The sequence below is a fragment of the Pseudomonas qingdaonensis genome (assembly GCF_018398475.1).
GTDB lineage: Bacteria > Pseudomonadota > Gammaproteobacteria > Pseudomonadales > Pseudomonadaceae > Aquipseudomonas > Aquipseudomonas palmensis.
In genome coordinates, this window is sequence record NZ_CP074676.1 from 185,172 (window position 1) to 295,774 (window position 110,603).

At 65.2% G+C, this 110,603-nt stretch carries 109 protein-coding genes and 1 pseudogene (1 of these 110 only partly in view); 48 read left to right on the plus strand and 62 right to left on the minus strand.

All coding sequences use genetic code 11. The features are described 5' to 3' along the window. From KH389_RS00830 to KH389_RS00885, 12 genes are all read left to right on the plus strand, one after another. Window positions 1-1,270 carry the 3' portion of a TonB-dependent receptor gene (locus KH389_RS00830; RefSeq protein ID WP_213606690.1) on the plus strand. The gene continues 1,070 nt to the left of window position 1, outside the view, so 1,270 of the gene's 2,340 nt are visible here — the last part of the coding sequence; its start codon lies beyond the left edge, outside the window; it ends in the stop codon at window positions 1,268-1,270. 252 nt (window positions 1,271-1,522) lie between these two features. Next, window positions 1,523-2,323: an energy transducer TonB gene (locus KH389_RS00835; protein ID WP_043859904.1), complete on the plus strand. Its 801-nt coding sequence runs from the start codon at window positions 1,523-1,525 to the stop codon at window positions 2,321-2,323. Between the two features lie 29 nt (window positions 2,324-2,352). Next, a complete protein-coding gene (locus KH389_RS00840) occupies window positions 2,353-3,075 on the plus strand; it encodes a MotA/TolQ/ExbB proton channel family protein (protein ID WP_043859905.1) in 723 nt (240 codons plus the stop codon). 1 nt (window position 3,076) lies between these two features. Then, the gene (locus KH389_RS00845; RefSeq protein ID WP_043859906.1) at window positions 3,077-3,478 is read left to right on the plus strand and encodes an ExbD/TolR family protein; all 402 of its coding nucleotides are present in this window, start codon (window positions 3,077-3,079) and stop codon (window positions 3,476-3,478) included. A gap of 226 nt (window positions 3,479-3,704) precedes the next feature. Beyond that, entirely contained in the window at window positions 3,705-4,286 is a 582-nt protein-coding gene (locus KH389_RS00850; protein WP_043859907.1) for an alpha/beta hydrolase, read from the plus strand. Between the two features lie 66 nt (window positions 4,287-4,352). Beyond that, window positions 4,353-5,294, plus strand: coding sequence for a sigma 54-interacting transcriptional regulator (locus KH389_RS00855; protein WP_043859908.1), 942 nt, complete (start codon window positions 4,353-4,355; stop codon window positions 5,292-5,294). A gap of 163 nt (window positions 5,295-5,457) precedes the next feature. Then, complete coding sequence (locus KH389_RS00860) at window positions 5,458-6,096, plus strand: hypothetical protein (protein ID WP_054915895.1); 639 nt, start codon at window positions 5,458-5,460, stop codon at window positions 6,094-6,096. 211 nt (window positions 6,097-6,307) lie between these two features. Further along, on the plus strand, window positions 6,308-7,093 hold the full coding sequence (locus tag KH389_RS00865) for a MetQ/NlpA family ABC transporter substrate-binding protein (protein WP_043859910.1): 786 nt from the start codon (window positions 6,308-6,310) through the stop codon (window positions 7,091-7,093). Window positions 7,094-7,544: 451 nt separating this feature from the next. Next, window positions 7,545-8,210 carry an amino acid ABC transporter permease gene (locus KH389_RS00870; RefSeq protein ID WP_043859911.1) on the plus strand — a complete coding sequence of 222 codons (666 nt, stop codon included), beginning with the start codon at window positions 7,545-7,547 and terminating at the stop codon, window positions 8,208-8,210. Then, the gene (locus tag KH389_RS00875) at window positions 8,191-8,850 is read left to right on the plus strand and encodes an amino acid ABC transporter permease (RefSeq protein WP_043859912.1); all 660 of its coding nucleotides are present in this window, start codon (window positions 8,191-8,193) and stop codon (window positions 8,848-8,850) included. The genes KH389_RS00870 and KH389_RS00875 overlap by 20 nt, the downstream gene beginning before the upstream one ends. Beyond that, window positions 8,847-9,620 carry an amino acid ABC transporter ATP-binding protein gene (locus tag KH389_RS00880; protein WP_043859913.1) on the plus strand — a complete coding sequence of 258 codons (774 nt, stop codon included), beginning with the start codon at window positions 8,847-8,849 and terminating at the stop codon, window positions 9,618-9,620. Before KH389_RS00875 ends, KH389_RS00880 begins: the two co-directional genes overlap by 4 nt. After that, complete coding sequence (locus KH389_RS00885; protein ID WP_054915897.1) at window positions 9,617-10,495, plus strand: transporter substrate-binding domain-containing protein; 879 nt, start codon at window positions 9,617-9,619, stop codon at window positions 10,493-10,495. The genes KH389_RS00880 and KH389_RS00885 overlap by 4 nt, the downstream gene beginning before the upstream one ends. Before the next feature lie 115 nt (window positions 10,496-10,610). Here KH389_RS00885 and KH389_RS27235 read toward each other — a convergent pair. After that, a pseudogene (locus KH389_RS27235) lies at window positions 10,611-10,748 on the minus strand (AAA family ATPase); the annotation flags it as partial. 101 nt (window positions 10,749-10,849) lie between these two features. On the opposite strand from KH389_RS27235, the gene KH389_RS00890 reads away from it, so the two are divergent. Genes KH389_RS00890 through KH389_RS00900 form a run of 3 tightly spaced genes read left to right on the plus strand, consistent with a single transcriptional unit; the run spans window position 10,850 to window position 16,046 of the window. After that, entirely contained in the window at window positions 10,850-11,938 is a 1,089-nt protein-coding gene (locus KH389_RS00890; protein ID WP_043861586.1) for an efflux RND transporter periplasmic adaptor subunit, read from the plus strand. Further along, entirely contained in the window at window positions 11,935-13,002 is a 1,068-nt protein-coding gene (locus tag KH389_RS00895; protein ID WP_213606692.1) for an efflux RND transporter periplasmic adaptor subunit, read from the plus strand. Before KH389_RS00890 ends, KH389_RS00895 begins: the two co-directional genes overlap by 4 nt. Beyond that, a complete protein-coding gene (locus KH389_RS00900; RefSeq protein ID WP_043861588.1) occupies window positions 12,999-16,046 on the plus strand; it encodes an efflux RND transporter permease subunit in 3,048 nt (1,015 codons plus the stop codon). Before KH389_RS00895 ends, KH389_RS00900 begins: the two co-directional genes overlap by 4 nt. 85 nt (window positions 16,047-16,131) lie before the next feature. Here KH389_RS00900 and KH389_RS00905 read toward each other — a convergent pair whose 3' ends face one another. From KH389_RS00905 to KH389_RS00940, 8 genes are all read right to left on the minus strand, one after another. Continuing rightward, window positions 16,132-16,587: an REP-associated tyrosine transposase gene (locus KH389_RS00905; RefSeq protein WP_054915899.1), complete on the minus strand. Its 456-nt coding sequence runs from the start codon at window positions 16,585-16,587 to the stop codon at window positions 16,132-16,134. Window positions 16,588-16,757: 170 nt separating this feature from the next. Next, window positions 16,758-17,402 carry a methionine ABC transporter permease gene (locus KH389_RS00910; protein WP_054915900.1) on the minus strand — a complete coding sequence of 215 codons (645 nt, stop codon included), beginning with the start codon at window positions 17,400-17,402 and terminating at the stop codon, window positions 16,758-16,760. Continuing rightward, the gene (locus KH389_RS00915) at window positions 17,392-18,513 is read right to left on the minus strand and encodes a methionine ABC transporter ATP-binding protein (RefSeq protein ID WP_043861591.1); all 1,122 of its coding nucleotides are present in this window, start codon (window positions 18,511-18,513) and stop codon (window positions 17,392-17,394) included. The genes KH389_RS00910 and KH389_RS00915 overlap by 11 nt, the downstream gene beginning before the upstream one ends. 1 nt (window position 18,514) lies before the next feature. Then, on the minus strand, window positions 18,515-19,321 hold the full coding sequence (locus KH389_RS00920) for a MetQ/NlpA family ABC transporter substrate-binding protein (RefSeq protein ID WP_213606694.1): 807 nt from the start codon (window positions 19,319-19,321) through the stop codon (window positions 18,515-18,517). Continuing rightward, window positions 19,314-20,696, minus strand: a complete 1,383-nt coding sequence (locus tag KH389_RS00925) for an LLM class flavin-dependent oxidoreductase (RefSeq protein WP_054915902.1) — start codon at window positions 20,694-20,696, stop codon at window positions 19,314-19,316. The genes KH389_RS00920 and KH389_RS00925 overlap by 8 nt, the downstream gene beginning before the upstream one ends. Then, window positions 20,696-21,901, minus strand: a complete 1,206-nt coding sequence (locus tag KH389_RS00930; RefSeq protein ID WP_058541693.1) for an SfnB family sulfur acquisition oxidoreductase — start codon at window positions 21,899-21,901, stop codon at window positions 20,696-20,698. Before KH389_RS00930 ends, KH389_RS00925 begins: the two co-directional genes overlap by 1 nt. 21 nt (window positions 21,902-21,922) lie before the next feature. After that, entirely contained in the window at window positions 21,923-23,164 is a 1,242-nt protein-coding gene (locus KH389_RS00935; RefSeq protein WP_054915904.1) for an SfnB family sulfur acquisition oxidoreductase, read from the minus strand. Between the two features lie 183 nt (window positions 23,165-23,347). Further along, entirely contained in the window at window positions 23,348-24,073 is a 726-nt protein-coding gene (locus tag KH389_RS00940; protein ID WP_213606696.1) for a hypothetical protein, read from the minus strand. A gap of 283 nt (window positions 24,074-24,356) precedes the next feature. On the opposite strand from KH389_RS00940, the gene KH389_RS00945 reads away from it, so the two are divergent. From KH389_RS00945 to KH389_RS00955, 3 genes are read left to right on the plus strand one after another with little or no spacing between them, the layout of a single operon-like run. Further along, entirely contained in the window at window positions 24,357-25,082 is a 726-nt protein-coding gene (locus tag KH389_RS00945; RefSeq protein WP_244988675.1) for a transcriptional regulator, read from the plus strand. Continuing rightward, window positions 25,079-25,783 (plus strand): hypothetical protein, encoded by a 705-nt coding sequence (locus KH389_RS00950; protein WP_213606698.1) that lies wholly within the window; start codon window positions 25,079-25,081, stop codon window positions 25,781-25,783. Before KH389_RS00945 ends, KH389_RS00950 begins: the two co-directional genes overlap by 4 nt. After that, complete coding sequence (locus tag KH389_RS00955) at window positions 25,780-26,460, plus strand: PP2C family protein-serine/threonine phosphatase (protein ID WP_213606701.1); 681 nt, start codon at window positions 25,780-25,782, stop codon at window positions 26,458-26,460. Before KH389_RS00950 ends, KH389_RS00955 begins: the two co-directional genes overlap by 4 nt. 23 nt (window positions 26,461-26,483) lie before the next feature. Here the strand turns inward: KH389_RS00955 and tcyN are convergent, their stop codons facing one another. From tcyN to KH389_RS00975, 4 genes are read right to left on the minus strand one after another with little or no spacing between them, the layout of a single operon-like run. Next, the gene (tcyN, locus tag KH389_RS00960; RefSeq protein ID WP_043861600.1) at window positions 26,484-27,242 is read right to left on the minus strand and encodes an L-cystine ABC transporter ATP-binding protein TcyN; all 759 of its coding nucleotides are present in this window, start codon (window positions 27,240-27,242) and stop codon (window positions 26,484-26,486) included. 3 nt (window positions 27,243-27,245) lie between these two features. Then, the gene (gene tcyL / locus KH389_RS00965; protein ID WP_088514101.1) at window positions 27,246-27,914 is read right to left on the minus strand and encodes a cystine ABC transporter permease; all 669 of its coding nucleotides are present in this window, start codon (window positions 27,912-27,914) and stop codon (window positions 27,246-27,248) included. Next, window positions 27,911-28,705 carry a cystine ABC transporter substrate-binding protein gene (gene tcyJ / locus KH389_RS00970; RefSeq protein ID WP_043861601.1) on the minus strand — a complete coding sequence of 265 codons (795 nt, stop codon included), beginning with the start codon at window positions 28,703-28,705 and terminating at the stop codon, window positions 27,911-27,913. Before tcyJ ends, tcyL begins: the two co-directional genes overlap by 4 nt. A gap of 21 nt (window positions 28,706-28,726) precedes the next feature. Continuing rightward, the gene (locus KH389_RS00975; RefSeq protein WP_088514102.1) at window positions 28,727-29,740 is read right to left on the minus strand and encodes a D-cysteine desulfhydrase; all 1,014 of its coding nucleotides are present in this window, start codon (window positions 29,738-29,740) and stop codon (window positions 28,727-28,729) included. A gap of 193 nt (window positions 29,741-29,933) precedes the next feature. On the opposite strand from KH389_RS00975, the gene epsC reads away from it, so the two are divergent. Together epsC and betT are read left to right on the plus strand one after the other, a co-directional pair. Continuing rightward, window positions 29,934-30,866: a serine O-acetyltransferase EpsC gene (epsC, locus tag KH389_RS00980; protein WP_043861603.1), complete on the plus strand. Its 933-nt coding sequence runs from the start codon at window positions 29,934-29,936 to the stop codon at window positions 30,864-30,866. Between the two features lie 236 nt (window positions 30,867-31,102). After that, on the plus strand, window positions 31,103-33,100 hold the full coding sequence (gene betT / locus KH389_RS00985) for a choline transporter BetT (RefSeq protein ID WP_054915907.1): 1,998 nt from the start codon (window positions 31,103-31,105) through the stop codon (window positions 33,098-33,100). Window positions 33,101-33,250: 150 nt separating this feature from the next. Here the strand turns inward: betT and tauD are convergent, their stop codons facing one another. The 4 genes from tauD to tauA are packed head-to-tail and all read right to left on the minus strand — an operon-like array spanning window position 33,251 to window position 36,729. Then, window positions 33,251-34,084 (minus strand): taurine dioxygenase, encoded by an 834-nt coding sequence (gene tauD / locus KH389_RS00990; RefSeq protein ID WP_116052483.1) that lies wholly within the window; start codon window positions 34,082-34,084, stop codon window positions 33,251-33,253. Window positions 34,085-34,105: 21 nt separating this feature from the next. Beyond that, on the minus strand, window positions 34,106-34,945 hold the full coding sequence (tauC, locus tag KH389_RS00995) for a taurine ABC transporter permease TauC (RefSeq protein WP_043861606.1): 840 nt from the start codon (window positions 34,943-34,945) through the stop codon (window positions 34,106-34,108). Beyond that, a complete protein-coding gene (tauB, locus tag KH389_RS01000; protein ID WP_043861607.1) occupies window positions 34,942-35,736 on the minus strand; it encodes a taurine ABC transporter ATP-binding subunit in 795 nt (264 codons plus the stop codon). The genes tauC and tauB overlap by 4 nt, the downstream gene beginning before the upstream one ends. Window positions 35,737-35,751: 15 nt before the next feature. Beyond that, entirely contained in the window at window positions 35,752-36,729 is a 978-nt protein-coding gene (gene tauA, locus KH389_RS01005; RefSeq protein ID WP_043861608.1) for a taurine ABC transporter substrate-binding protein, read from the minus strand. A gap of 490 nt (window positions 36,730-37,219) precedes the next feature. Here tauA and KH389_RS01010 point away from each other — a divergent pair, with 490 nt between their 5' ends. The 8 genes from KH389_RS01010 (at window position 37,220) to KH389_RS01045 (ending at window position 44,337) form a co-directional block, all read left to right on the plus strand. Continuing rightward, window positions 37,220-38,542 carry an OprD family porin gene (locus tag KH389_RS01010; protein WP_043861609.1) on the plus strand — a complete coding sequence of 441 codons (1,323 nt, stop codon included), beginning with the start codon at window positions 37,220-37,222 and terminating at the stop codon, window positions 38,540-38,542. Window positions 38,543-38,700: 158 nt separating this feature from the next. Beyond that, the gene (locus KH389_RS01015) at window positions 38,701-39,339 is read left to right on the plus strand and encodes a peroxiredoxin (protein WP_043861610.1); all 639 of its coding nucleotides are present in this window, start codon (window positions 38,701-38,703) and stop codon (window positions 39,337-39,339) included. Window positions 39,340-39,616: 277 nt separating this feature from the next. After that, window positions 39,617-40,210, plus strand: a complete 594-nt coding sequence (gene ssuE / locus KH389_RS01020) for an NADPH-dependent FMN reductase (RefSeq protein ID WP_043861611.1) — start codon at window positions 39,617-39,619, stop codon at window positions 40,208-40,210. Between the two features lie 96 nt (window positions 40,211-40,306). Continuing rightward, window positions 40,307-41,272, plus strand: a complete 966-nt coding sequence (locus tag KH389_RS01025) for a sulfonate ABC transporter substrate-binding protein (protein ID WP_054915910.1) — start codon at window positions 40,307-40,309, stop codon at window positions 41,270-41,272. A 58-nt stretch (window positions 41,273-41,330) separates the two neighbouring features. Then, window positions 41,331-42,479 (plus strand): FMNH2-dependent alkanesulfonate monooxygenase, encoded by a 1,149-nt coding sequence (ssuD, locus tag KH389_RS01030; protein WP_078481609.1) that lies wholly within the window; start codon window positions 41,331-41,333, stop codon window positions 42,477-42,479. A gap of 10 nt (window positions 42,480-42,489) precedes the next feature. After that, window positions 42,490-43,284 carry an aliphatic sulfonate ABC transporter permease SsuC gene (gene ssuC / locus KH389_RS01035; protein WP_043861614.1) on the plus strand — a complete coding sequence of 265 codons (795 nt, stop codon included), beginning with the start codon at window positions 42,490-42,492 and terminating at the stop codon, window positions 43,282-43,284. Beyond that, a complete protein-coding gene (gene ssuB, locus KH389_RS01040) occupies window positions 43,281-44,093 on the plus strand; it encodes an aliphatic sulfonates ABC transporter ATP-binding protein (RefSeq protein WP_043861615.1) in 813 nt (270 codons plus the stop codon). The genes ssuC and ssuB overlap by 4 nt, the downstream gene beginning before the upstream one ends. A gap of 28 nt (window positions 44,094-44,121) precedes the next feature. Further along, window positions 44,122-44,337 (plus strand): TOBE domain-containing protein, encoded by a 216-nt coding sequence (locus KH389_RS01045; RefSeq protein ID WP_043861616.1) that lies wholly within the window; start codon window positions 44,122-44,124, stop codon window positions 44,335-44,337. A 106-nt stretch (window positions 44,338-44,443) separates the two neighbouring features. Here KH389_RS01045 and KH389_RS01050 read toward each other — a convergent pair whose 3' ends face one another. The 4 genes from KH389_RS01050 to KH389_RS01065 all read right to left on the minus strand — a co-directional run bounded on the left by KH389_RS01050 (window position 44,444) and on the right by KH389_RS01065 (window position 49,510). Further along, window positions 44,444-45,070 carry a TetR/AcrR family transcriptional regulator gene (locus KH389_RS01050; protein ID WP_043861617.1) on the minus strand — a complete coding sequence of 209 codons (627 nt, stop codon included), beginning with the start codon at window positions 45,068-45,070 and terminating at the stop codon, window positions 44,444-44,446. Window position 45,071: 1 nt separating this feature from the next. Next, complete coding sequence (gene gshA / locus KH389_RS01055) at window positions 45,072-46,658, minus strand: glutamate--cysteine ligase (protein ID WP_043861618.1); 1,587 nt, start codon at window positions 46,656-46,658, stop codon at window positions 45,072-45,074. A gap of 153 nt (window positions 46,659-46,811) precedes the next feature. Next, complete coding sequence (locus KH389_RS01060) at window positions 46,812-47,198, minus strand: PaaI family thioesterase (protein WP_052504261.1); 387 nt, start codon at window positions 47,196-47,198, stop codon at window positions 46,812-46,814. Further along, window positions 47,195-49,510 carry a Tex family protein gene (locus tag KH389_RS01065; protein ID WP_058541685.1) on the minus strand — a complete coding sequence of 772 codons (2,316 nt, stop codon included), beginning with the start codon at window positions 49,508-49,510 and terminating at the stop codon, window positions 47,195-47,197. The genes KH389_RS01060 and KH389_RS01065 overlap by 4 nt, the downstream gene beginning before the upstream one ends. A gap of 242 nt (window positions 49,511-49,752) precedes the next feature. Here KH389_RS01065 and ompR point away from each other — a divergent pair, with 242 nt between their 5' ends. Then, window positions 49,753-50,493, plus strand: coding sequence for an osmolarity response regulator transcription factor OmpR (gene ompR, locus KH389_RS01070; protein ID WP_043861620.1), 741 nt, complete (start codon window positions 49,753-49,755; stop codon window positions 50,491-50,493). A 124-nt stretch (window positions 50,494-50,617) separates the two neighbouring features. Next, window positions 50,618-51,931, plus strand: coding sequence for an ATP-binding protein (locus KH389_RS01075; protein WP_043861621.1), 1,314 nt, complete (start codon window positions 50,618-50,620; stop codon window positions 51,929-51,931). A 12-nt stretch (window positions 51,932-51,943) separates the two neighbouring features. On the opposite strand, the gene rimK is transcribed toward KH389_RS01075, so the two are convergent. Beyond that, window positions 51,944-52,849 carry a 30S ribosomal protein S6--L-glutamate ligase gene (rimK, locus tag KH389_RS01080; RefSeq protein ID WP_043861622.1) on the minus strand — a complete coding sequence of 302 codons (906 nt, stop codon included), beginning with the start codon at window positions 52,847-52,849 and terminating at the stop codon, window positions 51,944-51,946. After that, entirely contained in the window at window positions 52,846-53,328 is a 483-nt protein-coding gene (gene rimB / locus KH389_RS01085) for a retropepsin-like aspartic endopeptidase RimB (RefSeq protein WP_054915912.1), read from the minus strand. Before rimB ends, rimK begins: the two co-directional genes overlap by 4 nt. Window positions 53,329-53,437: 109 nt before the next feature. On the opposite strand from rimB, the gene KH389_RS01090 reads away from it, so the two are divergent. Next, window positions 53,438-53,839 (plus strand): RNA-binding S4 domain-containing protein, encoded by a 402-nt coding sequence (locus KH389_RS01090; protein ID WP_043861624.1) that lies wholly within the window; start codon window positions 53,438-53,440, stop codon window positions 53,837-53,839. Here KH389_RS01090 and KH389_RS01095 read toward each other — a convergent pair. Continuing rightward, window positions 53,836-54,639, minus strand: coding sequence for a phosphatase PAP2 family protein (locus KH389_RS01095; RefSeq protein WP_058541684.1), 804 nt, complete (start codon window positions 54,637-54,639; stop codon window positions 53,836-53,838). The genes KH389_RS01090 and KH389_RS01095 overlap by 4 nt on opposite strands. Before the next feature lie 105 nt (window positions 54,640-54,744). Here KH389_RS01095 and hslO point away from each other — a divergent pair, with 105 nt between their 5' ends. Together hslO and KH389_RS01105 are read left to right on the plus strand one after the other, a co-directional pair. Further along, window positions 54,745-55,647 carry an Hsp33 family molecular chaperone HslO gene (gene hslO / locus KH389_RS01100; RefSeq protein ID WP_043861626.1) on the plus strand — a complete coding sequence of 301 codons (903 nt, stop codon included), beginning with the start codon at window positions 54,745-54,747 and terminating at the stop codon, window positions 55,645-55,647. Between the two features lie 179 nt (window positions 55,648-55,826). Beyond that, window positions 55,827-57,368, plus strand: a complete 1,542-nt coding sequence (locus tag KH389_RS01105; RefSeq protein WP_043861627.1) for a phosphoenolpyruvate carboxykinase — start codon at window positions 55,827-55,829, stop codon at window positions 57,366-57,368. Between the two features lie 63 nt (window positions 57,369-57,431). Here KH389_RS01105 and KH389_RS01110 read toward each other — a convergent pair whose 3' ends face one another. Next, complete coding sequence (locus tag KH389_RS01110; protein WP_058541716.1) at window positions 57,432-57,719, minus strand: helix-turn-helix domain-containing protein; 288 nt, start codon at window positions 57,717-57,719, stop codon at window positions 57,432-57,434. After that, on the minus strand, window positions 57,719-58,033 hold the full coding sequence (locus KH389_RS01115) for a hypothetical protein (protein ID WP_043861628.1): 315 nt from the start codon (window positions 58,031-58,033) through the stop codon (window positions 57,719-57,721). The genes KH389_RS01110 and KH389_RS01115 overlap by 1 nt, the downstream gene beginning before the upstream one ends. A 179-nt stretch (window positions 58,034-58,212) precedes the next feature. Between KH389_RS01115 and KH389_RS01120 the strand changes: the two genes are divergently transcribed. After that, complete coding sequence (locus KH389_RS01120; protein ID WP_213606703.1) at window positions 58,213-58,641, plus strand: acyl-CoA thioesterase; 429 nt, start codon at window positions 58,213-58,215, stop codon at window positions 58,639-58,641. A 12-nt stretch (window positions 58,642-58,653) separates the two neighbouring features. On the opposite strand, the gene KH389_RS01125 is transcribed toward KH389_RS01120, so the two are convergent. The 13 genes from KH389_RS01125 to KH389_RS01185 all read right to left on the minus strand — a co-directional run bounded on the left by KH389_RS01125 (window position 58,654) and on the right by KH389_RS01185 (window position 72,451). Continuing rightward, entirely contained in the window at window positions 58,654-59,310 is a 657-nt protein-coding gene (locus KH389_RS01125; RefSeq protein ID WP_213606705.1) for a response regulator, read from the minus strand. Window positions 59,311-59,349: 39 nt separating this feature from the next. Further along, window positions 59,350-60,417 (minus strand): protein-glutamate methylesterase/protein-glutamine glutaminase, encoded by a 1,068-nt coding sequence (locus KH389_RS01130; protein WP_213606707.1) that lies wholly within the window; start codon window positions 60,415-60,417, stop codon window positions 59,350-59,352. Continuing rightward, window positions 60,414-61,226 (minus strand): CheR family methyltransferase, encoded by an 813-nt coding sequence (locus tag KH389_RS01135; RefSeq protein WP_043861632.1) that lies wholly within the window; start codon window positions 61,224-61,226, stop codon window positions 60,414-60,416. Before KH389_RS01135 ends, KH389_RS01130 begins: the two co-directional genes overlap by 4 nt. Then, window positions 61,227-61,739, minus strand: a complete 513-nt coding sequence (locus tag KH389_RS01140; protein ID WP_043861633.1) for a chemotaxis protein CheW — start codon at window positions 61,737-61,739, stop codon at window positions 61,227-61,229. A 13-nt stretch (window positions 61,740-61,752) separates the two neighbouring features. Then, complete coding sequence (locus KH389_RS01145) at window positions 61,753-63,375, minus strand: methyl-accepting chemotaxis protein (RefSeq protein ID WP_043861634.1); 1,623 nt, start codon at window positions 63,373-63,375, stop codon at window positions 61,753-61,755. Window positions 63,376-63,377: 2 nt separating this feature from the next. Continuing rightward, the gene (locus tag KH389_RS01150; protein ID WP_043861635.1) at window positions 63,378-65,396 is read right to left on the minus strand and encodes a chemotaxis protein CheA; all 2,019 of its coding nucleotides are present in this window, start codon (window positions 65,394-65,396) and stop codon (window positions 63,378-63,380) included. A 2-nt stretch (window positions 65,397-65,398) separates the two neighbouring features. Continuing rightward, window positions 65,399-65,725, minus strand: coding sequence for an STAS domain-containing protein (locus tag KH389_RS01155; protein ID WP_196932889.1), 327 nt, complete (start codon window positions 65,723-65,725; stop codon window positions 65,399-65,401). Between the two features lie 5 nt (window positions 65,726-65,730). Continuing rightward, entirely contained in the window at window positions 65,731-66,096 is a 366-nt protein-coding gene (locus tag KH389_RS01160; protein ID WP_043861637.1) for a response regulator, read from the minus strand. 17 nt (window positions 66,097-66,113) lie between these two features. After that, window positions 66,114-67,190 carry a methyl-accepting chemotaxis protein gene (locus KH389_RS01165; RefSeq protein ID WP_196932888.1) on the minus strand — a complete coding sequence of 359 codons (1,077 nt, stop codon included), beginning with the start codon at window positions 67,188-67,190 and terminating at the stop codon, window positions 66,114-66,116. Window positions 67,191-67,515: 325 nt separating this feature from the next. Further along, the gene (locus KH389_RS01170) at window positions 67,516-67,995 is read right to left on the minus strand and encodes a glycine zipper domain-containing protein (protein ID WP_043861639.1); all 480 of its coding nucleotides are present in this window, start codon (window positions 67,993-67,995) and stop codon (window positions 67,516-67,518) included. A 304-nt stretch (window positions 67,996-68,299) separates the two neighbouring features. Beyond that, entirely contained in the window at window positions 68,300-70,636 is a 2,337-nt protein-coding gene (locus KH389_RS01175) for an FdhF/YdeP family oxidoreductase (RefSeq protein ID WP_054915919.1), read from the minus strand. Continuing rightward, on the minus strand, window positions 70,633-71,469 hold the full coding sequence (gene fdhD, locus KH389_RS01180; protein WP_054915920.1) for a formate dehydrogenase accessory sulfurtransferase FdhD: 837 nt from the start codon (window positions 71,467-71,469) through the stop codon (window positions 70,633-70,635). Before fdhD ends, KH389_RS01175 begins: the two co-directional genes overlap by 4 nt. A 94-nt stretch (window positions 71,470-71,563) precedes the next feature. Next, a complete protein-coding gene (locus tag KH389_RS01185) occupies window positions 71,564-72,451 on the minus strand; it encodes a LysR family transcriptional regulator (RefSeq protein WP_054915921.1) in 888 nt (295 codons plus the stop codon). Window positions 72,452-72,535: 84 nt separating this feature from the next. Between KH389_RS01185 and lysM the strand changes: the two genes are divergently transcribed. Continuing rightward, window positions 72,536-72,976: a peptidoglycan-binding protein LysM gene (gene lysM, locus KH389_RS01190; RefSeq protein ID WP_058541679.1), complete on the plus strand. Its 441-nt coding sequence runs from the start codon at window positions 72,536-72,538 to the stop codon at window positions 72,974-72,976. A gap of 83 nt (window positions 72,977-73,059) precedes the next feature. Here the strand turns inward: lysM and yrfG are convergent, their stop codons facing one another. After that, the gene (gene yrfG / locus KH389_RS01195; RefSeq protein ID WP_213606709.1) at window positions 73,060-73,722 is read right to left on the minus strand and encodes a GMP/IMP nucleotidase; all 663 of its coding nucleotides are present in this window, start codon (window positions 73,720-73,722) and stop codon (window positions 73,060-73,062) included. Between the two features lie 73 nt (window positions 73,723-73,795). Here yrfG and nudE point away from each other — a divergent pair, with 73 nt between their 5' ends. Together nudE and cysQ are read left to right on the plus strand one after the other, a co-directional pair. Next, window positions 73,796-74,362: an ADP compounds hydrolase NudE gene (gene nudE / locus KH389_RS01200; protein ID WP_043861645.1), complete on the plus strand. Its 567-nt coding sequence runs from the start codon at window positions 73,796-73,798 to the stop codon at window positions 74,360-74,362. After that, complete coding sequence (gene cysQ / locus KH389_RS01205) at window positions 74,359-75,186, plus strand: 3'(2'),5'-bisphosphate nucleotidase CysQ (RefSeq protein WP_100632954.1); 828 nt, start codon at window positions 74,359-74,361, stop codon at window positions 75,184-75,186. Before nudE ends, cysQ begins: the two co-directional genes overlap by 4 nt. Here cysQ and KH389_RS01210 read toward each other — a convergent pair. The 11 genes from KH389_RS01210 to KH389_RS01260 form a co-directional block, all read right to left on the minus strand. Beyond that, window positions 75,175-75,627 (minus strand): YiiD C-terminal domain-containing protein, encoded by a 453-nt coding sequence (locus KH389_RS01210; protein ID WP_213606711.1) that lies wholly within the window; start codon window positions 75,625-75,627, stop codon window positions 75,175-75,177. The two genes, cysQ and KH389_RS01210, sit on opposite strands and share 12 nt — an antisense overlap. Continuing rightward, complete coding sequence (locus tag KH389_RS01215; RefSeq protein WP_043861648.1) at window positions 75,627-77,039, minus strand: sigma-54-dependent transcriptional regulator; 1,413 nt, start codon at window positions 77,037-77,039, stop codon at window positions 75,627-75,629. Before KH389_RS01215 ends, KH389_RS01210 begins: the two co-directional genes overlap by 1 nt. Further along, window positions 77,036-78,850 (minus strand): sensor histidine kinase, encoded by a 1,815-nt coding sequence (locus KH389_RS01220; RefSeq protein WP_081315192.1) that lies wholly within the window; start codon window positions 78,848-78,850, stop codon window positions 77,036-77,038. The genes KH389_RS01215 and KH389_RS01220 overlap by 4 nt, the downstream gene beginning before the upstream one ends. A gap of 144 nt (window positions 78,851-78,994) precedes the next feature. Further along, window positions 78,995-79,855 carry a dTDP-4-dehydrorhamnose reductase gene (rfbD, locus tag KH389_RS01225; RefSeq protein ID WP_213606713.1) on the minus strand — a complete coding sequence of 287 codons (861 nt, stop codon included), beginning with the start codon at window positions 79,853-79,855 and terminating at the stop codon, window positions 78,995-78,997. After that, entirely contained in the window at window positions 79,852-80,397 is a 546-nt protein-coding gene (rfbC, locus tag KH389_RS01230; RefSeq protein ID WP_043861650.1) for a dTDP-4-dehydrorhamnose 3,5-epimerase, read from the minus strand. Before rfbC ends, rfbD begins: the two co-directional genes overlap by 4 nt. Next, window positions 80,388-81,269: a glucose-1-phosphate thymidylyltransferase RfbA gene (gene rfbA / locus KH389_RS01235; RefSeq protein ID WP_054915924.1), complete on the minus strand. Its 882-nt coding sequence runs from the start codon at window positions 81,267-81,269 to the stop codon at window positions 80,388-80,390. The genes rfbC and rfbA overlap by 10 nt, the downstream gene beginning before the upstream one ends. Continuing rightward, entirely contained in the window at window positions 81,266-82,348 is a 1,083-nt protein-coding gene (gene rfbB, locus KH389_RS01240) for a dTDP-glucose 4,6-dehydratase (RefSeq protein ID WP_043861652.1), read from the minus strand. The genes rfbA and rfbB overlap by 4 nt, the downstream gene beginning before the upstream one ends. A gap of 124 nt (window positions 82,349-82,472) precedes the next feature. Beyond that, window positions 82,473-83,150, minus strand: coding sequence for a metallophosphoesterase family protein (locus KH389_RS01245; protein ID WP_043861653.1), 678 nt, complete (start codon window positions 83,148-83,150; stop codon window positions 82,473-82,475). Continuing rightward, window positions 83,131-84,108 carry an ATP-grasp domain-containing protein gene (locus KH389_RS01250; RefSeq protein WP_054915926.1) on the minus strand — a complete coding sequence of 326 codons (978 nt, stop codon included), beginning with the start codon at window positions 84,106-84,108 and terminating at the stop codon, window positions 83,131-83,133. The genes KH389_RS01245 and KH389_RS01250 overlap by 20 nt, the downstream gene beginning before the upstream one ends. Continuing rightward, window positions 84,105-84,989 (minus strand): NAD-dependent epimerase/dehydratase family protein, encoded by an 885-nt coding sequence (locus KH389_RS01255; RefSeq protein ID WP_161493043.1) that lies wholly within the window; start codon window positions 84,987-84,989, stop codon window positions 84,105-84,107. The genes KH389_RS01250 and KH389_RS01255 overlap by 4 nt, the downstream gene beginning before the upstream one ends. After that, entirely contained in the window at window positions 84,986-85,675 is a 690-nt protein-coding gene (locus KH389_RS01260) for a WbqC family protein (RefSeq protein WP_078481593.1), read from the minus strand. The genes KH389_RS01255 and KH389_RS01260 overlap by 4 nt, the downstream gene beginning before the upstream one ends. A 134-nt stretch (window positions 85,676-85,809) precedes the next feature. Here KH389_RS01260 and KH389_RS01265 point away from each other — a divergent pair, with 134 nt between their 5' ends. From KH389_RS01265 to KH389_RS01280, 4 genes are all read left to right on the plus strand, one after another. Further along, window positions 85,810-88,695, plus strand: a complete 2,886-nt coding sequence (locus KH389_RS01265; protein ID WP_213606714.1) for an aminotransferase — start codon at window positions 85,810-85,812, stop codon at window positions 88,693-88,695. A 198-nt stretch (window positions 88,696-88,893) separates the two neighbouring features. Further along, complete coding sequence (gene aguB / locus KH389_RS01270) at window positions 88,894-89,772, plus strand: N-carbamoylputrescine amidase (RefSeq protein ID WP_043861659.1); 879 nt, start codon at window positions 88,894-88,896, stop codon at window positions 89,770-89,772. Window positions 89,773-89,774: 2 nt separating this feature from the next. Continuing rightward, window positions 89,775-90,881 carry an agmatine deiminase gene (gene aguA, locus KH389_RS01275; RefSeq protein WP_213606715.1) on the plus strand — a complete coding sequence of 369 codons (1,107 nt, stop codon included), beginning with the start codon at window positions 89,775-89,777 and terminating at the stop codon, window positions 90,879-90,881. 184 nt (window positions 90,882-91,065) lie between these two features. Then, window positions 91,066-91,266 (plus strand): hypothetical protein, encoded by a 201-nt coding sequence (locus KH389_RS01280; RefSeq protein ID WP_078481589.1) that lies wholly within the window; start codon window positions 91,066-91,068, stop codon window positions 91,264-91,266. A 92-nt stretch (window positions 91,267-91,358) separates the two neighbouring features. Here KH389_RS01280 and KH389_RS01285 read toward each other — a convergent pair whose 3' ends face one another. Next, window positions 91,359-93,449, minus strand: a complete 2,091-nt coding sequence (locus tag KH389_RS01285) for a TonB-dependent receptor (RefSeq protein ID WP_213606716.1) — start codon at window positions 93,447-93,449, stop codon at window positions 91,359-91,361. A 395-nt stretch (window positions 93,450-93,844) separates the two neighbouring features. Here KH389_RS01285 and KH389_RS01290 point away from each other — a divergent pair, with 395 nt between their 5' ends. Beyond that, a complete protein-coding gene (locus KH389_RS01290; RefSeq protein WP_043861662.1) occupies window positions 93,845-95,134 on the plus strand; it encodes an OprD family porin in 1,290 nt (429 codons plus the stop codon). A 27-nt stretch (window positions 95,135-95,161) separates the two neighbouring features. Here KH389_RS01290 and KH389_RS01295 read toward each other — a convergent pair whose 3' ends face one another. After that, complete coding sequence (locus KH389_RS01295; RefSeq protein WP_043861663.1) at window positions 95,162-96,829, minus strand: FMN-binding glutamate synthase family protein; 1,668 nt, start codon at window positions 96,827-96,829, stop codon at window positions 95,162-95,164. Between the two features lie 114 nt (window positions 96,830-96,943). Further along, window positions 96,944-97,834, minus strand: coding sequence for a LysR family transcriptional regulator (locus KH389_RS01300; protein WP_078481583.1), 891 nt, complete (start codon window positions 97,832-97,834; stop codon window positions 96,944-96,946). Window positions 97,835-97,931: 97 nt separating this feature from the next. On the opposite strand from KH389_RS01300, the gene KH389_RS01305 reads away from it, so the two are divergent. Both KH389_RS01305 and KH389_RS01310 read left to right on the plus strand, forming a co-directional pair. Further along, the gene (locus tag KH389_RS01305) at window positions 97,932-99,065 is read left to right on the plus strand and encodes an MFS transporter (RefSeq protein ID WP_213606717.1); all 1,134 of its coding nucleotides are present in this window, start codon (window positions 97,932-97,934) and stop codon (window positions 99,063-99,065) included. A 178-nt stretch (window positions 99,066-99,243) separates the two neighbouring features. Continuing rightward, on the plus strand, window positions 99,244-100,422 hold the full coding sequence (locus KH389_RS01310; RefSeq protein ID WP_213606718.1) for an MFS transporter: 1,179 nt from the start codon (window positions 99,244-99,246) through the stop codon (window positions 100,420-100,422). On the opposite strand, the gene KH389_RS01315 is transcribed toward KH389_RS01310, so the two are convergent. Both KH389_RS01315 and KH389_RS01320 read right to left on the minus strand, forming a co-directional pair. Then, on the minus strand, window positions 100,416-101,570 hold the full coding sequence (locus tag KH389_RS01315; protein ID WP_213606719.1) for a lysozyme inhibitor LprI family protein: 1,155 nt from the start codon (window positions 101,568-101,570) through the stop codon (window positions 100,416-100,418). The genes KH389_RS01310 and KH389_RS01315 overlap by 7 nt on opposite strands. A gap of 10 nt (window positions 101,571-101,580) precedes the next feature. Further along, entirely contained in the window at window positions 101,581-102,744 is a 1,164-nt protein-coding gene (locus KH389_RS01320) for a lysozyme inhibitor LprI family protein (protein ID WP_213606721.1), read from the minus strand. A gap of 148 nt (window positions 102,745-102,892) precedes the next feature. On the opposite strand from KH389_RS01320, the gene KH389_RS01325 reads away from it, so the two are divergent. Continuing rightward, entirely contained in the window at window positions 102,893-103,300 is a 408-nt protein-coding gene (locus tag KH389_RS01325) for a hypothetical protein (RefSeq protein ID WP_213606723.1), read from the plus strand. 57 nt (window positions 103,301-103,357) lie between these two features. Here the strand turns inward: KH389_RS01325 and KH389_RS01330 are convergent, their stop codons facing one another. The 3 genes from KH389_RS01330 to KH389_RS01340 all read right to left on the minus strand — a co-directional run bounded on the left by KH389_RS01330 (window position 103,358) and on the right by KH389_RS01340 (window position 106,599). Next, entirely contained in the window at window positions 103,358-104,737 is a 1,380-nt protein-coding gene (locus tag KH389_RS01330; RefSeq protein ID WP_213606725.1) for an NAD(P)-binding domain-containing protein, read from the minus strand. 379 nt (window positions 104,738-105,116) lie between these two features. Next, window positions 105,117-105,935, minus strand: a complete 819-nt coding sequence (locus KH389_RS01335; RefSeq protein WP_054915940.1) for an AraC family transcriptional regulator — start codon at window positions 105,933-105,935, stop codon at window positions 105,117-105,119. A gap of 46 nt (window positions 105,936-105,981) precedes the next feature. Then, the gene (locus tag KH389_RS01340; protein ID WP_043859804.1) at window positions 105,982-106,599 is read right to left on the minus strand and encodes a LysE family translocator; all 618 of its coding nucleotides are present in this window, start codon (window positions 106,597-106,599) and stop codon (window positions 105,982-105,984) included. A 494-nt stretch (window positions 106,600-107,093) separates the two neighbouring features. Between KH389_RS01340 and KH389_RS01345 the strand changes: the two genes are divergently transcribed. Then, window positions 107,094-107,387, plus strand: coding sequence for a DUF3077 domain-containing protein (locus KH389_RS01345; RefSeq protein WP_213606727.1), 294 nt, complete (start codon window positions 107,094-107,096; stop codon window positions 107,385-107,387). Between the two features lie 74 nt (window positions 107,388-107,461). Then, a complete protein-coding gene (locus tag KH389_RS01350) occupies window positions 107,462-107,809 on the plus strand; it encodes a hypothetical protein (protein ID WP_213606729.1) in 348 nt (115 codons plus the stop codon). Window positions 107,810-107,952: 143 nt separating this feature from the next. On the opposite strand, the gene KH389_RS01355 is transcribed toward KH389_RS01350, so the two are convergent. Beyond that, window positions 107,953-108,450 carry an SMI1/KNR4 family protein gene (locus KH389_RS01355; RefSeq protein WP_213606731.1) on the minus strand — a complete coding sequence of 166 codons (498 nt, stop codon included), beginning with the start codon at window positions 108,448-108,450 and terminating at the stop codon, window positions 107,953-107,955. A gap of 181 nt (window positions 108,451-108,631) precedes the next feature. Between KH389_RS01355 and KH389_RS01360 the strand changes: the two genes are divergently transcribed. Beyond that, entirely contained in the window at window positions 108,632-109,459 is an 828-nt protein-coding gene (locus KH389_RS01360; protein ID WP_213606732.1) for a DUF2314 domain-containing protein, read from the plus strand. Between the two features lie 313 nt (window positions 109,460-109,772). Here KH389_RS01360 and KH389_RS01365 read toward each other — a convergent pair whose 3' ends face one another. Together KH389_RS01365 and KH389_RS01370 are read right to left on the minus strand one after the other, a co-directional pair. After that, the gene (locus tag KH389_RS01365) at window positions 109,773-110,060 is read right to left on the minus strand and encodes a HigA family addiction module antitoxin (protein WP_043859808.1); all 288 of its coding nucleotides are present in this window, start codon (window positions 110,058-110,060) and stop codon (window positions 109,773-109,775) included. Window positions 110,061-110,072: 12 nt separating this feature from the next. Next, window positions 110,073-110,351, minus strand: a complete 279-nt coding sequence (locus tag KH389_RS01370) for a type II toxin-antitoxin system RelE/ParE family toxin (RefSeq protein WP_043859809.1) — start codon at window positions 110,349-110,351, stop codon at window positions 110,073-110,075. Window positions 110,352-110,603: the final 252 nt, after the last annotated feature.

Genomic DNA, 110,603 nt, shown 5'->3' on the forward strand with positions numbered 1-110,603 from the left:
GGCGACCTACAACGCCGGGGTGTCGGTGCAAGACAAGCAGTACTCCCAGGAATTTCGCCTGGCCTCGCCCACGGGCGGCTTCTTCGACTACGTACTGGGCGCGTACTACTTCGGCTCCAACCTGGACAACAAGTCCTTCGCCTTCTACGGCCCCCAGGCCGACGTGTGGAACGGCACGCCGACCGGTGCGCTGGCCAACGTCAGCTCGGTGGGCAAGGGGCACATCAAGACCGACAGCTTCGCCCTGTTCGGCCAGGGCACCTGGCACCTCACCCCGCGCCTGGACTTCACCGCCGGGATACGCGGCACCTACGAAGAGAAAAGCGCCTGGGTCAACCGCAGCGCCCCGGTGGGCGGCGCTGCGGTCAGCGGGGCGGCGGCAGCGGTACGCCAGGGACGGGCCGGTGCGTATGACTCGGGCGACCTCAACCAGTACAGCACCAGCCCCTCGGGCCTGCTCAACCTCAGTTACCGCTTCACCGACGACCTGCTGGGCTACGCCACGCTGTCCCACGGCGAGAAGTCCGGCGGGGTCAACCTGGCGGTGGGCACCGCACCGGTGGCTGGCGCCGACTCGTTGCTGATCGGCACCGAGCGCGCCAACAACGCCGAACTGGGCTTCAAGAGCACCCTGTGGGACCGCCGCCTGCAACTGAACGCCAACCTGTTCTGGACCCAGGTCAACGGCTACCAGACCAACGCCTACGACGACGCCAACCGCGTGCAGTACCTGACCAACGCAGGCTCGGTGCGCTCACGCGGGGTCGAGTTCGACAGCACCCTGGTGCCGCTGCGCGGCCTTACGCTGAACCTCAACGGCTCGTTCAACGACGTGCGCTACCTCGCCTACAAGGACGCCCCGTGCGCGCCGGAGGTGGCTCTGCAACCGGGTGCCCCGGCCGCCTGCGACCTCAGCGGGCATCAGGTGGTCGGCGCCTCCAAATGGATCGCCAACGCCAACGGGCAGTACCAGTGGGACCTGGACAACGGCCTGCAGCCCTATGTCACCGCCAGCTATGCGTTCCGTTCCAGGGCGGTGGGCACGGTCGAGGACTCGGACTTCGCGCAGATCCCCAGCTACGCCGTGGTCAACCTCAGTACCGGCCTGCGCGGCGATGCCGAGGGCGGGCAGTGGGACGTGTCGCTATGGCTGAAGAACGCCTTCGACAAGACCTACTACACCACCCTGTGGAGCGCCGCCAACGGCGGCTACGAAGGGCTGCTCGGCACCCCGCGGACCCTGGGCGTGACCGGTCGCTATGACTTCTGAGGGGTTTTTCGATGCCTTTGGCGAATATTTTCGATGCCGCAAAGGCATTGCCAGATCAGCAATGCCCTCCAGCCCTTGATTGGCGCGGGCTAGAGCGGTTCAGCGGTTTTGTATATGCGATCAGGTTCTATCCATAACTTTAAAGATTACTTTAAGAGATAAGCAGCACGCGTCGATCATCCACCTCAGCGAAGGCCGGCCAGACCGGGCGGCCTTCGATGCACATGCACCGAACCTCCCAGGAGTTGATCAATGGGTAATGTCCAGACCGCCGCCAGTGCTCTCGATGTGCTTTGGCGCCAGGCGCCGGGCGGCGAGCTGGTCGACCTCGGTCGGCCGCACCGGTTGCCGCTGGCGCAACAGCGCTTGCAGCGCACCCCGCGTAGTGCCTTGAAGGGCCGCGAGAAGGTGCTGCTCGGGGTTTTCGCGCTGGTGCTGCATGGTGCCGTGGCCTACTGGGTCAGCCAGGCACCGGCCCCGGTGTTGCCGGTGGTTCCACCGGAAATCCCGCCGATGACCATCGAGTTTTCCCAGCCGGCGCCACCGGTTGTCGAGCCGCCGCCCCCGGCGCCGGCCGAGCCTGTGGTGGAGCCGCCACCGCCGGTGGTCGACGAGTTGGCCGTCAAGCCGCCGCCACCGCCCAAGCCGGTACCCAAGCCCAAGCCAAAGCCGGTGCCCAAGCCGGAGCCCAAGCCTGCGCCCAAACCGGTCGAGCCGCCGCCGGCACCGCCACAACCTGCCGCCCCGCCTGCGCCACCTGCCCCGGCGCCGGTGACCCCGGCTTCGGCCAGCGCGGCGTACCTGAAGAACCCGGCGCCGGAATACCCGTCGCTGGCCCAGCGTCGCGGCTGGGAAGGCACCGTGCTGCTGCGGGTGCATGTGTTGCCCAGCGGCAAGCCTGGCGAGATCCAGTTGCAGAAGAGCAGTGGTCGCCAGCAGCTCGACGATGCCGCGCTGGCGGCGGTAAAGCGCTGGAGCTTCGTGCCGGCCAAGCAGGGCGACGTGGCCCAGGCGGGCTGGGTCAGCGTGCCGATCGATTTCAAGATTCGCTAAAAATTTCGCGCTAACAGAGAGAAACCATCATGAGTGTATTGGCATCCCCCCTTGAATCCATCGAAAGCGCGGTGATCTGGCTGCTGGTGGTGTTTTCCGTCGCGACCTGGGGCCTGGCCCTGGTCAAGGGCTTGCAGTTCGCCCGCCTTAAGAACCAGGACAAGCGCTTCCACAAGCAGTTCTGGGCAGCCTCAAGCCTTGATTCGGCCGCCGAACTCACCCAGACCCAGCCCGGCGCCGCCGCCCGCGTGGCCCAGGCCGGCTACGCCGCCATCGCGGTGGGCGAGCCCGGCCAGGCCAATGACCTGAGCCAGGCGATCAATCACCAGGACCGCCTCGAACGTGCCCTGCGCCAGCAGATCGTGCGTGAGCGCCGCTCGCTGGAAACCGGCCTGGCGGTGGTGGCCAGTATCGGCAGCACGTCGCCGTTCATCGGCCTGTTCGGTACCGTGTGGGGCATCATGGAAGCGCTCAAGGGCATCAGTGCGGCGGGCTCGGCGAGCCTGGAAACCGTGGCCGGGCCGATTGGTGCGGCGCTGGTGGCCACGGGTGTGGGGATCGCGGTCGCGGTGCCGGCGGTGCTGGTTTACAACTACTTCCTGCGTCGCCTGAAACTCACGGCGGCCGACCTCGACGACTTTGCCCACGACTTCTACAGCCTGGCGCAGAAGAGTGCCTTCCGCGTGCTGGTGCACCCTGCGCTTCACAAAGCTGCAACAGTGAGCGGCCAACCTGTGAAAGAGGCGTCCTGACATGGCCTTTTCTACCCAGGACAGTGACGAGGTACTCAGCGAGATCAACGTGACGCCGCTGGTGGACGTGATGCTGGTGCTGCTGGTGGTGTTCATCGTGACCGCGCCGTTGTTGACCAACGCGATCCCGATCAGCCTGCCCAAGACCGAGGCCGTGGCCCCGGTGGAGCAGAAGGACCCGCTGGTGGTGAGCATCGATGGGGGCGGCAAGTTGTTCATCAACAAGGACGAGATCCAGCCGGACTTGCTGGAGACCAGCTTGCAGGCGGCCAAGGCCAAGGACCCGGAGGTACGCGTGCAACTGCAGGCGGACGACGGTGTGAATTATGGGGAAGTGGCGCGCGCCATGGCCTCGATCGAGCGGGCGGGTATCACCAAGCTTTCGGTGATCACCGCGCGTTGAACACGATGCAACGGTAAGGGCAACGCATTCGGGGGCCGTATCCTGGCAGGGGACGGCCCCTTTTTTTATGCCCGTTCCGAAGGCGCCGATACCAGCGCCCACAGGGTTGCACACAGTATTCGGAAAGCAGTTTTGGTTATTAATAAATAGCTTCTTATTCCTTTACGAATATAACCCCCGCCCTATACTTGCCCTCATGCAATGCAAACCCAGCAGGAGGCATCTCATGCGCAATGAGTCGATTCGTTACCTGATTGTGCCGGGCTGGCAAGGATCGCCAGACGATCACTGGCAAACCCACTGGCAGAACAGCCTGCCCAACAGTGCCCGCGTCGAACAGGCCGACTGGATCACCCCGCGTCGTGAAGACTGGGTTGCCGCGCTCGAACATGCCATCGCCGCCGACACCTCGCCGGTGATCCTGATCGCCCACAGCCTGGGCTGCATCACCGTCGCGCATTGGGCCGCCCACGCCAGCGAAACCCTGCTGCAGCAGGTACGTGGCGCACTGCTGGTGGCCCCGGCCGACGTCGAACGCCCGGCCTGTGCACCGGCCCTGCGCAACTTCGCGCCGATTCCGCAGAACCTGCTGCCGTTTCCCAGCCAGGTGGTCACCTCCGACAACGATCCGGCGGTCAGCGCGCCACGGGCGATGCAACTGGCTCGCGCCTGGGGCGCAGAAGCCGGTGTGCTCGGCGGCGCCGGGCATATCAACGTCAAGTCTGGACACCGGCGCTGGGAGCAGGGCTTTGCCTACCTCTATCGCCTGCAGAGCCGCCTGGAACAGCACGCACTGCGTCGCGCCTGACCCCGGGCGCTACCCTCTTTTTCATCAAGACGTCCGCGCCGTGAGTCGCTCGGGCGGGAGTTTGCCATGAGCCTTCACGACACCTACGGCCAGCCACTGCTGACCTTCCCCGAGAGCGACAAGAGCCCGTTGAGCATCCGCGCCAAGGCGCTGGTGTTCGTCGACCCGCGCTCGCGCCAGCTGCGCGAAGAGCTGGAGCTGCTGGCGCCGCTGGCCTTGCCCGTGCTGATCCGCGGCGAAAGCGGCACCGGCAAGGAGCTGCTGGCCCGGCAGATCCACCGCGCCAGCGACCGCGGCGGGCTGTTCGTCTCGGTCAACTGCGGCGCCATCAGCCCCACCTACGCCGACGCCGAACTGTTCGGCTACAGCGCCGGCGCCCACAGTGGTACCGCCAGCAGCCGCGCCGGCTGGTTCGGCTCGGCCAACGGCGGCACGCTGTACCTGGATGAAATCGCCGACCTGCCGCTGCCGATCCAGGTCAAGCTGCTGGCTGCCCTGGAAAACCGCGAAGTCACCCGCGTTGGCGCCCAGCAACCCAACCCGGTGGACGTGCGCCTGGTGGCCGCCTCCAGCATCGACCTGGCCCAGGCGGTGGCCGCCGGCAAGTTCCACGACCGTCTCTACCACTACCTGCACGAAGGCCGCCTCGAGCTGCCCGCGTTGCGCGAGCGGGTGGGCGATATCCTGCCGCTGGCCGAGTACTTCGTGGGCATCTACAGCCCGCGCCTGAACCTGGCCGTGCCGCCGCTGCTCAGCGAGGCCGCGCAGCGGGTGCTGGAACTGCACAGCTGGCCGGGCAACACCCGCGAACTGGAAAACGTCATTCACTTCGCCCTGCTGGTCAGCAGCGGGGAGGAAATACTGCCCGAGCATCTGAACCTGCCGGAAACCTTGACGCCGCTGGCCGCGTTGGAGCGGCAGATCGAGGTGTTGCTGCGCGCAGGTGCAAGTGAGCGCAGTGGCCTGAAGGCCTTGCTGGAGAAGGTGGCGCTGCGGTTGGGTGTGTAGGCGTAACGCACAGGCGGTTGTCTGCGGAGCAACCGTTGCAGATGCGAATGAGGTGGATTACCTTCTTGCTTCGCAAGCCTTGGATCGCTTGAAGCATTGAAAGGATATTCATGAAAAACCTACCTTGCGCGGTACGTGTCTTCCTTGCCCAGGCCAGCCGCTGATGCGCCTGTCGATGCTGTGCATGAGCACGCTGCTCGCTTCCTTTTCGGCAAGCGCCGAGCTGGAGATTCTACCGCTCAGTGGCAATACCCATATCCAGAAGGTCATTGAGAAAAGGGCGGTCTCGCCCACGGCCGAGCCAGAGAAGAACTCGACCTTTCCTGGTTTCGAGCAATTCAGTTCGATGATCACACTCGCCCAGGCGAGCGACAGAAGGCTGGCTCAAGCCGTCCGATTCAAATCGCAATCCCGAGCAGCGATCGAGAAGTTGCAATGTCGGCTGTCCAAAGAACTCCCCTCCGGGGTCGAGATGAAGGAGGGCGGCTTGAACGGCGTCATGTCGCTTTATTCGTGCGGCGATGATTATGTGGTGACCTACGAGACCCACTATGAGCGCGAGCTGACACAGCGCGTGGTGGTTTACGACGATGATTACGCCAAGCCTCAGGACCCCGGCAAGCCCCTGGTGAAAACGTCGGAAAAAGTAATGGGTGGGGTCAGGAGGACAGGATTGCGCTGGATGAATTCCACGCATGAGATCAGGTATGACATCTACGCCAATGTGCAGGGTGATGGTGCACTCGAGAAGGAACTGGCCACTGTCATCACCGAGGTTGCCATCGAGACCGCTAATCGATAGACCGCGAGCATTGTCTGTTGCGGCGCCGGATGCACCTGGCAGGCCAGCCGGTGCTCTCTTCTTTATCAGTCAAAAAGATATAAGCGTCTGCATAAAAGATATTGTTAAGGAATAAAAAATCTCGGTATTGTCGCCTCCACGCCAGCTAGCACAATACTGGCACCCTCTCTTTCGCCGTCGACGATGGCTGTGATTCGAATAAGGACTGCGCATGAAAAAGGCTTTGTTGTTGACTGCATTGGCAGCCGCTCTGTCGGTTGCAGGTTTCGCCCACGCCGGCCAGAAGCTGGTGGTTGCCGCCACCCCGGTGCCCCACGCCGAGATCCTCGAGCTGATCAAGCCAACCCTGGCCAAGGAAGGCGTGGACCTGGAAATCAAGGTGTTCACCGACTACGTGCAGCCCAACGTGCAGGTCGATCAGAAGCGTCTGGACGCCAACTACTTCCAGACCCTGCCCTACCTCAAGAGCTTCAACGAAGGTAAAGGCACCCACCTGGAAACCGTGATCGGCGTACACGTCGAACCGTTCGGTGGCTACTCGAAGAAGGTCAAGAGCCTGGCCGAGCTCAAGGACGGCGCCACCATCGCCATCCCCAACGAAGGCTCCAACAGTGGCCGTGCGCTGATCCTGCTGCAGAAGGCCGGGCTGATCGAACTCAAAGATCCGAAAAACGCCCTGGCCACGCCCAAGGACATCGCCAAGAACCCGCACAACTTCAAGTTCAAGGAGCTTGAGTCGGCCCTGCTGCCACGCGTGCTGGACCAGGTCGACCTGGACATGATCAACACCAACTATGCGCTGGAAGCCGGCCTGAACCCGGCCAAGGATGCCCTGGTGATCGAGGGTTCCGACTCGCCTTACGTGAACTTCCTGGTGGCGCGCCCCGACAACAAGGACAGCGACGCCATCCAGAAGCTGGCCAAGGCCCTGACCAGCCCTGAAGTGAAAGCCTTCATCGAGCAGAAATACAAAGGCGCGGTACTGCCGGCGTTCTGATTCGCCCGCTGTAGACCGCACGATGCAAAACGCCGACTCCGGTTACCGGGTCGGCGTTTTTTTTTGAATGGGGTTTCAGCGTGGTGTGTTGACCGCGCGGCGCAGGGCCGTCAGCCATTTGATCAGTTCGCTGGGGTCGAGGGTCGGCTGGTCGCTGTTCATGGTGTTGTTTTCCTTGTGGGTTGAACGGCCCACGGGGCCGCGCACGACAGCTGTTTGATGGCGCGCGCGCGGGAAAGATCCCGCCTGCCACGAGGAAATTTGCGGTTAGTTTTTTGCGTGATATCAATATGCAATAAAGATATTTAAATAAATATTTTTATAGCTTTAGAGTATTACCAAAGTGCTTACCGGCACGCCCAACCCTAGCCGCCACCGCCCGTCTACCCTCGGGCCGGTTCGAGACCACCCCCATGCAGCGCACCCTGTTTCGGACGCCGAGGCCACGCCGATGAGCTTCGACGTCGCATTCATCCTCAGCACATTGCCCGCGTTTCTCAAGGCCGTCGGGGTCACCCTGCAGGTCGGCCTGATCGCCATCGCCACCTCGCTGGTGGTGGCTGTGATCAACACCGCGATCCTGGTCTACCGCACGCCCTACCTGCAGCGTGCCGTGGGCCTGTACGTGGAGCTGGCACGCAACACGCCGCTGCTGATCCAGCTGTTTTTCGTGTACTTCGCGCTGCCCAGCCTGGGCCTGAAGATTTCCGGCTTCGCCGCCGCGATCATCACCATGACGTTTCTCGGCGGTGCCTACCTGACCGAGGTGCTGCGCGCCGGCGTCGAGGCGGTGCCTGCCGCACAGCTGGAGTCCGGCCGCTCCATCGGGTTGTCCGAAGGCCAGCTGCTGCGCCACGTGATCCTGCCCCAGGCCGGCATCCTCAGCCTGCCGGCGCTGTTCGCCAACTTCATCTTCCTGCTCAAGGAAACCACCGTGGTGTCGGCGGTGGCGGTGCCCGAGATTCTCTACACCACCAAGAGCTACATCGCCCTGTACTACAAGACCTACGAAATGCTCGCGGTGCTGACGCTGATCTGCGTGCTGCTGTTCTTGCCGTTGTCGCTGCTGCTGAGCCGCCTGGAAAGGAGGTTGCAACATGGCCAGTTCGGGTCTTGAACTGCTGCTGGTGTCGCTGCCGCAACTGGCCCAGGGCGCCGCGCAAACCCTGTCGATCTCGGCCCTGGGCATCGCCTTCAGCACCCTGGGCGGGGTGCTCTACGGCGTGCTCGCCACCCTCGGCAAGCGCAGCGTGAACCTGGTGCTGCGGGTGTACCTGGAGCTGTTTCGGGCGATACCGGTACTGGTGTGGCTGTACCTGCTGTTCTTCGGCCTGCCGATCTTCTTTGCCGTGAGCATTCCCAGCTTCTGGTGCGCGGTGCTGGTGCTGTCGCTGTGGGGTGCCAGCGAGGTGGGCGAGGTGGTGCGCGGTGCACTGCATTCGCTGCCGCGCGGGCAACGCGAGGCGGGGCTGTCGATCGGCCTGGATGGCTGGCAGCTGTATGGCTACGTGCTGCTGCCCCAGGCACTCAAGCGCATGACCCCGCCGACCATCAACATCTACACGCGCATCATCAAGACCAGTTCGCTGGCAGTGCTGATCGGCGTGGTGGACGTGATCAAGGTGGGCCAGCAGATCATCGAGCGCACCTATGAGTCGGTGCTGATCTACGGCGCGCTGTTCCTGTTCTTCTTTTTCATCTGCTACCCGCTGTCGGCCGCCTCGCGGGCGCTGGAGCGGCGCTGGACACACGCATGAGCGCATTGATCGAGTTCAAGGGTTTCAACAAGTTCTTCGGTGAGCACCAGGTGCTCAAGGGCATCGACCTGCAGGTGCGCAGCGGCGAAGTGGTGGTGATCCTGGGCCCCAGCGGCTGTGGCAAGAGCACCCTGCTGCGCTGCCTCAATGGCCTGGAAGTGGCCCACGGCGGCAGCCTGACACTGGCCGGTAAAGAGCTGCTGAGCAAGGCCACCGACTGGCGCCAGGTGCGCCAGCAGGTGGGCATGGTGTTCCAGAGCTACCACCTGTTCGGCCACATGAGCGTGATGGAAAACCTGCTGCTCGGGCCGCTCAAGGTGCAGAAACGCGAACGCCTCGAGGCCCAGGCCCAGGCCGAAGCACTGCTGGCGCGGGTGGGCCTGCTGGACAAGCGCGACGCCTATCCGCGCCAGCTTTCCGGTGGCCAGCAGCAACGTATCGCCATTGTGCGTTCGCTGTGCATGAACCCGCAGGTGATGCTGTTCGACGAGGTGACCGCCGCCCTCGACCCGGAGATGGTCAAGGAAGTGCTGCAGGTGATCCAGGGCCTGGCCCGCGACGGCATGACCCTGTTGATCGTGACCCATGAAATGGCCTTCGCTCGCGCGGTGGCCGACCGCATCGTGTTCATGGAGGCCGGCAGGATCCTTGAACAGAGCCCCCCCGAGAGCTTCTTTACGAACCCGCAGACCGCACGCGCGCAGCAGTTCCTGGAGAAATTCTCCTTTGTCGAAAGCCTGCCCAAGACACCACACAAGGAACTGTCATGAAGACTGCCCACGCTTCAAAACTGCTGCTGTCGCTGTTCACCCTGGCCGTACTGGCCGGTTGCAACAAATCCGAAGCGCCGAGCAAGCCTGCCGCCAATGCCGCAGCGCCGGCCACCAGCTACCTGGAAACCATCAAGGCCCGCGACAAACTGATCGTCGGCGTGTTCACCGACAAGCCGCCATTCGGCTATGTGGATGAAAGCGGGCGCTATGTGGGTTTTGACACCGACATCGGTCGCGAGCTGGCCAAGTCGCTGCTGGGCGACGAGAACAAGGTCGAGTTCGTGGCCGTGGAGCCGGCCAGCCGCATTCCCTTCCTGCAGAGCGACAAGGTCGACCTGATTCTGGCCAACATGACCGTGACCCCGGAGCGCAAGGAAGCGGTGGAGTTCACCAACCCCAACCTGCGCGTGGCGGTACAGGCGCTGGTGCCCGAGGGCAGCGAGGTGAAGAAGCTCGACGACCTGGCGGCCAAGACCACCATCGTCACCACCGGCACCACGGCGGACATCTGGCTGACCAAGAACCACCCGGACTGGAAACTGCTCAAGTTCGAGAAGAACTCCGAGTCGTTGCAGGCGTTGGCCAATGGCCGTGGCGATGCGTATGCGCAGGACAACCTGATCCTGTTCAGCTGGTCCAAGCAGAACCCGGGCTACCGTGTGCTGGACGAGAAGCTGGGCGAGGAAGCGCCGATTGCGCCGGCGGTGAAGAAGGGCAACATCGAGCTGCGTGACTGGGTCAACAGCGAGCTGGCGCGCCTGGGCGAGCAGAAGTACCTGCTCAAGCTGTATGACCAGTACGTGCGCAAGGAGCTTAGCGACGACACCAAGCCGGAGAGCGTGATCGTCGAGGGCGGCAAATGGCAGGGCTGAGGCCCTGACACCGCGTCGCTCTTATCGCGGGTCAAGCCCGCTCCCATACAGACAGCGACGGTCCTTGTGGGAGCGGGCTTGACCCGCGATGGGCCGCCCCGCGGCCCCGCCTTCTCTCCGGCCACCGCCCTTGCCCCACCCCCCGCGTCTGCCCCAACGCCTTCTCCAGCACGATGCAGTTGCTCTGCGCATCCTGCTCCAGCGCCGCGATCAAACGTGATGCAGGCGACACCACCCACCCCTCGCAACGTCGGCGCTGTGCTCAATTGCCCCCAGGACAAGCGGCACGCGGAACCCTGATCTACGCTAACAGTCGCATCTAGCAACTGCCCAGAACCCACGCAAGGAGCCCGCATGACGGTGTCGCCCCCCAACCTGATCGTCTGCCTGGGGCTTGCGCTGCTGCTTGGCTGCGGCGAGAAGAAAGCCGCCGCACCCGACCTGCCCAGGGTGGCGGTGCAACAGGTCAAGGCCGGCGACTTTGCAGCCTCCGTGACCCTCACCGGCGATGTTCAGGCACGGGTGCAGGCCGACCTGTCGTTTCGCGTGGGCGGCAAGATCATCGAGCGCAACGTCGACGTGGGCGATCACGTCAGCGCCAATCAGGTGCTGGCGCGCCTGGACCCCAAGGACCTGCAAACCAATGTCGACTCGGCCAAGGCCGAGGTCTTCGCCGAACAGGCTCGCGTGACCCAGACTTCCGCCGCCTTCGTGCGCCAGCAGAAGCTGCTGCCCAAGGGCTACACCAGCCAGAGCGAATACGACGCGGCCCAGGCCGCCCTGCGCAGCAGCCAGAGCGCGCTCAAGGCCGCCCAGGCGCAACTGGCCAACGCCCGCGAACAACTGAGCTACACCGCGCTGATCGCCGAGGCGCCCGGGGTGATCACCGCGCGCCAGGCTGAGGTGGGGCAGGTGGTGCAGGCCACCGTGCCGATCTTCACCCTGGCCCGCGACGGCGAGCGCGACGCGGTGTTCAACGTCTACGAATCGCTGCTGATGGCGCCACCCACCCAGCAGGCGATCATCGTCAGCCTGCTCGACGACCCCAAGGTGCAAGCCAAGGGGCACGTGCGTGAAATCACCCCGACGGTCTCGGCGCAAAGCGGCACGGTGCAGGTCAAGGTGGGCCTGAGCGAGGTGCCGCCGGCCATGCAGCTGGGCTCGGTGGTGAGTGCCACCGCCAGGGCCGAGGGCACCCCGAGCATCGAGCTGCCGTGGTCGGCGCTGACCAAGGATGTGCATGACCCGGCGGTGTGGCTGGTGGGCCAGGACAACAAGGTCAACCTGCGCAAGGTCAAGGTGCTGCGCTACCTCACCGGCAAGGTGGTGGTGGGCGACGGCCTCAAGGGCGGCGAAACCGTGGTGATTGCGGGTGGGCAGCTGCTGCACCCGGACATGCAGGTGGAAGTGGCAGACCCAGCCGATATCGGGGTGACGCAATGAGAACCCTGTGGCTGATGTTCGGTTGTGTGTTGCTGACCGCCTGCGCCGATGACGAGTCGCCGCCCGAGCCGGTGCGCCCGGTGCTGTCCCAGGTGGTGCAGGCGCAGGACCAGGCGCGCCTGGGGCGCTTTGCCGGCTCCATCCAGGCGCGCTACGAAAGCACCCTGGGCTTTCGCGTGGGCGGGCGCATCGCCCGGCGCTGGGTGGATGTGGGCGCCACGGTGAAGGCCGGCGACACCCTGGCCACCCTCGACCCCACCGACCAGCAGAACCAGTTGCGTGCCGCCGAAGGCGACCTGGCCAAGGTGCAGGCGCAGTGGATCAACGCCCAGGCCAACGCCCGTCGTCAGCAGCAGCTGTTCGACCGGGGCGTGGGGGCCCAGGCCCAGCTGGACATCGCCCAGACCGACCTGAAGACTACCGGCGCCTCGCTCGAACAGGCCAAGGCGGCGGTCAACCAGGCCCGCGACCAGCTCGGCTACAGCACCTTGCAGGCCGACCACCCCGCCGTGGTCACTGCCTGGCAGGCCGAGGCCGGGCAGGTGGTCACCGCCGGCCAGGGCGTGGTCACGCTGGCGCGCCCGGACGTCAAGGAGGCGGTGATCGACCTGCCCGCAGGCCTGGCCGACGAACTGTCGGGCGAGGTGAAGTTCCTGGTGGCCGCGCAGCTCGACCCCAGCGTGAACACCAGTGCCGTGCTGCGCGAGATCGAGCCCCAGGCCGACGCGGCCACGCGTACCCGGCGCGCGCGCCTGACCCTGGCCGACACCCCCGAGGCCTTTCGCCTGGGCACGGCCATCAGCGTCACCCTGAGCTCGGCGATCCAACCGCGCAGCGAGCTGCCGTTGAGCGCCCTGCAGGAGGTCGACGGGCACACCCGGGTATGGGTCGTCGACCCGCAGCAGCATACGGTTTCATTGCGTGACGTGAAGGTCAGCGAGCGGCTGGACAACAGCGTGGTGCTCAGTGCCGGCCTGCAGCCGGGCGAGCGTGTGGTCACGGCGGGGGTCAACAGCCTCAAGCCTGGCCAGAAGGTAAAAATCGATGAGGAAGGCCCGCGATGAAAGGAAGCTTCAACCTGTCGGAATGGGCACTCAAGCACCAATCCTTCGTATGGTACCTGATGTTCGTCGCGTTGCTGATGGGGGTGTTTTCCTATTTCAACCTGGGCCGTGAAGAGGACCCCTCGTTCACCATCAAGACCATGGTCATCCAGACCCGCTGGCCCGGCGCCACCCAGGACGAGACCCTGCTGCAGGTCACCGACCGCATCGAGAAGAAACTCGAGGAACTGGACTCGCTCGACTACGTGAAAAGCTACACCCGGCCCGGCGAGTCGACGGTGTTCGTCAACCTGCTCGATACCACCAAGGCTGGCGACATCCCGCAGATCTGGTACCAGGTGCGCAAGAAGATCCAGGACATCCGCGGCGAGTTCCCCCAGGGCATCCAGGGCCCCGGCTTCAACGACGAGTTCGGCGATGTGTTCGGCTCGGTGTATGCGTTCACCGCCGACGGCATCTCGATGCGCCAGCTGCGCGATTACGTCGAGCAGGTACGTGCAGAAATCCGCGAGGTGCCGGGGCTGGGCAAGGTCGAGATGATCGGCCAGCAGGACGAGGTGCTGTACCTGAACTTCTCCACCCGCAAGCTGGCGGCCCTGGGCATCGACCAGCGCCAGGTGGTGCAGGCGTTGCAGGCGCAGAACGCGGTGACCCCGGCCGGGGTGATGGAGGCCGGCCCCGAGCGCATCTCGGTGCGCACCACTGGCCAGTTCGCCTCGGAGAAAGACCTGGAGCAGGTCAACCTGCGCCTGGACGACCGCTTCTATCGCCTGGCCGATATCGCCGAGATCAGCCGCGGCTACGCCGACCCGCCCACGCCGATGTTCCGCTACGACGGCAAGCCTGCCATCGGCCTGGCCATCGGCATGAAGAAGGGCGGCAACATCCAGGCCTTCGGCAAGCAGCTGCACGAGCGCATGGAGGCCGCCACCGCCGACCTGCCGGTGGGCGTGGGCGTGCACACTGTGTCGGACCAGGCGGTGGTGGTCGAGGAGGCCGTGGGCGGCTTTACCAGTGCGCTGTTCGAGGCGGTGGTGATCGTGCTGGTGGTCAGCTTCATCAGCCTCGGGGTGCGTGCCGGGCTGGTGGTGGCCTGCTCGATCCCGCTGGTGCTGGCCATGGTGTTCGTGTTCATGGAGTACAGCGGCATCACCATGCAGCGGATCTCCCTCGGCGCGCTGATCATCGCGCTGGGCCTGCTGGTGGATGATGCGATGATCACCGTGGAGGTGATGGTCACGCGGCTGGAGAAGGGCGAGAGCAAGGAGCAGGCGGCCACGTTCGCCTACACCTCCACCGCCTTCCCGATGCTCACCGGCACCCTGGTGACGGTGGCGGGTTTCGTGCCCATCGGCCTGAACGCCAGCTCCGCGGGCGAGTACACCTTCACCCTGTTTGCGGTGATCGCCGTGGCGCTGCTGGTGTCGTGGGTGGTGGCGGTGCTGTTCGCGCCGGTGCTGGGGGTGCACCTGCTCAGCGCCAAGGTCAAGGCCCACGACGCCGAGCCCGGGCGCATCGGTCGCGGTTTCAACCATGGCCTGCTGTGGTGCATGCGCCACCGCTGGATCACCATCATCGGCACCGTGGTGCTGTTCGCCCTGGCGGTGTTCAGCATGCGCTTCGTGCAGAACCAGTTCTTCCCGTCCTCGGACCGTCCGGAGATCCTGGTGGACCTCAACCTGCCGCAGAACGCCTCCATCGACGAGACGCGCAAGGCGGTGGACAAGCTGGAGGCGACCCTCAAGGACGACCCGGACATCGTGCGCTGGAGTACCTACATCGGTCAGGGCGCGATCCGTTTCTACCTGCCGCTGGACCAGCAGCTGGAGAACCCGTACTACGCCCAGCTGGTGATCGTGAGCAAGGGCCTGGAGTCGCGCGAGGCGCTCACGGCGCGCCTGAAGGAGCGCCTGCGCAAGGACTTTGTCGGCATCGGCAGCTACGTGCAGTCGCTGGAGATGGGCCCGCCGGTGGGGCGGCCGATCCAGTACCGGGTCAGCGGCAAGGACATCGACCAGGTGCGCAAGCATGCGATCGAACTGGCGGCGCTGCTCGATGGCAACTCCCATGTGGGCGAGATCATTTACGACTGGAACGAGCCGGGCAAGGTGCTGCGCATCGACATTGCCCAGGACAAGGCGCGCCAGCTTGGGCTGTCGTCCGAGGACGTGGCCAACCTGATGAACGGCATCGTCAGCGGCTCGCCGGTGACCCAGGTGAACGATGACATCTACCTGATCGACGTGATCGGGCGCGCGGTGGACAGCGAGCGTGACTCGCCGCAGACCCTGCAGAACCTGCAGATCGTGACGCCCAGCGGCACCTCGATTCCTTTGTTGGCGTTTGCCACGGTGCGTTACGAGCTGGAGCAGCCGCTGGTGTGGCGGCGTGACCGTAAGCCGACCATCACGGTCAAGGCGGCGGTGCGTGACGAGATCCAGCCGACCGACCTGGTGGCGCAGCTCAAGCCGCAGATCGACGAGTTTGCGCGTAAGTTGCCGGCCGGTTATCAGGTGGCGACGGGGGGCACGGTGGAGGAGAGCGGCAAGGCCCAGGGGCCGATTGCCAAGGTGGTGCCGTTGATGCTGTTTCTGATGGCGACGTTCCTGATGATTCAGCTGCACAGTGTGCAGAAGCTGTTCCTGGTGGCGAGCGTGGCGCCGCTGGGGTTGATTGGCGTGGTGCTGGCGTTGATCCCCACGGGTACGCCGATGGGGTTCGTGGCGATACTGGGCATTCTGGCGCTGGCGGGGATCATCATCCGCAACTCGGTGATCCTGGTGACGCAGATCGATGCGTACGAGGCCGATGGGTATGCGCCGTGGGATGCGGTGGTGGAGGCCACGGACCATCGTCGCCGGCCGATTCTGCTGACGGCGGCGGCGGCGAGCCTGGGCATGATTCCGATTGCGCGGGAAGTGTTCTGGGGGCCGATGGCCTACGCGATGATTGGCGGCATCATTGTCGCCACGTTGCTGACCTTGCTGTTTTTGCCGGCGCTGTATGTGGCCTGGTACAAGATCAAGGAGCCGCAGCGCGAGTGATGGCCATCGCGGGTCGAGCCCGCTCCTACAGGTCCGGTGTTGTCTCTGTGGGAGCGGGCTCGCCCCGCGATGGCCGTTACCGGTTCTAGAGCCATACGGCGTCCCAATGCGGATAGTCGCCGAGCCGCTTTACCAGCCCCGCCCGCAAAGGATTGGCAACGATGTAGCGGGCGACTGCGCGCGCATCGTCTTCCCGTCTTAACGCACGATCATGAAACCCGGGCTGCCAGATGCGCCCCTGATGCCTGCAAGCCTTGAGTACGGCACAACCCGTGCGCGACTTGAAACGTCGCATGAGTGTCGCCAGGGTCAGGTTCTGCAACTCGATCAACCAGTGAACGTGGTCAGGCATGACGACCCAGGCCAGCGAGTGTGCACTGCCTTCTCGCTGCGCCTGCATGAACTGGGCTACCACCAGGCGCGCGATGTGGAAGTCCCGAAGAAGAGGTTTGCGGTGTTCGATGATGCTGGTAAGCAGGTAAAGCCGGCCAGGTTCCGAGAAACGGCCGCGGCGCAGGAAACGAGAGCTTGGACAGTCCATGTCGATCTCCTTGAGGTTGAAATCTCAAGGTAGTCAGGTGTGCACCTGCATGAAGGGTGTCATTGACTCCGGATGTGTCCGGGCTGGCCAATCGCGGGTCAAGCCCGCTCCCACAAGGACTTCAGCGGACCTGTGGGAGCGGGCTTGACCCGCGATACGGACGCTGCGGTCTATCTTTTGTTCAACCCCCGCGCCAACCGGTCCCCGCCCAGCTGGATCAACGCCACCAGCACTACCAGCATCACGATCACCGTCAGCATGATCTGGCTGTCGAAGCGCTGGTACCCGTACCGGTACGCGATGTCCCCCAACCCTCCGGCACCAATCGCACCGGCCATCGCCGACGAATTGATCATGGTCACCAGGGTGATGGTGAAGCCGCCCACGATGCCCGGCAGCGCCTCGGGCAACAGCACATGCCAGACGATGTGCCAGCGCCGGCACCCCATCGCCTGCGCCGCCTCGATCAGCCCGTGATCCACCTCGCGCAGGCTCACCTCGGCAATGCGCGCAAAAAACGGTGTGGCCGCAATCGTCAGCGGCACCACCGCCGCCCACACGCCATACGTGGTGCCCACGATCAGCCGCGTGAACGGGATCAACGCCACCATCAGGATCAGAAACGGTATCGAGCGGAACAGGTTGACGAACGCCCCCAGCACGCGGTTCACCAGCGGCGCCTCGTAGATGCCGCCCTTGCCGCTGGTCACCAGGATCACCGCCAGCGGAATGCCCGCCAGCAACGCGATCAGCGACGACACGCCCACCATCAGCAGGGTGTCGAGCACCCCCTGCAACAATCGATCAAACCACATAGCCCAGCACCTCCACCTGCGCCGCCCACTGGCGCGCCCGTTCGATCACCTGCGCATGCCCGTGCGCCGAGTTGGCCACCGACACCACCAGCTGCCCCAGCGCACGTTCCTGGATCGGTTCGATACCGCCCTGCAGCAGGCTCACCTGGCCGCCCAGCAACGCGAACAGCGTCGACAGTTCCGGTGCCTCGCGGTCGCGCCCGCTGACGCGCAGGCGCAGAACCAGCGCGGCCTGCGCATTCGGCGCCTCGGGCAGCAGGCGGGCCTGCAGGTGCTGCGGCAAGGCTGGCTGCAGCGGCGCCAGCAAGGTCTTGCTGACCGCGTGCTGCGGGTCGCCGAACACCTGCCACACCGCCCCCTGCTCGACGATGCGCCCGCGCTCGAGCACCACCACGCGATGGCAGATATCGCGGATCACCGCCATCTCGTGGGTAATCAGGATGATGGTCAGGCCCAGACGCTGGTTGATGTCGCGCAGCAGCGCCAGGATCGAGCCGGTGGTCTCCGGGTCCAGCGCCGAAGTGGCCTCGTCGCACAGCAGTATCTGCGGGTCGTGCACCAGCGCGCGGGCAATCCCCACGCGCTGCTTCTGCCCGCCCGACAACTGCGCCGGGTACACCCCGTGCTTGTCCTGCAGGCCCACCAGCTCCAGCAGTTCGGCCACCTTGCGCTGGCGCTGGGCCTTGGGCACGCCGGCCACCTTCAGCGGCAGTTCGACGTTCTGCCACACGGTCTTGGCCGACATCAGGTTGAAGTGCTGGAAGATCATGCCGATGCGTCGGCGCAACGCCACCAGGTGGTCCTCGTTATGCTCGCCGATATCGACCTGGTCGATCAGCACCCGGCCGCTGCTGGGTTGCTCCAGGCGGTTGAGGGTGCGGATCAGCGACGATTTGCCGGCGCCGCTGCGGCCGATGATGCCGAAGATCTCGCCGCGCTGGATGTTCAGGTCGATGTCCGCCAGCGCCGCCGTGGCCTGCCCGGGGTAGGTCTTGTTGACGCCGATCAGGCGCACTTGCGCGCTGCTCAACTCAGGGTGCAACGCGTGCCGTGGCGCGGGCTGCGCAGGTGGGCTGGGGTGCGCCGTCTGGCGGGCGGTGGCAGCACTCATCTCAGCTCTCCCAGCCCGGCTGGTAGAGCTTGCCGTAGGCTTTGTCCAGGGCTGCGCGCACCACTGGCGAGTGCTGGTAGATATCCACAAACCTGGCCAGGCGCGGGTCGTCCTTGCTCTGCGGGCGGATCACGAACTGGATCACGTATTCCTTGTGCTCCACGCCGTCGAACATCAGCGCCGAACCTGCATCGAAGGTGTTGGCCAGGCGGATGTAGTGCGGGTAGCCCTGCACCAGGTCGGCGTCGTCATAGGCACGTACCAGTTGCACGGCCTCGACCTGCAGGATTTTGAGCTTTTTCGGGTTGGCGACGATGTCGTCCTCGGTGGCCTTGTAGCCCACCCCCGGCTTGAGCGCGATCAGGCCGGCCTTGGCCAGCAGTTGCAGGCCGCGCCCGCCGTTGATCGGGTCGTTGGCGATGGCGGCGGTGGCGCCCTGGGGCAGCTCGTCGAAGCTTTTGTACTTTTTCGAGTACAGCCCGACGTTGTTGATGATGCCCGGTGCATATGGCACCAGCGTCGAGCCCGCCGCGGCGTTGGCGTTTTCCAGGAACGGGATGTGCTGGAAGTAGTTCACGTCGAGGTCGCCGGCGGCGAGGCTGACGTTGGGCGCGATCCAGTCGCTGAACTCCACCAGTTCCACCTTGAGGCCCTGCTTCTTGGCCTCGTCCACGGCCGCTTCCAGGGCCGGGGCGAAGGCTGCGGTGGTGCCGACCTTGAGCGGGGCATCGTTGGCATGGGCGCCACCGATCAGGCCGAGGGCCAGGGCCAGGGCCGCGACAGGGCGGGCCAGAAATGTCTTAAGCATGCGGTTGCGCTCCAGTCGGGTTGAGGGTGCGATAGCCCGCGCCGGTATGGTCGGCGGGCAGGTGCGGGCCGGCGGCGAAGAGTTTTTCGCGCAGGCTGCCGTCGGTGTAGGCGGTCTTGTACGAACCGCGACGTTGCAGCTCGGGGATCACCAGGTCGATGAAGTCCTCATAGCTTTCCGGGGTGACGGTGCGGGCCAGGTTGAAGCCGTCCAGGCCGGTCTCCTCGATCCAGCGCTCCAGTTCGTCGGCAACCTGGGTCGGCGAGCCGACCAGGGTGATGTAGCGCCCGCCCAGGGCGTGCTGGTCGAGCAGCTTGCGCCGGGTCCAGTCGTTGTTCTGCAGGTGCTTGGTGGCGGACTGGATGGCGTTGCTCTTGACGTACTGGATCGGCTCGTCCAGGTCGTATTCGGCAAAGTCGATGCCGGTGGAGCTGGCAAAGTGCGCCACGCCGGCCTCGGGGCTGGCATGGCGCAGGTACTCGGCGTGCTTGGCGCGGGCCTGCTCCTCGGTGCGGGCCACGATCACGGTGAGGCCCATGAACACCTTCACCGCGTCGCCATCACGCCCGGCCGCCGTGGCCGCGGCGCGCACCTTGTCGACCTGGGCGCGGGTCGCGGCCTTGTTCTGGCCACTGATGAACACGCATTCGGCATGCTGCCCGGCAAACGCCAGGCCACGCTCGGAGGCGCCGGCCTGGAACAGCACCGGGGTGCGCTGTGGCGACGGTTCGCACAGGTGATAACCCTCCACCCGGTAGAATTCGCCGTGGTGCTGCACCTTGTGCACCTTGGCCGGGTCGGCGTACACGCGCTGTTCGCGGTCATTGCGCACGGCGTCGTTTTCCCAGCTGCCTTCGAGCAGCTTGTACAGCACCTGCAGGTACTCGTCGGCCTGGTCGTAGCGCCGGTCATGCTCGGGCTGCGCGTCCAGGCCCATGGCCTTGGCCGCGCTATCGAGGTAGCCAGTGACGATGTTCCAGCCCACCCGACCATTGCTCAGGTGGTCGAGGGTCGAGAGCCTGCGGGCGAACAGATACGGCGGCTCGTAGGTGAGGTTGGCGGTGAGGCCGAAACCCAGGTGGCGGGTGACCGCGGCCATCGCCGAAACCAGCAGCAGCGGGTCGTTGACCGGCAGCTGGATGGACTCCTTGAGTGGCACATCGACCGACTGCTGGTACACGTCGTACACCCCGACGATGTCGGCGATGAACAGGCCGTCGAACAGCCCGCGCTCGAGCAACCGCGCCAGGTCGGTCCAGTACTCGAGGGTCTTGTACCGGGTCGAGGTGTCGCGCGGGTGCGTCCACAGGCCGTGGTTGATATGCCCCACGCAGTTCATGTTGAACGCGTTGAGCAGGATCTTCTTTTTCGCCATCAGATGGTGCCCCGCAACGGTGGGTTTTCATCGTTGAGGTAGAAGTTGCCGATGGCGTGGTACTTCCAGCGCACCGGGTCGTGCAGGGTGTGCACGCGGGCGTTGCGCCAGTGGCGGTCCAGGCCGTGTTCGGCCAGGGTGGCCTGGCTGCCGGCCAGTTCGAACAGCGTGCTGCCGGCGGCCAGGGAGATCTCGGTACTGATGGCGCGCGCCTCGGCCACGGCGATGGAGGCCGCCGCGACGGTGTCGGCATTGGTCTCGGCCTGGGCTCGGTCGAGGTATTCGCCGGCGCGTTCGAGCAAGGCTTCGGTGGCATGCAGGCGGATCGCTAGGTGACCGAAGGACTTGAGCGTCAACGGGTCGTCGACTGCCTTGTCGATGCCCGAGTCGATCCATGGCCGGGTGCGCGTGCGCACAAAATGCAGGGCATCTTCATAGGCGGCGCGGGCGATGCCGGTGTCGATGGCGGCGTGCAGAATCTGCGCCAGCGGGCCGACCGGGGTCGGGCGCTCGAAGGCGCTCTGGAACGGCACCACATCGTCGGCCTCGACACGCACGTTGTCGAACACCACCGAGCCACTGCCGGTGGTGCGCTGGCCGAAGCCGCTCCAGTCGTCGATCACGTCGAGCCCGGCGCTGTCGGCGGGCACGAAGGCCAGCTGTTGCACGCCCTGTTCGTCGATCACCGAGGTGGGGATGCGCTGCGCGTACAGCGCGCCAGTGGCGTAGAACTTGCGGCCGTTGATGCGGTAGCCGTCACCGTCACGGGTGAGGGCGGTGGTGCGGTCGTGGGCGGTCTTGGTGCCCAGTTCGGCCAGGGCGTTGCCGAAGCGCCTGCCGGCCAGCACCTCGGCGTACAGGCGTGCCTGCTGCTGCGGGCTGCCGTTCACGCGCAGCACTTCAAGGGCGTAGAAGTGGTTCTGCGGGATCTGCCCCAGCGAGGCGTCGGCCTGGGCGATACGGGCGATGACCTTGGCCAGGGTGACGTTGGACACGCCTGCGCCACCGAAGGCTTTCGGCACGCTGATGCCCCACAGGCCCGAGCGCGAGAACAGCGCCAGTTCCGGGTGCGGCAGGCGGCGTTCACGGTCGCGCTCGATGCTGTCGCGGCGCAGTTGTTCGGCAATCTGTTCGGCAGTTTCCAACGCCTGGGCATCAGAAGAGATGACCGCCACGAGATCGTGCGGTTGCGGCAATAGGCTCATGAGAGGGCTCCAGTGGTCTGGTCAGATCCAGGAATGCCGGGCAGGCAGGGTCGCGTTGAGGTGGTAGGCGCCCACGGCGTGGTACTTCCAGCGCACCGGGTCGTGAAGGGTGTGCACGCGGGCGTTGCGCCAGTGCCGGTCGAGGTTGAACTCGGCCAGGGTGGCGCGGCTGCCCGACAGCTCGAATAGCTTCTCGCTGGCCTGCAGGGCAATCTCGGTGGTCAGCACCTTGGCTTCGGCCACGGCAATCGAGGCACGTGCGGCAGCGGCGGCGTCGATGGGCGCGGCGTTGACCTCGTCGAGCACGCGCGCGGCGCGGCCGAGCAGCGCCTGGGCGGCATGCAGTTCGAGGGTCAGGCGGCCGATGTCGGCAATCACATAGGGGTCGTCACTGGCGCGATCGACCTTGGCGTCGACCCACGGCCGCGCGCGTTCGCGCACGAAGCTGATCGCATCGGCCACTGCGGCCTCGGCGATGCCGGCGTCGATGGCGGCCTGCACCAGCTGCGAGGCGGCGCCCTGGATGTTGGGGCTGTCGGCCTGGCGCCAGTTGTCGAGCACCAGCTCCGCGTCCACCGGCACCTCGTTGAGCAGCACCGTGCCGCTGGCGGTGGTGCGCTGACCGAAGCCGGACCAGTCGTCGACGATACGCAGGCCCGGGCTGCCACGGCGCACGAAGGCCATGACCTGGCGCCCGTCGTCGTTCAGCGCCTTGACTGCCACCCAGTGGGCGAACAGCGCGCCGGTGGAATAGAACTTCTGCCCGGTGAGCAGAAAGTGATCGCCCTGGCGCACGGCGCGGGCCTTGAGTTCGAGGGTGTTCTTGCTGCCGCGCTCGGGGCCGGCATTGCCGATGCGCCAGCCGTCGAGCACCGACTTGAACAGCAGGTGCTTCTGGCGTTCGTTGCCGGTGTTCTTGACCTGCTGGAGGATGCCGAACTGGTTCTGCGGGATCTGCCCCAGGGCCGGGTCGGCCGCACTGATGATGCGGAACACCTCGGCGATGGTGGCGAAGGAAACGTCCGGCCCGCCGTGCTCGCGCGGGATGCTGATGCTGCCCAGACCGCTGCGGGTGAACTGCTCGATCTCGGCCCACGGCAGCTTGCGCTGCTGGTCGCGGCGGGCGGCCTGCAGGCGCGCGGCGGCGGCCAGTTCATGGGCGGCCTCCAGGGCCTCTGCGTCATTGCGCAGGACCTTGGCCGGCAGCAGTAATGGGGCGTTGTCCAGATCGCTGTGGACTGCGTCGTGTACCAAGCTGGACATCAGTACCGCTCCTTGGCTGCACTCAATGCCCTGGCGTTGCGCACTGGGGTGATTGTGTTCCTGACCATACCTACCTCACGTATTGGAAACGTCGCCGTGATCGATATGGGCGACAGAAATGCGCTGGTCCGGTGGTCCGGTCTATATACCCTAAGCGTGTATAAAAATTAAATAAACTAACCTTTAGGAATATGCATAGAAGTGCCTCCGCGGCCCTTGGCCGAACACCCGCAGGCGCACGGCCGGGGCCCACTGCGAGCAGTTGCCGACCTTGTCCAGAATGCAGTAGCTGGCGTCCAGGTGCTCGTCGTTGCCGGCTTCCAGCAGCACTTGGGGCGGGATCAGGCCCTGTATCGGGCAGCCGATACCGTCGCCGGGCAGTGGCGCCAGGTCGATGCGCAGGTCGGCCCAGCGCAGGGTGATCGCATCGCCTTCGGCCATGTGCCGGTACGGCGCGATGTTGAACGGCACACCCTGCCCGCAGCAGCTCAGATCCAGCCCTTGGCGCAGCAGCCGGCCAGGCAGGCGCAAGGGCGTCAGGTGCGGGTTCTCCGGGGTGGTCACGTAGCCGCCGGGGCAGTTCAGCTTGACCGCTACCTGCAATGGCGCGGAGCGTCGCGGGTGCTGGCCGGGCTGGAGCAGGCGGTAGTGCAGGGTGTTGAGCCCCGGGTAGAGCATCTGCCGGGGCACGGCGAGGGCGATCGAGGTGCCGGGCTCGCCGGCGCGCAGTAGATGCGCGGCCACGTAGCGGTTGCCCCAGAACAGCTCCAGCAGGTCGCCGGCCTGCAGGGTCGGTGCGGTCTGGATGCTGGCTTGCAGGTGGCTGGCGGTGTGCACGCCAATGCCATGGGGCGCGATATGGAGCAGGGCGGGGGGCGGCAGTTCAGATCCTTTGGCTGCGCGGTGCATGGTCCGTTTCCTTGTGCGGGTGGTGGCACGAGGCTTTGGTTATTGGCTGGATCGGCAGGTGAGTCAAGGTGCCCGATGGCCGTGACCGGGCAGTCGGCAGCGCTTCAGAGCGGTCCTACCCGAAGCGGCATGGGGGCTGTGGATAAACTCGGATTTGTCTGTGCTCGGGCGGCAGATAAAAATACAGGGTTGACATTAGGTTATTCTTGAATGAGTGTGTGTCCACGATTCATGGACTGTGGACAAAAATCTGGCCATGCTTAAAAGTCAGGATTTACTGTTGATGTTCAAGATCGCCAGCCTTCATGCGCAGGATGCTCTGTCGGGCTCCTCGAGTATTGCCTGGGGGGGGTTGTCTTCCATTGATCTTCTCGACGAAGACTGTGTGCAGGAGCCACAGGCCATTTCGACTCCGCCGCGTGATGAGTTGTGGAGCGACATATCGGTCACGATCAAACGCATCATCGATGCAGAGTCATTCGGCTGGGCCGGGTGGCAGGCTGTTGACGATACTGTCTCAGTGAAATCAGAGGTGAGTTGGGCGGACCGCTATACCGTCAGGGCACTCTCTGGTGCGCTGGGGCTCAGCAAGAGCGAAATCTCGAATTCGTTGGCTCGGTGCCGAGAGGCCGGGCTGGTAAAAAACGATTATGAAACGTCGTTGCCCAAGGTTAACCGACTTGCTTTGCTGCGCATCACCGAGCATGCCCTCAAGTACTTCTTTCCAGCCAGAATCGGGACGCTGGTGCGGGGTATTCCCACAGGTTTTTCCGCTCCGGTGCTTTCCAGGCATCTCAAAAGCGCTGGCAGTGTCATCTATGTATGGCCCGACCCGCAGGGGACCGAACGGGGGCAGGCTGTCGAGCCGCTGTACAAGAGTGTGCCTGCAGCGGTGAAAGCTGACCGAACGCTTTACCACTATATGGCGCTGGTGGACTCCATCAGGATGGGTGGGCCACGCGAAGTCGAAGTTGCTGTTCAGCTTCTCAAAAAAGGTATGAGTCTTTGAATTCCGCCTCTGAACATAACTACGCGATGTTGAGTGCTGTTGCTGAAGGCTTGGGCGATGAGCTCTTGAAGGAGGTCGCTTTCGTGGGCGGCTCTACCACCTGGCTGCTGTGCACAGATGACATCGTGTTGGACGATATCCGCAGTACAGATGACGTTGACCTGGTCATTGAACTTGGCGGAATTGCCGATTGGGAAAGGCTGACCGAGCGCTTGGCGATTCAGGGTTTCAAGATCACAGCAGAGCGGAGCGATGTGACTTGCCGGTTCGTGTTCAATGACGTGACAGTCGACGTTATGCCGTCTGTCGAGGCGGTTCTGGGTTATGAAAACCGTTGGTTTGTAGACGGCCTGGCGAACGCCGATATCGTCACTCTTCCCAGCGGAATCGCAATAAAAATATTCAAGCCGGCATATTTTGTCGCCACAAAACTTGAAGCCTTCAAAGGCCGTGGCAACGGTGATGCTTTCCACAAGGACGTCGAAGATATCGTTCTTGTGGTGGATGGTCGCGAGCGGTTGCTGGAGGAGGTGGCCCAGGCAGATCACGTGTTGCGCGCGTATATTGCGTCCGGCATTGCCGCGTTGCTGGGCATTGCTTCATTTGAGTATGTCATCGAAAGCCTGCACTCAGTTCGTGCGAACCCAGGCCGCGGAAAGCTGATTCATGACCGCCTGAAGCAGCTGAGCAACGTCGCGTGATCTTCTTTTCTCGGACTGTGAAAGGACAGGCCAGAGAGGATAACCGTGATGCGCTGGGCGCTTTGTTTGATGGGGTTCGTGGTGTTTTCGTCATAGCCGATGGTACGTCCAGGCCCGGAAGTGGCGACTTGGCGCGCACACTGACCAATCATCTGATCAATGATTACCAGAACAGGCTGGCGCAGGGTTTTTCTGATTCGAGCCGTGAGTCCGTTGCATTGCTGCTCCGGGGGCTGATGCAAGACGCACACGCTTCACTTTATTCCAATGGGTTTGAAGGATCGGCCAGTTACCTGGTCGCTGTCGTTGTTGCAGGTTTTCTTGCCGTTGCCTATGAGGGTGACTGCTGCGCTGGCGTAGTGATGTCTGGCGGCACTGTCAGTTGGCTCACTGCGCCTCACTGCCTTGCTAACTGGCGGCGAGATCGCAGCCACCGGCAACTGGCAACGGACTCGGGCCGACATCACATAAGCCGCTGTTTCAAAGCGAGAAAACAGCCTGACCCGGAAATCGTCACCAGGGCGATGGGAAAAGGTGAAAAGCTGGTGTTGGCAACGGATGGATTCTGGGCTGATCTGAGTGACATGGTTCAGGCTCGATTGCTTGAGGCCGATTGGACCGCCGCTCCCGAGGTTGATGACGATGCAAGCTGGATCGTCGTGCAAATGCCTGCCTGAAGCTTCGAGCAGAATTCGGTGATTTAGGCGTGGCCCTGCGCGCCGAGAAACTTGCCCAGAAACTGGCGTGTGCGTTCTTCCTTTGGCGCGGCGAACAGGGCCTTGGCCTCGCCCTGTTCGACGATCACGCCCTTGTCGAAAAAGATCACCCGGTTGGCCACGTCGCGGGCGAAGTTCATTTCGTGGGTGACGATGATCATGGTGCGGTTTTCCTGGGCCAGGCCGCGAATGGTCGCCAGCACCTCGCCCACCAGCTCGGGGTCCAGCGCCGAGGTGGGTTCGTCGAACAGGATCACCTGCGGCTCCATGGCCAATGCCCTGGCAATGGCCACGCGCTGTTGCTGGCCACCGGACAGGCGCCGCGGGTAGGCATCCTCCTTGCCCGCCAGGCCGACCTTGGCCAGCAGCGCACGGCCCAGGGCCAGGGCCTTTTCGCGTGGGGCCTTCTTGACCACCAGCGGCCCCTCGATGACGTTCTCCAGGGCGGTGCGGTGCGGGAACAGGTTGAAGTTCTGGAACACGAAACCGACCTGCTGGCGCAAGTGGCGAATCAACGTGGCCTGCTTGGCCAGCGGGCGGTCGCCGTCGATCTCGATGTCGGCCACACGAATGCGTCCGCTGCTGGGGGTCTCCAGCAGGTTCAGGCAGCGCAGGAAGGTGGTCTTGCCCGAGCCGCTGGGGCCGATGATGGCGATCACTTCACCGGCCTCGACCTTCAGGCTGATGTCGTCGAGCACGGTCAGGCCGTTGAACTGCTTGCTCAGGCGGGTGACTTCGATCATGCCTCAGGGCTCCAGGTCATGGCGGTTGACCCGCGCTTCCAGACGGTTCTGCAGGTGGGCCAGCGCGCTGGCCAGCACCCAGTAGATCAGGGCGGCGGCCAGGTACATGGTGAAGATCTCGAAGGTGCGTGCGGTGATCAGCTGGGCCTGGCGGAACAGCTCCGGCACCTGGATGGTGGCGGCCAGCGCGGTGTCCTTGACCAGCGAGATGAAACTGTTGCCCAGCGGCGGCAGGGCGGTGCGCGCTGCCTGCGGCAGGATCGCGCGGCGCATCGCCTGGCCGCGGGTCATGCCGATGCTGGCGGCGGCCTCCCACTGGCCGCGGTCGATGGAGCTGATCGCGGCGCGCAGGATTTCACAGGCATAGGCGGCCATGTTCAGGGAAAACCCGATCAGCGCCGCAGGCAGCGGGTCCAGCTCGATGCCCAGCTGCGGCAGGCCGTAATAGATCATGAACAGCTGCACCAGCAGCGGCGTGCCGCGAAAAAACGACACATAGACCCGCGCCGTCCAGCTCAGCAGCTTGATCGCAGACAGGCGCATCAGCGCCAGGCCGAAGCCGATCAACAGGCCGAAGAACATCCCGCCCAGGCTCAGGAACACCGTGAAGTAGGCGCCCTTGAGCAGAAAGGGCGCGCTGTCCAGGGCCAGCTGCAGGCTCTCTTCGATCATTGCGTCACGTCAGCACTGAAATACTTCTCGGAAAGCTTTTTCAGCGTGCCGTCGGCGCGCAGTTTGTCGAGGGCCTTGTTGATCGCGTCGAGCAGTTCCGGCTCGCCCTTGCGCAGGGCCACGCCGGCTTCCTGGCGCGAGAAGGCGTCGCCGGCGGCGATGGTGTCCTTGGCTTTTCTGGCGTATTCCAGTGCGGCCAGGCGGTCGATCAGGATGGCGTCGATGCGGCCCACGCGCAGGTCCTGGAACTTGCTCGGGTCATCGTCGTAGGTCTTGATGATGGCCTTGGGCACGTTGTCCTTGAGCCATTGCTCGTAGTTGGTGCCCAGGCCCACGCCCACCTTCTTGCCGGCCAGGTCCTGTGCGGTCTTGATGGTGTCCTTGTTCTTGGTCAGCACCAGGGCCTGGATGCCGGAAACGGTGTAGGGCTCGGAGAAGTCGTATTTCTTCTTGCGCTCGTCGGAGATGGTCACCTGGTTGACCACGATGTCCAGACGCTTGGATTCAAGGGCGGCGAGGATGCCGTCCCACTTGGTCGGCTGCAGCCTGGCCTTGACCCCGAGTTCCTTGGCCAGGGCCTCGGACAGCTCGACCTCGAAGCCGGTCAGCTTGCCGTCGGTGTCGACGAAGCTGAACGGCGGGTAGGTGCCCTCCAGGCCGACACTGATGCTGCCGCTGTCCTTGATCTTCTGCAATTGCTCGCCGGCGACCGCCTGGCCAAGCAGGCCCAGGCCAAGTACCAGGGCAGCCCCTGTGCCCAGCAACTGTTTACCGAATACGGAAATCGTCATGACTGGCCCCGCTGATATCAATTAAGCCGTTATTGGTTGACTGCTCCAGACCTCAGGGTAGGCGAATAATGCAGGTGCCCCACCGGTATGCAGAAAAATCAGCGGGCCGTCGTCGAAACGCTGGCGCGCGATGCCGTCGAGCAGCCCGGCCATGGCCTTGCCGGTGTACACCGGGTCCAGCAGCAGGCCCTCGTGGCTGGCCAGCAGGCGGATGGCGGCCAGGGTGCCGGCATTCGGTTCGCCGTAGCGCGGCGCGAAGTACTCGTCCCACAGTTCGACCTTGAAGGCGTCAGGCAGGTCGATGCCCAGCAGCTCGGCGGTGCGTTCGGCCAGGCCCTGCACCTTGGGGCGCTGGGCCTCGTCGCTGCGCGACACGGTCACGCCGATCAGCGGCAGTTGCGGCAGCGCTTGGGCCAGCGCCAGGCCCAGGCCGCTGTGGGTGCCCGCACTGCCGGAGGCCAGCACCACCCCGGCGAAGGTCTGCCCGCTGCGGGTGATCTGCTCGGCCAGCTCCAGCCCGGCGCGCACATAGCCCAGGGCGCCACGCGCATTGGAACCGCCAATCGGCACGATGTAGGGCTTGCGCCCGCTGGCATGCAGGCGCACGGCCAGCGCCTGCAACTGGTCATCGGCATCGTCGAGGTTATCCACAAGCTCGACCCTGGCGTCGAACAGCTCCAGCAGCAGGCGGTTGCCGTTGTGCTGGTAGGCGGGGGAATCGGTGCCGATGGGGTTTTCCAGCAGGGCCACGCAGCCCAGGCCCAGTTGCGCGGCCAGTGCTGCGGTCTGGCGCACGTGGTTGGACTGGATGGCGCCGGCGGTGATCAGCGTATCGGCACCGCTGGCCAGCGCGTCGGCGGCCAGGTACTCGAGCTTGCGCAGCTTGTTGCCGCCCAGGGCCAGCGGGGTGAGGTCGTCGCGCTTGATGTAGATGTCGCGCCCGGCCCAGGCCGACAGGCGTTCGAGCCGGTGCAGCGGGGTGGGTGCATCGAGCAAGGGCAGGCGTTTGAAGCGTTCGAGCTGGTGTTCGATCATGGCATCGGGCTGACTGGGGAAACTTCGACTATAGGCAGCCGTGGGCGTCTCTTCCACTGGGCCGGCTTATGCCGGATTTATAGCCAAAGCGCATAAAGGGATATTTTTTCCGCCGTGGCCATTTGCCGTAAAGTGATCCGCAACAAGGCGGCCACCCCCTCCACAAGCCGCCGCCGCGTCAGGAGAAACAACCGTGAGCGACAACGCGCAAACAGGCCATTGGCAGTTGCAAACCCTCGTCAGCCAGCTGCGTTCAGCCCGTGACCAATGGCGCAGCCGCAATGGCCGCAGCAGTGGCGAGCAGGGCGGGCGCGAGCTGCCCTCGCGCGAGGCGATGCGCCAGATTCTCGAGCAGCTGTGCGGCGCGCTGTTCCCCATGCGCCTGGGCCCGGTGGACCTGCGCGAAGAGAGCGAAGACTTCTATGTGGGCAACACCCTGGACGCGGCGCTGACCGCATTGCTGGCCCAGGCGCGCCTTGAGCTGCGCTACGCCGCGCGCCAGGGCAAGGCCGAGTCGCTGGAGATTGACGCCCAGGCGCTGCGCCTGATCCAGGATTTCGCCGCCGCCCTGCCGGGCCTGCGCACGTTGCTCGATACCGATGTACTGGCGGCTTATCACGGCGACCCGGCGGCGCGCAGCGTGGACGAGGTGCTGCTGTGCTACCCCGGCGTGCTGGCAGTGATCCACCACCGCCTGGCGCATCACCTGTACCGCGCCGGGCTGCCGCTGCTGGCGCGCATCAGTTCGGAGCTGGCGCATTCGGCCACCGGCATCGACATTCACCCCGGCGCGCAGATCGGCCCGAGCTTCTTCATCGACCATGGCACCGGTGTGGTGATCGGCGAGACGGCGATCATTGGCGAGCGGGTGCGTATCTACCAGGCGGTGACCCTGGGCGCCAAGCGGTTCCCGGCGGACGAGTCGGGGCAGTTGCAGAAGGGCCAGCCGCGCCACCCGATCGTCGAGGACGACGTGGTGATTTACGCCGGCGCGACTATTCTGGGGCGTATCACCATCGGCAAGGGCTCGACCATCGGCGGCAATGTGTGGCTGACCCGCAGTGTGGCGGCAGGCAGCAACCTGACCCAGGCCAATCTGCAGCATGATGATGGGACGCAGAAGTAGATCTTCAGTGTTTTTGAAGGCCTCATCGCGGGCCGAGCCCGCTCCCACAACGATCACCGCTGTTGTTGTGGGAGCGGGCTTGACCCGCGATGGGTCGCACCGTAACCCCCATCCATGTTTAACTTGAACGCTCGTTCAACTTAAACGGTGGTCCGCTGCCGGTGTTCAACAGGAGGAAACCCTTTGCTGAACCCGTACAACTCAACCCTCACACACCCCCGCGAGGTGCACACGCAATGAGTGCACCGTCTTCGAATACCCCCAGCACTATCCGCATGAACCCCCCGGTGTTCTATTTTGCCGCCAGCTTCATCCTGCTGTTCGGCCTGGCCGTGATCAGCAACCCGCAGGTGGCCGGTGAATGGCTGCTGGCGGCGCAGAACTGGGCCGCCAACACCGTGGGCTGGTACTACATGCTGGCGATGACCCTGTACCTGGTCTTCGTGGTGGTCACCGCCTTGTCCGGCTACGGCAAGATCAAGCTCGGTGCCGACCACGACGAACCCGAGTTCAGCTACCTGTCGTGGGCCGGCATGCTGTTCGCCGCCGGCATCAGCATCACGCTGTTCTTCTTCTGCGTCTCCGAACCCCTGACCCACCTGCTGCAGCCGCCCCAGGGGGAAGCCGGCACCGCCGAGGCCGGGCGCCAGGCGATGCAGCTGCTGTTTCTGCACTGGGGCCTGCACGGCTGGGGCGTGTTCGCCTTCGTGGGCATGGCGCTGGCCTACTTCGCCTACCGCCACAACCTGCCGCTGGCGCTGCGTTCGGCGCTGTACCCGCTGATCGGCAAGCGCATCAACGGCCCCATCGGCTACGCGGTGGACGGCTTCGGCATCATCGCCACGGTGTTCGGCCTGGGCGCCGACATGGGCTTTGGCGTGCTGCACCTGAACTCGGGCCTGGACTACCTGTTCGGCATCCCGCACACCCAGTGGGTGCAGGTGATCCTGATCAGCCTGATGATGGGTGCAGCGGTGGTGGTGGCCATCGCCGGGGTCGACAAGGGCGTGCGGGTGATGTCCGACATCAACATGGTGCTGGCCTGCGCACTGCTGCTGTTCGTACTGTTCGCCGGGCCTACCCAGCACCTGTTCAACACCCTGATCCAGAACCTGGGCGACTACCTGGGCGCGTTGCCGCGCAAGAGCTTCGACGTGTACGCCTACAACGAACCGAGCGACTGGCTGGGCGGCTGGACGGTGTTCTACTGGGCCTGGTGGATTGCCTGGGCGCCGTTCGTCGGGTTGTTCATCGCACGGATTTCCCGCGGGCGCACCATCCGCGAGTTCGTGTTCGGCGTGCTGCTGATTCCGCTGGGCTTCACCCTGGCGTGGATGTCCATCTTCGGTAACAGCGCGATCCTGCAGGTGCTCAATGGCGCCACGGCGCTGGGGCAGTCGGCGCTGGAAAACCCCTCGATGAGCCTGTACCTGCTGCTGGAAACCTACCCGTGGAGCAAGGTGGTGATCGCGGTCACGGTGTTCATCAGCTTCGTGTTCTTCGTCACTTCGGCCGACTCGGGCACGGTGGTGCTCTCGACCCTGTCGGCCCGTGACGGCAGCCCGGACGAGGACGGCCCCAACTGGCTGCGGGTGTTCTGGGGTGCGATGACGGCGCTGGTGACCAGCGGGCTGCTGTTTGCCGGCAGCATCGACTCGCTCAAGTCGGCGGTGGTGCTGACCTCGCTGCCGTTCTCGGTGATCCTGCTGGCGATGATGTGGGGCCTGCACAAGGCGTTCTACCTGGAGTCGCAGCGTCAGATCGCGCAGATGCACTCGCTGGCACCGTTCGCCAACTCGCGGCGCGGGCGTGGCGGCTGGCGGCATCGCCTGAGCCAGGCGGTGCACTTCCCCTCGCGGGACGAGGTGTACCGGTTCATGGATGACGTGGTGCGCCCGGCGATTGCCGAGGTGACTGACGTGTTTGCCGAGAAGGGCCTGAATGTCATCACCCAGGAAGACCCGAGCCACGACAACGTGAGCCTGAAGATCGGCCATGGCGAAGAGCAGCCGTTCATCTACCAGGTACAGATGCGCGGGTACTTCACGCCATCGTTCGCACTGGCAGGGCTGGGCACGCAGGAGTTGAAGAACCGGCGCTACTACCGCGCCGAGGTGCACCTGAGCGAAGGCAGCCAGGATTACGACCTGGTGGGCTACAGCAAGGAGCAGATCATCAACGACATCCTCGACCAGTACGAGCGTCACCTGCAGTTTTTGCACATGGTGCGTTAGGGCTGCCGGCCCCTTCGCCGGCAAGGCCGGCTCCTACAGGAGCCGGATTTGCCGGCGAATGCCCCCCTCTTGCCAGCTACGCCCAACGGGGTGTTTTCATACCTTGATTCGTACCACGTAGTACGTAATCAATGGCCGCGGCGCACCGCCTCAAAACGGCTTGTCGCCCAGAATAGTCGCCCGATGCATTACCCGCCGCTGCGGTCGGTAATCGTCCACCGCGTAATGCTGCGTTACGCGGTTGTCCCAGAACGCCACGTCGTTTTCCTGCCAACGCCAGCGGATGGTGAACTCCGGGCGCGTGGCGTGGGCGAACAGCAGTTTCAGGATCGCCTCGCTCTCGGCCTCGCCCAGTTCGTTGATGCGGGTAGTGAAGCCTTCGCTCACGAACAGCGATTTGCGCCCGCTCACCGGGTGCGTGCGGATCACCGGGTGCGACAACGGCGGGTTGTTGCGCCGCGCCGCTTCCCAGCGCGCCAGGTCTTCGGCGGTGTTGCCAAAGCGCTCCAGCGGAAACGACTTGGTGAAGTCGTGGGTGGCGGTCAGCCCGTCGAGCAGCTGGCGCAGCGGCGCCGACAGTGCCTCATAGGCGGCAATGCCGCTGGCCCACAGGGTGTCGCCACCATAGGCCGGCAACTGCTTGGCGCTGAGCACCGCACCCAGCGCCGGGGTGGGCAGAAAGGTCACGTCGGTATGCCAGATGGCGTTGTCGCGTACATCGGTGACGGCCGTGTCGAGCACCAGCACCTGTGGCGTGTCGGGCACGTTGGGGTAGATGGGGTGAATGTGCAGATCGCCGAAACGCGCGGCAAAACTGGCCTGCTGCTGCGGGGTCAGCGGCTGCTCGCGAAAGAACAGCACCTGGTGCTGGAGCAGCGCCTGCTCCACGGCGTCACGGTGTTCACGGCTGATCTCGCGGGTCAGGTCGATGCCGCTGATCTGGGCGCCGAGCGCGGGGCTCAGCGGGGTAATGGTCAGGCTCATGTCGGTCTCTTTGTGCAAGTCTCAATGGCTCTGGCCATGCCAGGGCACCAGCTTGCGCTGCAGGGCGCGCAAGCTCATTTCCAATGCGAAGGCGATCAGGGCAATCACCAGAATGCCCAGCACCACCACGTCGGTCACCAGGAACTGCGCGGCTGACTGCACCATGAAGCCCAGCCCGCTGGTGGCGGCAATCAGTTCGGCGGCCACCAGGGTCGACCAGCCCACGCCCAGGCCGATGCGCACGCCGGTAAGAATGTCGGGCAGCGCGCTGGGCAGGATCACGTGGCGAATCAGTTGTGCCCGGGTGGCCCCCAGCGACTGCGCGGCGCGCAGCCTGGCCGGGTCGACGGTGCGTACGCCGGTGGCAGTGGCGATGGCGATCGGGGCGAATATCGCCAGGTAGATCAGCAGCACCTTGGACAACTCGCCGATGCCGCACCAGATCACGATCAACGGCAGGTAGGCCAGCGGCGGGATCGGCCGGTAGAACTCGATCAGCGGGTCGAAGATGCCGCGGGCAATACGGTTGTGGCCGATGGCGATGCCGATCGGGATTGCGGTCAGGATCGCCGCGCCCAGGGCCAGGCCGATACGCTGCAGGCTCGCGCCCAGGTGCTGCCACAGGGTCGATTCCATGTAGCCCTGGGTCATCAGTAGCCAGGCCTTGCCCAGCACCGCCTCGGGCGAGGGCAGAAACAGCGGCTCGATCCATTCGGCGGCGGTCACCGCCCACCAGGCCAGCAGCAGCGTGGCCAGGGTCAGTACGCTGATCCAGCGTGTGCTCAGGCTGCGCCGCACCTTCACGGGCACCGCTGCAGCAGCGGCAGGTTTGGCCGTTACCGGCAGGTCGAGGCTGCTCATGCGAGCTCCTTGCGCGGGGTGGCGCTGCGTTGGGAGAACACCCGCGACAGTACGTGCTCGCGGGTTTCGATGAAGCGTGGGTCGGACTTGATCGCGCGTGCCGATTCGCCTGCGGCGTAGCGCTGGCCGAAGTCCAGTTGCAGGCGCTCGACGATCTGCCCCGGGTTGGGCGCCAGCAGCACCAGTTCGGTGGCCAGGAACACCGCCTCCTCGATGTCGTGGGTAATCAGGAACACCGGCTTGGCGGTGCGTTGCCACACCTGCAGCAGCAGTTCCTGCATCTGTTCGCGGGTGAATGCATCCAGGGCGCCGAACGGCTCGTCCATCAGCAGGATGCGCGGGTCGGCAGCCAGTGCACGGGCCAGGCCCACACGCTGCTTCTGCCCGCCCGACAACTGCCAGATACGCCGGCTGCCGAAGTCGGCCAGGTCCACCAGGGCGAGCATTTCGCGGGCCCTGGCTTCACGTTGTGCACGGGGTACGCCGGCCAGTTCCAGGCCGAAGCCGACGTTGGCCAGTACGTCCTGCCAGGGCAGCAGGGCGTCGTCCTGGAACACCACGCCACGGTCGGCGCCGGGGCCCTGCACCGCTTGGCCATCGAGGGTGATGCGCCCGGCGCTGGGGGTGACGAAGCCGGCGATCAGGTTGAGCAGCGAAGTCTTGCCGCTGCCGGAAGGGCCCAGGGCCACCAGCAGCTGCTGCGGGCCCAGGCTCAGTGAGATGTCGGCCAGTACGGGTTCGGCAGCGCCGGGGTACTGTGCGCTGATGCGCTCCAGTTGTAGCAGGGCCATGAAGGGGCTCCGGTGTCAGTTGGTGATGAACTGGGCGCTGACATAGGGCGCGTAGTCCGGCAGTACCGCGTCGACCTTGCCTTGTTCCTTGAGGAAGGTGGCGGTGTCGGTGATGGCCTTGGTGGTCGGTGCGCCCAGGGCCGCGACCTGGTCGGCGGCCAACGGGAACACGTTGCCCTGCAGCAGGCCCGGAATGTCCGCGGCTTTGGCGCCGGAAAGCTTGACCAGCTTGTCGACGTTGGCCTTGTCGGCCAGCCAGGCTTGCGGGTTTTTGCGGTAGTCGGCGTAGGCGTCGAGGGTGACCTTGGCGAAGGCCTTGACGATCTCGGGGTGCTTGGCGGCGAAGTCCTTGCGCACGATCCAGGCGTCGAAGGTCGGTGCGCCTTTTTCGGCCAGCTCGCCGGAGGTGATCAGCACCTTGCCGTTTTCCTTGGCCACGCCCAGGGCTGGGTCCCATACGTAGGTGGCGTCGATGTCGCCGCGCTTCCAGGCGGCGATGATCGCCGGTGGCGCGAGGTTGAGGATCTGCACCTTGGACGGGTCGATGTTCCACTGTTTGAGTGCGGCCAGCAGGCTGTAGTGGCCGGTGGACACGAACGGTACGGCGATCTTCTTGCCGATCAGGTCCTGTGGCGAGTTGATGCCGCTGCCCTCGCGAGCCACCAGTGCCTCGGCGGCGCCGATCTGGGTGGCGATCAGGAAGGTTTCCACCGGCAGCTTGCGGGTGGCGGCGGCGGCCAGGGGGCTGGAGCCCAGGTAGCCGATCTGTACGTCACCGGAGGCGACGGCGGTGATCACGTCGGCGCCGCTGTCGAACTTGCGCCAGTCGATGCTGGCCTTGCTGGTCTTTTCATAGGTGCCATCGACCTGGGCCACCTTGGCCGGATCGACGGTGGTCTGGTAGGCCACGGTCAGGTCGGCGGCCTGGACGAAGAAGGCGGCACCGGCCAGGGCCAGGGCGGTGAACAGGCGCAGCGGGGCAGGCAGGGTCATGGAAAACTCCTCGTCAGGCGGGTAGGCGGTGTGGATGACGAGAAGACTAGTTGATCTAAGAATGCCGAAATAAATAACTTTTTGGCATTAGCTTAGGAGTCGTTGGCTGGATGACCCGGGTCAAGGTGGTCGCTGCCAGGGTGGTGAACAATCGCGGGCTGCCGGGGCAATGAGGAAGATGATCGATATAAAAAATATCTTTTTAAGAAGATATGGGAATTAGCTTATGGGCTATCCTGCAAAACGCTGAAATAATCGGACTATATTCCGTAATAATCTGAAAAATTCACAAAATTGTCTTTTTTGATTTATAGGATTGTCATTATCCTTCGCACCCAAGGCCGGCGCCTTAGACCAAAGTAGTGAAACGACTGGTTACGATTGACTTATCAGTCACGCTTTGGTGCTAATCGCCAATCGTCTTTGGAGCGGAACGACAGAGTCTGCCCATCAAGCGACACACAAAAATTAGAATCGAAAGGAGTGATGCATGAACAAGTCCAGCCTGGCACTTGCCGTGGCCGTAGGGGTACTGGCCCAGCAAGCGGGTGCAGCCGGTTTTGTGGAAGACAGCAAGGCGAGCATCACTGCGCGCAACTTCTACATCAACCAAGACAACCGTGATGGCACCGCCAAACCTTCCAAGCAGGAAGAGTGGGGCCAAGGTTTCATCTTCAACTTCAGCTCGGGCTTCACCGAAGGCACAGTCGGCTTTGGTGTCGACGCCATCGGCCTGGCCGGTTTCCGTCTGGACTCGGGTAAAGGCACCCACTACAACCCAACCAGCTCTGCCAAGGGCGGCCTGGTGTTCCCAACCGACGGCGACGGCCGTGCGGTCAACGAATTCAGCAGCGTGGGCCTGACCGGCAAGGTCAAGATCTCGAAAACCGTCGCGCAACTGGGCACCCTGCAGCCAAAACTGCCGGTCGTGACCTACAACGACGGTCGTCTGCTGCCGCAGACCTTCGAAGGTGGCCAGATCACCTCGAACGAAATCGACAACCTGACCCTGATCGGCGGCAAGCTGGAACATGCCAAGGGCCGTAACTCGACCAACAACGAGTCGTTGAGCATCGCCGGCTCCAACGCCGCCAGCGGAGGCAAGCGCAGCAACGGCTTCTACTACGCCGGTGCCGACTACAAGGTCACCAAGGACCTGCTGGCGCAGTATTACTACGGCAACCTGGACGACTTTTACAAGCAGCACTTCCTGGGCCTGACCCACACCCTGGCACTGCCAGTGGGTAGCCTGAAGTCCGACCTGCGCTACTTCTACAGTGATTCGGACGGCAAGAACGGCAGCACCGAAGGCCGCCTGGCCGGCTACCGTGCCTCCGGCTACCAGAACAACGGTGAAGTCGACAACCGTACCTGGAGCGCCAAGTTCACCTACAGCCTGCAAGGCCATGCCTTGAGCGCCGGCTACCAGCGCGTCAACGGTACCAGCGACTTCCCGTTCCTGAACCAGGGCGACGGTGCGACCAGCTACCTGATCACCGACGTGCAGATCGGCAAGTTCCAGCGTGCCGGCGAGCGCACCTGGCTGGCGCAGTACGCCTATGACTTCGCTGCCATCGGCGTGCCTGGCCTGACCACCTCCGTAATCTACCTCAAGGGCGACAACGTCAACGCGCCGGGCAGTGACCGTTCCGAGTGGGAACGTGACTTCACCCTGGGCTACGTCGTACCGGAAGGTACCCTCAAGGGTCTGGGCCTGGCCTGGCGTAACGCCTCGCTGCGTTCCGACGCGGTCAACCAGCGCGACCAGGACGAAAACCGTCTGATCCTCAGCTACACCTACAGCTTCCTGTAAGGCCTGGCTGAACGAAAAGCCCCGCCGTGTGCGGGGTTTTTTTTGCCCGTGAATTGATAGGCTTTTCAGTTATAAATAAATCGATATTTATTCTTTTTAACCTTATGCACAGGCAGGCTACAGTGAGGTCATAAACAACCCAGCCAAGGAGCCGCACCATGAGCCTCAGACTCGGCGATATCGCCCCCGATTTCGAACAGGATTCCAGCGCGGGCAAGATCCGCTTCCACGAGTGGCTGGGCGACAGCTGGGGCGTGCTGTTCTCGCACCCCGCCGACTTCACCCCGGTGTGCACCACGGAACTGGGCTTCACCGCCAAGCTCAAGGACCAGTTCGCCGAGCGCGGGGTCAAGGCCATCGCGCTGTCGGTCGACCCGGTGGACTCGCATCACCGCTGGATCGAAGACATCAATGAAACCCAGAACACCATCGTCAACTTCCCGATCCTGGCCGACGCCGACCGCAAGGTGTCGGACCTGTACGACCTGATCCACCCCAACGCCAGCGACACCCTGACGGTACGCTCCCTGTTCGTGATCGACCCGAACAAGAAGATCCGCCTGACCATCACCTACCCGGCCAGCACCGGCCGCAACTTCAACGAGATTTTGCGGGTGATCGATTCGTTGCAGCTCACCGACAATCACAAGGTCGCCACCCCGGCCAACTGGCAGGACGGTGACGAGGTGGTGATCGTGCCGTCGCTCAAGGACGAAGAGGAAATCAAGCGGCGCTTTCCGAAGGGCTACCGGGCGGTCAAGCCGTACCTGCGCCTGACCCCGCAGCCTAACCGTTGAATGTTTTGATGTAGCCACAGCAGGGCATTTCGGGGCCGTTTCGACGGCCCTTTTTTTATGTCCGCGCGGGCCTCTTTCGCCGGCAGGGCCGGCTCCTGCAAGGTTGCACTGCCCCCTGTAGGAGCCGGCCTTGCCGGCGAAGCTCTTATAGTTCTAGATAGAATAAACAAATGAAAAAATATGATTTATTGGTATATATGCCGAGCTGTTATGGTCACTCCACTCCAGCGAGATCCAATCTCGCGGCCCTCTAGAACACGATCAAGGAAGTGCTCCAATGCTGGTTGTTTCTCTCGGCGGTAGTCCCAGTCTGCGTTCGCGCTCCGGCGTCCTGCTCGACCGCGCGCGGCAATGGCTGAACAGCCAGGGCGTGGAAGTGGTGAGCTTCCAGGTGCGTGATTTCCCCGCCGAAGACCTGCTGCACGCACGTTTCGACAGCCCCACGGTGCAGCACTTCCTGCAACTGGTAGCCCAGGCCGACGGCCTGGTGGTTGCCACCCCGGTATACAAGGCGTCTTTCGCCGGTGCGCTGAAGACCCTGCTCGACCTGCTGCCCGAGCGTGCGCTGGAACACAAGGTGGTTCTGCCCATCGCCACCGGTGGCAGCATCGCCCACATGCTGGCGGTGGACTACGCGCTCAAGCCGGTGCTCTCGGCGCTCAAGGCCCAGGAGACCCTGCAGGGGATCTTCGCCGACGACAGCCAGATCGCCTACGGCGAAGGCAGCGCCGCCGCCCAATTGGCGCCGGTGCTTGAGCAGCGTCTCAACGAATCGCTGGAGCTGTTTCACAGCGCCCTGGCGCGCCGCCCCAAGCCGGTGGCCCCGGGCCTGCTCAACGAACGTCTGCTCAGTGCTCGCTGGAGCATCTGAAGCGCTACACCGGCTTTACCGTCTTACCCCACCTTACTCGCCCGCCAACGGGCAAGCAGGTGCAGCCTGAACCCCCACAGCAAAAAGGAGAGCGCTATGCGCACTGTCGTTTTGCGTCGCGGTCTGGTCGCTCTGTTTGCTGCGGCTGTGTCCTTCGGCGCCATCACTCAAGCCCAGGCCGAGAGCCTGCGCATCGGTTACCAGAAGTACGGCACCCTGGTGCTGCTCAAGGCCAAGGGCTCCCTTGAAAAGCGCCTGGCTGCCCAGGGCGTGCAGGTGCAGTGGACTGAATTCCCCGGCGGCCCGCAGCTGCTCGAGGGCCTCAACGTGGGCTCCATCGACTTTGGCGTGACCGGCGAAACCCCGCCCGTGTTTGCCCAGGCCGCCGGTGCCGACCTGCTCTACGTGGCCTACGAGCCACCGGCCCCCACCAGCGAGGCGATCCTGGTGCCCAAGGGTTCGCCGATCCAGTCGGTGAAGGAACTCAAGGGCAAGAAGGTCGCTCTGAACAAGGGCTCCAACGTGCACTACCTGCTGGTGCGCGCCCTGGAAGACGCCGGCCTCAAGTACACCGACATCACGCCGGTATTCCTGCCGCCAGCCGATGCGCGCGCCGCGTTCGAGCGTGGCAGCGTCGACGCCTGGGTCATCTGGGACCCGTACCAGGCTGCCGCCGAGCAGCAGTTGCAGGCACGCACCCTGCGCGATGGCAGTGGCATTGTCGACAACCACCAGTTCTATCTGGCCACCCGGCCCTATGCGCAGCAGCACCCTGAAGTGATTGCCGCGCTGGTGGACGAGGTGCGCGCGGTGGGCGAGTGGTCCAAGGCCAACCCGCAGGAGGTCACCGACCAGGTGGCGCCGCTGCTGGGCCTGCCGGCCGACATCACCCTGACCTCGGTCAAGCGCCAGGGCTACGGTGCGCATTTCCTGACCCCGGACGTGGTCACCGCCCAGCAGAAGATCGCCGACACCTTCCATACCCTGAAGCTGATTCCCAAGCCGCTGAGCATCAAGGATGTGATCTGGACGCCACCGGCCAAGGTCGCCACCGCGCCTTGACGTTCGACCGCACCGGGGCGCCGCCCCGGCTTGCGCCACCCCTTAGGAGACAACTCCAATGAGCCTCAATGTTTTCTGGTTTCTGCCAACCCACGGCGACGGTCATTACCTTGGCACCGCCGAAGGTGCTCGCGCTGTCGATCATGGTTACCTGCAACAGATCGCCCAGGCCGCCGACCGTCTGGGCTTCGGTGGCGTGCTGATCCCTACCGGCCGCTCGTGCGAAGACTCGTGGCTGGTGGCCGCGTCGCTGATTCCGGTGACCCAGCGCCTGAAGTTCCTGGTGGCCCTGCGCCCGGGAATCATCTCGCCGACCGTGGCGGCACGCCAGGCCGCGACCCTCGACCGCCTGTCCAATGGCCGTGCGCTGTTCAACCTGGTGACCGGTGGCGACCCGGAAGAGCTGTCCGGCGACGGCCTGTTCCTCAGCCACGAAGAGCGCTACCAGGCCTCGGTGGAATTCACCCGCATCTGGCGCCGCGTGCTGGAAGGCGAAACCGTCGACTACGATGGTCAGCACATCAAGGTAAAAGGCGCCAAGCTGCTCTACCCGCCGGTGCAGCAGCCACGCCCGCCGCTGTACTTCGGTGGCTCGTCGGAAGCGGCGCAAGACCTCGCCGCCGAACAGGTCGAGCTGTACCTGACCTGGGGCGAGCCACCGGCCGCCGTGGCCGAGAAAATCGAACAGGTGCGCGCCAAGGCCGCCCAGCAGGGCCGTAGCGTTCGTTTCGGTATCCGCCTGCACGTGATCGTGCGCGAGACCAACGCCGAGGCCTGGCAAGCGGCCGAGCGCCTGATCTCGCACCTGGACGACGACACCATTGCCCGTGCCCAGGCCTCGCTGGCGCGCTTCGACTCGGTGGGCCAGCAACGCATGGCTGCGCTGCATGGCGGCAACCGCGACAACCTGGAGGTCAGCCCCAACCTGTGGGCCGGGGTCGGCCTGGTGCGTGGCGGTGCCGGCACCGCGCTGGTCGGCGATGGCCCGACCGTGGCTGCACGGGTCAAGGAATACGCCGACCTGGGTATCGACACCTTCATCTTCTCCGGCTACCCGCACCTGGAAGAGTCCTACCGCGTTGCCGAACTGCTGTTCCCGCACCTGGACATCCAGCGCCCCGAGGCCCCGGCCGGTGCCAACTACGTAAGCCCGTTCGGTGAGATGGTCGCCAACGACATCCTGCCCAAAGCCGCGGCCAAGGCGTGAGGATCGAAGCATGAAACGATCCTCCATTCCCTTGTCGCATCGCCTGGCGCCGTGGGCCCTGCCCGTGCTGCTGCTGGCGGTGTGGCAGCTGGCGGTCAGTGCCGGTTGGCTGTCGACGCGCATCCTGCCGGCGCCGAGCGCGGTGCTCAGTGCCGGCGTAGAGTTGGTGCGCAGCGGCGAAATCTGGACCCACCTGGCCATCAGCGGCTGGCGCGCCGCGGTCGGCTTCGTGATCGGCGGCAGCATCGGCCTGGCGCTGGGCTTCATCACCGGCCTGTCGAAGTGGGGCGAACGCCTGCTCGACAGCTCGGTGCAGATGATCCGCAACGTGCCGCACCTGGCGCTGATCCCGCTGGTGATCCTGTGGTTCGGCATCGACGAGTCGGCAAAGATCTTCCTGGTGGCCCTGGGCACCCTTTTCCCGATCTACCTGAACACCTACCACGGCATCCGCAATGTCGACCCGGCGCTGGTGGAAATGGCCCGCAGCTATGGCCTGAGCGGTTTTGCGCTGTTTCGCCAGGTGATCCTGCCCGGTGCGCTGCCCTCGATCCTGGTGGGCGTGCGCTTCGCGCTGGGCTTCATGTGGCTGACCCTGATCGTGGCCGAAACCATCTCGGCCAACGCCGGCATCGGCTACCTGGCGATGAACGCCCGCGAATTTCTGCAAACCGACGTGGTGGTGCTGGCGATCGTGCTGTACGCCGTGCTCGGCAAGCTCGCCGACCTGGCCGCCCGTGGCCTGGAGCGTGTATGGCTGCGCTGGCACCCGGCCTATCAAGTCAGCAAGGGAGACGGCGCATGACCGTGCTCAAGGAACAACCGCCACGGCTGCTGCGCGGAATACCGCTGGCCGTGCACAAGCTGCAAAAGACCTTTGGCCAACGCCAGGTGCTGCGCGATATCGACTTGCACATCCCGGCGGGCCAGTTCGTTGCCATCGTCGGCCGTAGCGGCTGCGGCAAGAGCACCCTGCTGCGTCTGCTGGCCGGGCTCGACCAGCCCAGTGCCGGCGAGCTGCTGGCCGGTTCTGCGGCGCTCAGCGATGCCCGCGAGGACACCCGGCTGATGTTCCAGGAGGCGCGCCTGCTGCCCTGGAAGAAAGTCATCGACAACGTCGGCCTGGGGCTTACCGGCAACTGGCGCGAGCGTGCGTTGCAGGCGCTGGAGGCAGTGGGCCTGGCAGACCGGGCCAACGAGTGGCCGGCGGCGTTGTCCGGTGGGCAGAAGCAGCGCGTGGCCCTGGCCCGTGCGCTGATTCACCAGCCGCGCCTGCTGCTGCTGGACGAGCCGCTGGGCGCACTGGATGCGCTGACCCGGATCGAGATGCAGCAACTGATCGAGAACCTGTGGCGCAAGCACGGCTTCACCGTGTTGCTGGTGACCCATGACGTCAGCGAAGCGGTGGCGGTGGCCGATCGGGTGATCCTGATCGAGGACGGCGAGATCGGCCTGGACCTGCTGGTCGACCTGCCGCGTCCGCGGGCACGCGGCTCGCATCGCCTGGCGGCGCTGGAAACCGAAGTGCTGAACCGTGTCCTGTCGGTGCCGGGCACCCCTCCCGAGCCTGAACCTGTAGCACCTTTGCCCACGCAGCTGCGTTGGGCCCATTGATCTTTCGTCTTTAAAAGGAAACCTGCACATGACCATCAAAGCGATCAACGTACGTAACCAGTTCAAAGGCACTGTGAAAGAAATCCTGGAAGGCCCTGTACTGTCGGAAATCGACGTGCAGACGGCATCGGGCATCGTCACCTCGGTGATCACCACCCGTTCGGTCAAGGAGCTGGAACTGGTGGTGGGCAGTGAGGTGATTGCGTTCGTGAAGTCGACTGAAGTGTCGATCGCCAAGCTCTGAGACCGCGCCGTCTGCATCGCGGGTCAAGCCCGCTCCCACAGGTGTCCCGCCGTTCTCAAGGACGGCGATTACCTTGTGGGAGCGGGCTTGACCCGCGATGAGGCCGTCAGCGTTTGGGCAGAAAGGGCGGCAGGTACAATCCCAGGTACGCATCGAACACCCGCATTCCTTCCTCCGCCATGCGCGGGGTGATCTGCCCGTGCAGCTGCACCGAACGGGCATACACCCGGTCTCCCAGCTCCATCGCCAGGGCAAACACATCCACATCGTCCGGCAACGCCGGCAGCCGGAAGTGCTCGGCAAACAGCTTGTGCATCAGGTCGCCCAGCTCGATATCGTGCTGGCGGTCGGCCTGGGTCACTTCGCTCAGCCCATGCTGCGCCAGAATCAGCTGGCGCGCCGCCGCATCCTGGTTGTAGATGCTCAGCATGCGCTGCTCCACCAGGCGCGACAGGTCGCCCCAGTGCTGCAGGCTGCCAGGCTCGATCGGCGCCTGCAGGCAGGCGCGAAAGGCGCTGTGCACATCCGCCGTCAAGGCTTCGAGCAGCGCCGGCACACTGGCGAAGAAGTGGTACACCGACGAGGGTGGGATCTGTGCGCGTTCGGCCACTGCATAGATCGACAGGCTGGCCACGCCTTCGCTGGCCAGCAGGTCGCGTGCGGCGGCCAGGATCGAGTCGATCCGGGCCTGGCTGGCAGCGCGCGGTTTGCGGGGCGTGGCTGCACGGCTCATGTCAGTTGCTGATCGCCAGGATGCTGGCCTGGTAGGCGCCCACGAACAGGTCGAAATCGACCACGTCCTCTTCGCGCTCCAGGGTGGCCTGGGCCTCCAGCGATTCACGCGCCAGGGCCTCGAAACGCTGCTGCGCCTCGCTGCTCAGCGGCGTGCCGCGCAAGTAGTCGGCATGCGCCTGGCTCTGGCGCAGGGAGAAGCGGCTGAAGCTCTCCTTGTGCTCGGTCATGCTCGCCAGCACCTGGGCCGACGGCGTCAGCGATGGGTCGCTGACCTTGGCCGCCTGCGCGGCCAGGGCCTTGGCGTGCTCGTCGCTGGCGTGGCTGCGGTCGAGCAGTTCGGCCAGCGGGGCGATACGTTGCAGCAGCTCGTCGGCCCACTGCTTGAGCGCGACTGGCTGGCCGTCACGTTGCAGTTCCAGGCCAGGCTTGCGGCCCTGCTTGACCACGCTGAGGAAGTTGCTGGTGCACTGGCCGCACTCGCCGTTGTCCAGCAGCGGGCTCTGCTCCAGTGCGCAGAACAGCAGGAAGGCGTCGAGGAAGCGCGCTTCGGTGAGGTCGATGCCGGTGGGCAGGAACGGATTGATGTCCAGGCAGCGCACTTCGATGTACTGGATGCCGCGGGCCATCAGCGCCTGGATCGGCCGCTCGCCGCTGTAGGTCACGCGCTTGGGGCGGATGTTGGAGTAGTACTCGTTTTCGATCTGCAGGATGTTGGTGTTCAGCTGCACCCACTCGCCATCCTTGTGCGTGCCGATCTCGACATACGGCGCATAGGGCGTGGCGACGGCCTTGCGCAGGCTGTCGGTGTAGCTGGCCAGGTTGTTGTAGCACGGCGTCAGGCCGGCCTGGGCGTTGCTCTGGTAACCCAGGTCGCTCATGCGCAGGCTGGTGGCGTAGGGCAGGTACAGGGTGTCGGCATCGAATTGTTCGAGCTGGTGCGCGCGGCCGCGCAGGAAGCCTGCGTCCAGCGCCGGGGAGGCGCCGAACAGGTACATCAGCAGCCAGCTGTAGCGACGGAAGTTGCGGATCAGTGCGATGTACGCCGACGACTGGTAGTCGCGGTCGTCGCCCGCCTGGCCTTCGGCCTGGCGCAGCAGCGGCCAGATCTGTTCTGGCAGCGAAAAATTGTAGTGGATGCCGGCAATGCATTGCATGGTGCGCCCGTAGCGCAGGGCCAGGCCCTTGCGGTACACGTACTTGAGCTGACCGATGTTCGAGGTGCCGTACCAGGCGATCGGGATGTCTTCCTCGGCCGGCAGCGGGCAGGGCATCGACGGGCTCCACAGGTACTCGTTACCGAGCTTGCTGTAGGCGAAGCGATGGATGTTCTCGAGGCTTTCGAGGGTCTGGGCAGGGTCGGCCAGGGCAGGGGTGATGAACTCCAGCAGCGACTCGGAATAGTCGGTGGTGATCTGCTCGTGGGTCAGGGCCGCGCCCAGGGCTTCGGGGTGCGGGGTCTGGGCCAGACGACCGTCCTCGGTCACGCGCAGGCATTCACGCTCGATGCCGTGCAGGCACTGCTTGAGCAGGGAGAGGTTGTCGCCCTGGCCGAGCAGGCTCAGGCGGCGGTTGAGAAGTTCGCTCAAGATGGATTCCTTCACGCGTCAGTCGCCCCAATATGGGGGTGGAAACGACGGTCTACAAGGGTGGACAGAGGAACTGGCGTGGTCGCCTGGTTTTCGCAGGGTTCCGGCAGTGCCCGCGCACTGCCGAAAGTACCGCACATTGGGCGTTTGCGGCTAGAGCACGGTGAAGGTGCCCTGGGCCCTGGCCATCAGTTTTTCGCCTTGCAGCACGTCGGCATCGACCACCAGGATGCGCCGCCCGGCCTGCAGCACGCGGGCCACGCACAGCACCTCGCCCTCGCTGACCGGACGCAGGTAGTTGATCTTGCATTCCACGGTGACGCTCTGCTTGTCGAAGCCATGGGCGCTGGAGCAGGCCAGGCCCATGGCGATGTCGACCAGGCTGAAGATCGCCCCGCCATGCAGCTTGCCGCCGCGGTTGCGCAGGTGCGGCTCAAGGGCCAGGGCCACCTCGGCAACGCCCTGGTCGAGGCGTTGCAGGCGACAGCCGAGCAGTTGGCTGAATGCGCTGCGCACCTGCTCTTCGGGCAGGTCGGTCACTTCTTCTTCAACTGCTTGGCGTTGGCGAACAGCGAAGCCATGGCGTTGTTGGCCGGGGCCGGGGTCTCCTTGGCGCGTGCCGGCTGCTGCTGGCGCGGTGCCGAGCCCGGGCGGCTGCCGCGGGCGCCGTCGATTTTCTCGCCCGGGGTGTCGCCCATGCGCATCGACAGGCCCACGCGCTTGCGCGGAATGTCCACTTCCATGACCTTGACCTTGACCACGTCGCCGGCCTTGACCGCTTCACGCGGGTCCTTGATGAACTTCTCCGACAGCGCCGAGATGTGCACCAGGCCGTCCTGGTGCACGCCGATGTCGACGAAGGCACCGAAGTTGGTCACGTTGGTGACCACGCCTTCGAGGATCATGCCCAGTTGCAGGTCCTTGAGGTCTTCGACGCCTTCCTGGAACTCGGCGGTCTTGAACTCGGGGCGCGGGTCGCGGCCGGGCTTGTCCAGCTCTTGCAGGATGTCGGTGACGGTCGGCAGGCCGAAGGTTTCGTCGGTGAATTTTTTCGGGTCCAGGCGCTTGAGGAAGCCGCTGTCGCCGATCAGCGAGCGGATGTCGCGGTCGGTGTCGGCGGCGATGCGCTGTACCAGCGGGTAGGCTTCAGGGTGCACCGCCGAGGCGTCCAGCGGGTTGTCGCCGTTCATCACGCGCAAGAAGCCTGCGGCCTGCTCGAAGGTCTTCTCGCCCAGGCGGCTGACCTTTTTCAGCGCGGCGCGGGTCTTGAAGGCACCGTTGGCATCGCGGTGTGCCACGATGTTCTGCGCCAGGGTGCTGTTGAGGCCCGAGATGCGTGCCAGCAGCGCCACCGAGGCGGTGTTGACGTCCACGCCCACGGCGTTCACGCAGTCCTCGACCACCGCATCCAGGCCACGGGCCAGCTTGAGTTGCGACACGTCGTGCTGGTACTGGCCCACACCGATGGATTTGGGGTCGATCTTGACCAGTTCGGCCAGCGGGTCCTGCAGGCGACGGGCAATCGACACCGCACCGCGGATCGACACGTCCAGGTCGGGGAACTCCTTGGCCGCCAGCTCGGAGGCCGAGTACACCGAGGCGCCGGCTTCGGAGACCATGATCTTGGTCATCTTCAAGGCTGGGTATTTCTTGATCAGCTCGGCGGCCAGCTTGTCGGTTTCACGGCTGGCGGTGCCGTTGCCGATGGCGATCAGCTCGACCTTGTGCCTGGCGCACAGGGCGGCGAGCACGGCGATGGTCTGGTCCCACTGGTTCTTGGGTACGTGCGGGTACACCGTGGCGGTGTCGAGCAGTTTGCCGGTGGCATCCACCACCGCCACCTTGCAGCCGGTGCGCAGGCCCGGGTCCAGGCCCAGGGTGGTGCGCGGGCCGGCTGGGGCGGCCAGCAGCAGGTCATGCAGGTTGTGGGCGAACACGTTGATCGCCTCGCTCTCGGCGTTGTCGCGCAGCTCGCCGAACAGGTCGGTTTCCAGGTGCGTGTAGAGCTTGACCTTCCAGGTCCAGCGCACCACTTCGCCCAGCCACTTGTCGGCTGGGCGGTTCTGGTTTTTCACGCCGAAGTGCTCGCCGATCATCATTTCGCAGGGGTGCAGGGTGCCGGGCAGCTCTTCGCCGACCTTGAGGCTGGCCGACAGCACGCCTTCGTTGCGCCCGCGGAAGATCGCCAGGGCGCGGTGCGAGGGCGCGCTCTTGAGCGGCTCGTCGTGTTCGAAGTAGTCACGAAACTTTGCCCCTTCCTCTTCCTTGCCGGCCACCAGGCGAGCGCTGAGCACCGATTCCTGCTTGAGGAAGTTGCGCAGCTTGGCCAGCAGGCTGGCGTCTTCGGCGAAGCGCTCCATGAGAATGTACTTGGCGCCTTCGAGGGCCGCCTTGACGTCGGCCACGCCTTTTTCGGCGTCGACGAAGCGCGCCGCTTCGGTTTCCGGGTTCAGCTGCGGGTCGTTGAACAGGCCGTCGGCCAGCTCGCCCAGGCCGGCTTCCAGGGCGATCTGGCCCTTGGTGCGGCGCTTCTGCTTGTACGGCAGGTAAAGGTCTTCGAGGCGGGTCTTGGTGTCGGCCAGCTTGATCTCGCGGGCCAGCTCCGGGGTCAGCTTGCCCTGCTCCTCGATGCTGGCCAGGATGCTGGCGCGGCGGTCGTCGAGTTCGCGCAGGTAGCGCAGGCGCTCTTCCAGGTTGCGCAGTTGGGTGTCGTCCAGGCTGCCGGTCACTTCTTTACGGTAACGGGCGATAAAGGGCACCGTGGAGCCTTCATCAAGTAGAGCCACGGCCGCTTCGACCTGTTGCGGGCGGACACCGAGTTCCTCGGCGATGCGGCTGTTGATGCTGTCCATAAAACCACCTGACAATTCGTGAATGCAAAGGCCGCAGGCCGGCGCCACGGGGCGCGCTCGAGCAGGGCGACGCTGGATCAAAGCGGCGCATTATACCCAGCGATCCGGGCTTGCGGGGATCACGGCGCGCCAGCCTGTCGGGGCATGCCGCTGGCGACTTGGGAAAAATCTGCTAACAATGCACACGGCACGCTCAAATGGCGCCTAAGCCATAATGCCCGCCGAGATTAAAGGAGCTACCCATGAGCAGCACTGCACAACCCGCCGAAGGCGAGAAAATCCTCATCGTCGATGACGACCCGGGCCTGAGCAGCCTGCTGGAGCGTTTCTTCACCAGCAAGGGTTACCGTGCCCGCGCCGTACCCAACACCGAACAGATGGACCGCCTGCTGGCGCGTGAAGTGTTCAACCTGATCGTGCTCGACCTGATGCTTCCCGGCGAAGACGGCCTGACCGCCTGCAAGCGCCTGCGCGGGGCAAACAACCAGGTGCCGATCATCATGCTCACCGCCAAGGGTGACGAACTCAGCCGCATCAAGGGCCTGGAACTGGGCGCCGACGACTACCTGGCCAAGCCGTTCAACCCCGACGAGCTGATGGCGCGGGTCAAGGCCGTGCTGCGTCGCCAGGCCCCGGTGGTACCGGGCGCACCAGGCAGCGAGGACGAAACCGTCACCTTCGGCGACTACGCGCTGTCGCTGGCCACCCGCGAACTCAAGCGCGGCGACGAAGTGCACATGCTCACAACCGGCGAATTCGCGGTGCTCAAGGCGCTGGTGATGCATGCCCGCGAGCCGCTGACCCGCGACAAGCTGATGAACCTGGCGCGCGGTCGCGAGTGGGACGCCCTGGAGCGCTCCATCGATGTGCAGATCTCGCGTTTGCGCCGCATGATCGAACCCGACCCTTCCAAGCCACGCTATATCCAGACCGTCTGGGGTGTGGGCTATGTCTTCGTGCCGGATGGCAATGCCGGCAAGTGAAGCCTTGTACAGGAGCAGGTCAGCATAGGCAGGGCGCCCCTCGGGTTGCCCTGTTTTTGCCTGTGCCGAAATCCGCAACGCCTGCGAGCCGCGCTCGCTCCTGCCAACCGTGTAGCCGTCGCCCATGAAAACGCCATTGTGGTTCCCCCAAAGCTTCTTCGCCCGCACGCTGTGGCTGGTGCTGGCCGTGGTGCTGTTCTCCAAGGCACTGACGCTGGTGTACCTGCTGATGAACGAGGACGTGCTGGTGGACCGCCAGTACAGCCACGGCGTCGCACTGACGCTGCGCGCCTACTGGGCGGCCGATGAGGAAAACCGCGAGAAGATTGCCGAAGCCGCCGGCTTGAAGCGGGTGGTCGGCACCGGTGTGCCCGAGGGTGAGCAGCACTGGCCCTACAGCGAGATCTACCAGCGCCAGATGCAGGCCGAACTGGGCGAGGACACCGAGGTGCGCCTGCGCATCCATGCGCCGCCGGCGCTGTGGGTACAGGCCCCGAGCCTGGGCGATGGCTGGCTGAAGGTGCCGCTGTACCCGCACCCGTTGCGCGGCCAGAAGATCTGGAACGTGCTGGGCTGGTTCCTGGCCATCGGCCTGTTGTCCACGGCTTCGGCCTGGATCTTCGTGCGCCAGCTCAACCAGCCGCTCAAGCGCCTGGTGTTCGCCGCCCGGCAACTGGGCCAGGGGCGCAGCGTGCGCCTGCCGATCAGCGACACGCCCAGCGAGATGACCGAGGTCTACCGGGCCTTCAACCAGATGGCAGAGGATGTCGAGCAGGCGGGGCGCGAGCGTGAGCTGATGCTGGCCGGGGTGTCCCATGACCTGCGCACGCCGCTGACGCGCCTGCGCCTGTCGCTGTCGCTGCTGGCCAACGAAAGCGACCTGACCGATGACATGGTGCGCGACATCGAGGACATGGACGCGATTCTCGACCAGTTCCTGGCGTTCATCCGCGATGGCCGCGACGAGCCGGTCGAGGAGGTGGACCTCAGCGACCTGGTACGCGAGGTGGTCGCGCCGTTCAACCAGCCCGAAGAGCAGGTGCGGCTGTGCCTGGAGCCGATCCCGCCGTTTCCGCTGCGCCGGGTATCGATCAAGCGCCTGCTCAACAACCTGATCGGCAATGCGCTGCATCACGCCGGGCAGGGCGTGGAAGTGGCGGCCTATGTCTCGGGTGACACCAGCGCGCCCTACGTGGTGCTGAGCGTGCTCGACCGCGGCGCCGGCATCGATCCGGGTGAGCTGGAGGCGATCTTCAATCCGTTCATTCGCGGTGATCGCGCCCGCAGCGGCAAGGGCACCGGCCTGGGCCTGGCTATCGTCAAGCGCATCGCCGCCCAGCACGGCGGCAATGTGGAGCTGCGCAACCGTTCCGGTGGCGGCATCGAGGCGCGGGTACGCTTGCCCCTGGGCCTGCTGCTGCCACGCGACGCGGTCTAGGGACGCAAGGGCTCAGCCCTTGCCCTTGGTGCGGGTCAGGTTCGGCCCGCCGTTCTTCTCCAGGTGTTCGATGATCATCCCGGCCACGTCCTTGCCGGTGGTGACCTCGATGCCTTCCAGGCCCGGCGAGGAGTTGACCTCCATCACCAGCGGGCCGTGATTGGAGCGCAGGATATCCACGCCGGCCACGCTCAGGCCCATGACCTTGGCAGCGCGGATGGCGGTCATGCGCTCTTCCGGGGTGACCTTGATCAGGCTGGCGGTGCCGCCCCGGTGCAGGTTGGAGCGGAACTCGCCGGGCTTGGCCTGGCGCTTCATCGAGGCGATCACCTTGTCGCCCACCACAAAGCAGCGAATGTCGGCGCCACCGGCCTCCTTGATGTACTCCTGCACCATGATGTTCTGCTTCAGGCCCATGAAGGCCTCGATCACCGACTCGGCTGCCTTGGTGGTTTCGCACAGCACCACGCCGATGCCCTGGGTGCCCTCGAGCACCTTGATCACCAGGGGGGCGCCGTTGACCATCTGGATCAGGTCGGGAATGTCGTCGGGCGAATGGGCAAAGCCGGTGACCGGCAGGCCGATGCCACGGCGCGACAGCAGTTGCAGCGAGCGCAGCTTGTCCCGCGAGCGGGCGATGGCCACCGATTCGTTGAGCGGGAACACGCCCATCATCTCGAACTGGCGCAGCACCGCGCAGCCATAGAACGTCACCGACGCGCCGATGCGCGGGATGACGGCGTCGAACCCTTCCAGCGGCTTGCCGCGATAGTGGATCTGCGGCTTGTGGCTGGCGATGTTCATGTAGGCGCGCAGGGTATCGATCACAACCATTTCATGGCCTCGTTGCGTACCGGCTTCGACCAGACGACGAGTGGAATACAGACGCGGGTTCCGCGACAGCACAGCGATCTTCATGCAACACCTGTGGAGGGGGTAATGGTGGCCGGAGAGGCCGGCTTGTCCTGTACGTATTTGAGGCCCGGGTTGACCACCAGCTGGCCGTGTACCAGGGCCTTGGAGCCGAGCAGCAGGCGATAGCGCATGGCCTTGCGGCAGGCCAGGGTGAACTCCACTTCCCACACCCGGTCGCCGAGCGCCAGGGGCGTGCGGATCACGTAGCGGGTCTGGGCATGGCCATTGGAGCTCTTGATGGTCTTCATCGTCACCAGCGGCGCTTCGCAGCGCCGGTGACGCAGTTGTACCACCGAACCCAGGTGCGCGTTGAAGCGGACCCAGGTTTCACCATCGCGTTCGAAGGTTTCCACTTCGGTGGCGTGCAGGCTGGAGGTGCTGGCGCCGGTATCGATCTTGGCGCGCAGGCCTGCCACGCCGAGGTCGGGCAAGGCCACCCACTCGCGCAGGCCGATCACGCTCAAATGGTCAAATGTCTTCAAGATGCACAACCTGGGTAAAAGTCGGTGAACTGTAAGCACGCCGCGTATTTTTTGCATCCGCCAGTTACGGTAGTACAGTTCCATGAAACAAATGAATCGGGGAAATGCCATGGCACAAAAGCCGGAAGAGGACGACAAGGTTCGCCTGGACAAATGGTTGTGGGCGGCGCGCTTCTACAAGACCCGCGCCCTGGCCAAGGCGGCGATCGAGAGCGGCAAGGTGCATTGTCGGGGCGAGCGTTGCAAGCCGGGCAAGGAGCCGCGGGTGGGTGACGAGTTCGTGCTGCGTACCGGTTTCGACGAACGTACCGTGGTAGTCACGGCGCTGTCGGTGGTGCGCCGCGGCGCACCCGAGGCACAGGCGCTGTACGAGGAGACCGCACAGAGCCTGGCACGCCGCGAGCAGGCCGCGGCGCTGCGCAAGGCCGGCGCCCTTGGGGTAAGCACCGACGGGCGGCCCACCAAGAAGCAGCGCCGCCAGCTACATCAGTTGCACGACAGCGCCGGTTAGCCCCGCGCGCCGATCACGCTCAGGCGGCCGAGCAGCGGCAGCCGTGCCAGCCAACCGAACAAGGGCGCGGTGGCACGCACCAGGCCGGCGCTGGTCCGGGCAGCAAACGGCGTATAGTAACTCCAGCCCAGCGCCAGGATGGCCATGCCCAGGCCGCCGATATAGTCGTCCTGGCCCCAGTGGGCACCCGCCACCAGGCGTGGCAGCATGAACAGCACCGCCAGTGCCCAGATCAGCACATGCTGCATCAGGCGGCGGCTGAACAGGCTCATGAACAGTGCCCACAGCAGCAGCACCGAGGCGTGGTCGCCGGGGAAGCTCTGGCTGGAACGGTCCTTGAGCTCCCAGCGCGCTTCGAGCGCCGGGTAGTAGTCGCTGAGCATGATGGCGTCACTGAACACCATCGACGGGCTATGGTGCTGCCAGCCCATCAGGCGTACCAGCTTGGAGAACAGGGCGCGGATCACCACCAGCACCAGCAGGGTCACCAGGAAGCCGAAAAACGCCCGGCGCACCTCGACGGCCTTGAATACCCAGTCGCCGCGAATCAGCAGCATCAGCATGATGAGCCCGACCACGATGTCGAACGGGCGCAGGCTGCCCAGGGTCCAGATGCTGCGCCACAGGGTGTTGTCGGCCAGTGGGCGATTGAGGGCGTGGAACAGCCATTCGTCGAGCGCCATGCAAAGGGCCTGGCCAACGGGCCATAACCAGAAACACAGTAGTGCAACGGGAATCAACGTAGCCAGACACAGGGGGCCCCAAGCCCACCTGGCTTGGAACAGGGGTGGATTGTCCATAAACTACCTCTTTTACAGCGCTATCGTTCGCACCATTCTGGTGCTCTAAACGGGGCTTTATAGGCCCTTGAAATTATTTTGTCATCTTTCAGAAAGCCAGAAACCATGTCCGATTTGCCAGATACCGACTTCACCCAACGCTTCATCTTCGACGAGCGCGACGTACGCGGCGAACTGGTTTCGCTCGAGCGCAGCTACGCCGAAGTCCTGGCCAAGCACCCCTACCCGCAGCCGGTGGCGCAACTGCTCGGTGAGCTGATGGCCGCGGCGGCGCTGCTGGTGGGCGCGCTCAAGTTCGACGGCCTGCTGATCCTGCAGGCACGCTCCGAAGGGCCGATCCCGCTGCTGATGATCGAGTGCTCCAGCGAGCGCGACATCCGTGGCCTGGCGCGCTATCACGCCGAGCAGATCGCCCCCGATGCCACCCTGGGCGACCTGATGCCCGATGGCCAGCTGGCGCTGACCATCGACCCGGCGCAGGGCCAGCGCTACCAGGGCATTGTCGACCTGGATGGCGAGAACCTCTCGGAGTGCTTCACCAACTACTTCGTGATGTCCCAGCAGGTGGGCACGCGCTTCTGGCTCAACGCCGATGGCCAGCGCGCCCGCGGCCTGCTGCTGCAGCAGTTGCCGGCCGACCGCCAGAAGGACGAGGACGACCGCGAAGACAGCTGGAAGCACGTCACCGCCCTGGCCAACACGTTGAAGGCCGAAGAGCAACTGGGCCTGGACAACGAGACCGTGCTGCACCGTCTGTACCACGAGGATGCCGTGCGCCTGTTCGATATCCAGCCGCTGCAGTTCCGCTGCAGCTGCTCGCGTGAGCGCTCGGGCAACGCTCTGGTCAGCCTCGGCCAGGACGATGCCCTGGCCCTGGCGGCCGAGCATGGCGGGGCGATCGAAATCGACTGCCAGTTCTGCAACCAGCGCTACCTGTTCGATGAAACCGAAATCGCACAATTGTTCGCCGGCGGGGGTGTTGACGCACCGTCAGATACTCGTCACTAAAACGTTTAAGCTCAGGTAAATCTCCTGTCGAACGCCGGAAACACGCCGTTCTGACAGGAGGGCCCTACTTTTTTTGGGCGTTTCTGGCATAATCCCGCCACTTTTTTCGCTGTAGTAGTTTTAAAAGCTCTACTACAAAACGTTCGGAGCACTCGGCCGCAGGCCGGATGGGGAATCTCATGACGCAAGCCAACAACACCGTGTACACCGACCTGAGCGTCGATGAACTGGTAAAAGAAGCGCTGAACCGCGGTGAAGGCGAGCTGGCCGATACGGGCGCGCTGGTCGTGAAAACTGGTCACCGCACCGGTCGTTCGCCGGTCGACCGTTTCATCGTCGACGAGCCGTCCACCTCGTCTGCCATCGCCTGGGGCCCGATCAACCGCAAGTTCCCGGCCGACAAGTTCGATGCCCTGTGGGACCGCGTCGAGGCGTTCAACAACGCCCAGGATCATTTCGTTTCCCACGTGCACGTAGGTGCGGCCGCCGAGCACTACCTGCCGGTACGCATGACCACCCAGACTGCCTGGCAGAACCTGTTCGGCCGTTGCCTGTTCATCAACCCGGCGCAGTACAACCCGGCCGGTCGTGATGAGTGGCAAGTGCTCAATGTCGCCAACTTCGAATGCGTGCCCGAGCGTGACGGCACCAACTCCGACGGTTGCGTGATCCTCAACTTCGCCCAGAAGAAGGTACTGATCGCTGGCATGCGTTACGCCGGCGAGATGAAGAAAGCCATGTTCTCGGTGCAGAACTTCCTGCTGCCGGCTGCCGACGTGCTGCCGATGCACTGCGCCGCCAACATCGGCGAAGCAGGCGACGTGACCCTGTTCTTCGGCCTGTCGGGCACCGGCAAGACCACCCTGTCGGCCGACGAAAGCCGTTACCTGATCGGTGACGACGAGCACGGCTGGGGCGAGGGCGTGGTGTTCAACATCGAAGGCGGTTGCTATGCCAAGTGCATCGACCTGTCGGAGAAGAACGAGCCGGTCATCTGGAAAGCCATCAAGCATGGCGCCGTGCTGGAAAACGTCGTCATCGACGACGCCAAGCACGCTGACTACTCCGATGTCAGCCTGACCCAGAACAGCCGTGCGGCCTACCCGCTCGAGCACGTTGCCAAGCGTTCCGAGAAGAACCTGGGTGGCGAGCCCAACGCAGTGATCTTCCTGACCTGCGACCTGACCGGCGTACTGCCACCGGTATCGATCCTCAGCGAAGAGCAGGCGGCCTACCACTTCCTGTCCGGTTACACCGCGCTGGTGGGCTCCACCGAAATGGGTTCGGGCAGCGGCATCAAGTCGACCTTCTCCACCTGCTTCGGCGCGCCGTTCTTCCCGCGTCCGGCTGGCGAATACGCTGAACTGCTGATCAAGCGTATCCGTGGTTTCGGTTCCAAGGTGTACCTGGTCAACACCGGCTGGACCGGTGGTGGCTACGGTGTGGGCAAGCGCTTCAACATCCCGACCACCCGTGCGGTGATCGCGGCCATCCAGAGCGGCGCACTGGTCGGTGCTGAAACCGAGCACCTGGACATCATCAACCTGGACGTGCCGAAACTGGTACCGGGTGTTGAAACCGTACTGCTCAACCCGCGCAACACCTGGGCTGACAGCGCTGCCTACGACGAAGCGGCCAAGGGCCTGGCTTCGCTGTTCATCGAGAACTTCAAGAAGTTCGACGTTTCCGACGCCATCAAGGCAGCGGGTCCGCAACTGTAAGTTGCTGCTCGCCAGCTGAGAAAAAGCCGCCCGAATGGGCGGCTTTTTCGTTTGGGCTGTGATTCAGGCCAATGCGGCCAGAACATGTTCCGGGTCATTGTGAATCGCACGCAGCAGTGCCCGTGCTGGCCCTTCTGGAGCACGGCGTCCTTGCTCCCAATTGCGCAACGTACCCAGCGGTACATCGATACACTGCGCAAATCTTTCCTGGGTAAGCCCGGTTGCCTCGCGTATGGCCCTGACCCGCATGGCGTCTACCTGGAACTCGCGTGAAGGTTTGCGCTCCCCACGATCGATTTCAGCCATCTCGGTCATGCTGTCAACGAGACGACCGAAAAGATTCCTGTCCATCATTTCCACCCTTGGTTGAGGCTTCGAAGTACGGCTTTCTGTTTTTTAGTCAATGTGTCGTGGATGCCTTTGCGGTAGATAAGCAGCAAACGGATCTGGCTGGCTGACACGGCGTAGTAATAGATCACTCGAACCCCGCCGCTTTTTCCTTTGCCTTTTGCTGCCCATCGAATTTTTCGCAGCCCGCCGGTATCTTCGATCAGGTCACCTGCTTCAGGGTGCTCGGCAAGATACACCTGAAGCGACAGGTACTCGTGATCATCGAGATGGCTTGAAACGTCGCTGGTAAATACGCTTGTTTCGATGAAGAGCATGCCAACCTTTGTACGCCATTGGCGTAGTTAGAGTCTATGCCTTGCGCAGTAGCGGCGCAACCGCATGGATGTTTCGAGTAGGCGCCCATGCTATTCAGCCCTGCTACGGTTTACTGTCACCGTGCTTCTGAATTCGTTGTGGGATGCTTCCCGCCCCCTTCACTGCATACAGGTCATTCATGTCTGCCACACCCGAACGCCACCACTACCCCCACGTCCACCCTATGCCGACCCGCTGGCAGGACAACGACGTCAACGGCCACATCGCCAGCGCCACGGTCTACGCCTTCTTCGACAGCGCCGTGCAGGCCTACCTGATCGAGCATGCCGGGCTCGACCCGCAGGACGGCGAGGTGGTGGGGTTCGTGGTCAGTTCGGGGTGCGACTTCTTCGCCTCGGCCGCCTTCCCCGAATGCCTGGAAGTCGGCCTGCGCGCGGTGCGGGTGGCCGGCAGTTCGGTGGAGTACCAACTGGCCCTGTTCAAGGTCGGTGAAGCCCAGCCCTGCGCCGCCGGGCGCATGGTGCAGGTGTTCGTCGAGCGTGCCACCGGCCAGCCCGCCAACTTGCCGACGGCCCTGCAAGGCGCCCTGGTAGCCCTGCAAGGCTGAAACCCGGCGCGGTCAGTCGTTGATGCGGATGATGCCTTCGCGCACCGCAAACAGCACCAGGCCCGGTATGTCGTGTATCTGCAGGCGGTGCATGATCTGCGAGCGGTGCGCCTCCACCGTCTTCACGCTCAGGCCCAGGCCATCGGCAATCGAGCGGGTCGACTCGCCTCGTGCAATCAGGCGCAGGATCTCCAGCTGGCGGGTGGTCAGTTGCATGGTGCTGCTGCCGGCATGGCGCTTGCGGCTGTGCTTGACCGCCTGCCCGATCACCAGCGGCAACACCGCCGACGACAGGTACTGGCCGCCGTTCTTCAACGCCTGCAACGCCAGCTCCAGTTCCAGCACGGTGGCAGTCTTGAGCAGAAAGCCGTGGGCACCCTGCTGCAGGCACTTCATCACGAACTCCAGCTCCGAGCGCGCCGACAGCATCAGCACCATGCTTGCCGGCACGCGCAGGCACAGCTCGCGCAGGACCTCTTCGCTCTCCAGCGCATCCAGCGCCATGTCCAGCATGATGATGTCGGGCTTGAGCTGTTCGGCGAGCTCGACGGCGCTCACGCCGTCACCGGTTTCACCCACCACTGCGTAATCTTGTTTTTGTTCGAGCAGCGCGCGCAGCCCCGCTCTGAACAGGGGCGACTCGTCTGCAAGGAGTATTCGGCAAAGCATAGGTAGGCCTGTGTCGCAAGGTAAGGGGCGGTGTATGGCTCAGCTGGCACGTGGGTTGTCGCTGAACTGGGCGATCAGCGCCGGCAACCGTGTCAGCGGTTCCACCGCCTGGGCCGCACCCAGCCGTATGGCTTCCTTGGGCATGCCGAACACGATGCAACTGGCCTCGTCCTGTGCCACGGTGGCGGCGCCTTGCTCACGCATGCTCAGCAGGCCTCGGGCACCGTCATCGCCCATCCCGGTCATGATGATGCCAAGGGCATTGCCCCCGGCATGCCGGGCGGCGGAGCGAAACAGGACATCGACCGAGGGTTTGTGCCGATTGACGGCGGGACCGTCGAGCACCTCCACCAGGTAGTGCGCACCACTGCGTTTGAGCTGCATGTGCAGGCCCCCCGGGGCCAGCAGTGCCAGGCCGCTGTGGACACGGTCCAGATGCCTGGCCTCGCGCACCTCGATCTGACAGAGGCTGTTCAGGCGCCTGGCGAAGTCGGCAGTGAACCTGGCCGGCATGTGCTGCACGATCACGATGCCCGGGCAATCGCGCGGCAGCTGACGCAGGATGAATTCCAGCGCCTGGGTGCCGCCGGTCGAGCAGCCAAGTGTAACGATTCGCTCGGTGGTTTTGCTTGGGGTTGCAGGCAGTGCACTGGTTTTTTCTTTCGCCTGCGACAGAGGTAACAATACCGGGCGGGTGCGGGCCGCTTCCTCGATGCTGCGGATCAGCCCGCTGGCGAGGTTCTCCAGGCTCTGGCGCAGGCCCAGCCGGGCCTTGGTGAACACGCCGACCGCCCCGGCGGCCAGGGCCTGAAGGTTGAGGTCGGTGCCGGCTTCGGTGAGGGTCGAGCAGATGATCGTCGGCGTGGGGCGCTCGGCCATGATCTGGCGCAGAAAGGTCAGGCCGTCCATGCGCGGCATCTCGATGTCCAGCACCAGCACATCGGGCCAGTCCCGGCGCATCTTCTCGATGGCATACAGCGGGTCGGCGGCCATGCCGATCACGCGGATGCGCGGGTGGTCGTTCAGGCACTGGTTGAGCACCTGGCGCACCAGCGCCGAGTCGTCGACGATGAACACCCGCACCGGCGCCGTCGCACGCTCGGTCATACGCGCTCGAACACCGAGGGGTGCACCAGCCTGAGCGGCAGCTCGAAGCCGTGGATGCTTTCGGCGTGCCCGATGAACAGCAGCCCGCCGGGGCGCAGCTGGTTGACCAGGCGCTGCACGATCAGCTGTTTCTGCGGGGTGTCGAAGTAGATCAGGATGTTGCGCAGGAATATCACGTCGAAGGGCCCCAGGCCCTCGGGCAGCGGCTGCACCAGGTTGATCTCGCGCAGGCTCACCCGCGCTCGCAGGTGCGCCTGCACGCGCAGGCGCCCGTGCATGTCGCCAACCCCGCACAGGCAGTGGCGCTGCATCCAGCCATCGGGAAAGTAGCGCGCCTGGGCGATGTCGTAGATGCCTTGCTCGGCCAGCGTCAGCATGCTCTGGCTGAGGTCGCTGGCCAGGATCGACCAGTCGCTGCCGGTGGCGTGCTCGGCCACGGTCATGGCCAGGCTGTAGGGCTCCTCGCCCGACGAGCAGGCCGCGCTCCACAGCCGCAGCGGCCCCTTGCGCCGGCCCAGCCACTGGCCAAGGAATTCGAAGTGCGGGAACTCGCGAAAGAAGTAGGTCTCGTTGGTGGTCAGCAGGTCGATCACCAGGCGCCGCTCGCGGCTGTGGGTCGGGCGCTCGATCAGGTGCAGGTAGTCGCGGTAGTTGTCCAGGTGGTAGTGACGCAGGCGTTTCATCAGGCGCCCGGCCACCAGCGAGCGCTTGTTGCTGGCCAGGTGGATGCCCGAGGCGCTGCTCATCAGCGTCTGCAGGCGGCTGAACTCCTGTTCGCCCAGCACCGGCAGTTTGAAGGTCGAGGGCATTCAGGAGCCCTTCGCCGCCTGGCTGAGGTAGCGGATATCTTCCAGCGACAGCACCTGGGGCATGTTCAGGATGATCAAAAAGCCCTGCTCCTGCTGGGCCATGCCGGCAATGAAGTCGGCACGGATGCCGGTGCCGAACGGCGGCGCCGGCACCACCCCGTGCGGGTCGATGTCGAGTACCGCGTCCACCGCATCCACCACCAGGCCGATGCGCTGCACGCCGTCCTCGAGGGGCAGGGCGATGATCACGATGCAGGTGCGCTTGCCGGCCTCGGTCAGTTCCATGCCGAAGCGTGCTGCCAGGTCCAGTACCGGCACCACGTTGCCGCGCAGGTTGAGCACGCCGTGAATGTAGGCGGGCATCATCGGCACGCGGGTGATCTCGGCGTACTCGATGATCTCGCGCACCAGTTCGATGGGCAGTGCATAGCCGGCCTCACGCACGCGAAAGGTCAGGTGCTGGACACTGGTGGGCAGGTGCGGCGCGGGCGCCGCAGACTCTAGGGTGTGCATGGGTACGCCTCGGTCAAGTGAAGCTGACGAACTGGCCTTCATCGATCAGCGCCTTGTGGGTGGGCTTGTAGGCGCCGACTTGCGGTTCGCCCACCCGGGGCAGGGCACGCGCAGTGCTGCCGGCCTCGAAGCGGAAGAAGCCGATCAGCTCCTGCAACTGGCCGGCCTGGGCGTTCATCTCTTCGGCGGTGGCGGCCAGCTCTTCGGAAGCCGAGGCGTTCTGCTGGGTGATCTGGTTCATCTGGCCCATGGCGATGTTGATCTGCCCGGCGGCGCTGCTCTGCTCCTGCGAGGCGGCGGTGATTTCCTGCACCAGGTCCGAGGTCTTCTGGATGTTGGGCACGATCTCGCTGAGCAGGCTGCCGGCCTGTTCGGCCAGTTGCACGCTGCTGGAGGCCACCTGGCCGATTTCCTGCGCCGCCACCTGGCTGCGTTCGGCCAGCTTGCGCACCTCGGCGGCCACCACGGCAAAGCCCTTGCCGTGATCGCCGGCACGGGCGGCCTCGATGGCGGCGTTGAGCGCCAGCAAGTTGGTCTGGTAGGCAATGTCGTCGATGATGCCGATCTTCTCGGCGATCTGCTTCATCGCCAGCACCGTGTCGCCCACTGCGCCGCCGCCCTGCACCGCGTCGTTGGCCGCCTTGCCGGCGATGCCGTCGGTGACCTTGGCGCTTTCGGTGTTCTGCGCGATCGAGGCCGACATCTGCTCGACCGAAGCGCTGGTCTGCTCGACGCTGGCGGCTTGCTCGTTGGCCGCCTGGCTCAGCGATTGCGAGGTCGAACTGACCTGTTCGGAGGCCGACGACAGCGCATCGGCGGCGCTGCGCACATCGCCCAGGATGCTGCGCAGGCGCAGGGTCATGTTCTGCATCGAGCCCAGCAACTGCCCGGTCTCGTCCTTGTGGGTCACTACCAGGTCCTGGCTCAGATCGCCGGCGGCCATGCGGTCGGCGGCCTGCACTGCGCCTGCCAGCGGCCGGGTGATGCTGCGGGTGACCAGCACGCCGATCAGCATGCCGATCAGGGTTGCGGCGGCGACCAGGGCGATCATCTGCACCCGCGAGCGTTCGTAGATGACGCTGATCTCGGCGTTCGCCTCGCCGGCGCGCGCCTGCTTGGCAGCGCTGGCCTCACCCAGCAACTGGTCGACCACGTTGGCCGCCGCGACGTTCTGCGGCATCAGCGCCAGCGCTTCGGAAGCAATCTGCAGGTCGCCCGACTGCTGGTGCACCCCCAGCAACTGGTTGGCCACGCTGATGTAGGCCTGCAGCGGCGCGTCGATTCTTTCCACCTGGGCGCGGCCTTCCTTGGTGATGAAGTGCTCGCGCGCCTTGATCAGCAGTTCGCGGGTCTTTTCCATCGCCGCACGGGCGGTGGCGGCCGACTGGTCGCGCTCCTGGGCGGTGGTGGAGAGCAGGCTCTGGCGCACGGCGCGGTTGGCCATCAGCAGCTGGATGTTGGCTTGCTGCAAGGTGCTCAGGCCGGCCACGTCCAGCTCGTACATGCGGTCCGACAGGCCGTTGACCTGCTCCAGGTTGCGCAGGCCGATGACTCCGATGAGCGCGGTCAGCGCCACCACCAGCAGAAAGCCCAGGGTCAGGCGCACGCCTATCTTCATATTGCTGATCAATTGCATGTCTATTCTCCGGAAGGGCTTGGCAACAGGTGCGGCGTCTCGCCTTCGGCGCGTTGCTGCGACTGGCGGAACAGGCTGGGGATATCGAGTATCAGCGCCACCTGGCCAGAGCCGAGGATGGTCGAGCCGCTGATGCCACTGAGGTGTTGGAACAGTTGCCCCAAGGGCTTGATCACGGTCTGCAGTTCGCCGTGCAATTGGTCGACGATCAGCCCGGCATGCTGCCGGCCCTGGCTGACCACCACGATGTTGCGGCGCACGCAGGCGCTGCGCGGCAGGCCGAAATGCGGTTGCAGGTCGATGCACGGCAGCGGCCGCCCGCGCAGGTTCAGGTGGCCCTGCTCGGCCTGGTTGGCGGGGGCCTCCATGCATTCGGTGACCATGTCCAGCGGGATCACGAAGTGCTCCTCGCCCACGCTCACCAGAAACCCGTCGATGATCGCCAGGGTCAGCGGCAGGCGGATGCGGAAGGTGCAGCCATGGCCGGCCCTGGAGTCGATCTCGATGACCCCGCGCAACTGGTCGATGGCGCTGCGCACCACGTCCATGCCCACCCCGCGTCCGGACAGGTTGGACACCTGCTCGGCGGTGGAAAAACCCGCTTCGAAGATCAGCAGGTGGATGTCCTGTTCGCTCATCGGCGAATCGCTGTCGAGCATGCCGCGGGCGATGGCCTTCTCGCGGATCTTCGCGGTGTTCAGGCCGCGCCCGTCATCCTGGATCTCGAGCACGATCATGCCCGAGTCGTGGTAGGCGTTCAGGCGCAGCTGACCCTGCTCGGGCTTGCCGGCGGCGCGGCGCTCGGCAGGGGCCTCGATGCCGTGGTCGATGGCGTTGCGCACCAGGTGCACCAGCGGGTCGGCGATGCGGTCGATCAGGGTCTTGTCCAGCTCGGTGTCGCCGCCGCTGATGGTCAGCGCAATCTGCTTGTCCAGCGCCTGACTCACATCGCGCACCACGCGGTGGAAGCGGTTGAAGGTCTCGCCCACTTCGACCATGCGCAGTTTCAGCGCCCGCTCGCGGATCTGCTCCACATGCTGCTGCACCGCCTGCACGCTTTCGATGCAGGCGGCGTGGGCACTGCGCAGGGCCTGCATCTGGGCGCCGGCGGTGGCGATGACCAGCTCGCCGACCAGGTTGATCAGCTCGTCGAGCTTTTGCGCAGCCACCTTGACCTGGCTGCTGGAGGCAGTGCGCGGCTCGCCGGCGGGCATCGATGGCAAGGGTGTGGCGGTTGCAGGCGCCAACGTTTGCGCCGGTGCGCGGGGTTCGGCCGGCAAGGCGGTATCGGTCGGCTCCTGGGCCTGCAGGCGCAGGGTGCAGAAGTCCTGCACCAGGGCGAACACGTCTTCGAGCTGCTCGCGGCTGGCGTCGCTGTGCAGGCTCACTTCGAAGCCCAGGTAGCAGGCCTCCGGGTCGAGGCTGTCGAGCTCCGGCACGGCCCAGGTGAGGGTCTGCAGGCTGAGGATGTCGCCCAGCCGCGCCAGGTAGCGGATGAACGCCGCCGGGTCGAAGCCGTTGCTCAGCAGCTCGCTGGCAAAGCGGATCGACAGGTGCCAGGTACGCAAGCGGGGCGCACCGTGCGGGGCTGCCAGCGGGTTGTCCACAGACGCGGGCAGCTCGCCCTGATGTGCCTGCAATGCCGCCAGCAGGGCGGCCTGGCGTGGCGTGTGCGCTGGCATGCTGACCTGCTGCGGGTCGATGCTGTCGAGCATCACCCCCAGTTCGTCCATGCACTGCAGCATCAACGAGGTGAGCGGAGCGTCCAGCACCCGCGCACCGTCGCGTACCCCCATCAGCAGGTTTTCCAGCTGGTGCGCCAGCGCCACCAGTGGGTCGAGGGAGAAGATCCCCGCCGAGCCCTTGAGCGTGTGCACGGCGCGAAACAGCGCGTTGATCGCCGCGTCGTCATCGGGGCGGGTTTCCAGGCGCAGCAGGCTGTCTTCGGCTTCCTTGAGCAGGTCGCGGGCCTCTTCGAGAAAGCCCTGCAGCAGCTGGCTCCATTGCTCGGCGTCGAACATGCTCACTCCTCGCACGGCACGGGGCTACCGGCCGGGCACAATGCGGGCAGGCGCAGCAGCTCCAGCAACGCCCGGGCGTTGCCCGGCAGGGCGATCACCTCGGCCTCGTGGCCATTTGCGCAGAGGGTCTTGTGCAGGCTCAGCAGCAGTTGCACGCCGGCACTGTCGAGCTCGCCCAGGCCGCCCAGGTCCAGTTGCCAGGGCACTGGCTGAGCGGGCAACAGGGCCAGCAGCTGCTCGCGTGCGGCGCGCACCTCATAGATGGTCAGGTCGCCGTCCAGGCGTAGCCGTGCGGGGGTGTCGGCGGTGGCTGCGGCGAGTGTGAACATGCGCGTCAGCCAATCAGCTTTTCGACAGCCGCCAGCAACTGCTGGGGCTGGAACGGCTTGACGATCCAGGCCCGCGCTCCGGCGGCCTGGCCCTCGGCCTTCTTGGCCTGCTCGCTTTCGGTGGTGAGCATCATGATCGGGGTGAAGCGGTATTCGTTGCGCGCCTTGAGCGCCTTGACCAGGCCGATGCCGTCCAGGTTGGGCATGTTCACGTCGCTGATCACCAGGTTGATCTTCTGCCCGGTGAGCTTGTTAAGCGCGTCGCGCCCGTCACAGGCTTCGATCACCTGGTGGCCGGCGCTGGCCAGGCTGATTTTCACGAGTTGGCGCATCGAGGCGGAGTCGTCCACGATCAGGATGGTCTTGGCCATGTTCAGGGCTTCCGGAGTTAGAAAAAGGTCACGTCGCTGCTGGATGCCGACTGGCTGTGGCCAGCCCGTTCCTCGCTGGTGGTGAAGCGCTGGCGCAATTGCTGCAGCCAGCCTTGCGGGTCGTGCAGGCGCGGGTCGTCGTGGGCCAGGGCATCGAGCAGTTGCAGCAGGTCGGCCTGCAGGTGGTCGAGCATCTGGTCGGCGCGATCCTGGAACTGCAGGCTGACCATGATCGCGTGGATATCTGCCTGGGTGGCGCGGGCATCCTGTTGCAGCGCCCGCGAGGCGCCGTCGAGGGCGTCGAGGTTACCGCCCAGGTCGCTGATCACCTCGTCGAGCACCTGCTCCAGCTCGCGCAGATTGGCCTGCTCTTCGCTGCCCAGCGCGGTGGCGGCATCGATGCTGGACTGGATCGACTGGTTGATCTCGCCCACCTTGGCGTCCATCGACTGGCCGGTCTCGGCCGACAGGCTGGAGAGCTTGCGCACCTCGTCGGCGACCACCGAGAAGCCGCGGCCGAACTCGCCGGCGCGGGCAGCCTCAATGGCGGCATTGAGCGCCAGCAGGTTGGTCTGGCTGGCAACTTCCTGCACGCGCTTGGCCATCTGCTGGAGCTGGCCGGCGTAGCTGCCCAGATGATTGATGGTGGTCAGAAATTCATGCTGGCGCTGGCTGCTGGCGGCGAAGCTTTCAGTGACCCGGCGCAGACGCTGGTTGGCCTCGCGCAGGTTCTCGCCCACGCCGCCATTGGCCAGCACGTTGTCGGCGTCGTTGAGGCTGTGTTCCAGTCGCTGGTTGATGGCGCCGAAGCGTTCGAGCAACTGGCTGATGTTGTCGCCCAGCAGGGTTCGGCTCTGTTGGAGGCTGTCGATCCAGCTGGGCGTCACCACCGGCAGCAGGGTGTGCAGTGGCGGCTGTTCGAGCACGATGGGCGCGTCGCTGACCGCAGCCACCTGTGCCACGGGGCGCGGGCGCAGCAAGGTGCTGGCAAGCAGTACCAGCGACAGCCCGGCCAGGCCCAGGGGCAGCAGGTCGAGCAGCAGGCCGAAGGCGCCGAGGGCCGTGCCGATCCATATTCCCAGGTACATCCGCATTCCGTGCGCCCACTGCGTCGCTTAAGGTGGGGCGGATCATAGCGATTGCTATTTGACGTCAAAATCGGGACGCCCCTTAAGCCGACCCGTCAGTCACAAAACAGCCGACGCAAACAGGCCCCTGCCGATGTTGATCGGACAGTCAATATAAAAGGCTGGAAAGCTGGCCGAACAACAGGCTCGAAGGTTTTCGCGCAGGGGGCGGGGCGGGGAAAGGCTTAGGTGAATGGCTTAAGTCAATGGCGTGATGGCACATGGCTTGATTGCTACGTTTGCGGGTACAACTGCGGCGCTGCCGGCGCGGGGCCGGCAGCGTCGATGGAATTCAGCGGTGACGCCAGCGTTTGTCGTGCTTGCGATGGCCGTAGTGGTGGCCGCGATCGCGGTAGTGGCGGCGGTCATCGTAGCCGCGGCCGCGGTTGTTGTAGCGGCGGTCTTCGTCGTCGCTCTTGTTGCCCATGTAGTTGCCCAGTGCACCGCCCGCACCGCCGCCGGCTGCGGCGCCGATCAGGCTGCCGGTGTTGCCGCCCACGCTGCGGCCCACCACGTTGCCGCCGGCCGCACCCAGTGCGCCACCGATGGCCGCCTCGCCGCGGCTGCGCTTGTCGGCACCTACCGCGCTACCGGCTGCACCGCCCAGGCCGGCGCCGATGGCCGAACCGGTGCTGCCACCGATCGACTGGCCAACCACCGAACCCAATACCCCGCCCAATGCGCCGCCGATACCGGCTTCGGTGGAGCCACCTGCCGAGGCAACGCCACTGAGCAGGCCGAGAGACAACAGCAGAATCGAGGAGTACTTCATAAGGGAGCCTCAAAGGGATGACGAGGCGATCCTGAGGCTCTGCAACACGCGCTGGCAACGCAAATCCGACGATTGGCACGACGTGTATACAATTTTATAAGTTACTGTTTTTACAGTGAAACTTAATGCGTTTTTGCGGGTCTGAGCTTACTTGGGACGAAGGCCCTGGCAGTGATGCCAGGGCCTTTTTCTTGCCTGCAGTTATGCGCTGAACGCACTGGCCTCTTCGCTGGCAAGCCAGCTCCCACAGCGTTCTGCATGCGCCGCAAGACCCTGTGGGAGCCGGCGTTGCCGGCGAAGGGGCCTAGATGATCCTGGCCGTGGCGCTGGCCGCCTCGATCCTGATCGCCACGAACTTCGACGTCGGCGTATGGCTGCCATCGCCCACGCTTTCCAGCGGCACCAGCGGGTTCACCTCGGGGTAGTACGCTGCCGCCTGCCCCGCCGGAATGTCGAACGCCAGCAAGGTGAAGCCCTTGACCCGGCGCTCGCGGCCATCGCCCCACAACGACACGATATCGGCCTTGTCACCGGGGTTGAAACCCAGCCGGATGATATCCGCCTCGTTGGCGAACAGCACGTCGCGCTGCCCCTTGACCCCACGGTAACGGTCATCCAACCCGTAGATGGTGGTGTTGTACTGATCGTGGGAACGCATCGACTGCATGATCAGGTCCGGCACCTGGCCGCTAGCGCGCACGCTCTCGTGCAGCAGGTCGTCGGGCAACGCATTGGCCTTGAAGTTGGCCCGCCCGCTGGGTGTCTTCCACTGGCGCTGGCCGGCGCTGTTGCCCAGGTAGAAGCCACCGGGGTGCTGCAGGCGCTGGTTGAACCCCTCGAACCCTGGAATGGTGTCGGCGATCAGTTCGCGAATGCGCCCATAGTCGGCCACCAGCCAGTGCCAGTCCACCGGTTTGCTGCCCAGGGTGGCGGCAGCGATTCCGGCGATCACCGCCGGCTCCGAGCGCATCTGGCGCGACAGCGGTTTGAGCTGGCCGTTGGAGGCATGCACCATGCTGAACGAGTCCTCCACTGTCACTGCCTGCGGGCCTTCGCCCTGCAGGTCGATATCGGTACGTCCCAGGCACGGCAGAATCAGCGCCTGCTGCCCGTGGATCAGGTGGCTGCGGTTGAGCTTGGTGCTGATCTGCACCGTCAGCTCGCAGTTGCGCAGCGCCTGTGCAGTGCGTTCGGTGTCGGGGGTGGCCTGGGCGAAGTTGCCGCCCAGCCCGATGAACACCCGCGCCTTGCCATCGAGCATGGCGCGAATCGCCTCCACCGTGTTGTGGCCGTTGTGGCGCGGCACGGCAAAGCCGAAGCGGCGCTCCAGTGCATCCAGCAGCGCCACCGGCGGGCGTTCGTTGATGCCCATGGTACGGTCGCCCTGCACGTTGCTGTGGCCGCGCACGGGGCATAGCCCGGCCCCTGGCACCCCAAGGTTGCCGCGCAGCAGCATCAGGTTGGCGATTTCCTGGATGGTCGGCACCGAGTGACGGTGCTGGGTGATGCCCATGGCCCAGCACATGATGACTTTTTCGGCCCGCGCATACATGCGTGCGGCCTGCTCGATATCGGCCAGGCCCAGGCCCGACTGTTGCACGATCTGCTCCCAGCTGCTGGCCTCAACCACTTCAAGGTAGGCCTCCACGGCCGCAGTGTGCTCGGCGATGAAGGCATGGTCGAACACCGCTGGCGCACCTGTTGCCTGCGCCTCGCGCTCCCACTGCAGGAGGAACTTGGCCATGCCGCGCAGCAGCGCCATGTCGCCGCCCAGGGCGGGGCGAAAATAGGCGGTGTTGGTCGGACGATCACCGTTGGTGAGCATCTCCAGCGGGTGCTGCGGGTGCTGGAAGCGCTCCAGGCCGCGCTCCTTGAGCGGGTTCACGCACACCACCTGGGCACCGCGCTTGACCGCCTCGCGCAGCGGTTCAAGCATGCGCGGGTGGTTGGTGCCAGGGTTCTGGCCCCACACGAAGATCGCGTCGGCGTGCTCGAAATCGTCGAAGGTCACCGTACCCTTGCCGACCCCGACGCTCTGGCCCAGGGCCACGCCGCTGGCCTCGTGGCACATGTTCGAGCAGTCCGGGAAGTTGTTGGTGCCGTAGGCGCGCACGAACAGCTGGTACAGGTAGGCCGCCTCGTTGCTGGCCCGGCCCGAGGTATAGAACTCCGCCTGGTCGGGGCTGGTCAGGCCGTTGAGGTGGCGCGCGATCAGGGCGAAGGCGTTGTCCCAGCTGATCGGCTGGTAACGGTCGTTGGAGGGGTTGTACACCATCGGCTCGGTGAGCCGGCCCTGGTACTCCAGCCAGTAGTCGCTCTGGCCCAGCAGCGAGGTGACGCTGTGGCGGGCGAAGAAGGCCGCATCGACCCGGCGCTTGGTGGCCTCCCAGTTGACCGCCTTGGCGCCGTTCTCGCAGAACTTGACCATGCCGCTTTCCGGCGAGTCGCCCCAGGCGCAGCCCGGGCAGTCGAAGCCGCCGTTCTGGTTGGTCTTGAGCAGGGCGCGGATGTTCTTCAGCGCGTTGTCGCTGCCGATCCAGGCCTGCGCCACACTGCGCAGCGCGCCCCAGCCGCCGGCGGCGCCGTGGTAGGGCTTGTAGCGGGGGACCGGCTTCTGGTCGGCTTGATGATGCAGGCTCACGGGCGACTCTCCTGCGCCGGGCTGTAGACCCTTGGCGCACTGTGGTGCGGCAGGTGGATAAGGTTGAGCTGGTGGCGGCGCGCCCATTGCAGCGCCAGGCCGGTGGGCGCAGACAGGCTCACCAGGGTCTGGATGCCGGCGCGCAGCACCTTCTGGATCAGCTCCAGGCTGCAGCGGCTGGTGACTACTGCCAGGCCGCCGTCGAGGGCGATGTGCTGACGCACCAGGGCTCCGATCAGTTTGTCCAGGGCGTTGTGCCGGCCGATGTCTTCGCGGCCCAGCAGCAGTTCGCCCTGATCGTTCATGAACAGTGCCGCGTGCACCGCGCCGCAGTGCTGGCCCAGTGGCTGGAAGGCGCTGATGCGCTGGCGCAGGCCGTCCAGCCAGTGCGGCGGCGGCAGGGGCGCGCCGGGCAGCACCTGCAGATCGGGCAGCGCCTGCTCCACCGCCTCGACGCCACACAGGCCGCAGCCGCTGGTGCCGGCCAGTTGGCGGCGCTGGTTCTTGAGGTTCCAGAAGGCGCGGCTGGCTATCTGCACCTCGGCATGGATGGCCGAGCCGCTGGCCGTGAAGCTCACGTCATAGATGTCGTCGGGGGAGGCGATGATGCCGCTGCCGATGCTGAAACCGACGATGAAGTCGTGCAGATCGGTAGGGCTCACCAGCATCACCGCCTGGCTGATGCCGTTGTAGGCGATCGCCAGGGCCACCTCTTCGGCGAGGTCGGCGCCACCCTGGCTGTTGTCGTCAAGCTGGCGGTAGTCGTAGCGGTTGCTGGCAGCGGGCGCGGCCAGGGGCGTGGACGCCCCGCAGGCCGGGGGTTTGATGGTCATCGGCAGGTACCGGCAGGCAGGTCAGCCTTAAGCCTAGGCCTGCACTCGGGTATCGTCTAATCGCTACTGCCGATGCATTGATAGAGCGCGTCGATCACGCCGGGTCGAGCGACAGGCGGTACTCGGCGATGCAGGCCTCGGCCAGGGCCGAGCGCGGCGCGCTGCGGCGCATGATCAGCCCCAGGGGCGCCAGCGTGGTTGCCTGGTCTATCGGTTGCAGGCGCAGGTGCCCGGTGAGTGCTTCGAGCCCGGCGTTCAGCGGCATCACCGCGCAGCACAGGCCACCCTCCACCGCTTGCACCAGCTGATGAACGGCGTCGGTCTGCAACAGCAACTGCGGGGCCAGGCCGCGGGTATGGAAGGCGTGGTCGATGGACTGGCGAAAGTGCATGCCGGCGGTCAGCAGGCCTAGCGGCAGCTCGGCCACGGCCTCCCAGCTCAACGGCTGTTCGGCGAATGCGAAGTGACGTGGGTCGAACAGCAGGCCCATGCGTGTGTCGCCCAGGGGCAGGGCCTCGAAGCGCTCGCTGTCTAGACGCTCCAGGTACGACACGCCCAGGTCCAGGCGGTTGCTCGCCAGCTGGTCGAGAATCTGTTCGGAGCTCAACGCGCTCAGCTCGAAACGCAGCTCGGGGTGCTGGCGGTGCAGGCGCTGCAGTAGCGGCAGCGGGTCGAAGCTCGACAGCGGCACCACCCCCAGGCGCAACGTGCCGGCCAGGTGCCCGCGACAGGCGGCGGCCTCGGCGTACAGGCCGTCGTAGGCCGAGAGTACCGAGCGCGCCCAGGCCAGCACGCGCTCGCCCTGGGCGGTGAAGCCCTCGAAACGCTGGCCGCGGTTGACCAGCGGCAGGCCCAGTTCGCGCTCCAGGTTGCGCAGGCGCATCGACAGCGTGGGCTGGGTCACGTGGCAGCGCGCGGCGGCCTGGCCGAAGTGGCGGGTTTCATCCAGGGCGATGAGGAATTTGAGTTGTTTGATATCCATCGTCGTTCCGGGGCATTGGCAGGCGAAGCATTCTATCTTGTCCTAGACTGCCTGCTCCGGTCATTGATACCTAAGGAGCACAGGATGAGCATTTTTAGTTTCGTGAAAGAAGCGGGTGAAAAACTGATCGACCTGCTCACCCCCGGCAACGCCAAGGCTGACGACCAGTTGAAGGAGCACGTGCAGAAGGTCGGCCTGGGCAACCCGAACATCCAGACCACCGTCGACGGCGACAAGGTCACGGTCAAGGGCGAGGTAGGCAGCCAGGAAGAGAAGGAGAAGATCCTGCTGGCGCTGGGCAACATTGCCGGCGTGGCGTCGGTGGACGACCAGCTCACCGTGACCGGCCCGGTCGTGGCGGCGGCGCGTTTCGTGGTGGTGAAGAAGGGCGACACGCTGAGTGCGATTTCGTTGGCGGTGTATGGCAATGCCAACCAGTACAACAAGATCTTCGAGGCCAACAAGCCGTTGCTGAGCCATCCCGACAAGATCTACCCGGGGCAGACGCTGCGTATTCCGGAGTAAGGCTCCAGCTTGGTGGTGCGGTCTTCGCCGGCAACGCCGGCTCCTACAGGTAAGGTGCCTTGTGTAGGAGCCGGCGAAGCGGCCTACAGCCCCAGCAACAAGTCCCGATAATCTTCCTGCGCCGCAAACTCCGCCGTATCCCGCGGCCCCTTGCGGCTGTCCGGCTGGCGCACTGCCAGCAGGTGCGCCACGCCAAAGTCGCGCGCGCTGCGCAGTATCGCCAGGGTGTCGTCGATGAACAGGCTGCGTGCCGGGTCGAACCCGGTATCCGCGTGCAATGCGCTCCAGAATTGCTGGTCTTCCTTGGGGAAGCCATAGTCATGGGAGCTGATCAGCCGCTCGAAATAGGGCGCCAGCGCCACCCGCTCCAGCTTCAACGACAACGAATCGCGATGGGCATTGGTGATCAGGATCACCCGTTTGCCGGCCTGGCGGATCGCCTGCAGAAAGGTGTCGGCGTCCGGGCGCAGCGCGATCAGGTCGGCCGTTTCCAGTTTCAGCTCGCGCACCGGCAGCTTCAGCTCGGCACTCCAGAAATCCAGGCAGTACCAGTTCAGCGAGCCGGCGTGGCGTTCGAACAGTGGCTGCATTTCCAGCTCGGCCATCGCACGGCTGATGCCATGCAGCTCGGCGTAGCGCTGGGGCAGGTGCTCCAACCAGAAGTGGTTGTCGTAGTGCAGGTCCAGCAGGGTGCCGTCCATATCCAGCAATACGCTATCGATGTCGTGCCAGGCCAGGGAGGGCATGTGAAATATTCTCGTTCGATCCAGACTCGGTGGACGGTATAGTACCCCGTTACCGCCAAGGAGCCGCCCCCTCATGCGCCAGAAACCCACTGTCCTCAGCCGCGAAATTGTTGCAAGCAGCCGCCTGTTCCGTGTCGAAGCGGTCGAGCTGCGCTTCAGCAACGGCACCGAACGTACCTATGAACGCCTGGTCGGGCGCGGCAACGGCTATGGCGCGGTGATGATCGTGGCGATGCTCGATGCCGAGCACGCGGTGCTGGTGGAGGAATACTGCGGCGGCACCGACGAATACGAGCTGTCGCTGCCCAAGGGCCTGATCGAGCCCGGTGAAGACGTGCTGGCGGCGGCCAACCGTGAACTCAAGGAAGAGGCCGGCTTCGGCGCCCGGCAGCTGGAACACCTGACCGAGCTGTCGTTGTCGCCCGGCTACATGAGCCAGAAGATCCAGGTGGTGCTGGCCACCGACCTGTTCGAAGAGCGCCTGGAGGGCGACGAGCCCGAGCCGATGCGTGTCGACAAGGTCAACCTGCGCGAGCTCTCGGCCCTGGCCCAGCATCCGCAGTTCTCCGAAGGGCGGGCGCTGGCGGCGCTGTACCTGGTGCGTGACCTGCTGACCCAGCGCGGCGTGTTCGGCGCATGAACGACCGCGAACTGATGCAGCAGGTGGTGCAGCTGACCCGACAGGCGGGCGCTGCCATCCTGCCGTTCTGGCGTGCGGACGTGGCCGTGCAGACCAAGCTCGATGCCTCGCCGGTGACCGCAGCCGATATCGCCGCCCACCACGTGATCGCCGCCGGCCTGCAGCGGCTGGCGCCCCATATCCCGGTGCTGTCCGAGGAAGACTGCGACATCGGCCTGGCCGAGCGCCAACAGTGGCAGCGCTGGTGGCTGGTGGACCCGCTGGACGGCACCAAGGAGTTCATCGCCGGCAGCGAAGAGTTCACCGTCAACATCGCCCTGGTCGAACAGGGTCGGGTGGTATTCGGCGTGGTCGGGGTGCCCACCACGGGGCGTTGCTACTACGGTGGCCAGGGCCTGGGCGCCTGGCACGAAGACCCGCACGCGCCGGCAGCGCCGATCAGCGTGCGTGCGGCGCCGCCTGCCGGCACCCCGTTCACCGTGGTCGCCAGCCGCCGCCACAGCAGCCCCGAGCAGGAGCGCCTGTTGGCCGGCCTGAGTGCGGCGGTGGGTGAGCTGGAGCTGACCTCCGTGGGCAGCTCGCTCAAGTTCTGTCTGCTCGCCGAAGGCGCCGCCGACTGCTACCCGCGCCTGGCGCCGACCTCGCAGTGGGACACCGCCGCCGCCCAGGGCGTGCTCGAAGGCGCCGGCGGCGAAGTGCTGGGCCTGGACGGCCAGCCGTTCGCCTACCCATCCCGCGAAAGCCTGCTCAATCCTTTCTTCCTTGCCCTGCCAGCCGCAGCGCCGTGGCGCGCCAGCCTGCTCGCGCTCGCCTCAGCGGTGTAGCACGTACTGCCCGCCGAACTGCACGGCGGGCGTTTCACTGCCTTCGTTGAACACCTGGGTGTGCAGGGTCAGGCGCGCGCGGCCGTAGCGCTGGTAGGTGGCCACGAAGCGCTCCCAGACCTTGGTCTCGGGCGCCGCGCACACCGCCACGCCGGCGCCGGTGACCGGCAGCGGGTAGCTGATCTGGCCTTCCTGGATGACGATATGCCCGTCGCCGATGCCCGCCTCGCGCAGGCGCAGGTGCAGCCAGCCCCAGCCTGCCAGCACGGCCGCGCAATACAGGCTGCCGCCGAACATGGTGCTCTTGTGGTTGACGTTGGCCGCCAGCGGCAATTGCAGGCGCAGCCGCTGGTGCTGCCAGTCGAGCACCTGCAGGCCCATCTCGCGGGTCAGCGGGATGTCGGCGTGCAGCACGTCCTGCAGGTAATGGCTCGGGTTCATCAGCGGTTGTCCTCGGTGTCGTCGGTGCCACTGGCATTGCTGTCGGCAAAGCTCAGGCCGTGTTTGCGCAGCTTGTCGTGCAGGGTCTTGCGCGGCACGCCGAGGGCTTCGGCCAGGCTGCGCATCGAGCTGTGCGGTCGGGTCAGTTCGGCGGCGATCAGCGAGCGTTCGAACTGCTCGACCTGGTCGCTGAGGTTGCCGCTGCCCGGCGCTGCCTGCGCCTGATCGACCGGGCCAGGGCTGTCGCCGTCCAGGGCCAGCTCCAGGCCCAGGGCGAAGCGCTCGGCGGCGTTCTGCAGCTCGCGCACGTTGCCCGGCCACGCATGGCGCAGCAGCGTCGCACGTTGCGCCGGTTGCAGCACGTGGGGGGGCAGGCCGTGGCGTTCGCTGGCGGCGTCGGCAAAGTGCTGGAACAGCATCAGCACATCGTCGCCGCGCTCGCGCAGGGGGGGGATGCGCAGCGGCGCGACGTTGAGGCGGTAATACAGGTCGGCGCGAAAGCGCCCCTGGTCGGCGGCCTGGCGCAGGTCTTCCTTGGTGGCGGCGATGATGCGGATATCCAGCGGGATCAGCTGGTTGCCGCCCAGGCGCTCGACCACCCGCTCCTGCAGCAGGCGCAGCAGCTTGACCTGTACATCCAGGCTCATGCTCTCGATTTCATCGAGAAACAGCGTGCCGCCATTGGCGAATTCGAACTTGCCGATGCGCCGCTTCTGCGCCCCGGTAAAGGCGCCGGGCTCGTGGCCGAACAGCTCGCTCTCGACCACCGATTCGGCCAGGGCACCGGCGTTGATCGCCACGAACGGGCCGTCGCGCCGGCTCGACAGGTCGTGCAGCGCGCGCGCCACCACCTCCTTGCCGGCGCCGGTCTCGCCCAGTATCAGCACATCGGCGCGGGTGCCGGCCAGCGCGCCGATCTGCTCGCGCAGCCGGGCCATCGGGGTCGACTGGCCCACCAGGCGCGTGCTCAGTTGCTGGCGGTCGCTCAGGGCCAGGCGCAGGCTGCGGTTGTCCAGCACCAGGCGGCGCAGCGCCAGGCCGCGGCGCACGCTGTCGAGCAGGGCGTCGCTGGCGAAGGGCTTTTCGAGAAAGTCGTAGGCCCCGGCGCGCATCGCCTGCACCGCCAGCGGCACGTCGCCGTGGCCGGTGATCAGCAGCACCGGCAGGTCCGGGTCCTGGGCATGCAGTTGTTCGAGCAGTTGCAGGCCGTCGATGCCGGGCATGCGGATATCGCTCACCACCACCCCGGGCCAGTCGCTTTCCAGGCGCGCGGCCAGGCCCTGGGCGTCGCTCAGGGGCAGCACGCGCAGGCCGGCGAGGTCCAGGGTCTGGCTCAGGGCCTGACGCAGGTGCGGGTCGTCATCGACCAGGACGACCTGGGTGCGGCTGTCGATCAGTGTGTCGGTCGTCATGCCGAGGAGTCCTCCGAGGTTTGAAGCGCGGCGCCGGGGGTGGCCACGCGCAGTTGCAGGGTCAGCAGCGCACCGCCTTCCGGGTGGTTGGCCAGCACCAGCTCACCGCCCAGCGCGTTGATCAGCGTATCGCAGATCGCCAGGCCCAGGCCCAGGCCCTGGGTGCGGGTCTTGGTGGTGAAGAACGGCTCGCGTGCGCGCAGCAGGGCCTGGCTGCTGAAGCCCGGGCCGTTGTCGCGAATGGTCAGGTAGACGCTGCCTTCGCGGCGTTCGGCACTTAGCCAGAGCTTGCGCGGGTTGGCCTTTTCGGTCAGTGCGTCGAGGGCGTTGGCCAGCAGGTTGCCCAGTACCTGGCGCAGGCGGGTTTCGCCGGCCTGCACCCACAGGGTGGCCTCGGGCAGGTCGCGCACCAGTTCCACCGCCATCGCCCGCCGCCGCTTGGCCAGCAGGGCCAGGGCGTCGTCCAGTGCCGGCTGCAGCGCCACGCTTTCCGGCGCATGCCGGTCACGCCGGGCGAAGGCGCGCAGGTGGGCGATGATCGAGGCCATGCGCCCGGTCAGTTCGCTGATCAGCTTGAGGTTGCTGCGCGCATCGTCGGTGCGCTGGTGGTCGAGCAGGATCTCGGCGTTCTCGGCGTAGCTGCGGATCGCCGCCAGCGGCTGGTTGAGCTCATGGCTGATGCTTGCCGACATGGTGCCCAGCACCGACAGCTTGCCGGCCTGCACCAGCTCGTCCTGGGCGCGCACCAGTTCCTGCTGGGCCTGCTCGCGCTCAAGCACTTCGGTCTTGAGGCGGCTGTTGAGGCCTTCGAGGGCGGCGGTGCGTTCGGCCACGCGCAGCTCCAGCTCCTGGCGGGCGCGGGCCTCGAAGTCGAGGCGGTCCATGTAGTTGCGCCGGCGCTGCATCACCAGCCCGAGCAGCAGCATCACCACCAGCAGGGTGGCGGCGCCGATGAACAGCACCGTGCTCACCGAGCGGTCGACCAGGGTGCGCGGGGCCAGGATGCTGACCTGCCAGCCGGTCTCGGGGATGGCCTGGGTCTGGGTCAGCCAGGCATCGGGGTTGAGCCTGAGGGGCTTGGGCGTGGTGGTGGGGTAGGGCTGGATCGCCACGATCGCGTCGCGCTCGGCCTCGCTGAGCGGGCGCGTGGCGCGAAAGCGCCAGTCGGGGCGCGAGGTGAGGATCACCACGCCGTTGTGGTCGGTCACCAGCAGTTGCTCGGGGGTCTTGCCCCACAGGGTTTCGGTGTGGTCCAGGTCGATCTTGGCTACCAGTACGCCGATCACCTGGTCGCCGTCACGCACTGCTGCGGCGAAGAAGTAGCCGCGCTTGGCCGAGGTGGTGCCCTGGCCGAAGAAACGCCCCAGCCGGCCCTGCATGGCTTCGCTGAAGTAGGGGCGGAACGAGAAGTTGCGCCCGGCAAAGTTGTCGTGCTTGTTCCAGTTGGAGGCCGCCAGGGTGTTGCCGTTGACGTCCATCAGGTACATCACCTCGGCGCCGGTCTGCGCGCAGATGTCGTCGAGCAGGCGGTTGGCGTTGGTCAGGGTCTCGAGGCGTATCGGGTCGGCCAGCACCGCACGCAATGCCGGCAGGTCACCGAGGATCTGCGGCAGGGTCTCGTAGCGGTGCAGGGTGCCCAGCAGGTTGGCCACGTACAGGTCCAGGGTCTGGCGGTTCTGGCTGGCCAGTTCCTCCTGGTAGTAGTGCTCGGCCAGACGTTGCAGCGGCCACAGCAGCGGCGCCAGGCACAGCGCCAGGAGGGCCAGGCTGCGCCAGCGCGGACGGCGGGGGAGGGTCGGGGTCATGGTCATCGCAAACCGGGCTTTGGTGGGGGGCCGCGTTGCAGCCCATCGCGGGTCAAGCCCGCTCCCACAAGGCCACTGATTATCCCGTGGGAGCGGGCTTGACCCGCGATGGGGTCGCAAAGGGCGCAGAAACGTTGGCCGCATTATGCGCTACTTCAGGCACTCGATCAGCGCTTGACGCCAGTCTGGCTGCTCCACCTGCCACTGCTGGCGCAGGCGGCTGCAGTTCAGGCGCGAGTTCAGTGGGCGCTGCGCCGGGGTCGGGTATTCGCTGGACGGGATCGGCAGCAGCTGCGCGCAGGGCCTGCCCTGAGCCTTCAGATGCTCGCCGATGGCCTGGGCGAAACCGAACCAGGAGGTCTGGCCCTGCGCGGTCATGTGGTAGGTGCCCCACGCACCCGCCTGCCCGGCCTGCCAGCGCTGGATCAACGCCAGGGTGCTGGCGGCCAGGCTACCGGCCCAGGTCGGTGCACCGATCTGGTCGGCGACCACGCGCAGCTGCGGTTTTTCCTGCAGCAGACGCTGCATGGTCAGCAGAAAATTGCGCCCGTGCAACGAGTACACCCAGCTGGTGCGCAGTGTCAGGTGCGCGCCGCCCACGGCATGGATGGCCTGCTCGCCAGCCAGCTTGCTGCGTCCGTACACGCTCAGGGGGTTGGGCGCGTCGTCTTCGGTGTAGGGCGTGGCCTTGCTGCCGTCGAACACGTAGTCGGTGGAGTAGTGCAGCAGCGGTACGCCCAGCCGTGCGGCCTCCTCGGCAAGTACGCCGGGTGCAGTGGCGTTGATGGCGAAGGCCAGCGCAGGTTCGTTTTCGGCCTGGTCGACGGCGGTATAGGCGGCGGCGTTCACCAGCAGGTCGGGGCTCAGCTCGCGTACTACCTGGCGGATGCGTTCGGGCTCGGCCAGGTCGAGCTGTTCGCGGCCCAGTACATGCACCTGGCCCAACCCGGCCAGGCGCTGCTGCAGGGCCTGGGCGAGCTGGCCATTGCGCCCGGTGATGAGGATTTTCATGGGAACAGGTCGGCGTCCTTGAGCAACTGGCCGACCTGATCCTTGGCCGACAGCTGCGGCGGTGCGTCCAGTTGCCAGTCGATGGCCAGCTGCGGGTCGTCCCAGCGAATGCAGCGCTCGGCGCTCGGGTTGTAGTAGTCGGTGGTCTTGTACAGGAACTCGGCGCTGTCGCTGAGCACCCGGAAACCGTGGGCAAACCCCTGGGGGATCCACACCTGCCGGTGGTTGGCGGCCGACAGGTGTACCGCCACCCATTGCCCGAAGGTCGGCGAGCTGCGGCGGATATCCACCGCCACGTCCAGCACCTCGCCCTGGGTCACGCGCACCAGCTTGCCCTGGGGGTTGTGCACCTGATAGTGCAGGCCGCGCAGCACGCCGCGCAGCGAGCGCGAATGATTGTCCTGCACGAACTGTGCATCGATGCCGGTTGCGGCCCTGAAGGCCTGGGCGTTGAAGCTCTCGTAGAAGAACCCGCGGTCATCGCCGAACACCCTGGGTTCGAGGATCAGCACGTCCGGTAGCGCGGTGGCGATCACTTCCATTGCTGGTCTCCGGTCAGGCCGTACAGGTACTGGCCGTAGCCGGTCTTGCCGAAGGCCTTGGCCCGCTCCAGCAGACGCTCCTGGCAGATCCAGCCCTGCTGGAAGGCGATCTCTTCAAGGCAGGCGACCTTCAGGCCCTGGCGATGCTCGATGGTCTGCACGTACTGCGAGGCCTCCAGCAGGCTGTCGTGGGTGCCGGTGTCGAGCCAGGCGAAGCCACGCCCGAAGCGCTCCACGCGCAGGTCGCCACGGCGCAGGTAGGCATTGTTGACATCGGTGATCTCAAGCTCCCCACGCGGCGAAGGCTTGATGTCGCGGGCGATGCGCACCACGTCGTTGTCGTAGAAGTACAGGCCGGTGACCGCGTAGCTGGACCTGGGCTGCGCGGGCTTTTCTTCGATCGACAGGGCGTTGCCTGCCGCGTCGAACTCGATCACGCCGAAACGCTCCGGGTCCTTGACCCAGTAGCCGAACACCGTTGCGCCGCTGGAGTGGGCGGCGGCGCGCAGCAGTTGCTCGGTGAAACGCTGGCCGTGGAACACGTTGTCGCCCAGGATCAGGCACACCGAGTCGTCACCGATGAACGATTCGCCGATCAGGAACGCCTGGGCCAGGCCGTCGGGCGAGGGCTGCTCTGCATACTCGAAGTGCACCCCGAACTGGCTGCCGTCGCCCAGCAGCTGACGAAAGTGTGGCAGGTCGTGAGGGGTGGAGATGATCAGGATCTCGCGGATGCCGGCCAGCATCAGCACCGAGATCGGGTAGTAGATCATCGGCTTGTCGTATACCGGCAGCAGCTGTTTGGAAATGCCCAGGGTGATGGGGTGCAGGCGCGTGCCGGAGCCGCCTGCCAGTACGATGCCTTTGGTCATGCAATCAGGTCCTTGAAATCGCTGTTGCCCAGGCGCTGGCCCTGGTAGCTGCCGTCCTGCACATGGCGGCACCATTCCAGGTTATCCAGATACCACTGCACGGTCTTGCGCAGGCCGGTGGCGAAGGTTTCTTCAGGGCGCCAGCCCAGCTCGCGCTCGATCTTGCCGGCGTCGATGGCGTAGCGCAGGTCGTGGCCGGGGCGGTCCTGCACGAAGGTGATCAGGTCGGCATAGCGCGCCACGCCCGCCGGGTGTGCGGGGGCCAGCTCTTCAAGCAGTGCGCAGATGGCGTGCACCACCTCGAGGTTGGTCTGCTCGTTGTGCCCGCCGATGTTGTAGGTCTGGCCCACCTCACCTGCGGTGACCACCTTGAGCAGGGCGCGGGCATGGTCCTCGACGAACAGCCAGTCGCGCACCTGCTGGCCGTTGCCGTACACCGGCAGCGGCTTGCCCGCCAGGGCGTTGAGGATCACCAGCGGGATGAGTTTTTCCGGGAAGTGGTACGGCCCGTAGTTGTTCGAGCAGTTGGTCAGCAGCACCGGCAGCCCGTAGGTGCGCTGCCAGGCGCGCACCAGGTGGTCGGACGCGGCCTTGCTCGCCGAGTAGGGCGAACTGGGTGCGTAGGGGGTGGTTTCGGTGAACAGGTCGTCGACCCCATGCAGGTCGCCATACACCTCGTCGGTGGACACGTGATGGAAGCGAAACGCCTCGCGCTCGGCGGCCGGCAGCGTGCCCCAATAGGCGCGGGTGGCTTCGAGCAGGCTGTAGGTGCCGACGATGTTGGTCTGGATGAACGCCGCTGGCCCGTCGATGGAGCGGTCGACATGCGACTCGGCTGCCAGGTGCATGATCGCCTGGGGCCGGAAGCGCTCCAGCACCGCGCTCACCGTGGCCTGGTCGACGATATCGGCCTGCACGAACTCGTAGCGGGTGTTGCTGGCGATGCTGTGCAGCGACTCCAGGTTGCCGGCGTAGGTCAGCTTGTCCAGGTTGAGCACGTGGTGGTCGGTGTGCTCGATCAGGTGGCGGACCAGCGCCGAACCGATGAAGCCGGCACCGCCGGTGATGAGTATGCGCATGTCGAATGGCCTTTGGTGCAGCGGGTGGTGTTCAGGTGGCTCGTAGCTTGTCGCCAGGCGCCGGCCGGTGCAAGGGCAACGCAGCGCTGGCCGACGTCAGGCTATCGGCCGAATGCCCGCGTAGTTAATAGTGGCTGATCCTGCCGCCGATCTGCGCGCCGAGGGGCAGGTTGTCGGAAAAGTACGCGGTGAACCCGGCGTCGCTCATCGCCTGCTGCATGCGCGGGATGTCGTAGGCCACACGGTGCAGGGTGAACTGGCCGGCGTGCCAGGTGGCGAAGGCCGCACGCGGGTCGCCGTCGCGTGGCTGGCCGACCGAGCCGGGGTTGCAGTAGACCTTGCCGCGGCCCTGCCAGAGCATCTGCACATGGGTGTGGCCCGAGGCGAAGTGCGTGCCGGGCAGCGCCTCGAAATACGCCTGCGAGGGGCGCAGGTACTCTTCGATGGGGTCGTTCCAGCCGCCGTGCACCAGCTCGATGCCGTGTTGCCGGCCGCGTGCGGGCAATGCCGCGAGCCATGCCGCGTTGGCGGCCGTGAGGATGCCCTTCTGGTAGTCCAGGCAGGCGTTGGCACTGTTGGAGCGTGGGCAGGGCGTGTTGCTCGACAGGTACCAGTCGTGGTTGCCCATCAGGCTGAAGATGCCGCGTTCGCGCAGCGCGTCGCAGCACTCGTTGATCTGGCAGTAGTACCCGGCCGTGTCGCCCAGGCAGATGATCTGCGACACGCCCAGGCGCTCCAGCTCGTCGAGCACCGCCGAGAGTGCGACGAAGTTGCCGTGGATATCAGAAATGATCCCGATCATGGACCACGAGCTCCTCGATGTAGCGCACCGCGAACCCCGGTCGGATCTCGGGGGTGGGGGGCGCCTTGCGGTTCAGGAAGAAGTCCAGGCACATGGCCGCCTCGTTGTAGCCGAAGGCCCGGCGCATGGAGCTGGTGGAGGAGATACGCGGGTTGATCTCCAGCAGTTTCCAGCTGCCGTCGGCATCGCGGCGAAACTGCAGGTTGGTCGGGCCCACGGGCCTGAAGTGTGCACACAGGCGCGCCACCACTTCATCCAGCGAAGCCTCCTGGCGCACCCAGGCCTTGGCGGTGGAACCGTCGGCGGCCAGCTTGCGCTGCAGGGTGATCGACCCGAAGCTGCCGCCTTCGCCATCGCCGAACACCGCCACGGTGAACTCCTGCTCGGCGCTGCCGATGATCGGTTGGGCCATCAGCACCTCGCCCAGCAGGTGCGCATGGGGTTCGAAGTCGCTGGCGCTTTGTACCCACACCAGGCCCTTGGAGGCATAACTGCGACGTGGCTTGAGCAGGAAGGGCAGGCCCAGGGTCCGGACCAGCTCGGCGAAACTGCCCGACAGGTAGCTGGGGATTCGCGCCGGCTCGTCGGCGGCGGCCAGCGCCTGGTCCATCGCCCACTTGTCGCGGGACAGATCGATCAGCGCTCGGCTGTTGAGCACCACGCCACAGCCCAGTTGCGCCACCTGTTCACGGTGGTCCGAGAACCAGTGCAGGTCCTGCTCGATGCCAGGTATCACCAGGTCGACCGCGTGCTGCCTGACCACCCGTTCGAGCCACGCCGGGTAGTCGGCGCTGGCGGTCAGGGGCGCCTGCGCGAAGGCGTCGCACCAGGCCCTGCCGGCAGCATCGTCGTAGATATCGGTGCCTACCAGCACCACGGCCGGGTCGCTGGCACGCAACGACTTGAGCAGGCCGTAGCCCATGATGGCGCCCACGCCGGTAACCATGACCGTGCTCATGCCGTGCGCTCCCGATGCTGTCGGATCATTTCGAAACCCTGGTGGATATTCACCTGCGGCATGAAGTCGATGGCGGCGTGCAACGCCGGGTCGAGCAGCTGCGCTGGCAGGTCGGGCACATCCGGCTTGTCGCGCAGAAAGCGCACCTGGCCCTGCTGGCCGAAGGCGGACAACGCGGCCTGGGCGATTTCGCTCAGTGCAGGGCTGTCGGGGTGGACACAGTTGAACAGCCCGGTGGTCGTGGTGGCGGCCACACGGGTGCAGATCTGCACCAGGTCGTCCAGGTGCAGGTAGTTGCGCCGCGCGTCGTTGTTGCCGAACAGGCTGATGTCGTTGCCGGCCTGGGCCTGGTCGGCGAAGGCATACAGCAGCGGCTGATGGGTGCGGCAGGCACCGGCGGCGTCATACACCTGGCTGGGGCGCAGGATGGTCAGGGCGATGCCGTGCGCGCTGCAGAACAGGCTGGCGAGCTCCTCGGAGTGGCGTTTGGACAGCGAGTAGATGCTGTAGTGAGGGTCGCCCGGGACGTGGCTGGCAAACACCGACGAAATCAGTATCAGGTGCCTGGCCTCGCTGCGTTGTGCCAGTTGGCAGGCGGCCAGCGTGCCGACCGCGTTGACCTGCTCGGCGCGGATCAGGTCGTCGATGCCGGGGCCGCCAAAGTCGGCGGCGGCCAGTACCACCACGTCGAACGGCGGCACGCTGGCGGGTACGCGGTCGGGCTGGCTCAGGTCGAAGAACACGTCGGCATCACGCCGCCCTGCGGTCTGCACCGGGCCCAGTTGCGCCAGGCCGTGGGCGATGGCCTGGCCGATCACGGAGGTGCTGCCGATGACCAGGCTGCCGAGAGGTGGACGTGGGGTGGAAATGTCGCGAGTCATCGTGGGGCATACCTCATGTAGTGCGCGGCGCGGGGCCCGCAGTTGAACAGCAGGTCGAGAATGCTGACCGCGTGACTGAATTCGCCCCATTGCTGTGGATAGGTCGGATAGCCGTCATAGTCGAACCAGCTGAGCTCGATGGCGCTGTCGGCGAACTGTTGTTCATCAAGGTAGTCCCTGGCTGCCGGCCCGGACACATAGTGCGTGGCTCCGGCCTGCTGGCACAGATCGACCAGACGTTCGGTCTTGCCTTCGCCCAGGGTGTAGTCCCACGAGCGGGTGATGCGCGTGGTGATGCCCAGGTAGTCGCACACGGCCTGTATCAGCAGCACGTTGAGCTCGCTCAGGTTGCGGTGCTGGCAGTCCAGGTACAGCGGTTGCAGCCATGCGGCCACTTCGTGCCAGCAAGGCGCCTTGGCGTAGTTGGCCACCAGGCTCTTCCAGTGCTTGGCCTGCCAGTTGCCCGGGGCCAGCTCGACGTCGCGGATGCGCCGGTTGATGTTCTGCCCGGTCGGGATGGTCAGCCACTCCAGGCCGTTGGGGGTCTTGATGCGGTTGCGGTTGCGCCAGTCGTTCTTGGTGTACTGCATGTCGTCGTAGACGATGAACTCGTCCACGGCCGCAATCAGGTCGAAGTACCCCTTCCAGGGAATGTAGTTGGATTGGAGGATGGCAACCTGCTTCAAGCGTCTGTCCCGGGGTTGGAGGGCGAAATCGACGGCGGGTCAGAATACGTTCAATTCTTTCTCTTCGTCACTCCCCTTGCTTATCGGCAGCAGCGGTGGCGATATAAGCGACAAAAAAAATCGAGGCCTTCTCCATGTCGCTGAACACCCTCATTCACCGCGCCAGCCTGCCATGCCCCGATCTCGACCCGGCCCAGGCGGCGCAGCTGCTGCAGGCGCATTACGGGCTGCAAGGCACGCTGCAGCCGCTGGGCAGCCAGCAGGACCTGAACTTTCGCGTCGATACGCCCCACGGGCGCTTCGTGCTCAAGGTCTGCCATGGCGACTATGCGCAGCAGGAGCTTGAAGCCCAGCATGCGGCGCTGGAGCACCTGCATCGTCAGGGTGTGCCGGTACCGGCCGTTCGTCGTGCCAACGGTGGCGAGCCGTTGCTGGCACTGACGATCGACGGCCAGCCGGTGCGCGCCCGGGTGCTCACCTACATCGAGGGCCAGACCCTGACCCGCCTGCCGTACATGGCGCCGCGCCTGATGCACGCGCTGGGGGCGCTGTGTGCACGGGTCGACCTGGCGCTGGCGGACTTCACCCACCCCGGGCTGGAGCGCACCCTGCAATGGGACCCGCGCCATGCCCAGGCGGTGATCGCCCACCTGCTCCCGGTGCTGGCCGACGGGCCGCGCAAGGTGCGGGTGCAGGCCATTGCCGAGCAGGCCCGCGTGGCGCTAGAGCCGCTTCTGGCGCAGCTGCCGATGCAGGCGGTGCACCTGGACATTACCGATGACAACGCCGTGTGGCAGCGCGATGGCGCACGCGAGTGGCAGTTGCAGGGGGTGATCGATTTCGGCGACCTGCTGCACACCTGGCGCATCGCCGACCTGTCGGTGACCTGCGCGGCGCTGCTGCATCATGTCGACGGCGACCCGCTGCGCATCCTGCCGGCCATCGCTGCGTACCATGCGCTCAACCCGCTGCACGAGGCCGAGCTGCGAGCGCTATGGCCGATGATCGTGGCGCGCGCGGCGGTGCTGGTGCTCAGTGGCGAGCAGCAGGTGGGCGTCGACCCCGGCAACACCTACAGCCGCGACAACCTGGCCCATGAGTGGCAGATCTTCGAGGTGGCAGCCGGTGTGCCGTTTGCATTGATGGAGGCGGCGATCATGCAACTAGCCGGCCTTGCGCCCGCGCCGCTGCCGGCCACGGGCATGCTGCTGCCGGGGTTGCGCGACCAGGCTGTGGCGCGGGTCGATCTTGGCGTGCTGAGCGAGCACTTCAGCACCGGCAACTGGCAGCAGCCCGGCATCGACCAGCACCTGCTGCGTACCCATGCGGCCCCGGCCAGCACGTTGTATGCCCAGTACCGCCTGTCGCAGACTCATATCGACAACCCGCTGGAACCGCACACCTGTGCGCTGCACGTGGAGTTGCACCTGCCCGTGGACAGTGCGCTGGTGGCGCCGTTTGCCGGCACCTGGCGCCACGGCGAGCAGGGCTGGGCGTGCCTTGAAGGTGACGCCTCCAGCCTGTGGCTGCGCGGGGTGGTGCAAAGCCCCGCATCGGGCGCGGTCATCGCCCAGGGCGAGCCGCTGGGGCACGCCACCGAGCTCGAGGTGCAGCTCTGCCGCGTGGCCGGCCTGCAACCGCCGAACTTCGTCGCGCCTTCGCGCGCGCTGGCGTGGCAGGTGCTGTGCCCTTCGCCGGCTGCGCTGCTGGGCTTTGACTGCGACGCCGCGCCACTGCCCGACCCGCATGCCCTGCTGGCGCGTCGCGACGCCAGCTTCGCGCGCTCGCAGAAGCACTACTACCAGCAGCCGCCACATATCGAGCGCGGCTGGCGCAACTACCTGATCGACATGCAGGGGCGCTCGTACCTGGACATGCTCAACAACGTCGCGGTGCTGGGCCATGGGCACCCGCGCATGGTGAGCGAGTCGGCGCGCCAGTGGTCGCTGCTCAACACCAACTCGCGCTTTCACTATGCGGCCATCGCCGAGTTTTCCGAGCGCCTGCTGGCGCTGACGCCGCCGGGGATGGACCGGGTTTTCCTGGTAAACAGCGGCACCGAGGCCAACGACCTGGCGATCCGCCTGGCGTGGGCGGCCAGCGGCGGGCGCGACATGCTCAGCGTGCTGGAGGCGTACCACGGCTGGTCGGTGGCCACCGATGCCATCTCGACCTCCATCGCCGACAACCCGCAGGCATTGAGCACCCGGCCCGACTGGGTGCACCCGGTGACCGCACCGAACACCTACCGCGGCAAGTACCGTGGGCAGGACACCACCGCCGACTATGTGCGCGATGTCGACGAACGCCTGGCCGAGATCGGTGAGCGTCAGCTGGCGGGGTTCATCTGCGAGCCGGTGTACGGCAATGCCGGCGGCATTCCGTTGCCGGCGGGGTATCTGCAGCAGGTGTATGCCAGGGTGCGCGCGCGGGGCGGGGTATGCATCGCCGACGAGGTGCAGGTGGGCTACGGGCGGCTGGGCGAGTACTTCTGGGGCTTCGAGCAGCAGGGTGTGGTGCCGGACATCATCACCATGGCCAAGGGCATGGGCAACGGCCAGCCGCTGGGCGCGGTGATCACCCGGCGCGAGATCGCCGAGGCGCTGGAGGCCGAGGGTTACTTCTTCTCGTCGGCCGGTGGCAGCCCGGTGAGTTGCCGTATCGGCATGGCAGTGCTGGACGTGATGGAGGAGGAGGGCCTGTGGGACAACGCGCGCGAGGTGGGTGGGTACTTCAAGGCGCGTCTGCAGGCGCTTGTCGATAAGTATCCGCTGGCGGGTGCGGTGCATGGGTCGGGGTTCTACCTGGGCCTGGAGCTGGTGCGCAATGCCGCCAGCCTGGAACCGGCCACCGAAGAGACGGCGGCGCTGTGCGAGCGTCTGCGCGAGCTGGGCATCTTCATGCAGCCGACCGGTGACTACCTGAACATCCTCAAGATCAAGCCGCCCATGTGCACTACGCGAGCGAGCGTGGATTTCTTTGTGGACAGTGTGGAGCGGGTGTTGATGCAGGGGGTGTAGCGGCGGAGTCGGGAGGGCGCTGTCCTGCATTCGCTGGCTTGCCAGCGAAGCAGTCAACGAACCCTCCCTTGCGCCGATTAATATCGATTAATAATCGGACGAAACTGAGGGTTTTAATTATTTTTGGCTTTTAAAGCCGATATTTATCGGCTATAAAGTGCTCATCGTCTTCCCTTGTACCTTCCCAAGGAGGTTCCCATGAGCCGTACCGTCACCGTCGCCGCCACCCAGATGGCTTGTTCCTGGGACCGCCAGGCAAATCTCGCCACCGCCGAAAAACTGGTGCGCGAAGCCGCCGCCAAGGGCGCGCAGATCATCCTGATCCAGGAACTGTTCGAAACCCCGTACTTCTGCCAGAAGCCCAACGCCGACTACCTGCAACTGGCTACGCCCACCGAAACCAACGCCGCCATCGCGCACTTCCAGACGCTCGCCAGGGAGCTGCAGGTGGTGCTGCCCATCAGCTACTACGAGCTGGCCGGCCGCGCCCGCTTCAACAGCATCGCGATCATCGACGCCGACGGCAGCAACCTGGGCGTGTACCGCAAGAGCCACATCCCCGACGGCCCCGGCTACCACGAGAAGTACTACTTCAACCCCGGCGACACCGGCTTCAAGGTGTGGCAGACCCGCTACGCCAAGATCGGCGTGGGCATCTGCTGGGACCAGTGGTTCCCCGAGTGCGCCCGCAGCATGGCGCTGCTGGGCGCGGAGATTTTGTTCTACCCCACTGCCATCGGCAGCGAACCGCACGATGCCAATATTCTCTCCCGCGAGCACTGGCAGCGTGTGCAGCAGGGGCACGCCGGCGCCAACCTGATGCCGCTGGTGGCCAGCAACCGCATCGGCCGCGAAGAACAGGACGGCTACGCCATCACCTTCTACGGCTCGTCGTTCATCGCCAACCAGTTCGGCGAAAAGGTCGAGGAACTGGACCAGACCGAAGAGGGCGTGCTGGTGCACAGCTTCGACCTGGACAAACTGGAACACGTGCGCAGCGCCTGGGGCACCTTCCGTGACCGCCGTCCGAACCTGTATGGTGCGATCAAAACCCTCGACGGTTCACTGGAATCCTGACCATGAAGACCCTGAACACTACCCCGCGCGCCGACGGCTTCCACATGCCTGCCGAGTGGGCACCGCAAACCCAGGTATGGATGCTGTGGCCCGAGCGCCCGGACAACTGGCGCCTGGGCGGCAAGCCGGCCCAGGCCGCCCACGTGGCGGTGGCCAAGGCCATCGCGCGTTTCGAGCCGGTCACCGTGGGTGTGTCGGCCGGCCAGTACGAAAACGCCAGTGCGCAACTGGACATGCCCAACATCCGTGTGGTGGAAATCAGCAACGACGACGCCTGGGTGCGTGACACCGGCCCGACCTTCGTGATCAACGACAGCGGCGAAGTGCGCGGCGTGCACTGGGGCTTCAACAGCTGGGGCGGCTTCGAGGGCGGCCTGTACGCACCGTGGAACCGCGACGAACAGGTGGCGGCCAAGGTGCTGGAAATGGAGCGCTGCCAGCGTTACCGCACCGAGGGCTTCGTGCTCGAAGGCGGCTCGATTCACGTGGATGGGGAAGGCACCCTGATCACCACCGAGGAGTGCCTGCTCAACCACAACCGCAACCCGCACCTGAATCGCGAGCAGATCGAGGCGATCCTGCGCGATCAACTGGCGGTGGACACCATCGTGTGGCTGCCCGAGGGCCTGTACAACGACGAAACCGACGGGCATGTGGACAACTTCTGTTGTTACGTTCGCCCGGGCGAAGTGTTACTGGCCTGGACCGATGATTCGCAAGACCCCAACTACGCACGCTGCCGCGCCGCCCTGGCGGTGCTGCAAAGCCAGCGCGATGCCAGGGGCCGTGAATTCGTGGTGCACAAGATGCCGATCCCGGGCCCGTTGTACGCTACCGAAGAGGAGTGCGCCGGGGTCGATCTGGTGGCCGGCAGCCAGGAGCGCAACCCGTCGGTACGCCTGGCCGGTTCCTACGTGAACTTCCTGATCGTCAACGGCGGGATCATCGCGCCGAGCTTCGACGACCCCACCGATGCCGAGGCCAGAGCGGTCCTGGCGCGTCTGTTCCCCGATCACGAAGTGGTCATGGTGCCGGGCCGCGAGCTGTTGCTGGGCGGCGGCAACATCCATTGCCTGACCCAGCAGCAACCCGCCCCTGCCAAGCGCTGAGAGCGGCCTGGCAAATCAAGCCCGTCATCGACGGGCTTTTTTTTGCCTGCGCGATGGCCGGCGACGCAACTGGCACACCTCTTGTATTCGTTTTGCCTTGTATTTCAAGCAAGTACGACGGCGCAGTTCTGTCACAAAGTTTGATTAAGGTAGCCGCTCACACTTCTGGGGAGTACGTGTGGAAATGAATGCGACAAGTGAACCGGTTTCGCACCCGTCGGTGGTGAACCTCGAGGCGCTTGAGGCAGTGGCGCAGTGGTTGAAACACCATGGAACCCTCCGGGTCAGGAAGACCGATCCACGACGTGCACTGGTGGAACGTTATCCACAGGGGTTGATCACCGAGGCAGAGCTCGATGCGCTGCTGGGGGTGTGCTACCGCTGAAACACAAAAGGCCATGTTGGGCCCTTCGCCGGCAAGGCCGGCTCCTACAGGCCACTTGCACCCTGTAGGAGCCGGCCTTGCCGGCGAAGCACTTAGAAGTTGTAGGTACCCGTCACCACCAGGCTGCGCGGATCACCGAACTGGATCTGCCCGGCACTGGTCGCCGAACTGTAGTAGGTCTTGTCGGCAATGTTGCTCAGCGCCGCGCGCACATCCCAATCCTGCGTGCGCCAGCCGACCAGCGCGTCCCAGCTGCCATACCCCGGCAGCACGATGGTGTTCCTGGTATCGGCATAACGCTGCCCCACCAGTGTCACACCCGTTTCGGCGTACCAGCCCATTTCCGGTTTCCAGGTGACGAACAGGCTGGCGTTGCGCCGCGCCACGTCGTTGATGCGGTTGCCGGCATTGCCTTCGGTGTCCTCGACGATGGTGGCGTCCTGCAGGCCGATGCCCCCGCGCACATACCAGTTGCCTCCCAGCTTGCCGGTGGCGGTCAGTTCGACCCCGCGCGAGCGCTGCAGGCCGGTGAGGATGTAGCGGTCGGCGTTGTCCGGGTCGCGGCTGCGGCGGTCGTACAGCTCCAGCTCGTACACCGCCAGGGTGGTGCTCAGGCGCTCGTCCAGCCACTCGCTCTTGACCCCGATCTCCTTCTGCCGTGTATGTTCAGGCCCGGTTTCGTTGGCGTTGCCCGCCGCCCCCGGGGTGATGCCGATCAGGCCACCGCCCACCGGCGAAAAGGTCTTGCTCCACGAGGCATAGAAAGCGTGGTCCCTGAGCGGCGTCCACACCACGCCCAGGCGCGGGCTGGTGCTGTTGCTCTGCTGCTTTTCGCTCAGGCCGCTGACCTTGCTGGTGGTGTCCACCTCGAACCGGTCATGGCGCAGGCCGACGAGCAGTTGCCACTGATCGTTCAGGCGGACCTGGTCCTGCACATACAGGCCACGGCTGTGCACGTCTGTATGGTTGTTGCTGGACACCGCCAGCACGCCATTGTGTTGCTGGCCGCGGTCCGGGTTGAACAGGTCGACGCCCGGCACGCCCTTGCCGCTGCGCAGCAGCGAGTGACGGCGCTGCTCGCCCAGTTCGAGCCCCGTGAGCAGGGTGTGCTCCAGGCCGAAGGTCGACACGTTGCCTTCGATTTCCACGGTGTTGAACAGGTTGCGCGTGTTCAGGTCCTGCTGCCAGCGCTGGCGCCCGACCAGGCCGGTGCTGGCGTTGTAGCCGGTGAGGTAGGTGTTGTCGAAGTCGCTGTCGAGCTGGAACAGGCCCAGGGTATGGCGCAGTTGCCAGGCATCGTTGAGCTGGTAGTTCAGGCGCGAGCGCAGCGACTGCGCGGTGTCGTCGATGTAGTCGCGCTGCGGGTCGCCATAGGTGGTGCTGCGGCTGACATCCACCGGGCGACCGGTGCGCGGATCGCCGGGGATACCGCGGTCGGGCGTGCGGTTGTAGCGGCTGTATTCGTACTGCACCAGCCAGTTCAGGTCCGGGCTGAGCTGCCAGCTCATCGAAGGCGCGAACAGCTGGCGGCTGCCGTCGATGCCGTGGCGGAAGCTGTTGTTGTCTCGGTTGCCCATGTTCAGGCGCAGGCTGAGGGTGTCGCTGGGGTCGGCACTGAGGTCGGCATACAGGCTGCGCAGGTCGTCGCTGCCGCCCTGGGCCTCGATGCTGGAGCGTCGGCCGGCTTCGGGCGCCTTGCTCACGCGGTTGATGATACCGCCCTGGCTGCCGCGGCCGTACAGCACCGCCGCCGGCCCCTTGAGCACCTCGATCCGTTCGATGTTGTACAGGTCGCGCACGTACTGACTGTCGTCGCGGATGCCGTCCAGGTAGAAGTCGTTGCTGGCGTCGAAGCCTCGGATGCGCAGGCTGTCGAAGCGGGTGTCGGCGCTGTTGCTGACGTTGGGGATGCCGCTCAGGGCCTTGCCCAGGTCATGGATGCCGTAGTCGTGCACGCTGGCGGTCTTGATCGAATCGATGGCCTGGGGCACGTAGCGCGCCGGGGTGGAGGTGCGGGTGGCGGTGGTCACTTCCTTGACCCGAGGGTCATCCCGGTCGCTGTCGGCGGTTACCGACAGCTCGGGCAACGTGGTGCTGGCAGCACACGCCAGGCTGGAGCTGAACAGGGCGCAAAGCCCCAGAGACACAGGGGAAAGACGGCAAGGGACAGGCGTGGCACGCATCGACAAAATTACTTGGTGATGAAAAGGGTGCGAATGGTAATGCTTTGCATTCCCAAATGTTAGCGCTATTTACGCACCTTTGTGGTGCGGTCGTATCCAGGTATTTCCACCGGGGCGCAACCGATTGCGGGCTGCCTTGTCTGCGCCGCTGAAGACGGCGTAATGGCCATATGACTTGTCGTTTTCACGAATTTTTGACATGGCCTTGTACGCACGGCTAGGATCGGACCCAACGCCTGTAGGCCCATCGGCCAAGAGTCCCAAGAAAAGGCCCGCTGCACCCTTGTTGCAGGCGGGCTTTTTATTTGCAGACCCGTGAGCGTCAACCCACGCAGGGGGCGTGGTTCCTGGCGTTGGTCGCAGAGCGTAAAACACTCCGAAATAAGGAAAATAACATGTTGAAAACACGGATCAGTCTGATCGCGCTGGGGCTTATGGCGGCGACTCAGGCAATGGCCAACGACCAGGCCGCGTCGAACGGTTTCCAGGAAGACAGCAAGGCCAGCGTTCTGCTGCGCAACGCGTTCATCAATCGTGACAAGAAGCATGGCAGCAGTGACCAGTCCGAGTGGGGCCAGGCCTTCATCGGCAAGTTCTCGTCGGGCTTCACCCAGGGCACCGTGGGCGTGGGCGTCGATGCCTTCGGCCTGTACGCCATCCGTCTGGACGGCGGCAAGGGTCGTAACGGCGGCGCCGGTATCGACTTCTTCAAGCCAAGCGATACCGAACCGAGCAACTCCCCGCACAACCTGGCGCGTGCCGGTGCTGCGATCAAGTTCCGCGTCTCCAATACCGTACTGGCATACGGCGACCAGATGCCGACCCTGCCAGTGCTGAACTATGACGACGGCCGCCTGCTGCCAGAGAGCTTCACTGGCACATCGATCACCTCCAAGGAGATCAAGGGCCTGGAACTGAACGCCGGTCGCTACACCCAGGAAGCGCGCAAGAGCGCCGAAGGTCGCGATAGCGGTGGTCTGAAGTCGATCAACGTGTTCGGCGGCAAGTACCAGTTCACCGAGAATTTCACCGGTGCGCTGTACACCTCCGACGTCGAAGACGTACTGAAGAAGCACTACCTGGGCCTGAACTACGTCCACGCCATCTCCGACGACCAGTCGCTGACCCTGGATTTCAACGGCTACAAGTCGGACATCGACAAGAAGTACGTCAACCGTGCAGGCCTGACCGGTGACCGCAACACCATCTGGAGCCTGGCGGCCACCTACGCCTTCGGCCCGCACTCGATCACCCTGGCGCACCAGCGCAACACCGGCGACACCGGCTACCAGTACGGCTGGTACCAGAACCGCCGCGGCGTGGGTGACGGTGGTTCGACCATCTTCCTGGCCAACTCCTACTGGTCCGACTTCAACGCCGAAGACGAGCGTTCGTGGCAGATCGGCTACGGCCTGGACTTCAGCGCCTTCGGCGTACCGGGTCTGACCTACAACTTTGCATACGTAGCGGGTGACAACATCAACACCCACGGCTTCGGCGAAGGCAAAGAGCGCGAAATCTTCAACCAGTTCAAGTACGTGGTTCAGGAAGGCCCTGCCAAGGACCTGTCCGTCAAACTGCGTAGCTCGTTCCTGCGTGGCACCAACAACCTCAACGCTATCGACTACACCGCAGACGGCAACGAAGTCCGCGTATTCGTCGAGTACCCGATCAGCATCCTCTGATCGATTCGACCTTCAAACAACCCCGGCCTAGGCCGGGGTTGTTTGTTTTCGGCGTACCGCATTCGCCGGCGCCACGGGCGCATCCTGCAATTGCGGCGCGAAGCTGTCGCTGCGGGCCATCCGCCACATCCGTGCATAGAATTCGCTGTCGATCGAGCCGCTGAGCAATTCGCCGGGCTTGAGGAACACGTGCAACTGCGAAAACAGCCGGATCTCGCTGGCGCTGACGCGGCGCACCAGGTGCTTGGGCTTGAGTTCGCTGGGGTGCTCGAGACCGGCGGCCGCGAGCATCTCGGCCAGCGCATGCAGGGTGTTGCGATGAAAGCTGAACACCCGTTCGGCCTTGTCGGGCACCACCAGTGCACGCTGGCGCAACGGGTCCTGGGTGGCCACGCCGGTGGGGCATTGGTTGGTGTGGCAGCTTTGCGACTGGATGCAGCCGATGGCGAACATGAAGCCGCGCGCCGAGTTCACCCAGTCGGCGCCCAGGGCCAGCACGCCGGCGATGTCGAACGCGCTGACGATCTTGCCGGCGGCGCCGATGCGCACCTTGTGGCGCAGGTTCAGGCCCACCAGGGTGTTGTGCACGAACATCAGGCCCTCGCGCATGGGCACGCCGATGTTGTCGCTGAATTCGCGTGGCGCAGCGCCGGTGCCCCCTTCCTTGCCGTCGACCACGATGAAGTCGGGCACGATCTGGGTGGCCAGCATGGCCTTGGCGATGCCCATGAACTCCCAGGGGTGGCCCAGGCAGAACTTGAAGCCCACCGGTTTGCCGCCGGACAGCTCGCGCAACTGCGCCACGAACTCGAGCAACCCCACCGGCGTGCTGAAGGCGCTGTGGGCGGCGGGCGAGATGCAGTCTTCGCCGGGCGCCACACCGCGCGTGGCGGCGATCTCGGCGCTCACCTTGTGCCCTGGCAGAATGCCGCCGTGGCCGGGCTTGGCGCCCTGGCTGAGCTTGATCTCGATCATCTTCACCTGCGGGTCGCGGGCCTGTTCGGCGAAGCGCTGCGGGTTGAAGCGGCCGTGGGCGTCGCGGCAGCCGAAATAGCCGCTGCCGATTTCCCAGATCAGGTCGCCGCCATGTTCGCGGTGGTAGGGGCTGATGCTGCCCTCGCCGGTGTCATGGGCAAAACGGCCGAGGCTGGCGCCCTTGTTCAGCGCGCCGATGGCGTTGGCGCTGAGGGCGCCGAAGCTCATGGCCGAAATGTTGAAGATCGATGCCGAGTAAGGCTGGCGGCATTGCGGGCCGCCGATGGCGATGCGAAACGAGGCCGGGTCGGGGGTGTTGACCGGCAGCATCGAATGGCTGATGAACTCGAAGCCCGGGCGGTACACGTCATTGAGCGTGCCGAAGGCTTTCTCGGCGCTTTCGTTCTTGGCCCGTGCGTACACCAGCGAGCGCTGCGCGCGGGAGAAGGGCAGCTTGTCGTCGTCGCCTTCGAGCAGGTACTGGCGGATCTCGGGTCGGATGGTCTCGATCAGGTAGCGCAGGTTGCCCAGGATCGGGTAGTTGCGCCGCACTGCGTGCTGGCGCTGGCGCAGGTCGTTCAGGCCCACCAGCGAGAGCAGCGTGCCGATCAGGGTCAATGGCCAGAGCCAGGCGTGAGTGGCAAGAAACGGCAGGCTGGCCAGGCTGAACGTGAGGCACGCCGCCAGGCAGGCATAACGGCTGGGAAACGAGAGGCGCATGAATCTTCCGCTGATGATGTTTGTCGCGCCTAGGATAGGCAAAGCACCGCGGCGGACAACCCGCGGTTTCGGTAAAACAGTTTTATCCGCGCCGTGCTTGCCAGGCGCCGGGGCTCATGGGCCCGGCTGGTTGATGATCGCCAGGAACGCCTCGGCCGCCCGCGAACGGCCGTGCCGGCGGCTGATGGCATGCAGCGCGATGTGTGCATCGGCATCGCTGAGCGGGCGGTAGCACACGCCCTTGCGTTCCAGCGCGCTGGTGCAGGCCGGCACCACCGCCACGCCCTGGCCGGCGGCGACCAGGGCGATGATGGTGGTGGTCTGCTGGCCGCTGGGGCCGCGGTGCAGCGCCAGGCCAGCGTTGGCGAACAGGGTCTCGATGGCCAGGTTGAGGCCGGTGCCGTGCTGCTCGGGGTAGAGGATCACCGGGCGCTGCTGCAACTGCGCCAGGCTGACCTGCGCCTGGTCACTGAGCGGGTCGCTGACCGGCAGCGCCAGCAGCAGGGGTTCGTGCTCCAGGGTGTCGGTGTGCAGGTTGTGCTCGGCGGGGGGCGGCAGGCGGCTCAGGCCGATGTCCAGGGTGCCGTCGCGCAGCTGCGCCCACTGGTTCATCGACGCCTGTTCGATCAGGTTCAACTGCACCTCGGGGAAGGCCTGGGCGAAGCGCTGGATGGCCTGGGTAAAGCGGTCGCTCAGGGCTACGGAGCTGGCATAGCCCAGGCTCAGGTGGCCGGCCATGCCGCTGGCGAGCCTGGCGGCCATGGTTTCGGCCAGCGCCAGTTGCTCGATCACGTTGCGTGCATAGGGCACGAAGGCCTGGCCCTGCACGGTGAGGCTGACGTTGCGGCTGCTGCGCTCGAACAGGCTGAACCCCAGCTGGGCTTCCAGCGCCGAGATCTGCCGGGTCAGCGCGGGCTGGGCCAGGTGCAGGGCCTGGGCGGCGCGGCCGAAATGCAGGGCCTGGGCCACGGCCAGGAAATAGCGCAGTTTGCGGAGGTCGAGCATGGTGCACCTTGAGGTATCGATCGGTCCGAAATCGGTATTGGCCCGGGGCGAGTGGGGCGCCGTATAAAGGGCGCCACACACTTTAACGAGTTTTGCCATGCAGGCGCCTTCTTCGGCTGCGCGGGTCGCGATGTTGTTGTGCGGCTGCGCGGCGTTCCTCCCCTTGTACGCCACCCAGGGCATCCTCGCGCAACTGGCCCGGCAGTTTGCCGTGGACATTGGCCAGGTGAGCTGGAGCCTGACCATCACCACCCTGATGGTGGCGTTGACTGCGCCCTGGGTCGGCTGGCTGGCGCGGCGCTGGTCCCCGGTGACGCTGATCGTGGTGGCGGCGTTGCTGCTGGCCACCCCGGTGCTGCTGATGGCCACGGTGGGCAGCTTTGCCGAGCTGCTGCTGTGGCGGGCGGTGCAGGGCTTGCTGATACCGGTGATCTTCGCCTGCAGCGTGGCGCTGATTGGTGAGCGATGGCAGGGCGCGAGCGTGACCGAGGTCACCAGCCTGTACGTGACCGGCACCATCCTGGGCGGCTTTGCCGGGCGCTTCGTGGTGGCGTGGGTGACCGAGTACTGGGGCTGGCGCGAAGCGTTCGAGGTGCTGGCGCTGGTGGTGCTGCTGATGGGGCTGGGGATTCGCTGGCTGCTGGTGCTCGAACCGGTGCCGGCGAGCAGGCGCAGGGCCAGTGCGCCACCACGGTTTGGCTGGCCATTGTGGTCGGCGTGTGCGGTGGGGTTCTGCGTGCTGTTTTCACAGGTGGCGTCGTTCACCTATGCGGGGCTGCACCTGAGCCGGGCGCCGTTCGGGCTGGGGGCGGCGGCGCTGGGGTCGATCTATGCGGTGTTTCTGCTGGCGCTGGTGGTCACGCCGATTGCCGGCCGCCTGGCCAGGGCTCGCCCGCCGTTGCACCTGCTGATGGTGGCGGGCGTTGTCGGCGCGGTGGGCATCGGCCTGACGCTTGTGCCCACGCTGTGGGTGATCGTGCTGGGGCTGGCGTTGAGCTCGACCGGGGTGTTCCTGGCGCAGGCGGCGGCCAACACCTTCATTGCGACCACGGCCGGCGCGAACAAGGCCGGGGCGATCGGGCGCTACCTGACCTGCTATTACCTGGGCGGGAGTGCCGGCGCGCTGTTGCCGGCGGTGCTGTGGCAGCAGTGGGGCTGGACCGGGTGCGTGGTGCTGATTCTGGGGTTTCAGGCGGTGTTCATGTTGATCGGGCGGGTGGGCTGGCGCTGAACCCTTCGGCCCCTTCGCGGGTCAAGCCCGCTCCCACAAGGACAGCGGGGATCCTTGTGGGAGCGGGCTTGACCCGCGATGCGTTAGTCCGGTCGGCACAGATCCCAACTCCGGTACATCCACAACTGCCACCGCCAATCCCCATGCTAAAACAGCCATACCCATCGGCGGACCCACCATGACAAAAACAACCACCCCGCATTTCGGCCTGCTGTGCCTGGCCAGCTACCTGATGTCGCTGTCCTACGGCTCGACCTTTCTGCTCTCGCTGCTGGTCACTTCCCGAGGTGGCAATGAACAGGACGCCGGCAGCATCATCGCCATCGCCATGCTCAGCACCGTGATCGCCGTGCTCGGCAGCGGCCATCTCGCCGACTGGCTCGGCACCGCCCGCGCCATCGCGCAGTCGGCGCTGTGCCTGATCGGCGCCTGCCTGGGCTTTGCTCTGGTACCTGGTGTCGACTTCAGCCTGTGGCTGTGCGGCCTGCTGCTGGGCCTGGGCTGGGGCGCGTTCTACACCCTGGGCCCGATCCTGGTTGCCGCGCTGGTCGAGCCGGCCCGGCGCACCCACTGCTTCGCGCTGCTGTCAGGCAGCATGATGAGTGGCATCGGCTCCGGCCCGCTGGCCGGCAAGCTTGCCTCGCTGCTGCACCTGCCACTGGAAACCGCGTTCTACACCGCCGCCCTGGCCGCCGCTGTGGGTATGCTGGTCTTCGCCTGGCTGGCCCGCCAGCACCCGGCACAGGCGGCCAGCGCCCGCATCAGCCGCCACGCCGGCATCCAGGTGCTGCGCTCGTCGGCGCGCTGGCCGATCCTGATGGTGGGCCTGGGCGGCGCGGTGTTCGGCGGGCTGGGCAGCTTTCAGACCACCTACGCGGCCAGTCGCGGGCTGGACTATTCGCTGTTCTTCGTCGGCTTCATGCTCGCCGCCATCGGCTGCCGGCTGCTGATCGCCGGCTGGGTGGTGCGGCATGACGCCTACCGCACCTCGTGCCTGCTGACCGGGCTGATGGTGCTGGCCGTCATCGCACTGGGCTGGTGGGTGCAGGACGCCCTCAGCTACCTGCTGGCGGCGGCGTTGCTGGGGGTGGGCTACGGGCTCAACTATTCGGTGATCAACGGCCTGGCGGCCAACGAAGCGCCCGCCGGCTACACGCCGCAGGCACTGCTGCTGTTCAGCCTGGGGTACTTCATCGGCGTGTTCGGCTTCCCGTTGCTGGCCGGCACCCTGATCGTGCAGGGCGGCCCGCATGCACTGCTGCTCAGCGTGCTGTGCGTGGCGCTGCTCAACTGGCTGGTGAGCGTGGGCCGGCTGTTCGGGCGCTGGCGGGCCCGAGCGTTGCCACAGGGTTACTGATCCGGGGCGATGGCGAACATCAGCTGGTTCTCCTGCACATACACCAGCGCTTCGCGGCCATTGATGTCCACCGGGCGGGCCGACACCGCCTCGTGCTCGGGCACGACCTTGGACAGCACCTTGTTCACCAGGTCGACCCGCCAGACGCAGGCCATGCCGCCACTGTTGTCGAAGTACAGCACCGGGCGGTGTTCGCTCCAGGTCGGGTTGACCAGGCTCCAGCCACTGGAGTCGGGCGCCATCACGCTCTCGTAGCCGCGCGAGTTGCCATCGCTTTCGTAGGCCAGGCGCAACTGGTCGTTGGCCACGTTGAGGTCTTCGAGCACACGCGCCTTGGCAAAGCGCACGGTGTTGGAGCCGGCGTGATAGCCCTGGGTGGTCGGTTGCGGCGGCTGCTGGCTGCCCACGGCATACACCATCGACTGCTCCAGCTCGCCGTTGCTGCGCTGGCGGTAGTAGAACGCGCCGTCCTGCACCCCGGCATAGCGCTCGCGCTGGTCGTTGAAGCCGCTGTGGGACCAGCCGGCAAAGCGCACGTTGCGCGCGATCACATGCCAGCCGGGGTGATCGTCGGCGTATTCGAGCAGGGTACCGGAGGTGGCCCGCATCACGTGTTTGTCCTGCACGTAGGTGGGCCCGTCAGGGTCGCCGGAGACGTACACGAACGCGTGCAGTACGCCGTCCTTGACGGTCACATCGATCAGTTGCGCCACCGAGTCCTCGCTCATGCCGATGAACGGGGCCAAGGCAAAGCGCTGCCACGGCGCGTCCTCGACCTTTGCGTACACCTCGCCCTTGGGCAGAGGTGCGAGGCTGTCGGAGGCAACCGGCACCGGTGCCGGCAAGGCGGTCAGCCGGCGGATCTGGCGGTCGTAGGCGCTCTCCAGGCACTCGGGGGTCTTGCACTGGTTGCGCACGTTCTTCAGCCAGTCGGTTTCCAGCTCGCGGAATATCTTCTGCGCCTTGAGCGGGGTGTACAGCGCATTCAGCTGGTCGTCCTTGGCCGACAGCGAGGGCGTGTTGCAAATCGCGGTTTCCAGAATCGTGTTGGCCCTGCTGCAATCGAAACCGGCGGCCGAGGCCACCGGCGCGTGCAGGGCCAGGGCCAGCAAGGCGGGCAGGGTGAGCAGGCGGGTCACGGTATGCATGGGGGTGTCCTTACAGGTCGGGCGACAGGGCGAACATCAACTGGTCGTGTTCGACGTACACGATCGCTTCACGGCCGTCGAGCTCCACCGCAAGCGGTTGCCCGGCCGTGTGTTCGGGCACGATCTTGGACAGCACCTTGCCGCTCAGGTCGACCCGCCAGATGCAGGCCATGGCGCCGCTGTTCTCGAAGTACAGAACCTGGCGGCGCTCGCTCCAGGCCAGGTTGGACAGGCTCCAACCGCCGCTCTCGGGGTCGAGCACGGTTTCGCTGGCGGGGCGCGGCAGGGCGTGTTCGTAGTTCAGGCGCAGGTCGCTGTTCTCGTCGTTCATGTTGCCCAGCACCCTTGCCTTGGCAAAGCGCAGCGTGCGCGACTGGGCGTGGAACACCGTGGTGGTGGCCTGCGGCGACTGGCGGCTGCCCAGGGTGTAGACCATGGCCTGCTGCAGCTCGCCCTCGGTGCGCTGGCGGTAGTAGAACGCGCCGTCCTGGATGCCGGCATAGCGTTCACCCTGGTCCATCAGTTCGCTGATGCGCCAGCCGGCAAAGCGCACGTCGCGGTCGATCACATGCAGGCCGGGGCGGTTGTCGGCGTATTCGAGCAGCACGCCCGAAGACGGCTGCACCGACCAGTTGTCCTGGTTGTAGCCGGGGCCGTCGGACGAATTTGCCACGTAGAGCAGTGCGTACAGCACGCCGTCCTTGATGCCCACATCGATCAGCTGGGCCAGCGAATCGGGGTACATGTCCGGGATAGCCGCCAGCGCAAAGCGCGGCCACGGCTCGTCCTGCAGGGTACGGTAGGCGCTGCCCTGGGGCAGCGGCACCGCGTCGCGCAGGCCGGGCACGGGCGGTGGCGGCAGCGCGGTCAGGTTGCGGATCTGCAGGTCGTAGGCGCGCTCAAGGCAGGTGGCGGTCTGGCAGCGTTCGCGCACCTCGTTTACCCAACGGGTTTCCAGTTCGCGATAGATGCGCCGGGTCATCAGTGGCTTGTACAGCGCGTTGAGCTGGTCGTCCTTGGCCGACAGCGTTGGCGTGTCGCACACCGACTTTTCAATGAGGGTGCGTGCCTTGCTGCAATCGAAGCCGGCGGCGACGGCGGCCGGAGTGTGCAGGGCAAGGGCGAGCAGGGTGCTGGAAGCCAGCAGGGTGAACAGGCGGGCGGCGGGGGTCATCGGACGTCCATGTGGGCCGGGGCAGGGGGCGGATGATACGTGAGCGCCACGGGCGACGGAAAGGCACCTGCGTGTCGATGTCGACGCTTCTGCACAAATCCGGTCACGCAAGTAGACTGCCGTGTTTCAGGCCTTGCAGGAGCTTGCCATGACAGTCCGATTCCGCTGGTGGAGGTACACCGCTTTGCCCGCGCTGTTGCTGCTGCAAGGCTGCATGCCGCGCTCGGTGATCGTGCACGACGGGCTCGACACCACGGTCGTCGATCAGCACACCCGGCAGCCACTGGCCGGGGTGAGCATTATTGATGCAGGGGTGGTGGTGGCCCGCAGCGACGCGCAGGGGAGGGTACAACTGGCGCCCAGGCGCACCCTCAAGCTGGAGCCGCTGATGGGCGAGGCGAACGTGATGCTCAACCTGCTGGCCTGCAAGGACGGCTATGCGCCGCAGCCGGTGGCCGAACGCCGTGGCTGGAATGCCGACTACGGGCCCAGCCAGGTGCATCGCGAGGTCATCGGCCTGCAGCGGGGGCAAACCGGTTACCAGTGCCCGCAGTAGAGGCCGCGCCGGCAAGGGCCGGTCTTGTGGGGGCACCGGTTTCGGGCGTCGGCGAGGCTACCCGCGCAGCGCTTTCACTTCGCCCTTCTTGCCGTCCGTTTCGCGCAGGTACTCCGCCAGCGAATCGTCCATCGCCTTCAGCCACCGCGTATGGTGCGGCACCGCTGCCGTGCCGGTGATCACCGAACGGTACGACTTGTCGCGATAGCCCATGATGTCGCTCTTCTTGTCGCTCTTCCACTTGAGGAAGATGCGGTTCACGGCATCGATATCGAAGCTGGGGTAGTCGGTCTGCGCGATCAGGTGCTTGATGTAGCGGCCCTGGAATTCGTACATCGAGGCGGTGGTGTCCAGGGCCTCTTCATCGGCGCGCCAGCGGGCACTGTCGGCCTGCATGTCGGCCTTGGCCGGCAACTTGATGCGCCCCAGCATGTAGTCGCGGGCGAACCAGGCCTGGGCGTCGAACAGGTTGAAGCTGTACCACAGGTCCTGCATGCCCAGGTAGATCAGCTGCGGGTTCTGCTCCCACACCACGCCCTGGTACAGGCCGGTTGGCCACAGGCGGTTGTTGGTCTTGAGGGTCAGTTCGTCGGGCAGGAACGGGAAGTGATGCTGGTAGCCGGTGCACAGGATGATCGCATCCACGCGCTTGTTCGAGCCGTCGGCGAAGAACGCCAGGTTGCCCTCGACACGTACCAGCTGCGGGCGCTCCTCCCAGCCCTTGGGCCATTTGTAGCCCATCGGCTGGGTGCGGTAGGCCGTGGTGATCGAGCGCGCGCCGTACTTGTAGCACTGCGAGCCGATGTCTTCGGCCGAGTAGCTGCTGCCGACGATGAGCAGGTCCTGGCCCTTGAACTCCATCGCCTCGCGAAAGTCGTGGGCGTGCAGGATGCGCCCGGCGAAGCGCTCGAACCCTTCGAATTCCGGCACGTGCGGCGTGGAGAAGTGCCCGCTGGCGACCACCACGTAATCGAACACCTGCTCGATGCCCTGCCCGGCGCTGTAGTCGTAGGCGCTGACGGTGAACTCGCGGGTGGCTTCATCGAAGCTGACGTTCTTGACCGCGGTGTTGAAGCGGATGTAGTCGCGCACCCCGGCCTTTTTCACGCGGCCCTGGATGTAGTCCCACAGCACTTCGCGCGGCGGGTACGAGGAGATCGGCCGGCCGAAGTGTTCGTCGAAGCTGTAGTCGGCGAATTCAAGGCATTCCTTGGGGCCGTTGGACCACAGGTAGCGGTACATGCTGCCGTGCACCGGTTCGCCGTGCTGGTCGAGGCCGGTGCGCCAGGTGTAGTTCCACATGCCGCCCCAGTCGGCCTGCTTTTCGAAGCAGACGATTTCGGGCATGGGGGCGCCCTGGGCATGGGCGGATTGGAAGGCACGCAGTTGCGCAAGGCCGGACGGGCCGGCACCGATGATGGCTACACGAAGAGTCATAGAGATTCCTGAACAGTTGAACGCTGAAAAAAATGCAAAGGCTCCCCAACCCCGAGCGGCAAAAGCCGAGGGTGGTGGAATTCAGGCGCTACGGTGCAGGTGGAGGGACGGGGCGCTTGCGCATCTGGGCCAGCAGGATGTTGCCTGGCGGAATCGACAGTGCGTGGAACAGGGTCGAGAGCGGGGAAGGGGTGACGGTGTTCGGCCCGTAGCCATCAGCGCAGGGCGCAAAATGGGGGCCTGAAGGGCGAAAGATGCGTGTGATCTCGTTCATGGGGGGCTGGAATGGCCTCTTTTCGTTATGGTTTCCTTTTTATCTATAACGGATGGGGGTGGGGATATCAAGGTCGGCGACCCCACCACCCGCCAGCGCGCAAACTCAATCAAGGCGCCCGAGCAGGGGTTTGCACCAGCGCGAGGGCGTGATGCCGTAGGCGTTCTTGAAGTGCCTGGACATATGGCTCTGGTCGAAGAAACCGGCCTCTACGGCTGCGTCCGCCAGGCACTGACCGGCGAACACCGAGGCCTTGAAGCGGTCGAGGCGGCGCAGGGTCAGGTAGCGGTGGGGGCTGGTGCCGAAGTAGGCGCGAAAGTCCTTGGACAGGCTCCAGCGGTCGCGGTTGGCGCAGGCGGCCAGGTCATCCAGGGTGATGGGCTGCTCCAGGCTGTCATCCATGTACTCGCGGGCACGCCGGGCGGCGGCGTAGTCGTGGGCCTGCCTTGATGCCGGGCGCCCGCACACGGCCTGCAGCGCGCTTACCAGGCCCAGCAGCGCGTCGTCCTCTTCGAGCGGGTCTAGCCTGTCGTCCATGCTCGCGAGCATCGCGTGGGTGGCGGCCGCCAGGCGCGGGTCGCGGGAGATGCCGCCCTTGAGAAACGGCAACGGCTGGCCCCCGAGCACCTCCTGCACCAGCGCCGGGGTGAGGTAGAGCATGCGATAGCGAAACCCCGACGCCGAGCCCGCATGCCCGTCGTGCACCTCGTCCGGGTGCAGCACCAGGATCTCCCCCGGCAGGCTGTGCCGGCTGGCGCCGCGGTAGCTGAAGCTCTGCACCCCGGCCAGGGTGCGGCCGATGGCATAGGTATCGTGGCGGTGCGGGTCGAAACCGTGGGCGCTGAAGAAGGCCTCCAGGCGTTCGACCCTGGGGGACGGTGGGGCGTGTTTCACCCAGTCTTGCGGTGACGGTAGATCGAGCATTCTGCTCACCTTTCGAGCGATAGAGTCAGGCCGGCGACAACACAGGTTACAGCGTGCCGGCGTTTGCCTGAATGTGAATGTAGAAATCATGGAACATGAAGGCGGCGCACACGGCCAGGGCGATGCCCATCAGGCGGTTGAACAGGTTGAAGTACACCTCTTTGCTGATGCGCTTGCCCAGCACGGCGCCCAGCAAGGCGTAGAGGCCCGGCGCGCCGGCAGCGCCCAGGGCGATCAGCGCCGACACGGCGGCGATGCTGGCGCCGCTGAGGTGCGCGGCGGGGAACATCACGCTGGTGATCGGCAGCACCACCATCATGCCCTTGGGGTTGAGGGCCTGGATCAGAAAGCCGTTCCAGAAGGTCAGCGCCTTGGCGGGGGCATCGGACGATTGGGTGAGCTGGACCCTGGCGGTGTAGACCTTGAAGGCCAGGTAGCTGGTGTAGAGCCCGCCGGCCAGGGCGAGGTAGGGCAGCGCGGCCTTGGAGATGATGGCTTCGCCGGTGTAGCCGAACAGGATGAACAGCACGAACATTGCGCCGCCCACGCCGACGAAGAAGCCTGCGGTGCGGCGGAACTGGCCTGTAAGGCCGGCGTTCAGGCCCATCACGTTCACCGGGCCGGGACTGTACATCACGCTGAAGGCGTAGAGAAAGATTTCCATTGTGTCCCCTGCGAGTGTGGGTAGGTGGTGTGCAGGTGACGTTAAACGGCTGGCCTGCGGCTGGCTTGTACGTTTGTGGGTGGTGGGTGAACCCACCACCCTGCAGGAGCCGGCCTTGCCGGCGAAGAGGCCGCCCACTGCGGCGCAGGGCTGCGTTTACACACGCTTGGCCAGACACGTCTGAAGGACTGTAATATGCGGACAGATTTTGCGTGGGCGGTGCGCCTTGCTGGGGTTCAGGCAGGCCGTTAGGCTCCTGCGGTCGCTGAGCATCAGCGATCGGGTTTGGTCGCCCGAAACCAGTACGCAATTCTATGCAGTCAATCGACGTGACGGCGTTAGTTCGCCAGTTATCTCGAGTTATGACGGCTGTACGTGGGAGGCATTCGTGCCTGCCGGTTTTGCCTGCTGATCCGGTCGACCAACCTGCGTACAGCTGTCACCTATTTGTTTGGTCGCAGTGGGTGATGGCTCCTTCCAGCAGGAGTTTCATCGTGAAAAAACTTGTTCCCGATCCCCCGACTTCTCCCCGTTGCAACACTGGTGTCTTCTGTACCGGGCATGCCCCGTTCTTCCTGGTACGCGCAGACATACCCGAAGAAGACGCCCTGATGCATGCCTCGCTGTTGCTCAGAGGCATCTTCGACACCCTCCAGAAAGCCTGTTTGCACCCCGAGGACTCCACCAGCAAAGTTCTGCTGTGGGTCTCGTTGCATTCGACGGAATTAGCCAAGGTGCTGGTGGATGCGGTGCTCGACGGCATGGGCAATCGCAAGGTCACTGCGTAGAGGAAGCGACAGGGGCCGACCTGTTCAGCCCCTGTTGTGACACACTTTCCGATCATGCACGGAGCACGATGCCGATGACCCAATTTGAAACCCAATCCACCTCACCCGACGGCCGCTATCGCATCGAGGCTGCGCCGTGGGAAGCCGGCAACTCGCACTGGGTGTATCCACCACGGATTATCGATGCCGTGTCGGGTGCCTGCCTGTTCGAGTTCCAGGACCAGCGCTGGTCCCTGGACCGCGCGGCATGGTTGAGTGATACGCAGGTCGAGCTGATGTTGCGCAAGTATCCAGGGCAACTCACAGGGCAAGGCTTACGGGTGAGGGTTGATTGCGCGGGCCGTGTCGCGAGGTGCGGTGAGGGTGCAGGTGTTGAGCTGGCTGACCTTGAGCGTTCACTCGAGCGCCATGCTTGTAGGTAACTGAAAAACCATCGGCTACCCGCGATTCGAAGTGCAGGGCCCGGTCAAGCCATGGCCGGATGTTGGGTCTTTCTGGATGACGACCGGGATTTCATTGTTCGGGCGAATACCCGGCGTGGGTGCGCCTGGGTATTCGTTTCATGTCAGGGCTGTACGCGACTGTCGAACGGTTCGAAGTCGCGCTCGGTGAACGCTTCTGTCAGCACATTCGAACTGCACAGCCATTCGATCGCTTCCACCAGCCCGTTACCCGCAACGAGGGCGGCTTCACTGTGACGCGGCAGCACATAGATGCGCTCCGGGTCGCTGGGGTGAATGATGAGTTCGTCGCCGTCGTAGGTGTCGCCAATGATGATGCACTGCAAGGCCTTTTCCTTGGGCATCAGCTCCTTGTCGTCGTCCCAGAACCAGTACTGGTTGATGCGCTCAACCCACTGGGCCTGGCTGTTTCCGCCGTGCAGCAGCTGATGGGGTGGGTAGATGCGCACGTACACGCCGCCAAGAATGCCTTCGCCGAACTGCGTGACGTACTCGCGGTAGCCGGTGGGGAAGCGGGTACCCAACACAGCTTGTGCCTGGTCCACTTCGGCGTCTGTGGACAGCACCAGCGGGCTGCCGGTAACAGTGATGTTTTCAAACATTGGGCCTGTCCTTTTGCGTGGTATCCAAGGGTGCAGGTTTTTAGCGTAACGGGGGCTTGGGGGCAAGGCTGTCACGTTCGCTGGATCAGGTTATCCTGCTCCCGTTTTTCAAGTGGCGGCACAGGCCGCAAGTGCTCTGGCTTGAGCATTTCAGTGAACCAGGCGATGGAACGATTTACCTATGACCGAACAGATCATCTACGGTGTTGAAGGCGAAAGCGACGAGTTCAAGGCCGCCGTGGCCAGTGCTCAGGCGACGTTCAAGTATTTCTGGCGAGAGCTGTCGTGGGAGGCACGCAGGATCGTGAAGGGCCTGGACATGGCGGCTGTAAAAATGTCCTTCCCCATCGAGAGCGACGACCCCGAGGTACCCAGCGTCGAGAACATGTGGGTGAGCGAGATCGAGTTCGATGGGCAGTCCATCACCGGCGTGCTGATGAATGAGCCAAGCTGGGCCACCTCGTTCAAGGCCTGGGAGCCTGTGACGCTGCCGTTGGCCTTGCTGAACGACTGGATGTATGTGCGCCAGGGCCATGTGTACGGCGGCTTCACCGTCGATGCGATACGCGCGGCCATGCACGAAGACGAGCGCCTGGAGCACGATGAGGCCTGGGGTATGGATTTCGGTGAGCCGGGTTTGGTCGAAGTCGTCCCGGCCGCAGAAGGTCAGCAGCCTTGGCTGCTCTCCCGTACGTTGAACCGTGCTCAAGACCATCAGACGCTGGCGGTGCTGGAATGCACCGAGCACCCGATGGCCTTAAACATGCGCGACAAGATCGAGGAGGGCGTGAGCGCACAGCCGCAGGTGGCCCGAGACCCGGATGACGAGGGATGGCTGATGCTGCACCGCGAGGTGCTGGCGGGCAATTACACGGTGGTGGATGCGCTGTTGCGTCATGGCGCTGACCCGTTGCTGCCAAACGGCAACGGCCAGACTTCGCTGGCGTTGGCAGGTATGGCGGGTTGGCCGCGGATTCTGGCGTTGCTTGAAGGGCAGAGCGCCCACTAGCGTGGGGTGCCATTCGCCAGCAAGGCTGGCTCCTACCGACGGCGTGGTCCTTTGTAGGAGCCGGCCTTGCCGGCGAAGAGGCCCGCCAACTCGCGTACAGCTGCCACCCCATGAGCGATACGTAGGTCGAGCTGATGTTGGGCAAGTATCCAGGGCATCTGACAGGGGAAGGGTTACGGGTGAGGGTTGATTGCGCGAGGCGTGTCGCGAGGTGCGGCGAGGGGGCAGGTGTTGAGTTGGCTGACCTTGAGCGTGCGCTCGAGCGCCATGCTTGTGGATAACTGAAAAACCATCGTCGTCGGCTTTTTCAGTATCACGCGATAGACGCAAAGCGCTCGATCACAGGTTGTTCGCGATGCTCGGCCTGCCACAGATCCCAGTCAGCCTGAATGGCCAGCCAGGTTCGAGCCTTGCCGATGCCGGCTCGTTCAAGCCGAACGGCGAGGTCCGGGCTGACAGGTGCATGGCCGTGAAGGATTCGAGACAGTGTTTCTCTGGCGTAACCGAGGCGGCGTGCAAACTCGGCCACCTTTATATCCAGGGCGGGCAACACATCTTCGCGCAAGGTTTCGCCTGGGTGCGGGGGGTTGAACATGGCCATTTGGGGAACTCCTCAGTGGTAGTCGAGGTAATCAACCAGTTCAACGTCTGTGCCGTCGAATCGGAAAATTACCCTCCAGTTTCCGCTGATGGTCACTGACCAATACAAGGTCAAGTCGCCTTTGAGCGGGTGGAGCCTCCAACCGGGCATGTCGATGTCGCCCGCACAGGTTGCGCGATCCAGAAATGGAAGCAGGCGCGCAAGCCGCTTGGCATGGTCGGCCCGGATCCCTCGAGTCGAGCCGGTTTCGTAAAACGCCTTGAGGCCTTTGTGTTGAAAGCTCTTTATCATCGATAAAGTGTGATGCATTACATCACACTCTACAATCGCCCTGCAATATCAAGGCACAAAGAGAAATTCACTTCAATTTGGGTTCCGGTTCAGGACGACTACCCAGTAGCCGTGCACGAGGGAGACGGCGGCCCACAGGTGAGGTGCGCCGACGTGCCTGAAATGGCCTGTGCCGGTGATACGGTTGAGCAAGCTCTTTTCGACGCGGTAGTAGATCAGCGTATTGCCATACCGCTGCCATCGCCGGTGGTA

Coding starts and splice junctions, on each gene's coding strand:
- KH389_RS00835 (WP_043859904.1), top strand. CDS start 1,523: ATGGGTAATGTCCAGACCGCCGCCAGTGCTCTCGATGTGCTTTGGCGC.
- KH389_RS00840 (WP_043859905.1), top strand. CDS start 2,353: ATGAGTGTATTGGCATCCCCCCTTGAATCCATCGAAAGCGCGGTGATC.
- KH389_RS00845 (WP_043859906.1), top strand. CDS start 3,077: ATGGCCTTTTCTACCCAGGACAGTGACGAGGTACTCAGCGAGATCAAC.
- KH389_RS00850 (WP_043859907.1), top strand. CDS start 3,705: ATGCGCAATGAGTCGATTCGTTACCTGATTGTGCCGGGCTGGCAAGGA.
- KH389_RS00855 (WP_043859908.1), top strand. CDS start 4,353: ATGAGCCTTCACGACACCTACGGCCAGCCACTGCTGACCTTCCCCGAG.
- KH389_RS00860 (WP_054915895.1), top strand. CDS start 5,458: ATGCGCCTGTCGATGCTGTGCATGAGCACGCTGCTCGCTTCCTTTTCG.
- KH389_RS00865 (WP_043859910.1), top strand. CDS start 6,308: ATGAAAAAGGCTTTGTTGTTGACTGCATTGGCAGCCGCTCTGTCGGTT.
- KH389_RS00870 (WP_043859911.1), top strand. CDS start 7,545: ATGAGCTTCGACGTCGCATTCATCCTCAGCACATTGCCCGCGTTTCTC.
- KH389_RS00875 (WP_043859912.1), top strand. CDS start 8,191: ATGGCCAGTTCGGGTCTTGAACTGCTGCTGGTGTCGCTGCCGCAACTG.
- KH389_RS00880 (WP_043859913.1), top strand. CDS start 8,847: ATGAGCGCATTGATCGAGTTCAAGGGTTTCAACAAGTTCTTCGGTGAG.
- KH389_RS00885 (WP_054915897.1), top strand. CDS start 9,617: ATGAAGACTGCCCACGCTTCAAAACTGCTGCTGTCGCTGTTCACCCTG.
- KH389_RS00890 (WP_043861586.1), top strand. CDS start 10,850: ATGACGGTGTCGCCCCCCAACCTGATCGTCTGCCTGGGGCTTGCGCTG.
- KH389_RS00895 (WP_213606692.1), top strand. CDS start 11,935: ATGAGAACCCTGTGGCTGATGTTCGGTTGTGTGTTGCTGACCGCCTGC.
- KH389_RS00900 (WP_043861588.1), top strand. CDS start 12,999: ATGAAAGGAAGCTTCAACCTGTCGGAATGGGCACTCAAGCACCAATCC.
- KH389_RS00905 (WP_054915899.1), bottom strand. CDS start 16,587: ATGGACTGTCCAAGCTCTCGTTTCCTGCGCCGCGGCCGTTTCTCGGAA.
- KH389_RS00910 (WP_054915900.1), bottom strand. CDS start 17,402: ATGTGGTTTGATCGATTGTTGCAGGGGGTGCTCGACACCCTGCTGATG.
- KH389_RS00915 (WP_043861591.1), bottom strand. CDS start 18,513: ATGAGTGCTGCCACCGCCCGCCAGACGGCGCACCCCAGCCCACCTGCG.
- KH389_RS00920 (WP_213606694.1), bottom strand. CDS start 19,321: ATGCTTAAGACATTTCTGGCCCGCCCTGTCGCGGCCCTGGCCCTGGCC.
- KH389_RS00925 (WP_054915902.1), bottom strand. CDS start 20,696: ATGGCGAAAAAGAAGATCCTGCTCAACGCGTTCAACATGAACTGCGTG.
- KH389_RS00930 (WP_058541693.1), bottom strand. CDS start 21,901: ATGAGCCTATTGCCGCAACCGCACGATCTCGTGGCGGTCATCTCTTCT.
- KH389_RS00935 (WP_054915904.1), bottom strand. CDS start 23,164: ATGTCCAGCTTGGTACACGACGCAGTCCACAGCGATCTGGACAACGCC.
- KH389_RS00940 (WP_213606696.1), bottom strand. CDS start 24,073: ATGCACCGCGCAGCCAAAGGATCTGAACTGCCGCCCCCCGCCCTGCTC.
- KH389_RS00945 (WP_244988675.1), top strand. CDS start 24,357: ATGTTCAAGATCGCCAGCCTTCATGCGCAGGATGCTCTGTCGGGCTCC.
- tcyN (WP_043861600.1), bottom strand. CDS start 27,242: ATGATCGAAGTCACCCGCCTGAGCAAGCAGTTCAACGGCCTGACCGTG.
- tcyL (WP_088514101.1), bottom strand. CDS start 27,914: ATGATCGAAGAGAGCCTGCAGCTGGCCCTGGACAGCGCGCCCTTTCTG.
- tcyJ (WP_043861601.1), bottom strand. CDS start 28,705: ATGACGATTTCCGTATTCGGTAAACAGTTGCTGGGCACAGGGGCTGCC.
- KH389_RS00975 (WP_088514102.1), bottom strand. CDS start 29,740: ATGATCGAACACCAGCTCGAACGCTTCAAACGCCTGCCCTTGCTCGAT.
- betT (WP_054915907.1), top strand. CDS start 31,103: ATGAGTGCACCGTCTTCGAATACCCCCAGCACTATCCGCATGAACCCC.
- tauD (WP_116052483.1), bottom strand. CDS start 34,084: ATGAGCCTGACCATTACCCCGCTGAGCCCCGCGCTCGGCGCCCAGATC.
- tauC (WP_043861606.1), bottom strand. CDS start 34,945: ATGAGCAGCCTCGACCTGCCGGTAACGGCCAAACCTGCCGCTGCTGCA.
- tauB (WP_043861607.1), bottom strand. CDS start 35,736: ATGGCCCTGCTACAACTGGAGCGCATCAGCGCACAGTACCCCGGCGCT.
- tauA (WP_043861608.1), bottom strand. CDS start 36,729: ATGACCCTGCCTGCCCCGCTGCGCCTGTTCACCGCCCTGGCCCTGGCC.
- KH389_RS01010 (WP_043861609.1), top strand. CDS start 37,220: ATGAACAAGTCCAGCCTGGCACTTGCCGTGGCCGTAGGGGTACTGGCC.
- KH389_RS01015 (WP_043861610.1), top strand. CDS start 38,701: ATGAGCCTCAGACTCGGCGATATCGCCCCCGATTTCGAACAGGATTCC.
- ssuE (WP_043861611.1), top strand. CDS start 39,617: ATGCTGGTTGTTTCTCTCGGCGGTAGTCCCAGTCTGCGTTCGCGCTCC.
- KH389_RS01025 (WP_054915910.1), top strand. CDS start 40,307: ATGCGCACTGTCGTTTTGCGTCGCGGTCTGGTCGCTCTGTTTGCTGCG.
- ssuD (WP_078481609.1), top strand. CDS start 41,331: ATGAGCCTCAATGTTTTCTGGTTTCTGCCAACCCACGGCGACGGTCAT.
- ssuC (WP_043861614.1), top strand. CDS start 42,490: ATGAAACGATCCTCCATTCCCTTGTCGCATCGCCTGGCGCCGTGGGCC.
- ssuB (WP_043861615.1), top strand. CDS start 43,281: ATGACCGTGCTCAAGGAACAACCGCCACGGCTGCTGCGCGGAATACCG.
- KH389_RS01045 (WP_043861616.1), top strand. CDS start 44,122: ATGACCATCAAAGCGATCAACGTACGTAACCAGTTCAAAGGCACTGTG.
- KH389_RS01050 (WP_043861617.1), bottom strand. CDS start 45,070: ATGAGCCGTGCAGCCACGCCCCGCAAACCGCGCGCTGCCAGCCAGGCC.
- KH389_RS01065 (WP_058541685.1), bottom strand. CDS start 49,510: ATGGACAGCATCAACAGCCGCATCGCCGAGGAACTCGGTGTCCGCCCG.
- ompR (WP_043861620.1), top strand. CDS start 49,753: ATGAGCAGCACTGCACAACCCGCCGAAGGCGAGAAAATCCTCATCGTC.
- KH389_RS01075 (WP_043861621.1), top strand. CDS start 50,618: ATGAAAACGCCATTGTGGTTCCCCCAAAGCTTCTTCGCCCGCACGCTG.
- rimK (WP_043861622.1), bottom strand. CDS start 52,849: ATGAAGATCGCTGTGCTGTCGCGGAACCCGCGTCTGTATTCCACTCGT.
- KH389_RS01090 (WP_043861624.1), top strand. CDS start 53,438: ATGGCACAAAAGCCGGAAGAGGACGACAAGGTTCGCCTGGACAAATGG.
- KH389_RS01095 (WP_058541684.1), bottom strand. CDS start 54,639: ATGGACAATCCACCCCTGTTCCAAGCCAGGTGGGCTTGGGGCCCCCTG.
- hslO (WP_043861626.1), top strand. CDS start 54,745: ATGTCCGATTTGCCAGATACCGACTTCACCCAACGCTTCATCTTCGAC.
- KH389_RS01105 (WP_043861627.1), top strand. CDS start 55,827: ATGACGCAAGCCAACAACACCGTGTACACCGACCTGAGCGTCGATGAA.
- KH389_RS01110 (WP_058541716.1), bottom strand. CDS start 57,719: ATGGACAGGAATCTTTTCGGTCGTCTCGTTGACAGCATGACCGAGATG.
- KH389_RS01115 (WP_043861628.1), bottom strand. CDS start 58,033: ATGCTCTTCATCGAAACAAGCGTATTTACCAGCGACGTTTCAAGCCAT.
- KH389_RS01120 (WP_213606703.1), top strand. CDS start 58,213: ATGTCTGCCACACCCGAACGCCACCACTACCCCCACGTCCACCCTATG.
- KH389_RS01125 (WP_213606705.1), bottom strand. CDS start 59,310: ATGCTTTGCCGAATACTCCTTGCAGACGAGTCGCCCCTGTTCAGAGCG.
- KH389_RS01130 (WP_213606707.1), bottom strand. CDS start 60,417: ATGACCGAGCGTGCGACGGCGCCGGTGCGGGTGTTCATCGTCGACGAC.
- KH389_RS01135 (WP_043861632.1), bottom strand. CDS start 61,226: ATGCCCTCGACCTTCAAACTGCCGGTGCTGGGCGAACAGGAGTTCAGC.
- KH389_RS01140 (WP_043861633.1), bottom strand. CDS start 61,739: ATGCACACCCTAGAGTCTGCGGCGCCCGCGCCGCACCTGCCCACCAGT.
- KH389_RS01145 (WP_043861634.1), bottom strand. CDS start 63,375: ATGCAATTGATCAGCAATATGAAGATAGGCGTGCGCCTGACCCTGGGC.
- KH389_RS01150 (WP_043861635.1), bottom strand. CDS start 65,396: ATGTTCGACGCCGAGCAATGGAGCCAGCTGCTGCAGGGCTTTCTCGAA.
- KH389_RS01155 (WP_196932889.1), bottom strand. CDS start 65,725: ATGTTCACACTCGCCGCAGCCACCGCCGACACCCCCGCACGGCTACGC.
- KH389_RS01160 (WP_043861637.1), bottom strand. CDS start 66,096: ATGGCCAAGACCATCCTGATCGTGGACGACTCCGCCTCGATGCGCCAA.
- KH389_RS01165 (WP_196932888.1), bottom strand. CDS start 67,190: ATGCGGATGTACCTGGGAATATGGATCGGCACGGCCCTCGGCGCCTTC.
- KH389_RS01170 (WP_043861639.1), bottom strand. CDS start 67,995: ATGAAGTACTCCTCGATTCTGCTGTTGTCTCTCGGCCTGCTCAGTGGC.
- fdhD (WP_054915920.1), bottom strand. CDS start 71,469: ATGACCATCAAACCCCCGGCCTGCGGGGCGTCCACGCCCCTGGCCGCG.
- KH389_RS01185 (WP_054915921.1), bottom strand. CDS start 72,451: ATGGATATCAAACAACTCAAATTCCTCATCGCCCTGGATGAAACCCGC.
- lysM (WP_058541679.1), top strand. CDS start 72,536: ATGAGCATTTTTAGTTTCGTGAAAGAAGCGGGTGAAAAACTGATCGAC.
- yrfG (WP_213606709.1), bottom strand. CDS start 73,722: ATGCCCTCCCTGGCCTGGCACGACATCGATAGCGTATTGCTGGATATG.
- nudE (WP_043861645.1), top strand. CDS start 73,796: ATGCGCCAGAAACCCACTGTCCTCAGCCGCGAAATTGTTGCAAGCAGC.
- cysQ (WP_100632954.1), top strand. CDS start 74,359: ATGAACGACCGCGAACTGATGCAGCAGGTGGTGCAGCTGACCCGACAG.
- KH389_RS01210 (WP_213606711.1), bottom strand. CDS start 75,627: ATGAACCCGAGCCATTACCTGCAGGACGTGCTGCACGCCGACATCCCG.
- KH389_RS01215 (WP_043861648.1), bottom strand. CDS start 77,039: ATGACGACCGACACACTGATCGACAGCCGCACCCAGGTCGTCCTGGTC.
- KH389_RS01220 (WP_081315192.1), bottom strand. CDS start 78,850: ATGACCATGACCCCGACCCTCCCCCGCCGTCCGCGCTGGCGCAGCCTG.
- rfbD (WP_213606713.1), bottom strand. CDS start 79,855: ATGAAAATCCTCATCACCGGGCGCAATGGCCAGCTCGCCCAGGCCCTG.
- rfbC (WP_043861650.1), bottom strand. CDS start 80,397: ATGGAAGTGATCGCCACCGCGCTACCGGACGTGCTGATCCTCGAACCC.
- rfbA (WP_054915924.1), bottom strand. CDS start 81,269: ATGACCAAAGGCATCGTACTGGCAGGCGGCTCCGGCACGCGCCTGCAC.
- rfbB (WP_043861652.1), bottom strand. CDS start 82,348: ATGCGCATACTCATCACCGGCGGTGCCGGCTTCATCGGTTCGGCGCTG.
- KH389_RS01245 (WP_043861653.1), bottom strand. CDS start 83,150: ATGATCGGGATCATTTCTGATATCCACGGCAACTTCGTCGCACTCTCG.
- KH389_RS01250 (WP_054915926.1), bottom strand. CDS start 84,108: ATGAGCACGGTCATGGTTACCGGCGTGGGCGCCATCATGGGCTACGGC.
- KH389_RS01255 (WP_161493043.1), bottom strand. CDS start 84,989: ATGACTCGCGACATTTCCACCCCACGTCCACCTCTCGGCAGCCTGGTC.
- KH389_RS01265 (WP_213606714.1), top strand. CDS start 85,810: ATGTCGCTGAACACCCTCATTCACCGCGCCAGCCTGCCATGCCCCGAT.
- aguB (WP_043861659.1), top strand. CDS start 88,894: ATGAGCCGTACCGTCACCGTCGCCGCCACCCAGATGGCTTGTTCCTGG.
- aguA (WP_213606715.1), top strand. CDS start 89,775: ATGAAGACCCTGAACACTACCCCGCGCGCCGACGGCTTCCACATGCCT.
- KH389_RS01280 (WP_078481589.1), top strand. CDS start 91,066: ATGAATGCGACAAGTGAACCGGTTTCGCACCCGTCGGTGGTGAACCTC.
- KH389_RS01285 (WP_213606716.1), bottom strand. CDS start 93,449: ATGCGTGCCACGCCTGTCCCTTGCCGTCTTTCCCCTGTGTCTCTGGGG.
- KH389_RS01290 (WP_043861662.1), top strand. CDS start 93,845: ATGTTGAAAACACGGATCAGTCTGATCGCGCTGGGGCTTATGGCGGCG.
- KH389_RS01295 (WP_043861663.1), bottom strand. CDS start 96,829: ATGCGCCTCTCGTTTCCCAGCCGTTATGCCTGCCTGGCGGCGTGCCTC.
- KH389_RS01300 (WP_078481583.1), bottom strand. CDS start 97,834: ATGCTCGACCTCCGCAAACTGCGCTATTTCCTGGCCGTGGCCCAGGCC.
- KH389_RS01305 (WP_213606717.1), top strand. CDS start 97,932: ATGCAGGCGCCTTCTTCGGCTGCGCGGGTCGCGATGTTGTTGTGCGGC.
- KH389_RS01310 (WP_213606718.1), top strand. CDS start 99,244: ATGACAAAAACAACCACCCCGCATTTCGGCCTGCTGTGCCTGGCCAGC.
- KH389_RS01315 (WP_213606719.1), bottom strand. CDS start 101,570: ATGCATACCGTGACCCGCCTGCTCACCCTGCCCGCCTTGCTGGCCCTG.
- KH389_RS01320 (WP_213606721.1), bottom strand. CDS start 102,744: ATGACCCCCGCCGCCCGCCTGTTCACCCTGCTGGCTTCCAGCACCCTG.
- KH389_RS01325 (WP_213606723.1), top strand. CDS start 102,893: ATGACAGTCCGATTCCGCTGGTGGAGGTACACCGCTTTGCCCGCGCTG.
- KH389_RS01330 (WP_213606725.1), bottom strand. CDS start 104,737: ATGACTCTTCGTGTAGCCATCATCGGTGCCGGCCCGTCCGGCCTTGCG.
- KH389_RS01335 (WP_054915940.1), bottom strand. CDS start 105,935: ATGCTCGATCTACCGTCACCGCAAGACTGGGTGAAACACGCCCCACCG.
- KH389_RS01340 (WP_043859804.1), bottom strand. CDS start 106,599: ATGGAAATCTTTCTCTACGCCTTCAGCGTGATGTACAGTCCCGGCCCG.
- KH389_RS01350 (WP_213606729.1), top strand. CDS start 107,462: ATGACCCAATTTGAAACCCAATCCACCTCACCCGACGGCCGCTATCGC.
- KH389_RS01355 (WP_213606731.1), bottom strand. CDS start 108,450: ATGTTTGAAAACATCACTGTTACCGGCAGCCCGCTGGTGCTGTCCACA.
- KH389_RS01360 (WP_213606732.1), top strand. CDS start 108,632: ATGACCGAACAGATCATCTACGGTGTTGAAGGCGAAAGCGACGAGTTC.
- KH389_RS01365 (WP_043859808.1), bottom strand. CDS start 110,060: ATGGCCATGTTCAACCCCCCGCACCCAGGCGAAACCTTGCGCGAAGAT.
- KH389_RS01370 (WP_043859809.1), bottom strand. CDS start 110,351: ATGATAAAGAGCTTTCAACACAAAGGCCTCAAGGCGTTTTACGAAACC.